This is a genomic window from Paracoccus sp. NSM, from assembly GCF_052379855.1.
Lineage (GTDB): Bacteria > Pseudomonadota > Alphaproteobacteria > Rhodobacterales > Rhodobacteraceae > Paracoccus.
Genome location: NZ_JBQTCG010000004.1, coordinates 1 through 115,343, shown reverse-complemented (window position 1 = coordinate 115,343; position 115,343 = coordinate 1). Strand labels below are relative to the sequence as shown.

97 protein-coding genes and 1 pseudogene (1 of these 98 running past the window's edge) are annotated in these 115,343 nt (G+C 67.4%); 66 read left to right on the top strand and 32 right to left on the bottom strand.

What is annotated here, in order from left to right; translation table 11 throughout:
* From ACTZWU_RS08755 to ACTZWU_RS08740, 4 genes are all read left to right on the top strand, one after another.
* A protein-coding gene (locus ACTZWU_RS08755) for a tartrate dehydrogenase (RefSeq protein ID WP_444736973.1) crosses the window boundary here: on the top strand, nt 1-325 show its 3' end. 749 nt of this gene lie to the left of the window's left edge; 325 of the gene's 1,074 nt are visible here — the last part of the coding sequence; the start codon falls outside the window, past its left edge; it ends in the stop codon at nt 323-325.
* A 1-nt stretch (nt 326) separates the two neighbouring features.
* Nucleotides 327-1,583 (top strand): glycerate kinase type-2 family protein, encoded by a 1,257-nt coding sequence (locus ACTZWU_RS08750; protein ID WP_444736972.1) that lies wholly within the window; start codon nt 327-329, stop codon nt 1,581-1,583.
* 135 nt (nt 1,584-1,718) lie between these two features.
* Nucleotides 1,719-2,705 (top strand): MBL fold metallo-hydrolase, encoded by a 987-nt coding sequence (locus tag ACTZWU_RS08745; protein WP_444736971.1) that lies wholly within the window; start codon nt 1,719-1,721, stop codon nt 2,703-2,705.
* Between the two features lie 39 nt (nt 2,706-2,744).
* Nucleotides 2,745-4,652: a TonB-dependent receptor domain-containing protein gene (locus tag ACTZWU_RS08740; RefSeq protein WP_444736970.1), complete on the top strand. Its 1,908-nt coding sequence runs from the start codon at nt 2,745-2,747 to the stop codon at nt 4,650-4,652.
* Between the two features lie 221 nt (nt 4,653-4,873).
* On the opposite strand, the gene ACTZWU_RS08735 is transcribed toward ACTZWU_RS08740, so the two are convergent.
* The gene (locus tag ACTZWU_RS08735; protein ID WP_444736969.1) at nt 4,874-5,899 is read right to left on the bottom strand and encodes a carbon-nitrogen hydrolase family protein; all 1,026 of its coding nucleotides are present in this window, start codon (nt 5,897-5,899) and stop codon (nt 4,874-4,876) included.
* Nucleotides 5,900-6,044: 145 nt separating this feature from the next.
* On the opposite strand from ACTZWU_RS08735, the gene ACTZWU_RS08730 reads away from it, so the two are divergent.
* Nucleotides 6,045-6,692: a helix-turn-helix domain-containing protein gene (locus ACTZWU_RS08730; protein ID WP_444736968.1), complete on the top strand. Its 648-nt coding sequence runs from the start codon at nt 6,045-6,047 to the stop codon at nt 6,690-6,692.
* Nucleotides 6,693-7,035: 343 nt separating this feature from the next.
* Here the strand turns inward: ACTZWU_RS08730 and ACTZWU_RS08725 are convergent, their stop codons facing one another.
* Nucleotides 7,036-10,383 (bottom strand): hypothetical protein, encoded by a 3,348-nt coding sequence (locus ACTZWU_RS08725; RefSeq protein WP_444736967.1) that lies wholly within the window; start codon nt 10,381-10,383, stop codon nt 7,036-7,038.
* A gap of 1 nt (nt 10,384) precedes the next feature.
* On the bottom strand, nt 10,385-18,475 hold the full coding sequence (locus tag ACTZWU_RS08720; protein WP_444736966.1) for a hypothetical protein: 8,091 nt from the start codon (nt 18,473-18,475) through the stop codon (nt 10,385-10,387).
* 401 nt (nt 18,476-18,876) lie between these two features.
* On the opposite strand from ACTZWU_RS08720, the gene ACTZWU_RS08715 reads away from it, so the two are divergent.
* The 3 genes from ACTZWU_RS08715 (at nt 18,877) to ACTZWU_RS08705 (ending at nt 20,285) form a co-directional block, all read left to right on the top strand.
* Nucleotides 18,877-19,077, top strand: coding sequence for a hypothetical protein (locus ACTZWU_RS08715; RefSeq protein ID WP_444736965.1), 201 nt, complete (start codon nt 18,877-18,879; stop codon nt 19,075-19,077).
* Nucleotides 19,071-19,157, top strand: coding sequence for a small membrane protein YohP (locus ACTZWU_RS08710; RefSeq protein ID WP_444737164.1), 87 nt, complete (start codon nt 19,071-19,073; stop codon nt 19,155-19,157). The genes ACTZWU_RS08715 and ACTZWU_RS08710 overlap by 7 nt, the downstream gene beginning before the upstream one ends.
* 78 nt (nt 19,158-19,235) lie before the next feature.
* Nucleotides 19,236-20,285, top strand: a complete 1,050-nt coding sequence (locus ACTZWU_RS08705; protein ID WP_444736964.1) for an AI-2E family transporter — start codon at nt 19,236-19,238, stop codon at nt 20,283-20,285.
* Here ACTZWU_RS08705 and ACTZWU_RS08700 read toward each other — a convergent pair.
* Entirely contained in the window at nt 20,191-20,388 is a 198-nt protein-coding gene (locus ACTZWU_RS08700; protein ID WP_444737163.1) for a hypothetical protein, read from the bottom strand. The genes ACTZWU_RS08705 and ACTZWU_RS08700 overlap by 95 nt on opposite strands.
* Here ACTZWU_RS08700 and ACTZWU_RS08695 point away from each other — a divergent pair.
* Complete coding sequence (locus ACTZWU_RS08695) at nt 20,308-20,517, top strand: hypothetical protein (protein ID WP_444737168.1); 210 nt, start codon at nt 20,308-20,310, stop codon at nt 20,515-20,517. The two genes, ACTZWU_RS08700 and ACTZWU_RS08695, sit on opposite strands and share 81 nt — an antisense overlap.
* A 67-nt stretch (nt 20,518-20,584) precedes the next feature.
* On the opposite strand, the gene ACTZWU_RS08690 is transcribed toward ACTZWU_RS08695, so the two are convergent.
* Complete coding sequence (locus tag ACTZWU_RS08690) at nt 20,585-21,106, bottom strand: hypothetical protein (RefSeq protein ID WP_444736963.1); 522 nt, start codon at nt 21,104-21,106, stop codon at nt 20,585-20,587.
* 109 nt (nt 21,107-21,215) lie between these two features.
* A complete protein-coding gene (locus ACTZWU_RS08685) occupies nt 21,216-21,530 on the bottom strand; it encodes a DUF1272 domain-containing protein (RefSeq protein WP_444736962.1) in 315 nt (104 codons plus the stop codon).
* Between the two features lie 35 nt (nt 21,531-21,565).
* On the opposite strand from ACTZWU_RS08685, the gene ACTZWU_RS08680 reads away from it, so the two are divergent.
* A complete protein-coding gene (locus ACTZWU_RS08680) occupies nt 21,566-22,588 on the top strand; it encodes a GlxA family transcriptional regulator (RefSeq protein ID WP_444736961.1) in 1,023 nt (340 codons plus the stop codon).
* Between the two features lie 48 nt (nt 22,589-22,636).
* On the opposite strand, the gene ACTZWU_RS08675 is transcribed toward ACTZWU_RS08680, so the two are convergent.
* The 3 genes from ACTZWU_RS08675 to ACTZWU_RS08665 all read right to left on the bottom strand — a co-directional run bounded on the left by ACTZWU_RS08675 (nt 22,637) and on the right by ACTZWU_RS08665 (nt 24,951).
* Nucleotides 22,637-23,092, bottom strand: coding sequence for a MarR family winged helix-turn-helix transcriptional regulator (locus ACTZWU_RS08675; RefSeq protein WP_444736960.1), 456 nt, complete (start codon nt 23,090-23,092; stop codon nt 22,637-22,639).
* Nucleotides 23,085-24,233, bottom strand: a complete 1,149-nt coding sequence (locus tag ACTZWU_RS08670; RefSeq protein WP_444736959.1) for an Acg family FMN-binding oxidoreductase — start codon at nt 24,231-24,233, stop codon at nt 23,085-23,087. Before ACTZWU_RS08670 ends, ACTZWU_RS08675 begins: the two co-directional genes overlap by 8 nt.
* Nucleotides 24,234-24,411: 178 nt before the next feature.
* On the bottom strand, nt 24,412-24,951 hold the full coding sequence (locus ACTZWU_RS08665) for a hypothetical protein (protein ID WP_444736958.1): 540 nt from the start codon (nt 24,949-24,951) through the stop codon (nt 24,412-24,414).
* A gap of 310 nt (nt 24,952-25,261) precedes the next feature.
* Between ACTZWU_RS08665 and ACTZWU_RS08660 the strand changes: the two genes are divergently transcribed.
* From ACTZWU_RS08660 to ACTZWU_RS08645, 4 genes are all read left to right on the top strand, one after another.
* On the top strand, nt 25,262-26,839 hold the full coding sequence (locus ACTZWU_RS08660) for a S8 family peptidase (protein WP_444736957.1): 1,578 nt from the start codon (nt 25,262-25,264) through the stop codon (nt 26,837-26,839).
* A gap of 3 nt (nt 26,840-26,842) precedes the next feature.
* Entirely contained in the window at nt 26,843-28,603 is a 1,761-nt protein-coding gene (locus ACTZWU_RS08655) for a trypsin-like serine peptidase (RefSeq protein WP_444736956.1), read from the top strand.
* Nucleotides 28,600-33,651 carry a DNA/RNA non-specific endonuclease gene (locus ACTZWU_RS08650; RefSeq protein WP_444736955.1) on the top strand — a complete coding sequence of 1,684 codons (5,052 nt, stop codon included), beginning with the start codon at nt 28,600-28,602 and terminating at the stop codon, nt 33,649-33,651. Before ACTZWU_RS08655 ends, ACTZWU_RS08650 begins: the two co-directional genes overlap by 4 nt.
* A 134-nt stretch (nt 33,652-33,785) precedes the next feature.
* Nucleotides 33,786-34,949 (top strand): ATP-binding protein, encoded by a 1,164-nt coding sequence (locus tag ACTZWU_RS08645; protein ID WP_444736954.1) that lies wholly within the window; start codon nt 33,786-33,788, stop codon nt 34,947-34,949.
* A gap of 117 nt (nt 34,950-35,066) precedes the next feature.
* Here the strand turns inward: ACTZWU_RS08645 and ACTZWU_RS08640 are convergent, their stop codons facing one another.
* Complete coding sequence (locus tag ACTZWU_RS08640; protein ID WP_444736953.1) at nt 35,067-35,435, bottom strand: DUF1622 domain-containing protein; 369 nt, start codon at nt 35,433-35,435, stop codon at nt 35,067-35,069.
* Between the two features lie 263 nt (nt 35,436-35,698).
* On the opposite strand from ACTZWU_RS08640, the gene repA reads away from it, so the two are divergent.
* From repA to repC, 3 genes are all read left to right on the top strand, one after another.
* Nucleotides 35,699-36,883: a plasmid partitioning protein RepA gene (gene repA, locus ACTZWU_RS08635; protein WP_444737162.1), complete on the top strand. Its 1,185-nt coding sequence runs from the start codon at nt 35,699-35,701 to the stop codon at nt 36,881-36,883.
* The gene (gene repB / locus ACTZWU_RS08630) at nt 36,883-37,797 is read left to right on the top strand and encodes a plasmid partitioning protein RepB (protein WP_444736952.1); all 915 of its coding nucleotides are present in this window, start codon (nt 36,883-36,885) and stop codon (nt 37,795-37,797) included. The genes repA and repB overlap by 1 nt, the downstream gene beginning before the upstream one ends.
* Nucleotides 37,798-37,976: 179 nt before the next feature.
* Nucleotides 37,977-39,116 carry a plasmid replication protein RepC gene (gene repC / locus ACTZWU_RS08625; protein ID WP_444736951.1) on the top strand — a complete coding sequence of 380 codons (1,140 nt, stop codon included), beginning with the start codon at nt 37,977-37,979 and terminating at the stop codon, nt 39,114-39,116.
* 72 nt (nt 39,117-39,188) lie between these two features.
* On the opposite strand, the gene ACTZWU_RS08620 is transcribed toward repC, so the two are convergent.
* A complete protein-coding gene (locus tag ACTZWU_RS08620) occupies nt 39,189-40,100 on the bottom strand; it encodes a recombinase family protein (protein WP_444736950.1) in 912 nt (303 codons plus the stop codon).
* Nucleotides 40,094-40,453, bottom strand: a complete 360-nt coding sequence (locus tag ACTZWU_RS08615; RefSeq protein WP_444736949.1) for a type II toxin-antitoxin system VapC family toxin — start codon at nt 40,451-40,453, stop codon at nt 40,094-40,096. The genes ACTZWU_RS08620 and ACTZWU_RS08615 overlap by 7 nt, the downstream gene beginning before the upstream one ends.
* 541 nt (nt 40,454-40,994) lie before the next feature.
* On the opposite strand from ACTZWU_RS08615, the gene ACTZWU_RS08610 reads away from it, so the two are divergent.
* A complete protein-coding gene (locus ACTZWU_RS08610; protein WP_444736948.1) occupies nt 40,995-42,686 on the top strand; it encodes a mechanosensitive ion channel family protein in 1,692 nt (563 codons plus the stop codon).
* A gap of 99 nt (nt 42,687-42,785) precedes the next feature.
* Here the strand turns inward: ACTZWU_RS08610 and rhaI are convergent, their stop codons facing one another.
* The gene (gene rhaI, locus ACTZWU_RS08605) at nt 42,786-44,060 is read right to left on the bottom strand and encodes an L-rhamnose catabolism isomerase (RefSeq protein ID WP_444736947.1); all 1,275 of its coding nucleotides are present in this window, start codon (nt 44,058-44,060) and stop codon (nt 42,786-42,788) included.
* Nucleotides 44,061-44,063: 3 nt separating this feature from the next.
* Nucleotides 44,064-46,166: a bifunctional rhamnulose-1-phosphate aldolase/short-chain dehydrogenase gene (locus tag ACTZWU_RS08600; protein ID WP_444736946.1), complete on the bottom strand. Its 2,103-nt coding sequence runs from the start codon at nt 46,164-46,166 to the stop codon at nt 44,064-44,066.
* A 184-nt stretch (nt 46,167-46,350) separates the two neighbouring features.
* Here ACTZWU_RS08600 and ACTZWU_RS08595 point away from each other — a divergent pair, with 184 nt between their 5' ends.
* From ACTZWU_RS08595 to ACTZWU_RS08565, 7 genes are read left to right on the top strand one after another with little or no spacing between them, the layout of a single operon-like run.
* Nucleotides 46,351-47,157, top strand: a complete 807-nt coding sequence (locus ACTZWU_RS08595; protein WP_444736945.1) for a DeoR/GlpR family DNA-binding transcription regulator — start codon at nt 46,351-46,353, stop codon at nt 47,155-47,157.
* A 25-nt stretch (nt 47,158-47,182) separates the two neighbouring features.
* Nucleotides 47,183-48,175 (top strand): rhamnose ABC transporter substrate-binding protein, encoded by a 993-nt coding sequence (gene rhaS, locus ACTZWU_RS08590; protein WP_444736944.1) that lies wholly within the window; start codon nt 47,183-47,185, stop codon nt 48,173-48,175.
* 54 nt (nt 48,176-48,229) lie between these two features.
* A complete protein-coding gene (locus ACTZWU_RS08585; protein ID WP_444736943.1) occupies nt 48,230-49,747 on the top strand; it encodes a sugar ABC transporter ATP-binding protein in 1,518 nt (505 codons plus the stop codon).
* Nucleotides 49,744-50,715 (top strand): ABC transporter permease, encoded by a 972-nt coding sequence (locus tag ACTZWU_RS08580; protein ID WP_444736942.1) that lies wholly within the window; start codon nt 49,744-49,746, stop codon nt 50,713-50,715. The genes ACTZWU_RS08585 and ACTZWU_RS08580 overlap by 4 nt, the downstream gene beginning before the upstream one ends.
* On the top strand, nt 50,712-51,701 hold the full coding sequence (locus ACTZWU_RS08575) for an ABC transporter permease (protein WP_444736941.1): 990 nt from the start codon (nt 50,712-50,714) through the stop codon (nt 51,699-51,701). The genes ACTZWU_RS08580 and ACTZWU_RS08575 overlap by 4 nt, the downstream gene beginning before the upstream one ends.
* On the top strand, nt 51,701-52,015 hold the full coding sequence (locus tag ACTZWU_RS08570; protein ID WP_444736940.1) for an L-rhamnose mutarotase: 315 nt from the start codon (nt 51,701-51,703) through the stop codon (nt 52,013-52,015). Before ACTZWU_RS08575 ends, ACTZWU_RS08570 begins: the two co-directional genes overlap by 1 nt.
* Nucleotides 52,012-53,370 (top strand): FGGY-family carbohydrate kinase, encoded by a 1,359-nt coding sequence (locus ACTZWU_RS08565; protein WP_444736939.1) that lies wholly within the window; start codon nt 52,012-52,014, stop codon nt 53,368-53,370. The genes ACTZWU_RS08570 and ACTZWU_RS08565 overlap by 4 nt, the downstream gene beginning before the upstream one ends.
* On the opposite strand, the gene kdgR is transcribed toward ACTZWU_RS08565, so the two are convergent.
* Entirely contained in the window at nt 53,361-54,143 is a 783-nt protein-coding gene (gene kdgR, locus ACTZWU_RS08560; protein WP_444736938.1) for a DNA-binding transcriptional regulator KdgR, read from the bottom strand. The genes ACTZWU_RS08565 and kdgR overlap by 10 nt on opposite strands.
* 163 nt (nt 54,144-54,306) lie before the next feature.
* Between kdgR and bglB the strand changes: the two genes are divergently transcribed.
* From bglB to ACTZWU_RS08525, 7 genes are read left to right on the top strand one after another with little or no spacing between them, the layout of a single operon-like run.
* Nucleotides 54,307-55,425: a beta-galactosidase BglB gene (gene bglB / locus ACTZWU_RS08555; protein ID WP_444736937.1), complete on the top strand. Its 1,119-nt coding sequence runs from the start codon at nt 54,307-54,309 to the stop codon at nt 55,423-55,425.
* A gap of 28 nt (nt 55,426-55,453) precedes the next feature.
* Nucleotides 55,454-56,416, top strand: coding sequence for a TRAP transporter substrate-binding protein (locus ACTZWU_RS08550; RefSeq protein WP_444736936.1), 963 nt, complete (start codon nt 55,454-55,456; stop codon nt 56,414-56,416).
* Nucleotides 56,416-56,928: a TRAP transporter small permease gene (locus ACTZWU_RS08545; protein ID WP_444736935.1), complete on the top strand. Its 513-nt coding sequence runs from the start codon at nt 56,416-56,418 to the stop codon at nt 56,926-56,928. The genes ACTZWU_RS08550 and ACTZWU_RS08545 overlap by 1 nt, the downstream gene beginning before the upstream one ends.
* A gap of 1 nt (nt 56,929) precedes the next feature.
* Nucleotides 56,930-58,228: a TRAP transporter large permease gene (locus ACTZWU_RS08540; protein WP_444736934.1), complete on the top strand. Its 1,299-nt coding sequence runs from the start codon at nt 56,930-56,932 to the stop codon at nt 58,226-58,228.
* A gap of 33 nt (nt 58,229-58,261) precedes the next feature.
* Nucleotides 58,262-59,086 carry a 5-dehydro-4-deoxy-D-glucuronate isomerase gene (kduI, locus tag ACTZWU_RS08535; protein WP_444736933.1) on the top strand — a complete coding sequence of 275 codons (825 nt, stop codon included), beginning with the start codon at nt 58,262-58,264 and terminating at the stop codon, nt 59,084-59,086.
* Entirely contained in the window at nt 59,083-59,808 is a 726-nt protein-coding gene (kduD, locus tag ACTZWU_RS08530) for a 2-dehydro-3-deoxy-D-gluconate 5-dehydrogenase KduD (protein ID WP_444736932.1), read from the top strand. The genes kduI and kduD overlap by 4 nt, the downstream gene beginning before the upstream one ends.
* A 1-nt stretch (nt 59,809) precedes the next feature.
* Nucleotides 59,810-61,213, top strand: a complete 1,404-nt coding sequence (locus ACTZWU_RS08525; RefSeq protein WP_444737161.1) for a mannitol dehydrogenase family protein — start codon at nt 59,810-59,812, stop codon at nt 61,211-61,213.
* A 9-nt stretch (nt 61,214-61,222) separates the two neighbouring features.
* On the opposite strand, the gene ACTZWU_RS08520 is transcribed toward ACTZWU_RS08525, so the two are convergent.
* From ACTZWU_RS08520 to ACTZWU_RS08510, 3 genes are read right to left on the bottom strand one after another with little or no spacing between them, the layout of a single operon-like run.
* Nucleotides 61,223-62,143: a sugar kinase gene (locus ACTZWU_RS08520; protein WP_444736931.1), complete on the bottom strand. Its 921-nt coding sequence runs from the start codon at nt 62,141-62,143 to the stop codon at nt 61,223-61,225.
* The gene (locus ACTZWU_RS08515; protein ID WP_444736930.1) at nt 62,140-62,670 is read right to left on the bottom strand and encodes a hypothetical protein; all 531 of its coding nucleotides are present in this window, start codon (nt 62,668-62,670) and stop codon (nt 62,140-62,142) included. Before ACTZWU_RS08515 ends, ACTZWU_RS08520 begins: the two co-directional genes overlap by 4 nt.
* Before the next feature lie 9 nt (nt 62,671-62,679).
* Complete coding sequence (locus ACTZWU_RS08510) at nt 62,680-63,342, bottom strand: GntR family transcriptional regulator (protein ID WP_444736929.1); 663 nt, start codon at nt 63,340-63,342, stop codon at nt 62,680-62,682.
* A 233-nt stretch (nt 63,343-63,575) separates the two neighbouring features.
* Between ACTZWU_RS08510 and ACTZWU_RS08505 the strand changes: the two genes are divergently transcribed.
* Nucleotides 63,576-64,397, top strand: a complete 822-nt coding sequence (locus tag ACTZWU_RS08505; protein WP_444736928.1) for a polysaccharide pyruvyl transferase family protein — start codon at nt 63,576-63,578, stop codon at nt 64,395-64,397.
* Nucleotides 64,398-64,488: 91 nt separating this feature from the next.
* Nucleotides 64,489-65,688, top strand: a complete 1,200-nt coding sequence (locus ACTZWU_RS08500) for a glycosyltransferase family 61 protein (RefSeq protein ID WP_444736927.1) — start codon at nt 64,489-64,491, stop codon at nt 65,686-65,688.
* A 108-nt stretch (nt 65,689-65,796) separates the two neighbouring features.
* Here ACTZWU_RS08500 and pdxR read toward each other — a convergent pair whose 3' ends face one another.
* Nucleotides 65,797-67,284 (bottom strand): MocR-like pyridoxine biosynthesis transcription factor PdxR, encoded by a 1,488-nt coding sequence (gene pdxR / locus ACTZWU_RS08495; RefSeq protein ID WP_444736926.1) that lies wholly within the window; start codon nt 67,282-67,284, stop codon nt 65,797-65,799.
* Between the two features lie 113 nt (nt 67,285-67,397).
* Between pdxR and ACTZWU_RS08490 the strand changes: the two genes are divergently transcribed.
* From ACTZWU_RS08490 to pta, 8 genes are all read left to right on the top strand, one after another.
* Nucleotides 67,398-68,399, top strand: coding sequence for a TRAP transporter substrate-binding protein (locus ACTZWU_RS08490; RefSeq protein WP_444736925.1), 1,002 nt, complete (start codon nt 67,398-67,400; stop codon nt 68,397-68,399).
* A gap of 99 nt (nt 68,400-68,498) precedes the next feature.
* A complete protein-coding gene (locus ACTZWU_RS08485; RefSeq protein ID WP_444736924.1) occupies nt 68,499-69,050 on the top strand; it encodes a TRAP transporter small permease in 552 nt (183 codons plus the stop codon).
* A complete protein-coding gene (locus tag ACTZWU_RS08480) occupies nt 69,050-70,390 on the top strand; it encodes a TRAP transporter large permease (protein WP_444736923.1) in 1,341 nt (446 codons plus the stop codon). Before ACTZWU_RS08485 ends, ACTZWU_RS08480 begins: the two co-directional genes overlap by 1 nt.
* Nucleotides 70,391-70,405: 15 nt before the next feature.
* Nucleotides 70,406-70,807, top strand: coding sequence for a nuclear transport factor 2 family protein (locus ACTZWU_RS08475; protein ID WP_444736922.1), 402 nt, complete (start codon nt 70,406-70,408; stop codon nt 70,805-70,807).
* A gap of 8 nt (nt 70,808-70,815) precedes the next feature.
* Nucleotides 70,816-72,207, top strand: coding sequence for an NAD(P)/FAD-dependent oxidoreductase (locus ACTZWU_RS08470; protein WP_444736921.1), 1,392 nt, complete (start codon nt 70,816-70,818; stop codon nt 72,205-72,207).
* Nucleotides 72,208-72,219: 12 nt separating this feature from the next.
* Nucleotides 72,220-74,001, top strand: a complete 1,782-nt coding sequence (gene xsc / locus ACTZWU_RS08465) for a sulfoacetaldehyde acetyltransferase (RefSeq protein ID WP_444736920.1) — start codon at nt 72,220-72,222, stop codon at nt 73,999-74,001.
* Between the two features lie 57 nt (nt 74,002-74,058).
* Nucleotides 74,059-75,081 (top strand): YeiH family protein, encoded by a 1,023-nt coding sequence (locus tag ACTZWU_RS08460; protein WP_444736919.1) that lies wholly within the window; start codon nt 74,059-74,061, stop codon nt 75,079-75,081.
* Nucleotides 75,082-75,107: 26 nt separating this feature from the next.
* On the top strand, nt 75,108-76,181 hold the full coding sequence (gene pta, locus ACTZWU_RS08455) for a phosphate acetyltransferase (protein ID WP_444736918.1): 1,074 nt from the start codon (nt 75,108-75,110) through the stop codon (nt 76,179-76,181).
* Between the two features lie 172 nt (nt 76,182-76,353).
* Here pta and ACTZWU_RS08450 read toward each other — a convergent pair whose 3' ends face one another.
* Nucleotides 76,354-77,154: an ATP-binding protein gene (locus tag ACTZWU_RS08450; RefSeq protein WP_444736917.1), complete on the bottom strand. Its 801-nt coding sequence runs from the start codon at nt 77,152-77,154 to the stop codon at nt 76,354-76,356.
* On the opposite strand from ACTZWU_RS08450, the gene ACTZWU_RS08445 reads away from it, so the two are divergent.
* Together ACTZWU_RS08445 and ACTZWU_RS08440 are read left to right on the top strand one after the other, a co-directional pair.
* Nucleotides 77,047-77,703, top strand: a complete 657-nt coding sequence (locus ACTZWU_RS08445; RefSeq protein ID WP_444736916.1) for an ABC transporter permease — start codon at nt 77,047-77,049, stop codon at nt 77,701-77,703. The two genes, ACTZWU_RS08450 and ACTZWU_RS08445, sit on opposite strands and share 108 nt — an antisense overlap.
* Before the next feature lie 102 nt (nt 77,704-77,805).
* Nucleotides 77,806-78,852: an ABC transporter ATP-binding protein gene (locus ACTZWU_RS08440; RefSeq protein ID WP_444736915.1), complete on the top strand. Its 1,047-nt coding sequence runs from the start codon at nt 77,806-77,808 to the stop codon at nt 78,850-78,852.
* Between the two features lie 240 nt (nt 78,853-79,092).
* On the opposite strand, the gene ACTZWU_RS08435 is transcribed toward ACTZWU_RS08440, so the two are convergent.
* Nucleotides 79,093-79,749, bottom strand: a complete 657-nt coding sequence (locus ACTZWU_RS08435; protein ID WP_444736914.1) for a TenA family protein — start codon at nt 79,747-79,749, stop codon at nt 79,093-79,095.
* A complete protein-coding gene (locus ACTZWU_RS08430) occupies nt 79,749-80,585 on the bottom strand; it encodes a BtpA/SgcQ family protein (protein WP_444736913.1) in 837 nt (278 codons plus the stop codon). Before ACTZWU_RS08430 ends, ACTZWU_RS08435 begins: the two co-directional genes overlap by 1 nt.
* 32 nt (nt 80,586-80,617) lie before the next feature.
* Here ACTZWU_RS08430 and ACTZWU_RS08425 point away from each other — a divergent pair, with 32 nt between their 5' ends.
* Nucleotides 80,618-81,499 carry a PfkB family carbohydrate kinase gene (locus ACTZWU_RS08425; protein ID WP_444736912.1) on the top strand — a complete coding sequence of 294 codons (882 nt, stop codon included), beginning with the start codon at nt 80,618-80,620 and terminating at the stop codon, nt 81,497-81,499.
* Between the two features lie 8 nt (nt 81,500-81,507).
* Here ACTZWU_RS08425 and ACTZWU_RS08420 read toward each other — a convergent pair whose 3' ends face one another.
* The 6 genes from ACTZWU_RS08420 to ACTZWU_RS08395 are packed head-to-tail and all read right to left on the bottom strand — an operon-like array spanning nt 81,508 to nt 87,104.
* Nucleotides 81,508-82,269, bottom strand: a complete 762-nt coding sequence (locus ACTZWU_RS08420; RefSeq protein ID WP_444736911.1) for a glutamine amidotransferase — start codon at nt 82,267-82,269, stop codon at nt 81,508-81,510.
* A gap of 21 nt (nt 82,270-82,290) precedes the next feature.
* On the bottom strand, nt 82,291-83,355 hold the full coding sequence (locus ACTZWU_RS08415; RefSeq protein WP_444736910.1) for a phosphotriesterase family protein: 1,065 nt from the start codon (nt 83,353-83,355) through the stop codon (nt 82,291-82,293).
* A complete protein-coding gene (locus ACTZWU_RS08410) occupies nt 83,352-84,353 on the bottom strand; it encodes an ABC transporter permease (RefSeq protein ID WP_444736909.1) in 1,002 nt (333 codons plus the stop codon). The genes ACTZWU_RS08415 and ACTZWU_RS08410 overlap by 4 nt, the downstream gene beginning before the upstream one ends.
* Nucleotides 84,350-85,129: an ATP-binding cassette domain-containing protein gene (locus tag ACTZWU_RS08405; RefSeq protein ID WP_444736908.1), complete on the bottom strand. Its 780-nt coding sequence runs from the start codon at nt 85,127-85,129 to the stop codon at nt 84,350-84,352. The genes ACTZWU_RS08410 and ACTZWU_RS08405 overlap by 4 nt, the downstream gene beginning before the upstream one ends.
* The gene (locus ACTZWU_RS08400) at nt 85,129-86,058 is read right to left on the bottom strand and encodes a substrate-binding domain-containing protein (protein WP_444736907.1); all 930 of its coding nucleotides are present in this window, start codon (nt 86,056-86,058) and stop codon (nt 85,129-85,131) included. Before ACTZWU_RS08400 ends, ACTZWU_RS08405 begins: the two co-directional genes overlap by 1 nt.
* 2 nt (nt 86,059-86,060) lie before the next feature.
* On the bottom strand, nt 86,061-87,104 hold the full coding sequence (locus ACTZWU_RS08395; RefSeq protein ID WP_444736906.1) for a LacI family DNA-binding transcriptional regulator: 1,044 nt from the start codon (nt 87,102-87,104) through the stop codon (nt 86,061-86,063).
* 281 nt (nt 87,105-87,385) lie between these two features.
* Between ACTZWU_RS08395 and ACTZWU_RS08390 the strand changes: the two are divergent.
* From ACTZWU_RS08390 to ACTZWU_RS08365, 6 genes and pseudogenes are all read left to right on the top strand, one after another.
* Nucleotides 87,386-88,207 (top strand): annotated as a pseudogene (locus ACTZWU_RS08390) (LysR substrate-binding domain-containing protein); the annotation flags it as partial.
* 58 nt (nt 88,208-88,265) lie between these two features.
* A complete protein-coding gene (locus ACTZWU_RS08385; protein WP_444736905.1) occupies nt 88,266-88,607 on the top strand; it encodes a TRAP transporter large permease subunit in 342 nt (113 codons plus the stop codon).
* A 231-nt stretch (nt 88,608-88,838) separates the two neighbouring features.
* Complete coding sequence (locus ACTZWU_RS08380) at nt 88,839-90,563, top strand: sigma-54-dependent Fis family transcriptional regulator (RefSeq protein WP_444736904.1); 1,725 nt, start codon at nt 88,839-88,841, stop codon at nt 90,561-90,563.
* Between the two features lie 149 nt (nt 90,564-90,712).
* Nucleotides 90,713-92,512 carry an NAD(P)-binding domain-containing protein gene (locus tag ACTZWU_RS08375; protein WP_444736903.1) on the top strand — a complete coding sequence of 600 codons (1,800 nt, stop codon included), beginning with the start codon at nt 90,713-90,715 and terminating at the stop codon, nt 92,510-92,512.
* 54 nt (nt 92,513-92,566) lie between these two features.
* Complete coding sequence (locus ACTZWU_RS08370) at nt 92,567-92,737, top strand: SDR family NAD(P)-dependent oxidoreductase (protein ID WP_444736902.1); 171 nt, start codon at nt 92,567-92,569, stop codon at nt 92,735-92,737.
* Nucleotides 92,738-92,834: 97 nt separating this feature from the next.
* The gene (locus tag ACTZWU_RS08365) at nt 92,835-93,908 is read left to right on the top strand and encodes a 2,3-butanediol dehydrogenase (RefSeq protein ID WP_444736901.1); all 1,074 of its coding nucleotides are present in this window, start codon (nt 92,835-92,837) and stop codon (nt 93,906-93,908) included.
* A gap of 201 nt (nt 93,909-94,109) precedes the next feature.
* On the opposite strand, the gene oiaX is transcribed toward ACTZWU_RS08365, so the two are convergent.
* Nucleotides 94,110-95,363, bottom strand: coding sequence for a 3-oxo-isoapionate-4-phosphate decarboxylase OiaX (gene oiaX, locus ACTZWU_RS08360; protein WP_444736900.1), 1,254 nt, complete (start codon nt 95,361-95,363; stop codon nt 94,110-94,112).
* A complete protein-coding gene (locus ACTZWU_RS08355; protein ID WP_444736899.1) occupies nt 95,360-96,739 on the bottom strand; it encodes a four-carbon acid sugar kinase family protein in 1,380 nt (459 codons plus the stop codon). Before ACTZWU_RS08355 ends, oiaX begins: the two co-directional genes overlap by 4 nt.
* A gap of 81 nt (nt 96,740-96,820) precedes the next feature.
* Between ACTZWU_RS08355 and ACTZWU_RS08350 the strand changes: the two genes are divergently transcribed.
* The 8 genes from ACTZWU_RS08350 to nanR all read left to right on the top strand — a co-directional run bounded on the left by ACTZWU_RS08350 (nt 96,821) and on the right by nanR (nt 105,506).
* On the top strand, nt 96,821-97,651 hold the full coding sequence (locus ACTZWU_RS08350) for a phosphogluconate dehydrogenase C-terminal domain-containing protein (protein WP_444736898.1): 831 nt from the start codon (nt 96,821-96,823) through the stop codon (nt 97,649-97,651).
* 110 nt (nt 97,652-97,761) lie between these two features.
* Nucleotides 97,762-98,703, top strand: a complete 942-nt coding sequence (locus ACTZWU_RS08345) for a D-ribose ABC transporter substrate-binding protein (protein ID WP_444736897.1) — start codon at nt 97,762-97,764, stop codon at nt 98,701-98,703.
* Between the two features lie 51 nt (nt 98,704-98,754).
* Nucleotides 98,755-99,399, top strand: a complete 645-nt coding sequence (locus ACTZWU_RS08340; protein WP_444736896.1) for a DUF2291 family protein — start codon at nt 98,755-98,757, stop codon at nt 99,397-99,399.
* Nucleotides 99,396-100,931: a sugar ABC transporter ATP-binding protein gene (locus tag ACTZWU_RS08335; RefSeq protein WP_444736895.1), complete on the top strand. Its 1,536-nt coding sequence runs from the start codon at nt 99,396-99,398 to the stop codon at nt 100,929-100,931. Before ACTZWU_RS08340 ends, ACTZWU_RS08335 begins: the two co-directional genes overlap by 4 nt.
* Nucleotides 100,928-101,989, top strand: a complete 1,062-nt coding sequence (locus ACTZWU_RS08330; RefSeq protein ID WP_444736894.1) for an ABC transporter permease — start codon at nt 100,928-100,930, stop codon at nt 101,987-101,989. Before ACTZWU_RS08335 ends, ACTZWU_RS08330 begins: the two co-directional genes overlap by 4 nt.
* Nucleotide 101,990: 1 nt before the next feature.
* On the top strand, nt 101,991-103,004 hold the full coding sequence (locus tag ACTZWU_RS08325; protein WP_444736893.1) for a Gfo/Idh/MocA family protein: 1,014 nt from the start codon (nt 101,991-101,993) through the stop codon (nt 103,002-103,004).
* Nucleotides 103,001-104,758 carry a hypothetical protein gene (locus ACTZWU_RS08320; RefSeq protein ID WP_444736892.1) on the top strand — a complete coding sequence of 586 codons (1,758 nt, stop codon included), beginning with the start codon at nt 103,001-103,003 and terminating at the stop codon, nt 104,756-104,758. The genes ACTZWU_RS08325 and ACTZWU_RS08320 overlap by 4 nt, the downstream gene beginning before the upstream one ends.
* Before the next feature lie 25 nt (nt 104,759-104,783).
* Entirely contained in the window at nt 104,784-105,506 is a 723-nt protein-coding gene (gene nanR / locus ACTZWU_RS08315; RefSeq protein ID WP_444736891.1) for a transcriptional regulator NanR, read from the top strand.
* 99 nt (nt 105,507-105,605) lie between these two features.
* Here nanR and ACTZWU_RS08310 read toward each other — a convergent pair whose 3' ends face one another.
* Together ACTZWU_RS08310 and ACTZWU_RS08305 are read right to left on the bottom strand one after the other, a co-directional pair.
* Nucleotides 105,606-106,268, bottom strand: coding sequence for a GntR family transcriptional regulator (locus tag ACTZWU_RS08310; RefSeq protein ID WP_444736890.1), 663 nt, complete (start codon nt 106,266-106,268; stop codon nt 105,606-105,608).
* On the bottom strand, nt 106,265-106,960 hold the full coding sequence (locus ACTZWU_RS08305; RefSeq protein WP_444736889.1) for a GntR family transcriptional regulator: 696 nt from the start codon (nt 106,958-106,960) through the stop codon (nt 106,265-106,267). Before ACTZWU_RS08305 ends, ACTZWU_RS08310 begins: the two co-directional genes overlap by 4 nt.
* A gap of 141 nt (nt 106,961-107,101) precedes the next feature.
* Between ACTZWU_RS08305 and ACTZWU_RS08300 the strand changes: the two genes are divergently transcribed.
* The 7 genes from ACTZWU_RS08300 to ACTZWU_RS08270 are packed head-to-tail and all read left to right on the top strand — an operon-like array spanning nt 107,102 to nt 115,028.
* Nucleotides 107,102-108,058: a tripartite tricarboxylate transporter substrate binding protein gene (locus tag ACTZWU_RS08300; RefSeq protein WP_444736888.1), complete on the top strand. Its 957-nt coding sequence runs from the start codon at nt 107,102-107,104 to the stop codon at nt 108,056-108,058.
* A gap of 59 nt (nt 108,059-108,117) precedes the next feature.
* Nucleotides 108,118-108,579, top strand: a complete 462-nt coding sequence (locus ACTZWU_RS08295) for a tripartite tricarboxylate transporter TctB family protein (RefSeq protein ID WP_444736887.1) — start codon at nt 108,118-108,120, stop codon at nt 108,577-108,579.
* 10 nt (nt 108,580-108,589) lie between these two features.
* Complete coding sequence (locus ACTZWU_RS08290; RefSeq protein WP_444736886.1) at nt 108,590-110,122, top strand: tripartite tricarboxylate transporter permease; 1,533 nt, start codon at nt 108,590-108,592, stop codon at nt 110,120-110,122.
* 23 nt (nt 110,123-110,145) lie between these two features.
* Nucleotides 110,146-111,876: an L-arabinonate dehydratase gene (araD, locus tag ACTZWU_RS08285; protein ID WP_444736885.1), complete on the top strand. Its 1,731-nt coding sequence runs from the start codon at nt 110,146-110,148 to the stop codon at nt 111,874-111,876.
* Nucleotides 111,876-112,784, top strand: a complete 909-nt coding sequence (locus ACTZWU_RS08280) for a dihydrodipicolinate synthase family protein (RefSeq protein ID WP_444736884.1) — start codon at nt 111,876-111,878, stop codon at nt 112,782-112,784. The genes araD and ACTZWU_RS08280 overlap by 1 nt, the downstream gene beginning before the upstream one ends.
* On the top strand, nt 112,781-113,506 hold the full coding sequence (locus ACTZWU_RS08275; RefSeq protein ID WP_444736883.1) for a ribonuclease activity regulator RraA: 726 nt from the start codon (nt 112,781-112,783) through the stop codon (nt 113,504-113,506). Before ACTZWU_RS08280 ends, ACTZWU_RS08275 begins: the two co-directional genes overlap by 4 nt.
* Nucleotide 113,507: 1 nt before the next feature.
* Nucleotides 113,508-115,028: an aldehyde dehydrogenase (NADP(+)) gene (locus tag ACTZWU_RS08270; protein ID WP_444736882.1), complete on the top strand. Its 1,521-nt coding sequence runs from the start codon at nt 113,508-113,510 to the stop codon at nt 115,026-115,028.
* Nucleotides 115,029-115,343 lie beyond the last annotated feature (315 nt).

The window sequence follows — 115,343 nt, the reverse complement described above, 5'->3', positions numbered from 1 at the left end:
TCTGGCAGGTGCGCTGGCGGGCAGCCTGGGCGTGGCGCCGACCGCCAATATCGACCCCGAGCGGCGCTATCCCTCGATGTTCGAGCCGATCCACGGCTCGGCCTTCGATATCACCGGCAGGGGCATCGCCAACCCGGTAGCGACCTTCTGGACCGCAGCGCAGATGCTGGACCATCTGGGCGAACCAAGGGCTGCCGCCCGCCTGATGCGCGCGGTCGAGAAGGTCTGCGCCGACGGTGTGATGACGCCGGATGTCGGCGGCACCGCCGATACGCGGCAGGTGACCGATGCCGTCTGCGAGGCGATCCGCGCGGAGAATATCTGATATGGCACGGGCCGAGGCGCCTCTGCTGCTCAGGCGGATGCTGGACGCAGCCATCGCCGCCGCCGATCCGGACCGCGTGCTGGCGCGCCACCTGCCGCCGCCGCCGCGCGGGCGCTGCATCGTGGTGGGCGCGGGAAAATCCGCAGCTGCGATGGCGCGTGCCGTCGAACGCGCCTGGCCGCAGGTGGATCTGCGCGGCGTGGTCGTGACCCGCTATGGCCATGCCGTTCCCACGACTCGCATCCGCGTGCGCGAGGCCGCCCATCCCGTGCCCGACGCCGCCGGAGAGGCCGCTGCCCGCGAGATCATGGCCGAGGTCGCGGCTGCCGACCCCGATGATCTGGTGCTTGCGCTGATCTCGGGCGGGGGGTCGGCGCTGATGCCCTTGCCCCGTGCGCCCCTGACGCTGGCGGACAAGATCACCGTGAACCGCCTGCTGCTGCGATCGGGCCTGACGATTGAGGACATGAACCGCATCCGCCGCCGCCTGTCCGACATCAAGGGCGGCGGCCTGGCGCGGGCGGCGCATCCGGCCCGCGTCGTGACGCTGGCGATTTCGGACGTGCCGGGCGATGATCCTGCGGCCATCGCCTCGGGGCCGACGGTGCCCGACCCCTCGGCGGGCGATGATCTGTCGCCGCTGGTCGCGCGGCTTGGCTCCGATCTGCCGCAATCCGTGCGCGCGGTGCTGATGGCGCCCCCGCGCCCGGCGCCCAGGCTGGTGCCCGATTACCGCCTGATCGCCACACCGCAGATGTCGCTGGACGCCGCCGCCCGCGTGGCACGGCAGGCGGGCGTCACACCGATCCTTCTGGGCGATGCGCTAGAGGGCGAGGCCCGTGACATGGGCATGGTCATGGCCGGGATCGCGCGGGCCGCCGCAACGCATGGCACGCCCGCCGCCGCGCCGTTGGTGCTGCTGTCCGGGGGCGAGACGACCGTGACCCTGGGCGGCGTCACACCGGGCAGGGGCGGGCGCAACACCGAATTCCTGCTGTCGCTGGCCATCGCTCTGCGTGGGCATCCCCGCATCCATGCTTTGGCTGCCGACACGGACGGGATCGACGGAACCGAGGATGCGGCGGGGGCGCTGATCGGCCCTGACAGTCTGGGCCGGGCCGCCGCAGCCGGGCTTGATCCGGCAGCGCATCTGCGAGCGCATGACAGCCATTCGCTGTTCGACGCCATGGGCGACCTGATCCGCACCGGCCCGACGCTGACGAACGTGAACGATTTTCGCGCCGTCATGGTGATCTGAGCCGCTGATGCGGATTGCCGGCCCGGCGAAACAAGATCACGGGGTTTGCATCCGCAGCAGGATGAGGCTAGAGGCATCCCCAGATAAGCAAGCGCATGCCAGCCAAAACCGTCACCCCTCTACAGGTGAGCTGCCATGCGCTTCGTTCCCCGCCTTGTCCTGACGGCGTTCCTGCTGATCTTGCCCCTGCCGCTGACGGCATCCGAGGCCGAGGATCATGCCCGCGCGGGCCGCGAGGCGGCGACTGCGTTTCCGGGCTTTGCCGATCTGTGCGACCTGAACATGCGACTGCGCGACGTGAATGCACCGCGCCAGCGAAGCGGCGGCACCCGGCCCGAGCGGACCGGCGGCAGCCTTCAGACGACCCTTCCGCCGATGCAGGTCTTCGACAATCTGTGGTTTCTGGGGAATGCGTCGGTCTCGGCATGGCTCTACGGGTCCGAGGCGGGATATGTGCTGATCGACACGCTCAACACCGCCGCCGAGGCCGAACGCGACATCCTGGGCGGGATGCGCAGCCTCGGGCTGAACCCTGCGGCGATCCGGCTGATCCTTGTCACCCATGCCCATGGCGACCATTACGGCGGTGCGCGCTTCCTGACGCAGACATTGGGCGTGCCCGTCGCCATGTCCGAGGCCGATTGGCGGCTGGCCGAACGCACGCCGCCGCATCCGCGCTTCGGCCCCGCTCCGGACCGCGATCTTGTGCTGGCCGATGGGCAAGTGATCCCCACCGGCCAAGGCACGCTGGAGGTCATGCTAACGCCCGGGCACACGCCCGGCACGATCTCTCCGCTGATGCAGCTATGGGATGGCGGGACAGCGCACCGCGCTCTGCTGTGGGGCGGGGCGGGCTTCAATTTCGGTCCGAATGTCGGGCTGTTCGAGGAATATGCGGCCTCGGCTGCGATGGCGCGCGAACGCGCCCGGCGCGATGGCGTCGATGTGTTCCTGTCCAACCATGTCCGCCGCGACGGCGCCGACCGGCTGATGGAGGAACTGGCCCTCCGCGCTCCTTCGGAACCGCATCCCTTCGTGATGGGCGCTGCCGGCCTGAACCTGTTCACGGTGCTTGAGCAATGCGCGCTGGCGCAGGCCGCCCGCCTGTCCGCGCCCGAGTGATCCTTTGTCCCCTGTCCTGTATCCGGAAATCATCGACCCATGACCGTTTCTATGCCCCTGCGCGTCCTTCTGAGCCTGTCCGTTTTTGCCGTTCCCGCCGCCGCGCAAGAGACGCAGCCCTTCCTGCTTGATCCCATCGTGCTGTCCGCCAGCGGCAGCGAACAGGCTCTGGCGACGGCTCCGGCCAGCGTGACGGTGATCGACGGCGCCGACCTGCGCCGGGGTCCGACCGGCGATCTGACGCAGATGCTGCGCGATGCCGCCGGGGTCAGCACCAGCGGCACGGCCGACGGGCAGAACATCTCGATCCGCGGGCTGCCGGGTGAATACACGCTGATCCTTGTCGATGGAAAACGCCAGAATACCCGGGAATCGCGCACGAACGGTTCAGGCGGGATCGAGCAGTTCTACATTCCCCCCGCCCAGATGATCGACCGTATCGAGATCGTGCGCGGCCCGATGTCGGCGCTTTACGGTTCGGATGCAATGGGCGGTGTGGTCAACATCATCACCCGCCCCGGCGTGACCGAGGCTCAGGGCGGGGTGCGCGTCGAGGGAACCATCCCCCAGCACAGCGCGGATGCGGCGGACCGCCAGATCTCGTTCCATGCGGGCACGCCTTTACCGGGTGACTGGTCGGCGCAGCTTTGGGGCCGTCGATTCGAGCGCGACGGATCGGGGCGCGCGAACGGTCCCGGCACGCGCGACGTGAACGACCTGCGCGCGCGTCTGACATGGGCGCCCGACCCGACCGAGGGTCTGACCGCCGAGGCCGGACGCACACGCATCACGGACCCCGACACGGTGACCCGTGTGAACCGTCGCGACAGCCTGTCGCTGCGCTATCGGCGCGACATCGGGGATTGGGCGACACAAACCACTCTGACCTGGGAACAGGGGTCGCGGCAGACCGACGGATCCAGCCGCCGCCCCGAGATCGGGAACAGCACGCTGGACTTCAAGGCCGATCGCAGCTTCGTGGCGATGGGCAGCCATGACGTGACCCTGGGGGGACAATTGTCCCGCGCCCGGCTGAGCGACCAGAACCCGGGCCTTGCCACCGAAGAGCAGTTCGACTTTGCCAACCGGCAGGCGGCGCTCTTTGCCGAGGATGTATGGCAGGTCAGCCCCGATCTTTCGCTGACGGGCGCCTTGCGCTGGACCGATGACCAGCGCTTTGGGGGCAAGCTGACGCCGCGCCTCTACGCGGTCTATCAGCTGCGGCCCGACCTTTTCCTGACCGGCGGCGTGGCGACCGGCTATCGCACACCCGAACTGCGCCAAACGGCCGAGGATTACTATTTCCTGACCAACCAGCGGCGCGCCGTGATCGTCGGGACCCCCGATCTGAACCCCGAGGAGAGCACCAGTATCGAACTGGGCCTGCGCCACGATGGCCCGGCACTGCGCTTCAGCGCCACGGCCTTTTACACGGATTTCCGCAATCGAATCGACAGTCGGGACACGGGCGAGACGATCGCGCTGGACGGAACGCGGTTCCAGCGCTACGAGTATTACAACATCGGAAAGGCCCGGATCCGCGGCCTCGAACTGACCGGGCACGGCGAAGTGGGCGATGCGGTGACGCTCAGCGCCAATTATACCTTTACCGATTCCGAGCAGAAGAATGGCCAGAATGCGGGACTGCCGTTGACGCGCACTCCGCGCCACAAAGCGCTGCTGCGTGCGGATTGGCAGGCCCGCGACAACCTCGGGCTCTGGGGCAGCATCGCCTATCATGGCGAAGAGACGGTGGCGGGCCGCAGCGGAACCCAGACCTGGAAAGGCTATGTGCTGGCCGATCTGGGCGTCGAATACCGGATTGGCGACCGGGTCACGCTGGACGGCCAGATCCGGAACCTGTTCGACAAGCAGATAGACAGCGCGGATTTCAACACCGTCATCAACGGTCGGTCCCTGTTTCTGGCAATCAGTGCCAGCTTTTGACGAAAGCGGCCTGACGCGCCGGTGAACCGATCATCCCCGGCCTGGGGGTTTCCTGCCGCGGTCCTTCCTCCGGGATCGCCCCGGCCGGATGCTTCGGTCCATGATCGGCGCGTTGCACCCGCATCATGCCGGTGCAACGTAATTCCTGTGGGCCCATCTCGCTGGCATGTCCCGACCGGCGGGGCAACAGTCCCGAGTACGGCACCGCGCCCCCGCCTTCATCAGACGGTCTTCACGTCCGGCTCGTCCTCAGGCGCCTCGTCCGCGAGATTGCGCGCCGGGCTGTCGGCATGAAGAACCAGCATGGCCTCGCGCGGGGTCTTGTCCAGAACCAGTCGCGTCACATCAGAACGCGAATAATGCCCTGACGGATCTGCCGGGCCCTTCGCAAGAGAGATCATGCCAAGGTCGATATCAGCATAGACCAGCCCCTCCTCATCCGGAGCAAGCACGTTGCTGATCATCTGTCCGTCCGGTGCATAGATCTGCGCATACCCGCCCCCGACGGTCAGCAGCGCCTTCTTGGTGTCCGTATCGCACAGGATTTCTGACATCTCTGGCGACACGAGCGCGGTTGGCGCGATCACGAAGCAGCCGCCTTCCACCGCATAGGCGCGGCTTGCGCCGGTGTTGACCTCGGGTCCCAGTTGATAAGCCCCGCCCGGGAAGATCGAGAAGCTGGGCCAGGCTGCGATATGCACCTGCTCGTTCTGCGCGAACATCGCATATTTGCTCAGCGGTTGAAGATGCTCCCAGCAGCACAGGGCGCCGATCTTGCCAAGCTCGCTGTCATAGACCGACAAGTCGCGGCCGTCGCCCTCACCAAAGACCGTGCGTTCCACATGGGTGGGCTTCAGCTTGCGGCGCTTGGCGATCGTCCGGCCATCCGGCCCGATGATCCACTGCCCCATGTAAAGGCTGCCGCCGTCGCGCTCTGAATGGCTCATGGCGACCATGATCTTGCTGTCGCGTGCGGCCTTTGCCAGACGTTCGGCCTGCGGCGAGCCATATTCCAGCGCGTTCTCGAAATAGCGCTGCACGAACTGCATCTGCCAGGCCACGCTGTCCAGCCAGATATACCAGGGGTAGCCCGGAATGAAGGTTTCGGGGAACGCGACAAGGTCGGCTCCGTTGCCGGCGGCTTCCTCAATCAGGCCGATGGCCTTGTCGATCGTTGCATCCAGGTCGAGAAAAATCGGCGCGGCCTGAACGGCGGCGGCGCGGAACCTTGGTTTTTGCTTGGTCACAGGGGTCTCCATGTTGGTTTTTGGTGGCTCTTGATTTCATGGAAATACCCCCGGCCTTTGGGTCAGGCTTGTCTGGGCGGTGCGGAAAACTTGACTGGGAATTGCAGGCCCGAGGCTTTTTCTGGACGCGGTGCAAAGAGCCGGTATGTTTTTCCATGCAGCCACTCTGGACCACAGCCTCTGTTCCTCGGAACGCCAGATTGTCTTACTGGGTCGAAGCTGTGTGCCGCACCTATACCGCACTGGACTGCGAGGAACGGAACCGGCTGGCCCCATTCCATGGCCGGATCGATGCGGGAATGGTGGGCGAGATCGGCGTGACACAGGTGTGCGCCTCAGCGCAAAAGGTTCGCCGCACATGTCGCAACATCGCCCGCCACGAAGAAGACAAGCTGTTGTTCAGCATCCAGAAACGCGGCTGTTGCACCGTCGTGCAGGATGGGCGCGTGGCAGTCCTGACGCCCGGCGCGCCACGATCAAGGCCTACGCCCTGCAGCATTTGCGCGACCCCGGGCTTTGCGTCGGGATGATCGCGGCTGCGCAACGGATCGACCCCAGTACCATCCACCGCGCTTTCGACGGGGAGGACGAAACCCTGAGCCGATGGATCTGGACGCAGCGGTTGGAGAATGCCCAGCTTGACATAAGTGACCCGGCAAAGTCGCGCCTCACGTTGACGGAAATTGCATTCTCTTGGGGCTTCAACGACATGGCGCATTTCAGTCGTGCGTTCAAAGCCCGCTTTGGCCAATCGCCCCGCGCACTGCGACAGAGGGCGCGTGTTAAGCCCTAATGCCAGATCGACCAGCTCCAGCGAACCAGCCTGGATCGCAAAGAGGCGGAAAAGCCCAATGCGGTCGTCGCTCAAGGCCTCGATCGCATGGCCAAGGTCGGTCCTTGCGGAGTCTGAAACACGCCTACAACCTGAAATAAATGGGTCTGGAGCCAAACCAACGGCAGCCGTATCACCATCGAGAACTGGTGCAACACTACCCCCGCATGCCAACCCGACATCAGCGGTGTCTTGGCTCCACCTTGCCTGGCTGAGGCGGTGCTTCGAAGCGTTATTCATCGGCCGCTTCGGGCCGCGCGTTCGATCTGGTCATCGTCGGGCAGGGCGGGACGAGGCCCGCAGGTCAGCGCGCCTCGATCTCCAGCGGCGCGAGGGGGCGGCCAAGCGGATCGGTCAGGCGGACCAGAAACAGCGTTCCTGCCGCCGTCACACCACCCGCGACCGGATCGGCGATCCGCAGATCGGCCTGCCTGACCTCGCCCTGCGCGAAGGCCTGCCACTCCTCTCCGGGATCGGCGCGGAAGGCCTCGAACCGCCAGGCGCCCTGCGGCGTCGGCGCAAGCCCGAAAGGATGGGCGACGACCAGCACCAGATCGCGGAAACCGCCGGGGACGGGTTGTGCCTCGATCCGGTCGAGGCGCGCGGGGCCGGGCGCCTCGGGCGGGATCGCGGACAGGCCCGCAGGGTCTGAAGGCGCGCTCCATAGTCCGGGCAGCGACGATCCGCTTTCGGGCGCGCCCTGCACCAATGCGAACCAGCGATAGGGCGCATAGGGCGTCAGTTCCGCGTTGGGCGCGATCAGCGCGCGGCCGATATCACGGAAGGTCTGCACCTGCTGCCCCCCCGAGCCGACGGGCAGCGCCCATTCCGCGACGACCGGCGCCGACATCGGATCGGCAGGCCCGCCGCGCGTGCGGTGCAGGCGCACCCGCAAGGGGGGCGTGACGCCGGGTTCCAACGTGATCGAGACCTCGGCCACCAGCGCGGCGCCCTGATCCTGCGGCCCCGCCGCCACCATGCGGACCGAGACCGAGGGGCGCGGCGGCGGGTCGGAATTCGGCACGGCGTAGAACACCATGTCCAGCCCCGACAGGGCGGGCCGCGCGCCGCTGCCGGGGGCCTCGGTGGCGATGCGATAGGCGTTCAGAACCCGGCTGGACCCGGACACCGCGTGACGGAAACGCCGTTGGCCGGGGGCGATCTGTTCGACGGCATCGGGCAGACGCTCGAACAGGTCGTCGGGAAAATCAGACTGGATCGCCCGCAGCATCCCCGCGCGCTGCGCGCGGTCGGTCACGGCAGCGATCCGGTCGGCCTCGGCCCTGCGACCGGCGCGGCGCAGCCAGGACAGCATCCGCACCTCGTCGCTGTAATAGACCGCATGATGCGGCGGGTCGCTGACAGGCACGTTCCAGCCACGTTCGACCCAGGCAAGCCCCGTCGCATCGGGGCGGCCACTATACAGAAGCGGCTCCGCAATCGGCATCTGCTCGGGTGGGCGCGGATCGGCCATTGGCAGGCGCAGCGGCCTCGACAGGACCGAGGCGCGCGCGGCGCTGTCATGCCAGGTCGCGGTCACGATCATGCGCCGCATCTGCGCCTGCGCCAGAACGGGCGCTTGCAGGCTGGCCGGGATCACCCGGCGCGGCGGATGGGTCGGGCTGCCCTGATCGACCGCGATCGCCGCCGACACCGGAATATCCATGGACGGCAAGGGAACCGCGCCCCCGCCCTGGGCCGGTTCATGCTGGAAATGCAGCCGCAGAAAGGACAGCCGCAGCGAGCCCGGCGCAAGGGCATCATCGTCGGGCAGGGGGACATGCAGATGCACCATGCCGCCGGTCGTCGCGGCCAGCGCGGGATCGGGCGGCAGATAGCTGCCCTGAAGCACGGGTTGCGGCGGCAGGGGGCGGATGCCCGCCGGGGCCAGCACCGCGGCAGGCGCCGACCATCGACCGAACGGGTCCTGCTGGGCGACGTGATAACGGGCGGCGGCCTCGCCAGCCTCGGTGTCGCTCAGCGTGCCGTCGCGTCCGTCGGCATCGGCCAGCGGCATGTCATCCTCCAGCCCGGCCAACCCCAGGGCCATCGGCATGTGCCAGCCGCCAGCGGCTTCGGGGTTGAGGCTGACGGCAGGCGCCGATGGCCCCTGCTGGCGATGCAGCGCCAGCAAGGCGCCCGGCGCCACCCCCGCCAGCGGAAGGTCGATCCGGCGCAGCGCGGCGGGGGCCGGGGCGGGGTGCCACGGGCCTGGCTCGGGCGGCATCAGGCGTGGCGGCGCGGGCGGCAGCGGCGGCGCGCGCCGGTCCACGACCGCGATCGCATCCAGCCTGAAATGCCGGGGCGCGGTATCCAGCCGACCCGTCAGGCTGATCTGCTTCTGTCGCATCAGATCGCCCGCCAGCTTGCGGATGATGACCTCGACCGTGTCGCCGCCCAGATCGCGTTCCCGCACCAAGGGCAGCGCCAATTCGTCCAGCAGCGCCTGATCCGCGCCCAGATCCGCCGGATCGCGGAAAAAGCCGATGACCCGGTAAATGGCCAGCCCGCCAAGGCGGTCGTCGCCTGGCTCGATCGCCTTGTAACCCAGCAGCGCGGCAATTCCGGGGTCCAGCGCCGCCTGCATCACACGCGCCAGATGCCCGACCGAGACATTGCTTTCGTCAGCATTCCCGGCCAGCCGGTTGTTGTCGTCGTCGGTCAGCTCGAAGGTCTCGGCTGCCAGCAGGGGCGGTTCAGGTCCGTCGATCAGCACATCCAGATCGGCCATCAGCGGCGCGCCGATCGTGGTCACACGGTCGATTTCCTCATGGTCGGCAAAGGATGGCGCGGCGTCCGGCGCAAGGGGCGTGTCCAGTTCATGCAGGGGCCGCCGCATCGGTGCCTGCGCGGCCACGGCGTCATAGGCGCGGCCCTTGGCGCCCTTGATCGACAGATAGCGCATGCCGTGTTCGCGGGGCAGGTGCATCATCTCGATGCTGCTCCAGCGCAACTGGTCCAGATCCTGCGCCGCCATCCAGGCGATGTCGGTGATCCGCCCCGGTCCGGTGATCCGCAATTCGGCAATGCCCGGCGCGGCCAGCGTATAGGGCGCCTCGGCGCGGGCGGCCAGCAGCGCAGGATCACCGCCAAAGGCGCTGCCATAGGCGGCGACACGCGGCGAGGGCGCGCGGATCTGCGCCATGGTCGCGGACAGGACAGGCCCCGGCGCCGCAGGGATCACGCCCGCCAATGCGCCCGCCAGCCAGTCGCGGTCCAGCACGGGCGCCGCCGGGCGGGTCAGCGAGGGCATGGGCCGCGGGATCGGTCTAGGCAGGGGCCGCGGCATCGGCACGGGCATCGGGCGCGGCAGCACGGGGGGCGCGACGGGATCGGCGGCGACCATGGCGCAGACACAGCTGGCCCCCGGCCCCTGCGGGATGGTGGCGAACACGGTCTGTCCCTTGTCCAGCACCAGAGGCAGCGACAGCAACCGCCCCGCCCCGTCATGCAGAACGACATCGCGGCGCGGGGCGACGGTGTCGGGCAGCCCGTCGAACCGCGCCCGTTGCAGGATGAAGGGCGCTACCGGCAGGCCAAGCCCCGGATGATGCGTCACCCGCAGATGGTTGCCGCGCGGCAGGTGCGGCTCCTGCGCGGTGGCGGGCAGCCCGGCAAGGTTCAGCAGGTGAAGGGGTGCGATATTGGCCATGTCAGAACCCCTCGGTGTCCAGGATCAGCGGCCTTGCCTGCATGATGCGGCGCCCCGTCAGCAGGCCGCCGGGCGTGACGGTCATGCCGAAGGACAGGACCGCATCCGGCGCAGGGGCGACAGGCGTTGCAGGCACGAACAGGACCCGCGTCCAGTTGAAGCTGGCCCTGACCGGGTCGAACCGCGTCCCACCGATGGCCAGATGGTCGGGCGCGCAGCGGGTCGAGGGCACGGCCTGGCCATCGACCAGCACCGCGGCCTCGCGGCGCAGGGGCTCGGGGCTGTCGATCAGGATGCCCGCGACCTCGGGGGTGGTCCAGCCCTGCCGCCACAGCGCGATCACGCGCGCGCCGTCCTGCGGCAAGGGCAGCGTGTCGGCGCCGAAAGCGGTCAGCGCCTCCAGCAGCGACTGGTCGGACAGGATCAACCCGCCCGAGGGCAGGACGCCATTGATCAGCATGTCCTTGGGGCCGAGGGGCGCGATGCCGCCATCCGCGTCAAACCCCATCGCCGTCATCATCGCCTGCGGCGAGGCATGAGCCGAGGTGACGAAACGCGTCGCCGCGATCTCGACGGGGTCGCTGTCGTCAAGGCGCGGGGCCAGCACGCGCAGGTCATACATGGCGCGCGGTTCCAGCGCGTGGCGCGCACCAAGCGACAGGCCCCCGGTGACCGGCCCGTCGGGCAGGCAGGGCGCCTCGGCCACGGCGCGGTTGATGCGCTGTTCGGCCATGGGCAGGATCGCCTGCGGGGCTGCGGCGCGGATCATCTGGATCAGCGCGGGCCGGGTCGCGGCCAGACGCGCCGCCGCGTCAGGGCTGGGCGGAGGATCGCTGCGGCGCAAGGCGATCGTCAGCTTGCGGCCATGGCGCGCGGCAAGGTTCTCGACATGGCCGGCGGTGAAATGCGCCCAGACCGGGTCATCGGTAAAGACCGTGTCACGGCCATCGGCAGGCTCGGTCCGGGCCAGATAGCGGGCCAGGTCGCGGGCATCGAAGACATGCTCGTTCAGGCCGTCCTGCACGGCGCCCGAGGCCAGGTCGCGGTCGGCGGTGCGGAAACGGAAGCTCTGCCGCCCACCCGTCTGCCACGCCCCCAGGGGCCGGGGCGGCGGCGCGTTCGTTCCCGCCGCGTTCGAGCGCCAGGCCTGCCAGGACCAGTCAACCTCGATCCGATAGGTCTGGCCGGGGTCCAGCAGGATGGGCCGCGCGACGGCAGCGGCAGGCGGCGCCCCGGCAGCCTCGGCCACGCGGTCGCGCAAGCCGGCGCGGGCCTCGGCGTCGCGGGCGCGGGCATCGGCCGCCGCCCCGTCCGAGGCGCAAAGGCTGAGAACCGCCACCCGATGCCCGGCACCGGGGATGATCCCGAAATTGTCGATGCGCGGCAGATACGAGGGCTGTTCATAGGCCACGACGCGGCAGGGCAGGCCGTCGGGGCCGGTCATGCGGCCCAGCACGCGGCCCGGCCATTGATGCGCCCTCTGGCCCTGCTGGGTCTGCACGACGGGCAGGGCCTCGTCCGTGCCGCCCTCGTCATCCTCGATGCACAGGCGCAGCAGGCGCGCCATGCCCTCGGCCTCCAGCAGGACACGGGTCATGCCCGGCCCCTCCAGCCGCAGCCGGACCAGCGACAGGGCCTCGGCCTTGTCCTCGGCCTGCGCCAACGCCTGATCGCGGCTGTCGCGCGCCTCGGCGCGGACATGCGCGCCCGGTCCCAGCACCAGATGCAGCGTGACCGCCCGCGCCGCGCGCGGCAACGAGATCAGAACCCCGCCCTCTGGCAGGGCCAGTTCCGGGCGACCATCGGGGCGGGGCAGGATCCGCTGCGCCTCGGTCAGATCATCGGTCAGTTTCAGCTCGGCCCCGCGCAGCAAAGGCTGCAATGTCAGACCGGGGGCCAGGGTCAGCGCGGATGTCACGCCGGGCCGGTGGCCGGTGAAGTCGTGGCATCGTTCGGCGGTGGGGTCGTCGGAACAGATGCGGTAGATGACGGCCTCGTTCCGGCCGCCGCGCAGGATCAGACGGGCAATGCCTGCGGGGCTGGAAAGGTGCAGATCGACCGGGTCGCCGTAAGGCGCGAAGGCCTCGGCCACAAGGCTGCCATCGGCGGCAAGGCCCTGGACCTTGACCCCCCCGGACCCCGACCGGATACCGATGGTGACCGAGTGCCAAGGAGCCGCGGGCGTGATCTGCAACCCGGCGTCGGGGAACAGCAGCTCGGACAGGCCGTCGCTGCCTGCGCGGGGCGTCGTGCCGCGCAGATCGACCATGTCGGCCAGCCCGATCCGGCTGGCAGGGTCGATGACCGCGAATTCCATGCCCCCCAGAGCCAGCCGCCCGCCCTGCAGCGTGTCGGGCTTGACCCGCCCGAAACCCACGCAGCCGGGCCGATCCTGCGGCAGGTCGTGGCACAGGCGATACAGATGCAGCGCCTTGGCCTCGGTCTCGATCTCAAGCTGCAGGATGGGTGCCGCGGCTTCGGCGCGCAGGGTGATCGCGCCCTTGTCCAGCCCCGGATCGGTCAGGTCGTGGCGCTTGCCATCGGCGTCGATCCAGCTCAGCCGGGTGGGGCGCGCCTCGGCCCGCCAGAGATGCAGCTCGATCCCGGTGGTGGCGACCTCGGGACGGATGGTCAGGCCGGGCGCGGTGATCAGGATGTCGGGCTGCCGATCCGCGCCAAGCACCGCGCCACCCTGCCGGGCATCGACCTGGTCGGTGATCGTGAAGTGCCGCGCGCTGCCCCGCGCCCGCAGCAGGAAATCGGGCAATGGCAGGCTCTGATGGCTGGTATCCAGCGGCAGGCCCGCGAAATCGGCGCAGCGCATCGCCTTGCGCGCAGGCGGCCTCAGGCGGCCATCGCAGACCAGCACCAGCAGCGTGGCGCCCTGCACGGGCCGGTCCAGATCGCCCAGCCAGGGCAGGGCCTGCCGGGTCATGCCGCCATCGCCCGCCCTTGCGGCCTCGGGCAGGCGATAGCCCCGGCGGATCGGCCCTGCACGGCCCGGCACGGGCTGCGGCAGGTCGATGACCGCGCCGTCATGGACCAGCGCGCCCACAGCGGATGCCCGCGCTATCAGCGCGCTGTCATCCAGCCGCCGCCCCGCGACGACATGGCCTACGGCGCCGTTCAGCGCAAAGCGGCTGGGATAGGGGCCGGTGGCCGGCGTCTCGGGCAGCAGGCGGATGCGATAAGGCCCGGCGCGGCGCGCATCCGCGCCCGACAGGCAGGCGACCGGCAGCGCCGCAGGCGCGCGGCACAGATCGTCGATCCCCTGCACCGGATCACCCGGCTGGCCCGCGCCGCCATCGGCCATCGGCACGGCCCAGCCCCAGGGCTGCCAGTCCAGCAGCTTCAGACTGTGGACCTCGGCCCCCGAAGGCTGCACCGCGCCGCCGCTGCCCGGTTGACGCGCGGGTGACGTGACCCAGGCCCGTTCAGGCGCCAGCACGCCCGACACAAGCCTGCCGTCGGGGGTGCCATCCTCTTGGACAAGACGGATGCGGGTCATGCGATAGGCGTATTTCAGGCGGTTCGATCCGAACCAGACCGCGCCCGAAGGCTGGCCCGTGCTGCGGAACTGCCCGCCAGTATCGGCATCCTCGACAAAGTGCCGGAAGTTCACCACCGGGGCGGTATCGGCCCAGACCGTGTGATTGTCGCGCGGATCGGCTCCGCGATTGACCATCCGGCCATCCTGTTCGACCAGATCGAAGATCGGACGGCCCTGCGGCGTGCCTGCCGCTGTCGCCTCGCCCATGATCTGCCCGCGCCGGTCGGTCAGCACGACCGAGGCCACGGGCGGCGGCGGCGGGGCCACGGCCTCGACGGCCTCGTTGCCGATGCGGAAACGCACGCAGCCCTGCACCTTGAAGAACATCAGCCGGACCTTGCCGCAGAACTCGCCCTTCATCCAGACGCGGCCATCCTGCAAGGTCAGCAGGATCTCGCCCCGCGCACCGATGGACACGACGACCAGATCCAGCCGCCCCTGCACGAAGATGCCCGCGCGCACAAAGACCGGATCGGTGCCAAGCCCCGCCAGGATCAGCGCCGAGGCGTTCAGCTTGATCGGTCCCGCCTTCCAGTTCAGCGAGGCCCCGGCGCCGAAGCCGACCGAAAAGCCGTCAAAGCTGAAATCGGACCGCCCGCCCAGCTTGTGCAGCCGGTCCTGTTCGATCATCAGATAGGCGAAGGCCCGCAGGTCCAGCGTGCCGGGCAGCAGCGTCAGCGTCACCGGCTCGCCCGAGCGGCCCTCGTGGCCGTCGCTGCCAAGCCGGACGTAATTGCCCCGGCCGTCATAGGGGAAGCGGGCCGAGAACGGCGCCTGCACCGCAAACAGCCCCGGAATGCCGTAACGCGCCGATACGGCCAGAGACACGGCCTGATCGTCGATCACCACCAGCCCGATGATCGCCGCATCGGGGTTGCCGCCCGCCTCGCGGGCGACGCGATCGGGCACCGACAGCAGCTTGACCTCGACGCCAAAGATCACCTCGGGCGAGGGGAAGGCCACGACCAGCATCCCCTGCGCCGACAGCGCGAACGAGGCGTCGGGCAGCGTGCCGACCACCGCCCCCAGCCCAAGCGCATGCTGGCCGCGTTCGGCGCGATACTTGTCCTCGGGCGGTTTCTGCCACCAGCCGATCTCGCGCTTGACGACATCGGTGCCGGGGGCCACGTCGCGGCGGCCATTGATGACGGTCTGTCCCACAAAGCCGTGCAGCGCGGCGCCTGACGGCCCAAGCGGGATGCCTGCGGGGAACTGGACCTTGGCGAACAGGTTCACGAAGGTATAGGCGGGCGGGCCTGCGACGTTCTGCATGGCGAAGGCCGCCGAGGCCTTCAGCTTCAGCGGGATCACCTCAAGGTCGATGCCCGCCTTGATGACGCCGCCATCCTCGATCCGCAGACGGCCCTCGCCCTTGACGGTGGCGGGGATGTCCAGCTTCGCCACCAGCCCGCGCAGCGAAAAGGCGGGGATCGGGCTGGCGCCGGTGAAGGTGACGCGGATCACGGCCTCGCTGATCTCGACCACGCCGATATTCAGGGCAAAGGCAAAACGCGTCTCGATCCACAGCGATCCGACGCCCATTGCGGTTTCCACCGCCCGCAGCATGTCGCGCAAGGGGCCGTCGATCTGCCAGCGGCCCGGATCCTCGATCTCCATCGCGTCGGTCGGGTATTCCAGCCCGATCCGGTTCCAGAAATCCGAGGCGCGGCTGTCATAGCGCAGCCCGACCTTTTTGTAGCGGATCTTGACCGGGCTGGCGGGGTCGGTCCTGAGACCCATCGCACCGGTATTCACATGCAGGACGGTCGTGTAATCGACCGTCAGCGCGACCTTGTAGCCCTGCCCCGGATCGGCAAGCTGGTCGAATTCGGCCATCGCCTCGACCGATTTGATCAGCGCCCGCGAGTCATCGCCCAAGAGCGGGCCGCCCCCCAGATCGGTGCGGGCAAAGGCGGTGGCCCCGACAAGGGCGGCGACGCGGCCCGCCCCCTCGAAGGCGCCGGTCGTGGCGTCGATATCGGATAGCAGCATCGGGCCAAGCGCCATCGCCGCCACCGCGTGCGGGCTGTCGATGCGGATCAGCGCGTCGGGATCGTTGTCGGACCGGATGCCGATCTGGCTGCGGGTGAAGTCGGTCGCGTCGTCATGCGACCAGCTGCCATAGATCGTGATGACCTCGCTGCCCAGATCGACGGGCTGCCCGCCAAGGTCGGGCAGATCGCCCGAGGCCGGGGTCCAGGCGTATTCGAACTGCGCCTTGGACGGGATCAGGTCGCGCCAGCCCGCGCCCGAGGGCTTGTCCCAGGCCACGACCAGCTTCAGCCGCTTGTCCGTCGCGGGCGTCGAGACCGGCGCAGGCACGGGCGCTGCCGCCAGACCCGGCACCAGCATCCGGCGCAGCGATGGCTGGCGTTCGTCGGCCATGTCCGCGCCACGGATGGCGGCAGGCAGGGGCGTGCCGCCGATGGCATAGAGGTCCACCCGGCGATAGCTTGCGCGCAGCGTCTCGGAGGCGTGGGCGGTGTTGCGCTGGCCGGGCCAGCCGGTGCGATCCTCGCGGGTTTCGATCAGCCGGTCGGCGGCGCGTTCGTCAGCGGCCAGCGGCGGGATGTGGCCGCCGCCGCCGGGGGCCTCCTGTTCGCCCCAATGGGTGATCCGGCTGGCCTCGATCGCTGCCTGCCCGCTGCCCGCGGGCGGATTGTTCAGGATGTCCAGAACGGTTGCGACCCGCGACCGGGCGAGGGTCTTGTTCAGGTCGTCGCTGCCCAGATCGTCGCAGCGCCCGATCGCAAGGAAGGTCGCGCCCGGATAATTCGCGGCCCACGCCCTGATCTGCGTGGCCAGCGCCCCGGACGAGGCCGTGGGCTCGGCGCGCGCCGGGCGCATCTCGCCCCAGCCTGCCGGGATGCCGTTGGCGAACTGGAACAGGACCTGCACATGGCGGTCATGTTCGACCGGCAAGGGGGGCAGGGGTTCGGCCAGCGTGACCTGCGCCAGAACGCCCGCCGGGACATCGACCCCCGAGGGCCGCGCCGCATCCGCCCGCGCCAGTGCGCCCGACTGGCGCATCGCGCCCGAGGCGTGGAAATCGGTCAGGTCGAAACTGTCCTCGACCCCCTGAAGGGCCAGCGGAGCAGCCGGGGCGGCACCGTCGATGACGCCGCTTTCGGTGCCGATCAGCAGGGGCTTGCCCTGCACCCGGTCCAGCCGCAACCGCGCCTGCCGGACCCGGCCTTGCGCGTCAGTCTCACGCAGGATCACGTGGCCGGTGGGGGCGGCATCCGCGATCATCGCAGCGCTCAGCGTCAGGCTGGCGCCAGCGATGGCGGGGGCCTCATCGGACAGGTGCCACGCAAAGGCGCCCGGCTGCGGCGCGGTCGATCCCGCGCGCAGGACCAGCCCCGCAAGCGCCTGATCCGGCCCCGAAACCTGCACCACGCGGTCCACCGCCACCCCGCCCGCCGTCACCCCGATCTGCGGCGCATCCCCCTGCGAGACGAAGCGAAAGCTGATCTCGGGATGGGTCAGGCGCCGCCCCGAGGGCAGCACCTCTTGCGGGACGGCGCGCAGGATCTGGCCGTGCCGCACCTGCCCCGCGCCGTTCGCCCCCTCGCTGGTCGTGCCGTCGGGCCAGCGCCAGATCACCGACCAGCTGCCCTCGGGCGGGCTGGCCGCCTGAATGGCGACGGCCATGCCGACAGGCCGGTCCTGCCCGCCGGTCAGCGCCACCACGCGATCAGCCGTCGCGCCCGTCGGCCCCTGCCCGTCCTGCACGAAGGTAAAGGTCGAGGGCGCCAGCGGGCTGCGGCCCCATTGCACCTCAAGCTCGCCCTGAATGCCGCGCGGCGCCCCCAGCAGCAGGTTGCGCAACCCGGCCGAGAACCCGCCCTGCCCGATGGCATTTGGCGGCGCGAAGAACGTCGCCTCGGCGATGGCCAGCCCCATCCATTCAGGCCCCTGCCCCTGCGCGGTGATGAACGCAGGCGTGACATCCGGCGAGGCGTCAAAGATCAGGTCGGACACGGTCAGCGCGAATTGCGAGCCGCCCAGATAGAAATGCGGCGGTGTGCAGCGCAGGCTGACCACCGGGCCTGTTGCGGCCAGCGGATCGGACGACGAGGCGTGATCGACGAACAGGACCACCACCCCGTCCGAGGCCGAGGCGCGCGCAAGGCGCAGCACCGCCTCGCCGGTGATGACGACCTGCGTATCGGTCAGGCGCCGGACCAGACGGCGCGGCATCGTGCCCTGTTCGGGGATCAGGTCGGCGGCATGCAGATCGTCCAGCGCCAGCGACAGCCGATCCGGCAGCAGGTCCAGATGCCAGCGTCCGCGCGGGTCGTCGAACAGCGCCAGTCGAAAGCCGATCCCCGAGGTGACGCCCGGCAGATGCAGCTTGCCAAAGCCCAGAACCAGCGGGTCGGTCTGCGCGGATTTCAGCGTCCCCGCGTAAAGGACGCCGCCGTCGAACGCCGTTTCGGTGACGCCTTCGGTGGTCAATGGCCGCAGCAGAGACCGGATCAGATCAGGCGCACGCCCGCCGAGAACCTCATCAAGAGCCGTGCCGTCAGGGAAAGGCATATCCGGTCCTTCCATTGTCAAAACAATGGTTTAGCCTATAGGCTATCGGAAAAGAGGCTATACGGAAGTATTTGCCCCCACCGGCTTTTCGTCAAGCATTTTTGCCGACATACCCCCGGTGGCACGCTGTCTGACATGGAGATCGCCTGATTTTGTCCGCTGGACAGGCATTTCTCGCCCCAACCGGCGTCTTTGGTCGCGCAAGCTGCTGGAGCAGGGCGTATCATGGAGTGCTCAAGAATGCGGGGCGCAGGAAGACGGCCCTGATCGGAGTGGATCAGCACCTTCGCCTTGTTCGCGCCGCTGATCTTCCCCTGCCGGAACATTTCGGGCTGGCGGACGTTTTGGGTGCTCTCACCGCAGGAGCATTCCTGCACTAAACGGAAGAGGCCGAACCCGCGATGATCCACCGGGTTGAGGCCCTGTCAGATGGGTTTCTGGTGCCAGTATTCTTCGGGGCAATCGGATCGCAGACCGATCTGTTCCTGCGCCTTGATGCGGTGCCCCTTGCGGCCGTTGCCCTGATTGCAGCGGTTGTCGGAACGCCTGTGGTTTGCGGCAACCAGCTGACTTTCCCTAAAGAAGGACGAACACAATGTTGAAATTTCTTGGCGGCACCATCGGCGTCATCTTCATCATCGGCCTGCTGGTCGTCATCGGCATCCTGTCCCTGATCTTCTGACGCCGGCCGCGCAGTCAGGCGACAGTTCAGACCAGCCGAGATTGTCCAACGCATGGATCCGGTATCGAGGGCAGCATCATGACCACTGAACCCGTGCGCCGTCAGAGCAGGGACCTGCTGCGCCCGCGCCCGGTTTCCGTGGTGGTGTTTGCAGCGCTCGTTACCCTCATTCTGCTGATTGCGCCCGACGTCCTGCTGGTGATATTCGCCGGGCTTCTGTTCGGCGTGTTCTTCAGCGGCGGCGGCACGTGGATTGCCGACAGGCTTGGCATTGGCCGAGGCTGGGGGATCGGTCTCTTCATCCTTCTCGTCGTGCTGGCCCTGAGCGGCGTCGTGCTGGCCTTTGCGCCATTGGCGGTTGATCAGTTCGAACAGCTATCAGAGCAGGTCCCGGAAGCATTCGGTCAGATCAGGGACCGCTTGCAGGAATATTCCTGGGGTGAAAAGCTTCTTGATCGTGTCACGCCGGGCGCTCTGATGGATGGCGGCGGCGGAACGGCGGCAGGTGCCGTCTCGACGACCTTCGGCGCCCTGGGCAACTTCGTCATCATGCTGTTCATCGGCCTCTATGTTGCCTTGGCCCCGCAGACCTATTGCAAGGGGCTGCTGGCATTGCTGGCCCCGTCGCTGCGGAATGACGGCGCTGCGATCTTGCGGAAAGCGACCGATACGCTTGGCGATTGGCTGGTCGCCCAACTCATGGCGATGACCATCGTCGGCGTGCTGACCTGGCTGGGCCTGTGGTTGATCGGCGTGCCTCTGGCGCCCATCCTGGGCCTGCTCGCAGCCCTCTTGGCCTTTATCCCGAATCTCGGGCCGATCATCGCGGCCGTGCCGGCCGTGCTGCTGGGTCTGTCCGAAGGATCATCGACGGCCCTGATGGTCATCGGCGTCTACATCGCCGTCCAGACGCTTGAGAGCTATGTCATCACCCCGCTGATCCAGCAGAATCGCGTTTCGCTGCCGCCCGCACTGATCATCGGCAGCCAGCTGCTGCTGGGCATCCTGTTCGGTCTTCTGGGACTGGCACTGGCTACGCCACTGGCGGCCTTGAGCCTGACATTGGTCCGGGAAATCTATGTTGCGCGATTTCTTGAGAACGAGCCCGAGCCTTCGCACCTGCGCTGAATGGCAGAAGAACGGGCTTGCGGTGATCCGCACCGATATGCAGCGCCGCGATCCCGCCCATCAGGTTCTTGTAGAAGACATGGGCACAGCCCGCGTCATGCATCATGGATTTGAAGGTTTCCTGATCGGGGTGCTGATGAGAATGGTCATGTCACCCGCCACAGCGATATTCCGGTCTGGACATGCAAAACATCCCCAAAAGGATGTTTCGCCCAAGAACCCGCCCGGTTAACCGAGCGGCACAGCTTGGTCGTTGCGCTAGGCGGAACAACCGATGAAATGCCCGCCCGATGAAGGGGTCAGACCAGCTTTCGCAAGACGGTCAGATCGCAGGTGGTTGCATAGCCCATGGCGCGCTTGATCCCGGGCAGAAGCGCCGCGCCATTCATGGCAAAGCTCAGTTCGATCAGTCCGGCCTCGCCATAGGCCTGAACCACATGCGCGCGGGCGACCGGATCATCCGCCCGGTGCCCCGTCACCGCATCGGCAAGACAGGCTACCGCCCTCAGATCATCATTCAATGACGCATAATCCGCACGCAGAACCGCAGAGATGCAGGACGGCGAAACCCCTGTCGCCTTGGCCAGATTGATCTCGGCCGCGACGCAGGTTCCGCAATCGGCGCTGACCGCACCGCGCAGGCGCGCAACATGATAGGCGTCGGCGGGCACTTTCCGGTTGGGGTCGAGAAAACCGAAGATCTTGCCATAGCGCATCATCAACCCAGGGTCGGTCTGCGATATCTTGCGCGCATAATCAAGCTCCACGCCGATGCGCCGCTCTGCGCGGGATACGAACCAGCCCATGACCCGTTTCAGCATTCCGACTCTCCTGTGGAAGTGGATGGCCCGTCATCCATTGGCCGATCCCTTCGATTTCCAGTTCAGGTTTCGATGAGGCAACCGCTACATGACAAAGCGCGGCGGTCAATCAGCGGTCCTTCGGCGCCAGATGCTTGATGCGGTCCACATGCTGCTTGATGTCCTCTGGCGTGAAGGGCGTATGGTGCCGGGTGGCTCCGGCCGGATGGTGGGCCAGTCCCAGATGCCTGCCCTTGCGCCAGGCGGTGCGCGGACGGATCGGCCGGGGCGCAAAACCGCCTCCGCAGGTCGGGCAGACATTGTGCAGCACGGTTTCCACACAGCGGGCGCAGTAGGTGCATTCATAGGTGCAGATACGGGCATCAGCGGAGTGCGGCGGCAGATCGCAATCGCAAAGCTCGCAGTTGGGGCGCAGTTCCAGCAAGACAACCTCCCGGTCAGGTGGCGATTGACCTCTTGTTGGCACAAGTCGGGTTTGGCATGAATGGCATTATGCCCACTTTTTCTGCCAAGCCTCCTTCTCCGTTGCGCGTGGCGTTCGTGCTGTTCGCCCGGACCAAGCTTCTTGATGTCGCGGGGCCCTTGCAGGTGTTCAGTGATGCCCGGCGGGCGGATGGCACACAGGCCTATCAGGTGTCGCTCGTGTCCGTGGGCGGCGGTTTCGTCGAAACCGATACCGGTTTCGCCTTGGCGTCCGATGCCTGCGAAGCCTGTCGAACCGCGCCGCCGGACACGCTGATCGTTTCTGGCGGCGACAGCGCCCTCGAGGCTGCCCATGACACCCGTCTGTTGTCATTTCTCGAACAGATGGCGGGCAGATGCCGCCGCTTCGGCTCGGTCTGTCTTGGCGCGTTCATTCTGGCTCATGGTGGTCACCTGAACGGCCGGCGCGCAACCACGCATTGGGAAAATTGCGCGCAGCTGCGGCAGCGTTTCCCGCAGATCGATGTCCGCGACGATTCCATCTTCGAGACGGACAGCGGGGTTTGGACGTCGGCGGGCGTGACGGCTGGCATCGACATGGCGCTTGCGATGGTCGAGCAGGATCTGGGACGTGCCGAGGCCCTCAGACTTGCGCAAGCCTTCGTGCTCTATGTCAAACGTTCCGGGGGCCAGCGCCAGTTCAGCGCGGCCCTGACGCGTCAGGCGCAAAGCCGGGGTGGCGAGTTCGATGCTCTTGTCGCCAGGATATTGGCCGATCTGTCGGCTGATCTATCCGTGCCGCGCCTTGCCGAGATGGCGCACATGAGCGAGCGTAACTTCGCCCGCAGGTTCACGGCGACCATGCGGGTCAGCCCTGCGCGTTTCGTAGAGGACCTGCGGGTCGATGCTGCATGCGAAGCGCTTCAGCGCCGAGACGCGCCATTGTCCGAACTGCCGCGCCTTTTCGGCTTTGGCAACCCCGAACGGATGCGGCGGGCTTTTCAAAGATGCAAAGGCGTTGCCCCCTCGCAGTATCAGGCGCGGTTTGGTGGCGACTGACATTGTCGGGCGACCTCGGACGTCCACCGGCAAGCGCGCGGCCGAGGTCTAGGCAGGCATATCACGGTCGTGATCAAGGAACTTTCGCAACATTTCAAGTGCAGGAAGGACGCGCGTCACCTGGTCAGGAGGAAAGGCGGCAGCAACCCGCTTAAGGTCCGGCGCCAACGAGTCGATTGCTTCTTGCCGAAACCTTCGCCCCTCATCCGTGATGAAAACCAGTTTCGACCGGCCATCCTCGGGATTTTTGCGGATCTCGATCAGTCCCGCCCGTTCCAGCACCGCCAGCGAATGGGTCATCGAGGTTTTCGGCACCTGAAACGCCCGGGCGATGGCCATCGGGGTGCTGCCATCGCCGACCCGCACCAGATGGTTGAGCACCGAAAACTGCGCCAGAACAAAGCCCGGCGGCAGCCGGGCTTCGAGCATGTTACGCGACAACTGCTCGATGATCCCGATCTCGTTGAAAAGCCGGAAATAATCGACCATTGCGGTGTCAGACATTCATGATCCTGCTTTCCAGTGGCCAACGCGGACTTTTGCCAATGGCTGGTCCATAGCCGATGCGCGACAGCATTTGAACCGTGCCGCCATCTGGCGCCAGCCGATCATGCACCCGGGCGTAGGGCCCGGCCATTTCCGGGAATTCCTGCAAGGCTTGGCTGAGAGGTTGAAACCCAAGCCCCTGCGCCGTTGCCGCAAGGTTGACGCGCAGCCAATCCGCCCCGGTGGCGATCTGGGTTTCTCGGCTGTTGTCATCCGTGACCAGCCATACATGCCCCATCGCCGTATCGGTATTGGCGAAAATCGCGTCCATTCCCGATTTATAGGCAAAACTGGTGGTGTCCGAGGCCCCTTCGCGGGTGAATTGTCCGGTCAGGCGCAGGGATTCAAACAGCGGGCCGGTGAAATCGATGCCATCGGGGTTGGCGTCAACCTCGTGGCGGCCTATGCGAAACAGATCGACGCTTTCCTGATAGGTATGTGGCGTTTCCACCTCGATCCGGAGGGCTTCGCGCGTCAGCGCGCGCCACGCCGTCACCTCGGTCGCCTCCACCGTTCCACCGAACTGCGCCCCACTGCGCACCACCGCAGCCAGCTCTTCCAACAGCGCGGGCGCAACGGGGCGGGTTACGTCAAAGGGTTCCTTGTTCGATCGCCGAACCGAGACATGCGCGAACAAAGGGTCACGCGTGACCGCCGGATCAGCGGTCAAGGCAACGCGCGCAATGGGGCGCTGATCCAGGCCCGCGGCACTGCTGCCTTGCGGGAAAAGCGCGGTGTCGGTGCGATAGCCGTCCTCGGCAGCGGCCATGCGCAACAGTTCCAGAAAGCAGCCAAGACCAATGGTGATCTGCCGGCTGAACGGGTCTGTGTGGGGCAACATCCGATCCGCGTCCGCGTAGAGCGTGATGACGCCATCTTCCGACAGATCGGCCAGCCAAGGTTGCCGGTTATGCGGGTTTGGCGCAAGCAAAGCCCATGACATCGCCCGCATACGTGGATCCTCATACCCTCCCGCCCGTTCCCAGGGCAGATAGGCCGTCTGCGGGCCGCGCGTGGCCGCATAGCCAAAGCCGCCCCCCGCAGCCAGAACACCCCCACCGCCCACGAGAAAGATCATTTTGCGTCGTGTCAGGTTCATTGACCACCCCATTGGTTCGATATCGCACTATGTAGTGCGTTATCGAACCAATGGCAAGGCAAGTCTGCGCCGATCGAGCCTGGCGAACGCGACCCTCCGGGGGCTCCTAGCCGGTGTGTCGGCACCTCGGCCAAAGCAGCCTTGGGCAAACCCGCGGCGACCGGCGCAAGGCCGTTGCTCAGGGCTCGACCGTTTCGGCGGGGGACATAGGCGGGCCTGAATGCGAATTGAGGTTCTCGGCGCCCCGCAGAAGGGTGCGTTCCGACATTGCCCGGGTCGCCTCGACGGCGTCGCCGATTTCGCCGTCGGCTTCCTCGAACTGCATCTCTGCAATTCTTTCGCTGGCCTCTGACAGGCTGGCCCGAGCCAGCTCCAGAACTTGCGGATCGCCAAAGACCTCATCGGGCGCCTCGAACAGCACTTCGCACATCGCATAATCGAGGTCTGCCGCACATTCCGTCACGAGAGTGCGGATTTGCCCGCAATCTGCCGGGTTCGGCACCGCGATGCAGGCGTCTGCGATCGGGACGAAATGAACGGCGCGGCTTGCATCGGCGCCGTCCGCGACCGAACCATCGCCGATCGGGCCGTCGGGGCCAGGCAGGGCGTCATCCGAAACGCTGTCGGATGGCGCCGTGGACTGCGCAGCCGCAGCAAGCGGGGACAGCGTCAAAGCCAGACCCAACGCGGTTGTCGCACATAGTTTTCCAAGTGGCATCACAATCACCAGTCGATAGGCGCCGAAGTCGCCCCCGGCGCGGGTTGCGAACGAACATTGCGGAAGCCCGCCTTGCTCCTGTCAAAGACGAACGCCGTGATCAGCGCGCTGGTTGCCACAAGAGGTCAGTCATCGCAGGACCGGTCGCTCGCGGCGCCGCGTTTCTTCGGAATAGGTGCAATTGCAAGGTCGTGTTACGCTGAACGGGTTGAACGAGTTCGCGTCACCCTGCAGAGAATCGGTCATGATTGCTGAAGTGTTGTCCCGTTTACGTCTTTCCGGGTATCCCGTCGCCGCTGAGGATCGCGCCGTGATCGAACTGGTGTTCGACGTCGCGCAAGAGGTGGACGATATTGCCGCCCGCGCCGAAGCCTTGATGCCCGGCCTTGCAGTGACCGCGCGCACTGCGTTCGAGGGCGAGAGCGATCGCTACATGTTCCTCGACCTTGGCAACGTCTCGCCGCAGGGCAACGAACAGGCGCTTTTCGCGCTGGCCCGCGCCCTGCGCCCGGAACTGGATGCGGTCGAGGCGCACCCGGTCTTGCCCGACTCGATCATCGGTGCCGTCGCCGTGGGTGCCGCCAGCCGGGAAAGCTTTGCGGCCCTGTGCGAGACGCCGCGCCGCGATGACCTGCCCTTTGGCTGGGTGCATCCGGTCATCCGCACGACGACGGCCTGGCAGACGACGCGCGGTGCCGGCGTCACGGTGGCGGTGATCGATACCGGCCATTCGACCCATCTCGAATTGCAGGGCAGCATCCGGACCCGAGGCCAGCGGAATTTCGTCGAAGGGGGCAGCGACGCGCTGGACCGGTTCTCGGACGGTTTTCTGAAGCACCCGGGCCATGGCACGGTCGTCTGCTCGGTCGTCGGTTCGCGCGGGCGGGCAGATGATCGCGGCAACACCACCGGCCCCGGCGCGATCACCGGATCGGCGCCCGAGGCGACCATCCTGCCCATCCGGGCCATCCGCTCGGTCATCAACTTCAACCAATCGACCATCCCCGCCGCAATCGCCCATGCGGTGCGCGAGGGTGCGGATGTCATCACCTTTGCCATGGGCGGCCCGTCGCGTGTGGCCGCAACCGAGCGCGCGCTGCGTGATGCCGTGGCCGCAGGCGTCGTCGTCACCGCCGCCGCCGGCAATTGCTGGCCCTGGGTCGTCTTTCCCGCCGCTTACGCACCGGACGGTCTGTGTTGTGCCGTGGCCGCACTGACGCCGGGGCTTAGCCCTTGGGCAAAGTCCGGTCGCGGCCCGCAGGTGACGCTTTCGGCGCCCGGAGAACAGGTCTGGGCCGCCGCCAAGAACAAGACCACCGATCCGGATGCGGGCATCCGTCCTGCGCAGGGCACCACGCTTGCCACATCGCTGACGGCGGGCGTTGCTGCGCTGTGGGTTGCAAAGCATGGGGGTCGCGCGGCGCTGAAGGCGCGCGCCGATGCCGCCGGGACGACGGTTCAGGCCATGTTCAACCGCTGTGCCACGGCTGGCCTTGTGCCGCCGCCGGTCTGGAACGGCGCAAGGAACCTTGGCGCCGGGCTTCTGGATGCCGCGCACACGCTGGCCGCCGCGTTGCCCACATCACGCACCGGCACCGAGGCTGTGGCTGACGCAGAATTGCCGCCGCAGGGCGTGCAAACCACGTTGAATGTCGCAGTGACCGCGCTGGCCGCGCAGAGGCCGGATGCTGCGGCGGAACTGGACGCGAACCTTGCCGATCACGCCGCCGAAATCCTGTGGCTGGCCTATCGCAACGCCGCACGCGAACGCGCCGTCGCCACCGGCCATGCCGAGGCGCTGGCAGCCGCGCCCGACCGGCCGAGCGGCTCGCTTGCCACGCAACTGGTCACACGCCCGGCGCTGGCAAGGGCGCTTGGGCCGGTCTAGGCCATGCTCACCGCCGCGACCCTTGCCGCCGTCATCGCCGCAGACCGCGCGGTGGTGGACGAGACGATGCGCTTTCTGGGTGCGGGGGCGGCGGATTACAATCTCGATGCGATCGAGGTGCAGGCCATGCTGCGCGGGCGGGATATTGCCGACATGCTGCTGAGCGTGCTGGATCAGATGCGGCAGGCCGACGCCTTCCTTGTCATGCTGCGCGCCCGGGGGGTCGCGCTGCCGGAGAATGCCGCCCACTTCGCCCCCGAGCCTGCGTCACAGGACACGGGCATCGGCCAGGTGACCGAAGGCGGCTTCGATCTGGCCGAGCTGGGGCGCTTTGCCTACAACGCCAAGGCCTTTCGCTGCCGCATTCTGATCGACGGACAGCCAAGCGGCTCGGGGGCCTTCGTGTCGCCCCGGCTTGTGCTGACGGCGGCCCATGTCATCGAGGCGCTGGCCCCCGGACAGCGGCTTGAGGTTCTGGCCGAGGACGGCGATCGCCATGTCGCCCGGCAGGTCTGGCACCTGCCCTGCCACCCCGATGAACACCGGGGCGCGCTGCCGCCCCCCGCCACTGCGGACACTCATGCCGACGCGGCGCTGCTGAAGATCCTGCACCCGGTCGGGCGCCGCCTTGCCGCCATCGGCCTGCCCGAGACGCTGGACCCGCAATGGACGGGCCCCCGGCACCTGTTTCTGGTGCATTTCCCGCAAGGCGAGGATACCGGCGGCAGCCCCGGGCGTGTCTTGCGCAATCCGGGTGATCTGCGGCTTGTCCACGATATCGCGACCGAGCCGGGATCGTCGGGCGGGCCGGGCTTCGACCGCAGGTTGCGCTTCGTCGGGCTTCATCAGGGGCGGCTCAACGGGGGCAACACCCGCCGCCTTGTGCCGCTGGACAGGTTCGTCACCGATCCCGATTTCCGCAACCAGCTGACCGCCGACAGAAGCCCATTCGCGCTGTGGTCGCTGGACGGCTCGCCCGATGGGCATCTGGTGCTGGGGCGCAGCCTGTTCATCGACGCGGCGCGCGCGCTGGCCCTTGCAGAAGTGCCGATGCTTGCCGGGCTCTGGGTGCGCCGCGCCGATACCGGCAAGCCCACGGGCCTGTCCTTCACCCATGGCATACTGACCGCGCTGCTGCAGGGTCTGGGACTGGAAGCGGATGTCACGCTGATCCCGATAGAGCAGGCCGGCGGCGACCTGATCTCGACCATCGACAGCCTGACCGGCGCCGCGCCTTCCGTCGCCCATGCCGGAATGCGCAGCGACGAGACGACGCTGACCGCCAGCGACGCCGACCGCGCCTCGGCCCTGATGGACCGGCTGGCCGCGCTTGCCGCAGGCGGACGCCAGCAATGGCTGTTCTTCGAGAACCCGCCCGAAGGTCTGGGTCAGCGTGCGCAGTTCCAGCTTGAGCATGTCATCCGCCTTGCGCTTCGCAGCGCCGGGGTCCATGTCGTGCTGGCCGGGTTCGAGACCTATGGCCTTGTCGATACCCGGTTCGACAGCATCGCGGATGCCCTGACCTCGACCCGTCCGGGCCTTCTGGTCGAGATCCTGGGCGATACCCCGGTGGCCGACATCCGCGCGACCCTGACCGAAGCCTGCCGGGATACCGGCCTGACATGGTCGATGGATGTCATCCGCCACGAGGTCGATCAGGCCCTGGCCGGCCTGCCCCGCGCCGGCGATCAGGTCCCGACCGAGCACCTGGACATCGTCGCGGGGCGCTTGTCGGCGGCTTTGCGCCAGAGGCTTGTCGCATGACCGCGCGCGGGCCCGATCCGATGGCCGTGCGGGAACTGCACATGCGTCTGCGGAACGATGCCGCATTGCGCGACGGCTTCCGCCCGGCCGAAACGCTGGCCGATCTGCCGGGCGGGCTGCCCGAGGATGATCTGGTCATCGCCGCGGCACTCTCGGCGCTGCGAGAGGACAGCACCATCACCCGTGACGAGGCTGGCCCGGTCTGGACCCTGCGCCCGGCCGTGCGGCGCAAGGTTCTGGCATCGCTGCCTGAAACAGAGCTGACCGGACGTGACACCGCAGTCGCCCAGGCGCTGACCGGCAGGGCGGGCTATCAGCCGGACGCGATCCGCCGCCTTGTGCGCTATGCCGAAGGCCCGCGCCCCCCGCCAGTCGCCGTGCTGGCCCGGCGCCTGCACACGCTGGAACGCGCCGGACCAAAGGCCCCCGCACATGATCAGGTCGTGGCCCTGCGCAGCGCCCTCAACACCGCCGAACATCGCGCGCGCGCCTCGGAACTGCTGTCTGGCGGCGTCTTCGGGCGCGAGGCGGAACAGGCCCGCATCGCCGCATGGATCGCCAGGCCGCAGCACAGACAGCCCGTCAGCAGCCTGCATGTTTCGGGCCTGCCGGGCATCGGCAAGTCCTACCTTCTGCAGGCGGCGGTTCAGGCGGCCTCGGCTGGCGACAGGGGGGCGCTGACCGTCTGGCTGGATTTCGACCGCGCCGGGTTGGCCCTCACCGACGCGACCGCGTTCTTCGAGGAGGTGTCGCGTCAGATCGGCGATGCGTTGCCCTCGTCTGCGGCGGCGCTGCGTGACATCCGCCTGCGGGCGGCGCGGGCAAGCACCGCATTATCCGCGCGCGAGGCCGCCGAGGCCTTGCCCTGGGACTTGCTGACCGCGATGGGCCGCATCGTGGCCGACCAGCCCCGGCAGGTGCTGATCGTGCTGGATACGCTGGAAGTGCTGCGCGCCCGTGGCGAAACCGCAGTGATGCGCCTGTTCGAGAACCTTGACACGCTGCTTGAGGCGGGCGTCGCGCCGTTGGCCGTCATATCCGCCGGGCGCGGCGACGCGCTGGACCCCGTCCCCCACCGGAGGGGGGACGAGGTGAAGCTTCTGGGCCTGCCGGACGTCATCGCCGACAACTACCTTGCCGCAAACGGCGTGCCGACAGGGGACCGGCCCGCGATCCTGCATCTGGCGAAGGGCATTCCCTTGTTGCTGAAACTCGGCCTGCGTGCCCATGCCGACGGGTTGCCGCTGCCCGACCTGCCGGATGACGGGTCGCAGATTGCGGGTGCCTATCTCTATCGCGGGATCCTGGCGCGGCTGGACCCGCCGCTGAATGCGTTGGCGCAGGCCGGTCTGGTGCTGCACCGGATCCACCCCACGCATCTGGGCACGATCCTGGCGCCTGCGCTGGATCTTGCGCTGACCAAGGCGCGGGCCGACGCGTTGTTTCACGATCTGGCGACCCAGCACTGGCTGGTCGAGGCTGACAGCAGCGGGGGCTGGCTGCGTCATCGCACCGACATCCGTGCGGCCTTTCTGCCGCTGTTCTATGACGATCAGCCCGCGCTGGCCGCCCGCGTCAACGCTCTGGCCGCCGAGGTGCTGGCCGACACGGACCCCGGCGCCGCACTCTACCACCGGCTGCAACTGATCCGGACCGGCGCCCGCCTGCCTGCCATCGACCCATTGGCGGCCACCCGTCTTGCAGCGGCGATGATCGACGAATTGCCCGAGGCTGCCCGCGACGCGCTGCGCCGCGCCCGTGGCGAGCGGTCGAGGAACTTCCGCATCGCCGAGGACGGAACCGTGCCGATGGCTGAGGTCGATGCAGGCGCCATCATTTCCGCTCGGGCGGTTCCGTCGGAGGAACGCTCGGCTGCGGCCTTCGCCTATGACCACGCCACGGGACGGCTGACCCCGGGATCAGAGCGCCTGTCCCGTCGGATCGACCCGCGCCTGACCGACGATCTGCGTCTGGTGCTGACCGGCGGCGACCGGCGCGAGGCCTCTTTTCTTGTGGACAAGGCGCTTTCGGCGCCATTTCTGGCCAACGATCCCGGTGCGGTGGTGGTGCTGGCCTATCTGTGGCTTTCGGGGGCCTGGGCTTCGGCGCTGCGGCTGTGGCGCGCGATGGGCGCCCCCTTCGATGACCCCGAACCGGCCCTTGCCCGCATCCTGCGCGAGATCGACGCCGAAGCGCGGTTCTTCACGGCCCGCCATCGCCTGCCGGACCTGCCTTCGCCCCCTGCCTCGGGGCGCAGCGCGCTGCTGGGTTCCGCCTATGACGTGGCGCTGGCCACCTCGGGCGACACGGACCCTTCGCCATCCGATGGCCGGATGCGGGCCGAGGCCCTGTTGGCGGCGTGGATGCCCGGGCTGGGCGAAGGCGCCGCCGCGCGCCTGCGTGCCGATGCCGCGGTTCGGCGCGAACGCGCGGGCCTGTCCTTGTCCCCCGATCTGCCCACGGCGCTCGGACCCGGGCTGGCCCTTGCACCGATGATCCCGCATCTCGTGCCGCTGACCGCGTTGGTCAGCGACCGGACCGGCCAGCCGCGCGCGGCATGGCTGGCCCGGCTGGCACCGCGCCTGCCCGAGATCATGCGCCTTCAGGCGCCATGGATCGAACTGCCGCAGGACGGGCTGGCCCGCGCCGCCCGCACGCCCTTTGACGTGCTGGACCTGCTGGCCGCCAGCGGCCTGTTGACCGAGGCCGCAACCGCGATGGCCCTGACGCTGCACGACCCCGAGACGGCGCGTCTGGCCGCCTCGGCCGAGCGGTGGCGGCGGCTGTCGCACGGGCTGTGGGCGTTCTCAAGCCGTCCTCCGCAGGGCTGGCGCGGCCTTTCCGGGCTAGACGCCATGACGGGGCATCTGCTGGCGATGCGACCGCAGGATGCGGAACGTCTTGCACGGCTGTGGCTGGCCGAGCCCGAGGGACAGGCGCGGCTGGATGACCGCCTGCGCGGGCGGATGCAGCAGGGCAGCACGCGGGATCGCGCCATCGCCGCGCTGCGCCACGACCTTGCGCCCGGGCTTGCTGTGTCCGTGGCGTTGTCCCAACCCGGCGCCTCCGGCGTCTCTGTTCGCAGCAAGAGGTATGTTTCGATGAGTGACCAACCGATCTCCGACCGCAGCCGCGACCTGATCCGCCGTGCCGCCGAGCGCGGCAACCCTGTCCTGCGCGAACTTGGCCTTGACCCCGACGAAGTCGCCACGGCGTTCCGCGCGCCCGGATCGTCGCTGGAATCGGCGCGACCGCCGATGTTCCTCGAGGCGATCGTGCGTCTGGCGGGCCGCCCGCCCCTGATCGTGCGCAACGACCGGGTCGAGGGCAAGACCGCGCTGCTGGAGGACGCCAATGACAGCGCCTGCTTCCCCCATGACATCGCGGACCGGATCGCCCGGGTCGAGAAGTTCCTGCCATCCGTGGGGCGGGTGGAGTTCGTGAACCACGCCAGGTCCTGGGGCGGCACCGCCTGGGTGGTGCAGGATGATCCCGCCGGGCCGATGATCGTCACCAACCGCCATGTCGCGGTCGAGGTCGCACGCCGCACCCATCGCGGCGACGGGGTTTTCCTGTTCGCGCCCACCAGCGGCGCCCGCTATGGCGCGCGCTTCAACACCGCCGAGGAACCGGGAAGGCCCGCAGACCCCTCGCGCCTGCACAGGATCGAGGGCTTCACCTTCATCGCCGACGACCTTCAGGCCGATGTGGCGATTGCCCGGCTGCGCCTGCCTGAAAGTGCCGCACCGCAGGCGATCCTGCTGGCCGACAGCGATACGCAGCCCGGCGAACTGGTGGCGGTGGTGGGCTATCCCGCCGCGGATCCCTATCGCAACGACCCCACCGCGATGGAGCGGTATTTTCGCGGTCTCTACGACATCAAGCGCTTCTCGCCCGGCCGGATCACCGCTGCGGGCGCCGGAGAGGTGCTGTCGCATGACTGCACGACGCTTGGCGGCAATTCCGGCTCGCCCGTGATCAGCCTGGAACGCGGCGCCGCCGTGGGTCTGCATTTCGCGGGCGCGTTCGGGGTCGCCAACAGCGCGGTCCGCGCCAGCACCCTGCGCGCCCTGATGGCGGGCCAGCGCGGGCTCGTCCCCGGCACCGCCCTGCCCGACATGGACGAGCGGCGCGACCCGCATCGCCCGGCCGAGCAATTCGCCGGGCGTCCCGGTTATGACCCGCAGTTCCTGCGCGTGGCCGAGGTGCCGCTGCCCGCGCTGCCAGGCGGGCTGGACCTTGCCCGGCCGTCTGACGCAACCGCCGAACGCCCCTTTGAATTGCGCTATCGCCATTTTTCGGTGCTGTATTCGGCGGCGCGGAAGATGCCCGCGCTCTGTGCACTCAACATCGATGGCGGGCAGATGCGTCCGCTCAAGCGGCGCAGCCTCGCATGGGGCAAGGACATGCGTCTGCCCGAGGCGATCCAGCTTGGCGGTGACGATTACGGTTCCCCCGAGATCGACCGCGGCCATCTGGTGCGCCGCGCGGCGACGAACTGGGGACCGGACGACGACATCGCGCGGCAGTCGGATGCCGACAGCTTTCACTATACCGTCTGCGCGCCCCAGCACGCCGACCTGAACCGCAGCCACGAGATGTGGCTGGGGCTGGAGGACTACATCCTGTCCTCCACGGTCACGCACGGGTTTCGCGCCAACGTGATGGCCGGGCCGGTCTTTACCCCTGATGATCCGCCGCTTGGCGAGACCGGCACGACGATCCCTCTGGCGTTCTGGAAGGTGGTCACCATGCTGGCGCAGGACGAGGACGAGGTGCTGCGCCTGCACGTCACGGCCTATGTTCTCAGCCAGGGGCCGCTGATCCAGACCATGCTGGACCGGCAGGGGCGCAGCGAGGGGATCGAGGGCTTCACCTTCGGGGCGTTCCGCACCTTTCAGGTGCGTCTGGCGGATCTGGCCGGGACGCTCGGCTACGATTTCGGCACGCTGCCGGGCTTCGACCCGCTGGCACGCAGGGTCGAGCGGTCCGAATCCATGGCCTTGCCGGTGCGCCCTATCGACCGCCCCGGCGATATCGTTCTATAGGCGGGCCTCGCGCCGCGACAGGAAGCGCGGTCAGGGGCCTGACCGTGCAGCACGACGATCAGGACCGATGCCCCTATGGTCAACCGGTCGATTTAACCTTGCAAATCTTCCACGTCATGGAGTAATTGCAAGGTATGTATTCAAGACACTCTGCTCAGATCGTGCATTCCGCGCTGGAATCCCAGGCGGCTGTCGTCTTGCTGGGGCCCCGGCAGGTCGGCAAGACCACATTGGCGCTTGAGATCGCCGGGGAACGCCCGTCCGTTTACCTCGATCTGGAACGTGACGCGGATCGGCGGGTCCTGACCGAGCCCGATCTGTATCTGGATGAACAGGTCGGAAAACTTGTCATTCTGGATGAGGTTCAGCAGATGCCGGACCTGTTCCGGAACCTCCGCGGGCAGATCGACATGCGGCGGCGCAAGGGGGCGCGCACGGGGCAGTTCCTTCTGCTGGGATCGGCGTCGAACGTGCTGCTGCATCAATCGGCCGAATCCCTTGCCGGGCGGGTCCGCTATATCGAGATGCCGCCCCTTATGCTGGACGAGGTCGGCAAGGACAGGCTGAACGACCTGTGGCTGCGAGGCGGGTTTCCCGACAGCTTCCAGACCGACAGCGACCGGGACAGCCTGGCCTGGCGCGAGGATTTCCTGCGCACCTACCTTGAGCGCGACATCCCCGCCCTGGGGCCGCGCATCCCGGCGACCACGCTTCGCCGCTTCTGGACGATGCTGGCCCATGTGCAGGGCGGATTGCTGAACGCGGCCGCGCTGGCCGAGGGGCTGGGCGTCTCGGGCCAGACGGTCGGGCGATACCTCGATCTGCTGGTCGACCTGATGCTGGTGCGTCGCCTGCAGCCCTGGCATGAGAATGCCGGAAAGCGTCTTGTCAAATCGCCGAAGGTCTTTGTCAGGGATAGCGGCCTCGTCCATGCCCTGCTTGGACTGGGCGCGCTGGAAGGCCTGCTGGCGCATCCGGTGGTCGGCGGCAGCTGGGAAGGGTTCTGCATCGAAACCCTGATCGCGGCTGCTCCGGCGGGGACCGAGACGTTCTTCTACAGGACGGCGGCGGGGGCCGAGCTTGATCTTGTCCTCAGGCTTCCCGGGGGTGAGGTCTGGGCGATCGAGATCAAGCGCACCACCGCGCCCAAGGTCTCGCGCGGTTTCCATCTGGCGGTCGATGACATCAAGGCGGACAGGAAGATGCTGGTCTATGCCGGTGAACACGAGGTCCCGGCCGGTGACGGTCTGCGTGCGATGCCCCTGGCCGATGCGGTGGATCAGCTGCGCAATCTCTAGGCCGGTTGTCATCGCCGGGTTCTGGCGGGGCGCCAACCGGGATGCTACCGGGCCGCGTGGATTTCCACGGCGCCCGGATCGATGGATCGCCACCGCCTTTCAGACGCGGCCCCGCCCTCAATCCCGTTGCAGCGCCCTCAATTCGTATTCCATGACCACAGAGATGAGCGAACGAAGCAGAACGATCGCGCCCAGCAACAGGACGTTGCCCATGCTCAGATACAGGATCGTCCGGATCAGATCGGCCACGATCAGCACCTCCAGCCCGGCCAGGACATGCCGGCCCAGGACCAGACGCCCCGTATTCAGCTGGTGACGCCGTTCATGCGCGTCCTTTCGCATGATGTCGCCGGTCACGAAATGCGTGCCAAAGCGCAGCGCGCCCAGCAGCAACACGCCGATCGCCGCCAGTTCTAATGCGACGACGACCCAATCCAGAGCCCAAGCCACCGCCCCAAGCCGGTCCGACAGGTCAGAAAGTGTCACCTCCATCGCCGTTTCGCATCCCGCGCCCTATGTCTTGCGGTCTGCCTGTCCATGGCGTCGCTCCTGTTGTGGCGGTCCAGAGGGGCAACCGGCATCACGCGCCGAGGTTCCCTGCCCCCCTGCCCCGCCGATCACGGCGGCCAAAAAAGCGCTTGTCAGAATCGTCAGGAAACCGCATTAAATTACGGAACAAAGAGAATAAGACGGCCGAAAGCGTAACAAGATCGGTCGCGACGAGGCGATAAGGGGCAGCCGTGAGCATTCTGCGACCGAAAACGCGTATCGACAAGCTTGTCGGCGATCATGCGGCGGCCTTGTCCAGCCGTCTGCAGGCGCATCGTGAACAGCTTTTTCCGCCCAATGCCAAGCGGGTGCTGCGCAAGTTCACCTCGGGCGAGGTGGCGGACCTGCTGGGCGTCAAGGATGCCTATCTGCGCAAGCTGGATCTGGACGGTCGCGGCCCCTCGCCCGAGACGCGGGCCGGGGGGCGGCGCTATTACACGCCCTCGGACATTCAGGCGCTGCGCGAACTGCTGGAAAAGGGCGCCAAGGCGCCGGGCACCTATCTGCCCGGCCGGCGGACCGGCGACCACCTGCAGGTGATCACGGTGATCAACTTCAAGGGCGGGTCGGGCAAGACGACCACCGCCGCGCATCTGGCGCAGAAACTGGCGCTGGACGGCTACCGGGTGCTGGCGATCGACCTTGACCCGCAGGCCAGCCTGTCGGCGCTGCATGGGGTGCAGCCCGAATTCGACCTGCCCGATGGCGGCACGATCTACGACGCGATCCGCTACGATAACCCCCTGCCCCTGCGCAGCGTCATCCAGAAGACCTATTTCACCAATCTGGACCTGATCCCCGGCAATCTGGACCTGATGGAATTCGAGCATACGACGCCGACGGCGTTGCGCGAACGCTCGGGTAACCTTTTCTTCACCCGGGTTGGCGACGCTCTGGCGGATGTCGAATCGGATTATGATACGGTCGTCATCGACTGTCCGCCTCAGCTGGGCTTTCTGACGATGTCGGCGCTGTCGGCGGCGACCGCCATTCTTGTGACGGTTCATCCGCAGATGCTGGACGTGATGTCGATGTGCCAGTTCCTGCTGATGACCTCGAACCTGCTGGGCGTCGTGGCCGAGGCCGGGGGCAGCATGGATTACGACTGGATGCGCTATGTCATCACCCGCTACGAGCCGGGCGACGGGCCGCAGAACCAGATGGTCAGCTTCATGCGCTCGATGTTCGGAGAGCATGTTCTGAACCATCCCGTGCTGAAATCGACGGCGATCTCGGATGCGGGAATCACCAAGCAGACGCTCTACGAGGTTGAAAAGTCTCAGTTTACGCGCAGCACCTATGAACGCGCGCTGGAAAGCCTGAACGCCGTTCACGGCGAGATCGAGGGACTGATCCAAGCCGCCTGGGGCCGGGGGAGGGGTTGATGGCACGCAAGGACCTGCTGAAGAACCTGATGAACGCCCCTGCCCCCTCGGACGAGGCGCGGGTGGCGCATCGCAGCGATCGCGGCGCCATCGGCGCGGTGTCGAAATCCATCAACGAATTGAAAAGCCGCGCCATTATCGAGGTGCCGGCCGATCTGATCGACGATGCGGGCATTTCCGACCGGTTCGACGACGATGCCGAGGGGATCGAGGCGCTGCGCCAGTCCATCAGCGAATACGGCCAGCAGGTGCCGGTTCTGCTGCGCCATTCGCAGCGCGACGAGGGCCGCTACGAGATCGTTTTCGGCCGCCGCCGGGTCGAGGCGATGCGGGGTCTGGGCCTGCCGGTCCGGGCGATGGTGCGCCATCTGAACGACCGCGACCTGATCGTCGCGCAGGGTCAGGAAAACTCGGCCCGCAAGGATCTGAGCTTCATCGAAAAGGCGAATTTCGCCGCCCAGATGGCCCGCGCCGGGTTCGAGCGCAAGGTGATCTGCGATGCGCTGTCGATCGACAAGACGGTGATCTCGCGGATGCTGACCGTGACCGACGCGGTTCCTGAATCGGTGATCCGGGCCATCGGCGCCGCGCCCTCGGCCGGGCGGGACCGCTGGCTGGCCCTTGCGGCCAAGGTCGCCGGTCGCCCCGAGGACGAATTGATCGCCGCTGCTCAGGGGCCCGATTCCGACACCCGCTTCGCGGCCGTTCTGGCCGCCATTTCCGCGCCCCCGCGCCAACCGACCGCCCTGCCCCTTCGTGGCGACGGCGCGACGCTTGGCACGGCGCGGCGCGGCAAGACCAAGGCCATCATCGAATTGTCCGGCGATGGCCGGGCCTTTGGCGACTGGCTCATCGACAATATCCAAGAGGTTCACCGCGACTGGCTGCAACGCCAGAGCGGACAGGACGAGTGAACAAGAACAAAAGGAGGCACGAGCGGCAAAAAGAAAGCCCCCCAGGACATGACATCCCGAAGGGCCGTTCTCACGATCTAGCACCTCGTTGATAACGGACCTCGTTGACAGCTGTCAACCGCGTCTTTCCCGGCGCCCGGCTTTTCTTTGCCTTGTGAAAGCGCATGAAGCATATTTCCATGTCCATCCTCGGGCATGGCGTGGTTCCGGCTGGCCAGGTGTCTGCCGAAACGGCGCCGGATGGCCCGTCCGCGTCTGCCAGCATCGACAAATGGGACCTGTTGCGGGACGCCGTCCAGGCGCGCCGGCATCTGGGTGTCAGCGACCGCGATCTGGCGGTCCTGTCGGCGCTGCTGTCCTTTCACCCCCTGCCGGGGCTGGATCTTCGGGCGCAGCTGACGGTCTTTCCCTCGAACGCGTCGCTGTCGGCGCGGCTGCACGGTATGCCCGAAAGCACGCTGCGCCGGCATCTGGCCGCGTTGGTCAAGGCCGGGCTTCTGACGCGCCGGGACAGCCCCAACGGCAAGCGCTATGCCCGGCGCGGTCGTGACGGCCAGATAGTGCGCGCGTTTGGGTTCGACCTGATGCCTCTGGCCCGCCGCGCGGCCGAGATCACCGCCGCCGCACAGCAAAGCCGCGCCGAGGCCGAAGAGATGCGCCGCCTGCGCGAGGAGATCAGCGTCAACCTGCGCGATGCCAGCCGCGCGCTGATTGCAGCCATGTCCGAGGGCGCGGCCCCTGCCCTGTCCTCTGAGCGTCTTGCCGACCTGCACCGTCAGAGCCGCCGCAAATCCGACCTGGCAGAGCTTCACAGGCTCTGCGCTGAAAGCCGCGCGGCCCTTGATCTGGTGGCTCCGATCGCGGTCGAAACAACGATTCCGGGCGGCGATGACAACCAAAATGAGCGGCACTATCAGAGTTCAGAAACAGATAACCTTGAATCTGAATGCCATGAAGACGGGGAAACCCGCGAATGTGGCGCAAAGGGTCTGACGATCGAGACGGTGCTGCTGGCAACTCCGGATATACGGGCCTACAGCGCCAAACCGATCCGGAACTGGCGCGATTTGCTGGACGTGGGTGCCTTCGTGGCGCCGATGTTGGGGATCACTCACCCGGTCTGGGCCGCCGCCCGCAAGGCGATGGGCGACGATGTGGCGGCGACGTCCATCGCCTGTCTTTTGCAGCAGGCCTCGCGCATCCGCTCACCCGGCGCTTATCTGCGCGTGCTGACAGCCCATGCGGCGAAAGGCGCCTTTGATCCGGCGCGGATGGTGAATGCGCTGCTGTCCCTCGATGCGCGGCCTGCGGCAGGTTGACAGCTGTCAACTCTGCCAAACGTCGATCAAGAGGCTGCCCCACACGGACGGCACCGCGAACGGGCAGGGGCACTACGTCGCACCCGTCACCGGCGGTTCGGCTGGCTGAAGCAGGCCAAGCCTCTCGGCGCGTTGCAGCAGCATTCGGACCGACGAGGGCTGCCAGCGCGTCCGGCCGCGCGGGGTCCGTTCGCGCATCGCCTCCAGCCGGTCGCAGATGGCCTGAAGCGTGATGTCCGGGTCGGCGCCCTTGATCGCGGCAACGATGGTCGGCAGGCGGTCGTCGGTTGCGCGACGCGCCGCGCGGCCAAGAACGGTGACAGGCAGGAAGCCGTCGCGCACATAGGCGTTGACGGCCCGGATCAGGCGGCTTTGCGTCCAGCGGCGATCATGGGGCAGGGGGGCATTGATGATACGCAGGATATCCTCCCACGCCATGTCGGGCCGCAAACGACGCACATGGGGCACCCATTCCTGCGCGGTGTCGGCAAGGCGCTGCATGTAGCCGTCCTGCCGTGCCAGACGCACCTTGCGCAAGGCCGCCGGATCGCGCGCGCGCAGACCGGGATTGCCGCCCACCCGGCCTTTGCTGCGGGCGCTGGCGAGGCCGGCCCTGGTCCTTTCGCGGATCAAGGCCCGCTCGAGTTCGGCGGCCGCGCCGAGAACCTGCAACGTGAACTTGCCCTGAGCCGAGGCCGTGTCGATCGGGTCCATGAGCGACCGGAAAAAGGCGCCCTTGGCCTCCAGCCGCTCGATCACCTCAAGCAGATGAGACAGCGACCGCGCCAGCCGGTCGATCCGCACCACGACCAGCGTGTCACCCTTGCCGATGCGCTCCAGCGCCCGCGCAAGGACCGGGCGCGACCGGTTGCCGCCCGAGGCCTGTTCTTCGTGGATCTCGACGCAGCCTGCGGCTTTCAGGGCCTCGGACTGGGGCAGGGGGGTCTGGTCTTCGGTCGAAACGCGGGCATAACCGATCAGCATGGCGCGAACGGATCGAGGACCGGCACGCCGCTTGGTGCGACATCATCCACATGTCCCGTCACCACCGTCATTCCATGCGCCAACGCGCTGGCGGCGATGATCAGATCCGCACCGTTATGGCCGATCCGCGCGGAAAGCTGGCCCCAGATCCGGGCGGCGGGCGGATCGAAAGGCAGGATGCGGTCCGCGAACAGCAGTTCGGTCCGTTGCAGCCACTGGCGCAGGTCGCGGACAAGGGCGGGGTTGCGCGTCTCTTGCTGGGTGATGCCGCGCTCGATCTCGCCCAGTGTCACGACTGACAGAAACAGCGCTTGGGGGTCCTGGCGACGCAGCCAGCGTCCTGAAGGTTCCACATCGCGGTATCTTCCCATTGGCTGACCAGCTGGATGGTCAGATAGCAGCGAAAGGGTTCTTTTTCAACCCGAACGGCGGCATCGTGCAATTTAGCCAAGCGCATGGAAACGACCGTTTGAATACGACTGCAAGGACGTCCCGTGCCGGAATGCTTGGCAAAACCCCCATGGTTTCTTGGGGCAGAGCGCGATCATACCGTCGCCGATGCGCGCTTTGCGGAGGCGTGCGAATCCGTCCCGCAAAAGCCTTGGGTAATATGCATCGCTGTTCGATTCAGCGCATATGATCGGTAAGTAACGACAATAAAATGATGATTTACCAGGCCTATCTCGAATGCTGAAGAGGGCGAAGGCGCATCCAAGGACGAGGCTGTCGATCCGCCGCCAAGGCCACGGGCGGACCGCTGTCATCGACGACTGCCGGGGGGCCGAGGCAGGCTGCGTTCCGGTTCGTCCGCGTTTTTTCGGAACATTCGCCCGCCCGCAGGATTTCCTCTGTCTGTGGAAATGCGCGAGAGTCAAACCAAGCGAGAGGTTCAAGTTGACCCGGACGCGTGCCCTTCGGATACTGCTGCTGCTTCTTGGCCTCGCTCTTGCCAGCCTGATGGCGCTGACTGCGCGCGCGCAGGAACAGTCGGGCGACGCCGTTTTTGAAACCTCTGCCCTGAATGTCGGCCTCGGGCCCGCGCCGTCCCGGATCGATCGTGCCACGCCCCGCTCTGCCATGGCCAGCTTCCTGCGAGCGGCCTCGGACGAGGATTGGGAGGCCGCGGCCCATGTGCTTGACCTGAGCGGGCTGCCACCGGACCAGCAGCGCATCGCCGGGCCGCGATTGGCGCATGATCTGTATGACGTCATCGATCGCAAGGTCGTATTGGACTGGTCGCTGCTGCTGGATCGTCCGGACGCGCTGCAGACGGAAGGGGGCGATACCGAGGCAAAGGCAGGCGAGACGCGTCGCTCGCTCTTGCTCCGCGAGTTGGCTCTGGATCCTGTGCCGGCCGATATCCGGCTTAACCGGGTCCAGCCCGCCGGCGCCGGGCAGCCGGTCTGGGTGTTCCCGGCCGAGACGGTGCGCGACGTGCCTGCACTGCACCGCGCCTACGGCCCTTCGCGCTTCGAGACCGCCTTGCCCGAATGGTCGCGCAAAAAGATATTGGGCGGGCTGATGCGGTGGGAATGGATCGGCCTGCCCGTGCTGATCCTGTCGGCCCTGCTGCTTGGCTGGATGGTCCACCGCGCCCTGACGCTGGCCAGGCGCCGCGCGCGGCGAAAGGTGATCCGGGGTGTTCTGAACGCTTCGTCCTGGCCGCTGATCATCGCAAGCGTGACCGCACTGGTCTGGTGGGTGACCAGCAACGTTTTCGTGTTCTCGGGCAGGATCGACGTGTTCCTGGCGCCGATGATCGCCACCGGCTTCATCACCGCGCTGCTGCTGTTCATCGTCTCCGGCGTCGAGGCGCTTCTCGACGGGCTGATCGCTCCGGGCGACGATATCGACCTGACCGTGGCGGACCATGCCGAGTCGCGGGCCCTTGCCACCCGGCTCAACGCGGCGCGCCGGGTTCTGGTGGTGGTGGTTTTCCTGATCGGTGCCGGTGTGGTTCTGACCTCGGCCGACATTGCCGGCAATATCGGGCTGTCGCTTCTGACATCTGCGGGGGCGCTGACGATCATCCTGGGCTATGCGGCGCGCAACGTGCTGAGCAACATCATGGCCTCGTTGCAGATCGCGCTGAACCAGTCCGCCCGAATGGGGGATCGCGTCGTCTACAAGGGCGAGCTGTGCCATGTCGAGCGCATCAACATGACCTTCGTGCAGCTGCGCAACTGGGACAGCACCCGCCTGATCGTGCCGGTGGAGGAGTTCGCCTCGGAGACCTTCTCGAACTGGACGCTTCAGGATCCCGAGATGCTGCGCATCCTCAAGCTGAAGCTGGACCCACATGCCGACATCGACCGGCTGCGCGAGGCCTTCACCGAGGTCCTGCGCCAGGTCGCATCGCTCGATATAGGACAGAACATCAGCGATCTTGACGGCGCCAGCGTCAATGTCGCCGATCAGGACATCTTCGGGATAACGGTCTGGTTCAGCGTTCCCTGCACGGACCCCAACACCTCGTGGGAGGTGGCCTGCACCGTCCGCGAAAGACTGGTCGCGCGCCTTGCGCAGATCGAACGGCAATCAGGCGGAAAGGTCTTTGCCGCTGCGGTCGCGGCCGAGCCGGGCTAGGCCGCGTTCTGCGCGGGCAGCTTCGGTTCCCCGAAACCGCCGCCCTTGCCGGGCGCCGAATGCCAGATCCGCAAAACGCGACCTGCCCTGACCGGTGCCTCAGACGATCCCGCCGCCGCCCGCTGCCACGGCGGGCCGCGTCTCGGCCATCTTGGCGCGCCAGCCGGATGCGCGATAGGTTGCCACCGGATCGATCGCCGCCCCCGCACGCAGCCGCGCCATCTGCAGGATCGGCTCTACATCCGTGCGGAACCCGGCGCGCAGGGTCGCCGCCGCCATCAGGGCGTCGTTTTCCGCCCGGTAGCCCTCCAGCGCGGTCCGGTCCACCAGCGAGGCCTGCACGAAAGCGCGCTGGATCTCGGTGGCCGAGACGATCAGGCTCTCGATCGGGTCGGTGACGTTGTGGCTCTGGTCGATCATGTGCGACAGGTTCAGGCCGGGCGTGTCCTCAAGCTCGACCAGCTCGTTCCAGACCAGGAACAGGCGGAACGGGTCGATGGTGCCGCTGTCCAGATCGTCGTCGCCATATTTGCTGTCGTTGAAGTGGAACCCGCCCAGCTTGCCCGCGCGGATCAGGCGCGAGACGATCATCTCGATGTTCACGTTCGGCGCGTGATGGCCGAGGTCCACCAGGCATTGCGCCTTGGGCCCAAGTTCCTGCGCGATCATCAGGCTGGTGCCCCAATCCTGAACGACCGTCGAATAGAAGGCAGGCTCGTAGATCTTGTGTTCGGAAAACAGCCGCCAATCGTCCGGCAGGCCCGCATAGACCCGGCCCATCGCCTCCATGTAGCGGTCGAACTGGCGCGACAGCGAGGTCTGGCCGGGAAAGTTCGAGCCGTCGCCGATCCAGACCGTCAGCGCGGTCGATCCGATGGCCTGCCCGATCTGGATACATTCCAGATTATGCTCGACCGCCTGCGCCCGCACCGCAGGGTCGGTATGGGACAGCGAGCCGAACTTGTAGCTATGCGCCTGACCCGGCTGGTCCTGAAAGGTGTTCGAGTTCATGGCGTCAAAGCCCAGCCCGACCTCCTCGGCCTTTTCGCGCAGAAGGGCGGGGTCGGTGCGGTCCCATGGGATGTGCAGGCTGACCGTCGGCGTGGCGGCGGTCAGGGCATGGATCACGCCGCAATCGTCCAGCTTGTCCATGATGCCGCGCGGCTCGCCCGGCCCCGGAAAGCGCGCAAAGCGCGTGCCGCCGGTGCCGGTGCCCCAGCTGGGCACCGCGACGCCAAAGCCCGATGCGCGGGCGGTCAGCGCCTCGATATCGATGCCGCGACGGGCAAGGCGGGCGCCAAGCGCGTCGTAATCGGCCTCAAGGTCCGCGCGGCGCGCGGCGTTCTGCGCCTCGATCAGTGTCTTGTCGATCATGGCTTACCTCGTGAATGCCTGGACGTTGCCCGCGTCCACGTTGAGGATGTTGCCGGTCGATTTGGCCGACAGGTCCGAGGCGAAGAAATACACCCCTTCGGCGATGTCCTCGGGCAGGACCGAGCGTTTCAGCATCGAGCGGTTGCGATACATCTCTTCCAGTCCGCCCTTGTCGGTGCCGTAGGTCGCGGCGCGCTGGTCCAGCCATTCGCCCTCCCAGATGCGCGATCCGCGCAGGACGGCGTCGGGATTGACGACGTTGACGCGAATGCCGCCCTCGGCGCCCTCCAGCGCAAGGCAGCGGGCCAGGTGGATCTCGGCCGCCTTGGCGGTGCAATAGGCGCTGGCATTCGGGCTGGCGGCCAGCCCGTTCTTGGAGGCCACGAAGATCACCGAGCCGCCGATGGCCTGCGCGCGGAACGTCTTGAACGCCTCGCGGCTGACCAGGAAATAGCCGGTGGACAGGATGTCCATGTTCCTGTTCCAAAGCGCCAGCGAGGTTTCCTCGATGGGCGCCGAGGATGCGATCCCGGCGTTCGACACAAGGATGTCGATGCCGCCGAACTCGACCGCCATCTCGGCATAGGCGCGGGCGACCTGCGCCTCGTCGGTGACGTTCATCTGGACGCTGCGCACCACATCCGCGCCGAAGCTGGCGGCCAGCCCCTCATGCGCGGTTCTCAGCGCGCCCGCGTCGATATCGGCCAGCATCACGCAGGCGCCTTCGCGCAGAAAGCGTTCGGCCGTCGCAGCCCCGATGCCGCCCGCGCCGCCGGTGACCAGCGCGACGCGCCCGGCCAGCGATTTGGGCTTGGGCATCCGCTGCAGTTTCGCCTCTTCCAGCAGCCAGTATTCGATATCGAAGGCCTCCTGCTCGGGCAGGCCCTGATAGGTGCTGACCGCGCTGGCGCCGCGCATCACGTTGATCGCGTTGACGTAGAACTCGCCCGAGACGCGGGCCGTGGCCTTGTCCAGCGCGAAGGTGATCATGCCGACGCCGGGCACCAGGTAGACGACCGCGTTCGGATCGCGCAGGGCCGGGCTGTCCGGTTTCTTGCAGCGGTCGTAATAGGCGGCGTAATCGTCACGGTAATCCGCGATGGCCTGCGGCAGGCTGGCCAGCACCGCGTCCAGATCGGGATTGGCCGGGTCGAAATCGACCACCAGCGGGCGGATCTTGGTGCGCAGGAAGTGGTCGGGACAGGACGTGCCCATCGGCGCCAGCGTTTCCAGCGCGTGCGAGCCGACGAATTCCAGCACGGCGGGCTGGTCGTCGAAATGGCCGACCTTGTGGCGGTCCTTCGAGATGAGGCCGCGGATTGCGGGCATCAGCCGCGCGGCGATGTCGCGGCGCTGCGGGGCGTCCAGCGTGGGAACCCTGGCGCCGCCGAAGGCGGGCTTGCCGGCGGTGCGGTCCTCAAGCCAGGCAGCGGCCTTGTTGATGATCTCCAGCGTGGTCTGGTAGCAATCCTTGGCGTCGTCCGCCCATGTGAACAGGCCGTGGCTTTCCAGCACGGCGCCGCGCATCTGCGGGTTTTCGGTCGCCAGCTTTTCAAGCCACAGGCCCAGTTCGTAGCCCGGTTTCTTCCACGGCAGCCAGCCGATCTCGCCGCCGAAGATCTCGGCCGTCAGTTCGCGCGAATTGACCGAGGCCGCGATGGCGATGATCGCGTCCGAATGGACGTGATCGACATGGCGACGCGGCACATAGGCGTGCAGCGGCGTGTCGATGCTGGCCGCGCGCGGGTTCAGCGCAAAGGTGCAATGGGGCAGGTAGCCGACCATCTCATCCTCATGCGCCGGGCCGCGATACTTGCCTTTCAGCGCGCGCAGCCTGTCCATGTAGAGCGTCGAGAAGCCGTCCATCTTCATGGACCCGATATCGCCGCCCGAGCCCTTGACCCACAGCACCTCGACCGTCTCGCCGGTCAGCGGGTCCGCCTGCATCACCTTGGCCGAGGTGTTGCCGCCGCCGTAATTCGTGACGCGCTTGTCCGACCCCAGCAGGTTCGAGCGGTAGAGCAGCTTTTCCGGCTCGGTCATGGACGCGGTCGTGGCGTCGTCCCAAAGGTTCTCAAGCCGCTGGCGGGCGAGGGTCTCGGTCATGGAATCCTCCCGATTCGGGCGGCACATGCCGCCTCTGTCGCTTTTCGGTTAGCGGCCTGACCCGAGCCAAGTCAATCACTTTCGATCATCTTCAATCATTATGCAGCCGCAGAAACACTTTCTGCGAGCGAAAATGATTGACAATGCGCGGTCCTGATGGAAACTGCACCGAAAGGGGGGCACCATGCTGGAAACCGAACGTCATCGCATCATCCTGTCGGCGGTTCAGGAACGGCCGGTCGTCAGCGTGGCCGATCTGTGCGCCCTGACCGGCGCGTCCGAGGCGACGGTGCGCCGCGACATCGCACAATTGCATCTGGCCAAGAAGCTGCGCCGGGTGCGCGGCGGGGCCGAGGCGGTCCACCCGCCGCAATTCGTGGGCATCAACGCCCGGCCCTTCGCGGTGAACCAGGTGATCAACATCGCGCAGAAGCGCGCCATCGCGCAGGCGGCGGTCGATCTGTGCGAGGATGGCGACGCGATCATCATCAACGGCGGCACGACGACCTTTCAGATGGTCCACCCGCTGACCACCAAGCGGTTGCAGGTCTTTACCAACAGCTTCCCCATCGCGGAACATCTGCTGAAGCAGTCGAAGAACACCGTCCTGCTGCCCGCCGGTGCGATCTACCGCGAGCAGAACATCATCCTGTCGCCCTTCGACGCCGACGGCAGCAGCCATTTTTACGCCAAGCGCATGTTCATGGGCTGCCGCGGCCTTGGCCCTCTGGGCCTGATGGAGGGCGACCCCCTGCTGGTGCAGGCCGAGCAGAAGCTGATGGGCCAGGCGGATGAGCTGGTGGTGCTGGCCGACAGCTCGAAATTCGCGCAGCGGTCCAGCCTGCTTCTGTGCCCGCTGTCGCGCATCCACACCGTCATCACCGATGACGGCATCGACGACCGTGCCGCCGCCATGCTTGAGGCGGCCGAGATAAGGCTGATCGTGGCCTCTGCCATGACGGCCGGAAAGTCCCGCGCTCAGGAGGAGTGACGCGCGGATCGCTCAGGGGAGGATAATGAGCATGCTGAAGAAGATACTGACGACGGCGGCAATGGCCTCGGTTCTTGCCGCAGGCGCCGCGCAGGCAGAGCCGGTGCGGATCGCGCTGGTCGCCAAGGCGCTTGGCATCGGCTTCTTCGAGGCCGCCAACAAGGGCGCCGAGGAAGCCGCGGCCGAGCTGGGCGATGTCGAGATCATCTATACCGGCCCGACCGACACCACCGCCGAGGGCCAGATCGAGGTGCTGAACAGTCTGATCGCGCAGCGCGTCGATGCCATCGCGGTCAGCGCCAACGACACCGACGCGCTGGTGCCCACGCTGAAGCGCGCGATGGATCGCGGCATCACCGTGATCAGCTGGGACAGCGGCGTGGCCCCCGAGGGGCGCGAGATGCACCTGAACCCGTCCTCGGCCCCGCTGATCGGCAACACGATCATCAAGCTGGCCGCCGATCACCTGCCCGATGGCGGACAGGTGGCGGTGCTGTCGGCGACCTCGACCTCGACCAACCAGAACATCTGGATCGCCGAGATGCAGAAGGTCATGGGCGATTACCCCGGCATCGAGGTGGTGGCGACGGTCTATGGCGACGACCTGGCCGACAAATCCTATCGCGAGGCGCAGGGCCTGATGCAGAGCTACCCCGACCTGGACGCGATCATCGCGCCGACCAGCGTCGGCATCGTGGCGGCCGCGCAGGCGGTGACCGATGCGGGCAAGGTGGGGCAGGTCAACGTGACCGGCCTCGGCTTGCCGTCCGAGATGGCGGGACATGTGAAATCGGGCGCCTCGCAGAGCTTTGCGATCTGGAACCCGATCGATCTGGGCTATTCCGCGACGATGATCGCCCATGCGCTGGCGACCGACGCGGCCACGGCAGAGCCCGGCGCGACCATCCCCATCGGCCGCATGGGCGAGGTGACGCTGGACGAGAACGGCGAGGCCGCGATGGCCGACCCCTTCACCTATGACGCCAGCAATATCGACGAGTTCAGCTCGATCTTCTGAACGCTGCTCCCGGCGCGTCCTCTCGCGCCGGGACCTTTCCGCAGGACATATCCCATGCAGGCTGAACCCACGACGCCCGTGCTGTCCTTGCGCGGCATCGTCAAGACATTTCCGGGCGTCAAGGCGCTGGACGGCGTCCGGCTGGACCTGTTCCCCGGCCAGGTCACCGCGCTGATCGGCGAGAACGGCGCCGGCAAGTCCACCATCGTCAAGGTCCTGACCGGCATCTACCAGCCGGACGAGGGGCAGATCATGCTGGACGGACGCCCCGTCAGCTTTCCGGGCGCGCAGTCGGCGCAGAAGGCCGGCGTCACCGCGATCCATCAGGAAACGGTGCTTTTCGACGAGCTGACCGTGGCCGAGAACATTTTCATCGGCCACGCGCCCCGCACCCGTTGGGGCCTGATCGACCGCCGCGCGATGCGCGCCCGCGCCGCCGAGATCCTGCGCGGCATCGGCGCCTCGATCTCGCCCGCCGCGCGCCTGCGGGATCTGGGGATCGCCAGCCGCCACCTTGTCGCCATCGCCCGCGCGCTGTCGGTCGATGCCCGCGTCGTCATCATGGACGAGCCGACCGCCGCCCTGTCGCACAAGGAAATCGCCGAGCTTTACGAACTGGTCGAGACGCTGAAGGCCCGCGGCAAGGCGATCCTGTTCATCAGCCACAAGTTCGACGAGATCTTCCGCATCGCCGACCGCTGGACGGTGTTCCGCGACGGCGCCTTCGTGGGCGAGGGCGAGATGGCCGGCACCTGCGAGGCCGATCTGGTCCGGCTGATGGTCGGCCGCAGCGTCGATCAGATCTACCCCAAGCGCCCCGCCGCAATCGGCGCGCCGGTCCTGACGGTCGCCGGCTACAGCCACCCGACCGAGTTCGAGGACATCACCTTCACCCTCCACGCGGGCGAGATCCTGGGCTTCTACGGTCTGGTCGGCGCGGGCCGGTCCGAGGTGATGCAGTCGCTGTTCGGGATCACCCGCCCCTCCAAGGGCGCCTGCCGGATCGAGGGCCAGGTCCGCGTCTTGCGCACCACCGCCGAGGCCGTGGATGCGGGCATCGTCTATGTCCCCGAGGATCGCGGCGCGCAGGGTGCCGTCAAGGGCCTGCCGATTTTCCAGAACGTGACGCTGCCTTCGCTGGCCCGCATCAGCCGCGCGGGGTTCCTGCGGCTGGCCCGGGAATTCAAGCTGGCGCGCGACTATACGCAGCGGCTGGACCTGCGCGCGGCAAGCCTCGATCAGGACATCGCGCTTCTGTCGGGGGGCAACCAGCAGAAGGTCGTCATCGCCAAGTGGCTGGCCACCCAGCCCCGCGTCATCATCCTGGACGAGCCGACCAAGGGGATCGACATCGGTTCCAAGGCCGCCGTTCATGACTTCATGTCCGAGCTGGCCGGGCAGGGGCTGGCCGTCATTATGGTCAGCAGCGAAATCCCCGAGGTTCTGGGCATGTCCGACCGCGTCATCGTCATGCGCGAGGGGCGCCTTGCGGGCGAGTTCAGCGGCGCCGCCATGACGCCCGAGAACCTCGTCCGCGCCGCCGTCGGCATTAGCCAGCAGGAGGCCGCATGACCATCCTCAAATCCCGCGAGGCGATCCTCGCGCTGGCCATTCTGGCCCTGCTGGCCGTGATCGCCAGCCGCTTCCCCGCCTTCGTGGCGCCCGCGAACCTTGCGCGCGTGCTGACCGACACCTCGCCCCTGATCCTGCTGGCGCTTGGGCAGATGGCGGTGATCCTGACCAAGTGCATCGACCTGTCGGTGGCCGCGAACCTTGCGCTTTGCGGCATGGTCGCGGCGCTGATGGACGGGATGGGCGTGCCGCTGGCGGTGATCCTGCCCGCGGTGATCGCCCTGGGCGCGGTGCTCGGGGCGGTGAACGGGCTTCTGGTCTGGAAGCTGGGCATCCCGTCGATCGTGGTGACGCTTGGCACGATGACCATCTATCGCGGCACGATCTTCCTGCTGACGGACGGCGCCTGGATCAACGCCCATCAGCTGAGCGATCCGTTCAAGGCGCTGCCGCGCATGGTCGTGCTGGGCCTGCCCGTGATGGCCTGGATCGCGGTTGCGGCGGTGTCGCTGGTCGGGCTGGCCGTCGCGCGGCTGCCGCTTGGCCGGGCGCTTTATGCGGTGGGGGGCAATCCTCACGCGGCGGGCTATGCCGGCATCTCGGTCGGGCGCACGCAGTTCGCGGCCTTCGTGCTGGCCGGCGCCTTGGCCGGGCTGACCGGCTATCTGTGGATCGCGCGCTATGCCGTCGCCTATGTGGACATCGCCCGCGGGTTCGAGCTGGACGTGGTCGCCGCCTGCGTGATCGGCGGCATCGCCATCGCAGGCGGCGCGGGCACGGTCGCAGGCGCGGTGATGGGGGCGCTGTTTCTGGGGATCATCAAGAACGCGCTGCCGGTCGTCGGCATATCGCCCTTCTGGCAGATGGCGATATCGGGCAGCGCGATCCTGATCGCCATTGCCGTCAACACGCTCGGCCGGCGCGATCCGGGCCGCATCATCCTCAAGCAAGCCGAGGCGCGGACATGACCACGACCACCGCCCCCCGCCAGATCCCCGACCGCCTGACCAGCCCCGCCGCCCGTGCCCTGAAAAGCTGGGAGAGCCTGCTGCTGGTCGTCGCGGTTGCGATCTTCCTGCTGAACGCGATGGCCTCGCCCTATTTCCTCGACCCGTGGAACCTCAGCGACGCGACCTTCAACTTCACCGAAAAGGCGATGATCGCCTTTGCCATGGCGATGCTGATCGTGGCGGGCGACATCGACCTGTCCGTCGGCGCGATCATCGCGCTGGCCTCGACCGCGATGGGCATCGCCATGAGCCTTGGCGCGGGCACGCCGCTGATCGTGCTGACCGGCCTTGGCACGGGGCTTCTTTGCGGCGCGTTCAACGGCGCGCTGGTGGCGGGGCTGGGCCTGCCCTCGATCGTCGTGACCATCGGCACGATGAGCCTCTTTCGCGGGATCAGCTACATCGTGCTGGGCGACACGGCCTTTACCGGCTATCCGGCCAGCTTTGCCTGGTTCGGGCAGGGCTATGTCTTCTGGGTCATCACGGTCGAGCTGGTGATCTTCGCGCTGGCCGCGCTGGTCTTTGGCACGCTGCTGCACCGCACCAGCTTTGGCCGGACGGTCTATGCCATCGGCAACAACGCGACCGCCGCCCGCTTTTCCGGCATCCGCGTGGATCGCGTCCGCTTCATCCTGTTCCTGCTGACCGGCCTGATGAGCGGCGTTGCGGCGGTCTGCCTGACCTCGCGGCTCGGCTCGACCCGGCCCTCGATCGCGTCGGGGTTCGAGCTGGAGGTGGTGACCATCGTCGTTCTGGGCGGGGTCAGCATCCTTGGCGGTTCGGGCACCATCCCGGGCGTCGTGCTGGCGGCCATCGTGATGGGGCTGGTGACCTTCGGCCTTGGCCTGCTGAACGTGCCGGGGATCGTGATGTCCATCGTCGTGGGCGCGCTGCTGATCGGCGTGATCGCCGTGCCGCGCCTGATTGCCAAGCTGAGGTCCTGATGCCCCGATACGCCTTCCGCATGATGCTGAACCCCGGCGCCGCCGAGGAATACCGCCGCCGCCACGACGAGATCTGGCCCGAGCTGGTGGACCTGCTGCGCGGGGCAGGGGTCAGCGACTACTCGATCCACCTCGACCCCGAGACCGGCGCCCTTTTCGGGATGCTGACCCGCCCCGAGGATCACGGCATGGACGATCTGCCCGCGCATCCGGTGATGCAGCGCTGGTGGGCGCATATGGCCGACCTGATGCAGACGCAGGGGGACAATCAGCCGGTCGCCCTGCCGCTGGTCCCGATGTTTCACCTGCCATGAGGCGGATCGCCGTTCTGGATGTCGGCAAGACCAACGCGAAACTCGCGCTGGTCGATGGCGACACGCTGGCCGAGATTGCCGTCCTGACCCGCCCGAACCGCGTCCTGCCGGGGCCGCCCTGGCCGCATATGGACCTGGACGGGCACTGGGCCTTTTTTCTGGACGGCCTGCGCCAGATGCAGGCGGCGCAGGGGATCGACGCGATCTCGGTCACGACGCATGGCGCGGCGGCGGTGCTGCTGGACGGGCAGGGCGGGCTGGCCGCGCCGATGCTGGATTATGAACATGCGATCCCCGCCGATCCGACCTATGACGCGATGCGGCCCGACTTCATGCAGACCGGATCGCCGCGTTTGCCGGCCGGGCTGAACCTTGGCGCGCAGCTGCATTGGCTGATGGCCCAGACCGGTCTGCGCGACCGCGTCGCGCATGTCGTGACCTATCCGCAATATTGGGGCTATCGCCTGACCGGCGTGCTGGCCAGCGACGTGACCTCGCTTGGCTGCCATACCGACCTGTGGGAGCCGTGGGGGGCGCGGTTCTCGTCCCTTGTCCACGCGCTTGGGCTAAAGGGCCGGATCGCCGCGCCTCGCCGCGCGTCCGAGGTCTTGGGCGGGTTGTCGGCCCGGATCGCCGCGGCGACCGGTATTCCGGCGGGCACCCCCGTCGCGGTCGGCATCCATGACAGCAACGCCTCGCTTTATCCGCATCTGCTGGGCCGCAAGGGGCCGTTCGCGGTGGTCTCGACCGGGACATGGGTCGTCTGCATGGTGGTGGGCGGCGCGGCAGCCGCGCTGGATCCTGCGCGCGACGTGCTGGTGAACGTGAACGCGCTTGGCCAGCCGGTGCCATCGGCGCGCTTCATGGGAGGCCGGGAATACCAGATCATCCGCGCCGGCAGCGACGCGGCGCCCGACGCAGCCGACCGCGCGGCGGTGCTGGATCAGGGCGTGATGCTGCTGCCCTCGGTCCAGTCGGGATGCGGGCCATTCCCGGACCGCCGCGGCGGCTGGACAATTGCGCCCGCGTCCGAAGGCCAGCGCATGGCCGGGCTGGCATGGTATCTGGCGCTGATGACGCGGACCTGCCTGGATCTGGCCGGAGCCGAGGGAGAGGTCATCGTCGAGGGGCCTTTCGCGGCCAATCCCGATTACCTCGACATGCTGGCGGCGCTGACGCCCGGCGGCGTGTCGGTCGCGGCCTCGGCGACCGGCACCAGCGTGGGCGCGGCGATGCTGTGCCTGCCGGATGCACGCCCGCCGCAGACGCGGCTCTGGGCGCCACGGGGTTCAGGTTCGGATCGCGCCGCGCTGGCCGATTACGCCGAACGCTGGCGGGTGGCGTGTCAGGTATAGCCAAGCGCGGCCGAGGCCGCGCGCCCGGCCTCGGTCAGCAGGCGCACATATTCGGCCTTGCGCGATTCGTCGAAGCGCACCAGCGGAAAGGCGATGCTGATCGCCGCGACCGACTTGCCCGCGTGGTCCATCACCGGCGCGGCCATGCAGCGTACACCGGCCTCGGATTCCTCGATCTCTTCGGCATAGCCGCGGGCGCGGGTGGCGGCCAGTTCGGCGCGCAGCGTCTCGGGGTCGGTGATGGTGCGGGGGGCCAGTTTCTTCAGCTCCATCGCGGCGATCCGCTCGGCGATCTCGTCATCGTCGCGGAAGGCCAGCAGCGCCTTGCCAAGCGAGGTCGAATGCAGCGGGTTCCGCTTGCCCAGGGTGGACTGCATCGACAGGGTATAGGCGCTGTCGTATTTGTGAATATAGGCGACGCGCTGGTCGAAATCGTCCATCACGCCCAGGTTGATGGATTCGCCCGTCGCACGCGACAGCTTGCCCATCTCGCGGTCGCAGACGCGCAGCAGATCCTCTTGCCCGCGCAGGATGCGCGCGCCCAGCCCGAACAGCTTCAGCGTCAGGGCGTATTTCTCGGTCTCGGGGTCCTGCTCGACATAGCCCAGATCCAGCATGGTCTGCAAAAGACGGTGCGCCGTGGTTTTCGAGGTCATCGCCCGCTGCGCGATCTCGGCCAGGCTGGCGCGGCGTTCTTCGGCCAGCGATTCGAGCACGGCAAAGACCTTCAGCACCGCGGCGGCATTCTCGGTTTTCTGGGGCTTCTCTGCCATGATCGTTCTTTTATTTTCGGAACATCGTTCTGAAAAACACCATGCGCGCCCATAAGTCCAGCAATTGTTGCGGTGAGGGCGCTTAAAAATACCGTTGATTTCCGAAACGGATCGTGCTTCCTTCATTTCCGGAACGCCGTTCCGAAAATTGGGAGGATGATTGATGCACCCGCTTCTGCGGCAGAAGGACCGCTTTGTCTCGCGCAGCGAGGTCGCCGGCCTGATCGAAAAGCTGGCCGACAATCTGGTGAACATCACCGACGAGACGGGCGAATTCCTGCTGCGGCTGGAAGATGGGCGCGTGATCGACACCAAGGGCTGGGCGGGCTGGGAATGGACCCATGGCATCGGTCTTTACGGTCTGCTGCAGTATTGGCAGCTGACCGGCAGCGACAAGGCGATGGCGATCATCCGCGACTGGTTCGACGCGCGGCTGGCCGAGGGCACGCCCACGAAGAACATCAACACCGTCGCGCCCTTCCTGACGCTGGCGCATCTCTACGAACGCGACCGCAATCCGATGTGGCTGCCCTATCTGGATGCCTGGGCGGAATGGGTCATGCACGAGATGCCGCGCACACGCGAGGGCGGCTTGCAGCACATCGTCTATAACAGCGTGAACGACCAGCAGCTGTGGGACGACACGTTGATGATGTCGGTCATGCCGCTGGCCAAGATCGGCCTGGTCCTGAACCGCCCGCATTATGTCGAGGAAGCCAAGTACCAGTTCCTGCTGCATGCGCAGTATCTGGCCGACACGTCCAGCGGGCTGTGGTTCCACGGCTGGACCTTCGACGGCGACCACAACTTTGCCCGCGCGCTCTGGGCGCGGGGGAACAGCTGGATCACCATCGTGATCCCGGAATTCATCGAGCTGCTGGACCTGCCCGAGGGCGATCCGACCCGCCGCCATCTGCTGTCGCTGTTCCGCCGTCAGGCGGCCGCGCTGCGCGACGCGCAGGACGAAAGCGGCCTGTGGCACACGCTGTTGGACGACAAGGACAGCTATCTCGAGGCGTCGGCCACGGCGGGCTTTGCCTATGGCCTGCTCAAGGGCGTGCGCCGCCGCTATCTGCCCGCCGATTACGCGCCCGTTGCCGAACGCGCCATTCGCGCCGTGATCGACAATATCAGCCCCGATGGCGAATTGCAGAACGTGTCCTTCGGCACCGCGATGGGCAGCGACCTTGACTATTACCGCCAGATCCCACGGACCTCGATGCCCTATGGGCAGGCGATGGCGATGCTGGCTTTGGCCGAATATCTGCGCGGCTACATCTGACGCGCGCATCCTTGAGGGAGGAGAGACGATGACCAAGACCCTGACCGCGCTGGCCCTGATCCTGGCCGCCAGCGCCGCACAGGCCGAGACGCTGCGTTTCGGCTATGCCCAGAACGCCACCCCCACGGTCGAGGCGATGCAGGAATTCGCGCGCCTCGTCGAGGAAAAGACCGGCGGCGACGTCACCGTGCAGTTCTTTCCCGATGGCCAGCTGGGCGGCGAACGCGAGATGGTCGAGATGCTGCAGGGCGGCGCGCTGGACATGACCAAGGTGTCGGGCGGCCTGCTGGAAAGCTTCGCGCCGGTCTACGGCGTCTTTCCGCTGCCCTTCCTCTTTGACGATCAGGACCATTTCTACCGCGTGATGGACGATGCGGCGATCATGGAGCCGATCTATCAGGCGACCGCCGATCTGGGCTTTCTGGGCCTGACCTACTACAATTCGGGGGCGCGGAACTTCTACACCGTGAACCGGCCCGTCACCTCGGTCGAGGATCTGGCGGGTCTGAAGATCCGCGTCCTGCAAAGCCCGACCGCCATCCGCATGACCGAGCTTCTGGGTGCCACCCCGGTCGCGATGGGGCAGGCCGAGGTCTATACCTCGCTTCAACAGGGCGTTCTGGACGGGGCCGAGAACAACGAATTCGCCCTGACCATCGCCCGCCATGCCGAGGTCGCCAAGCACTACACGCTGGACGGCCACACCCGCATCCCCGACATCCTGCTGATCGGCACCGCCGCGATGGACCGCCTGTCCGAGGACCATCAGACCGCCGTGCGCGAGGCTGCCGCAGAATCGACCGCCTTCCACAAATCGGTCTGGGACCAAGCCGTCGAGGCCGCCGCGACCGAGGCGCGCGACGCGTTCGGCGTGACCTTCCACGAGGTCGAAGTGGCCCCCTTCCGCGAGGCGGTCGCGCCCATCTATGACGAACTGCCCGCCGACAGCGCGGCCGTTGTCGAACAGATCCGCGCCGCCGGGGGCGTCTGATGGACAGGCCGCGGCGCATCCTTGACCTGACGGTCGGCGGGCTGTGCTGCGGCCTTCTTCTGCTGCTGGTCGCGGTGCTGGCATGGCAGGTCTTTAGCCGATACGCGCTGAACGCGCCGTCATCCGTGACCGAGGAGGTGCTGCGTTACGGCGTCATCTGGATGTCGATGCTGGGCGCCGCCTATGCGGTGGGGCAGGGCAGTCACCTGTCCATCGACATGCTGCGCGGCTGGCTGCCTGCGCGCTGGCGGCTGCGGCTGGAGGGGCTGGTCCTGCTGGCCTTCACGGTCTTTGCCGGGGTCGTGCTGATCTGGGGCGGGATGCGCGGCGTCCAGATCTCGGCCCGCCAGACCAGCGCGGTCCTGCGCATCCCGATGAGCTGGGTCTATCTGTCGCTGCCGGTCAGCGGCGGGCTGATGATCCTTTACGCCTTCCTGAACGCGCTCGATCTGCTGCGCGGGCGCAGCCACCATGTCCCTGCCGAGGACATGGCCGAATTGCCGGGGGAATGAGATGGCCGGAACCGCAAGCCTGATCCTGCTGACGGTGTTCGGGGGTCTTGCCCTGCTGGGCATCCCGCTTGCGCTGGCGATCACCGCCGCCGCCATCGCGGCCCTGCTGCTGGTCCTGCCCTTCGACATGGCGCTGTTCACCTCGGCGCAGAAGATGCTGGCCAGCCTGGACAGCTTCACCCTGCTGGCGGTGCCGTTCTTCATCCTGTCGGGCGTCATCATGAACTCGGGCGGCATCGCGGTGCGGCTGGTCGATTTCGCCAAGCTGCTGGCCGGGCGCGTGCCCGGATCGCTGGCGCAGACCAACATTGCGGGGAACATGCTCTTTGGCGCGATCTCGGGCTCGGCCATCGCGGCCTCGACCTCGATCGGGGGCGTCATGGTGCCGATGCAGAAGCGCGAGGGCTACGATCCCGGCTTCGCCGCTGCCGTCAACATCGCCAGCGCACCCACGGGGATGCTGATCCCGCCCTCGACGGCCTTCATCATCTATTCGCTGGTCGCGGGCGGGGCCTCGATCGCGGCGCTGTTTCTGGCCGGGGCGGTGGCGGGCGCCTTGTGGGGGCTGGGGCTGATGATGGTCACGGGGCTGATCGCGCGCCGCCACGGCTGGCGCGGCGATGCGCGCCCCTCGATCCGCGACGCGGTGCAGGTCACGCTGCGCGCGCTGCCCAGCCTGATGCTGATCGTGCTGATCATCGGCGGCATCATGCTGGGCGTCGTCACGGCGGTCGAGGCTTCGGGCATCGCCGTCCTTTACACGATGCTGCTGGCCTTCGTCATTCACCGCACCGTGCCGCTGAGCGCGCTGCCGGGTTTCCTGATCGAGACGGTGCAGATGACCGGAACGATCATGCTGCTGCTGGCGGCCTCGGCCGCGCTCAGCTTCGCGATGGCCTTCACCGGTATTCCCGCCGCCGTCAGTGCGCTGATCCTGGCGATCTCGGACAATCCGCTGATCGTGCTGCTGATCATCAACATCCTGTTGCTGGTGGTGGGCTGCTTCATGGATATGGGCCCGGCCATCCTGATCTTTACGCCGATCCTTCTGCCCATCGCCCAGAAGGTCGGCATGGACCCGGTGCATTTCGGCGTCGTCATGGTCTTCAACCTGGCCATCGGCACGATCACGCCTCCGGTCGGCACAGGCCTTTTCGTCGGTGCTGGCGTGGCCCGTGTGCGGGTCGAGACGGCGATCCGCGCCCTGGGGCCGTTCTACCTGCTGTTGTTCGCCGTGCTGCTGCTGGTGACCTATGTCCCCGCGGTGGTGATGTGGCTGCCGCGGCTCGCTGGCCTCTGATTTTCGACGATTTTCTCTGAAAGGACCCTATCTATGACCCATGTCGAGACGCGCCACGCGATCCACCCGGACCACGCCAGGGGCATGGACACCGCCCAGCTGCGCCGGCATTTCCTGGTCGAGGGGCTGTTCGCGCCGGGCGAGATCCGCCTGACCTACACCCATTACGACCGTTTCGTCGTGGGCGGCGCGGTGCCGGGCGGCGCCAGCCTGACCCTGAACCAGATCGCCGAGACCAGGACGCCCAGCTTCCTCGACCGGCGCGAGATGGGGATCGTCAATATCGGCGGCCCCGGCCGGATCGAGGCCGCGGGCCAGGGCTGGGACCTGGCGACGGGCGATGTGCTGTATCTCGGCATGGGCGCGGGGCCGGTGACGTTTTCGGGGCAGGGGCGGTTCTACATCACCTCGGCCCCCGCGCACCGGGCGCTGCCGCACAGGCTGGTCACGGTGGCCGAGGCCAAGCATGTCCACATGGGCGCGGTGGAAACCTCGAACAAGCGCACGATCAAGCAGTTCATCCACCCGCTTGTGATGGAAAGCTGCCAGCTGGTCCTGGGCTATACCACGCTGGAAGACGGCTCGGTCTGGAACACCATCCCCAGCCACATCCACGACCGGCGGATGGAGGCCTATCTCTATCACGGCATGGACGAGGCCTCGCGCGTGCTGCACCTGATGGGCGAGCCGACCGAGACGCGCCACCTGTTCGTGGCCAATGAACAGGCGGTCCTGTCGCCGCCCTGGTCGATCCATTCGGGCGCGGGCATCGGCGGCTACACCTTCATCTGGGCGATGGCCGGCGACAATGTGGATTATACCGACATGGACTTTATCCAGCCGGGGGACCTGCGGTGAGCGCCTTTTCCCTGACGGGCCGGACCGCGCTGGTGACGGGCGCCAATACCGGCATCGGGCAGGCCATCGCGGTGGCCCTGGCGCAGGCAGGGGCCGAGGTGATCGCATCGGGTCGGCGCGACTGCGACGAGACGCTGGCGCTGATGGGGTCCGGGCGCGCGCTGCGGCTGGATTTCGCCGACCCGATGGCCGCGCAAGAGGTCTTTGCGGCCGAGCGGATCGACATTCTGGTGAACAATGCCGGCATCATCCGGCGCGACGACGCGGTGGATTTCTCGCAGGCCGATTGGGACGCGGTGATGGATGTGAACCTCAAGGCGCTGTTCTTCACCTGCCAGGCCTTCGCCCGCGCCGCTTTGCCGCGAGGCATGGGCAAGATCGTCAACATCGCCTCGCTTCTTTCGTTTCAGGGCGGCATCCGGGTGCCGTCCTACACGGCCTCGAAACATGGCGTGGCGGGGCTGACGAAGCTGATGGCGAATGAATGGGCGGGGCGGGGGCTGAACGTCAACGCCATCGCGCCGGGCTATATCGAGACCGCCAACACCGAGGCCCTGCGCGCCGATCCCGACCGGTCGCGCGCGATCCTCGACCGCATCCCCGCCGCCCGTTGGGGCCGCCCCGAGGACATCGCCCAAAGCGCCGTCTTCCTGGCCGCGCCCGCATCCGACTACATCAACGGCGCAATCCTCAACGTCGATGGAGGCTGGCTTGCCCGGTAGACTGAACCACACCCCGTCCACCGCGCCTGCCGGCATCGTCCATCTGGGTCTGGGCGCGTTCTTTCGCGCGCATGGCGCGATCTATGTCGCGCAGGCGATGCAGGCGTCGGGCGGCGATTGGGGGATCATCGGCGTCTCGCTTCAATCGCCCGGCACGCGCGACAGGCTGGCCCCGCAGGGCTGGGCCTATACCGCGCTGGAACTGGGCCCAAAGGGCGAGACGCCGCAGGTCGTGACCATTCTGCGCGACGTCCTTGTCGCGCCCGAGAACCCGCAGGCGGTCCTGGACGCGATGGCGGCGCCATCCGTGCAGATCGTCAGCCTGACCGTGACCGAAAAGGGCTACTGCCACGAACCCTCGACGGGCAGGCTCAACGCGGACCACCCGGATATCCGCCATGACCGTGCAAGCGGGCTTCCGAAATCCGCACCGGGCTTTCTGGTCCGCGCACTTCAGGCCCGGCGCGCGGCCGGTCTGAAGCCCTTCACGGTCCTCTGCTGCGACAACCTGCCGGAAAACGGCCGCGTCGTGCGGGGCGTCGTGCTGGACCTTGCGCGCCTGATCGACCCGGCGCTGGCCGAATGGATCGCGGCCGAGGGCGCCTTTCCCTCGACCATGGTGGACCGGATCGTGCCCGCGACCACGCCCGCCGATCTGGACCGGCTGGAGGCCCTGACGGGCCTGCGCGACGAGGCGCCCGTGATGCACGAGCCCTTTCGCCAATGGGTGATCGAGGACCGCTTCTGCGCGGGCCGCCCCGATCTGGGCGCGGTCGGCGCACAGATGGTCGCCGATGTGACGCCGTTCGAACATATGAAGCTGCGGATGCTGAACGGCACGCATTCCAGCCTTGCCTATCTGGGCTATCTGGCGGGTCATGAGACCATCGCCGACACGATGGCCGACCCCGTCCTTGCCGGCTATGTGACGCGCCTTTGGCGTGACGAGATCATTCCGGCCCTGACCCCGCCCGAGGGCGTCGATCTGGCCGGTTACGCCGAGGCGCTGCGGGATCGCTATGCCAATCCCGCGATCCGTCACCGGACATGGCAGATCGCCATGGATGGCAGTCAGAAGCTGCCGCAGCGCATCCTTGGCACCATCGCCGAGGGCCGCGCGGCAGGGCGCCCGGTGGCGGGCCTGACGCTGGCCGTGGCGGCCTGGATGCGCTACGCCTCGGGCAGGGGGCTCGACGGGGCGCCCATTGATGTCCGCGACCCCTTGGCCGCGCATCTGGCCGCCGCGTGGGACGACGATCCCGGCCGCGCGGTCGCGGCCTTCCTGTCGCTGGCACAGATCTTTCCGCCGGCCTTGCGCGATGATCGGGGCTTTGCCCGGGATCTCGAGACGGCTCTGCGCGCGCTGGCGGCCCGAGGCGCGCGGGGGGCGGTCGAGGCGCTTTGAGCGCAGGCCCTATCGGGGCGCCTCCGGGTTGACAGCCTCGCGGACAAGGGCGCCGGGATGGCGGATCACGCGGCGGCTGAGGTCATGGGCCCGGCCGATCGCGTGCTCGGGGGCCGCGCCCTGCAGTCGGGCGGCGATGTAGCCTGCGTTGAAGCTGTCGCCCGCTGCCGTCGTGTCGCGGGGCGTCTCGGGTTCGAGGCCGGCCACGACGCCCGCGCCATCGGCTGCGGCAAAGGCGATGGGGCCGCCGCCATTCTTGACCACGACCTGCCCCGCACCCTGATCCAGATAGCGCGCCAGCGTGGCGTCGGGGTCGGCATCGCCGAAATGGCGCGCCTCGTCATCGAAGCTGGGCAGGACCAGATCGGCGCCCGAGGCCGCGCGGTGGACCCAGTCGCGCATCGTCGCCTCGTCCTGCCAGAGGCGCGGTCGCAGGTTGGGATCGAAAGCCACGAAACAGCCCGCATCGCGCGCGCGGGCCAGCGCCGCAAGCAGGGCGGCACGGCCCGTTTCAGCCAGGATGGCCATCGTGATGCCCGACAGATACGCAAGATCGCAACCCGAAAGCGCCGCGTCCAGCGCCGCCGGATCATCGGCCAGTCCCCGTGCGGCCGAGGTGTCGCGCCAATAGGAAAAGCTGCGCTCGCCGCCCGTCAGCGTGATCGCGTAAAGCCCGATCTCGCGCCGGGCGTCGCGGCCGACATGGGCGGTCGAGATCCCCTCGGCCGCCATGAAATCCAGCGCCTGATCGGAGAAGGGTCCGGTGCCGAGCCGTGTGAGATAGCCGACATCGATGCCCTGGGGCAGCAGCCGTCGCAGATACCAGGCGGTGTTCAGCGTGTCACCCGCGATGCCGACGCGCCACAGGTCGGGCTGACCTGCGCCCGAAAGCTCTAGCATCGCCTCTCCGATGGACAGGATGCGTGTCATGGCAAAAGCTCCTTGTTGCGGGCCACCGCGGCCTTGACCCCCCGCAATCCGGCCAGCCCCTTGAGGCGTCCGATCGCGCGACAGCCGCCGCGCCGGACATCGCGCAGATGCGTGAAATGCACGCCGCCGCCAAGTCGTCGCATCATGGCGGGCAGGACCGCATCCGCACCGGGCCGCACCCGGATAGGGGTGGCGGAGGCCGCGCGATCGAACAGCTCGAAGCGCACGCAGCGCGCGCCGTTTGGCCGCCGCCATGACAGATCCGTGCGCGTCCGGATCCGGGCGATCCAGTTCGCCGCAGGGCCGCGCCAATCGCCGGGCTGGGTCTTGACCGCCTCGCTGACGGGCAGGCTTTCGACGACTTCCAAGGCAAGCCCCGACCGCGTGCCGTCACGCATCCGGGCGATGGCCTGATGGCGGGCCCCGATCCCGGCGGGGGGGCAGACGGCGCCCTTGACCCCGGCCTGGATGATGTCGTCGATCCAAACGGTGTCGGCCGCCCCGAACCGGCGCGAGGTCTGTCGCATCCGGGCCTCTCAGGTGGTGAAATAATCGGGATGGGCGGCGGCGATCTGCGGCAGCTCTTCCAGCATCTGCCGCAGATGGGTGCGGGCCGCGGCCTCGGCTGCGTCCGCGTCGCCCGCCAGCAGTGCCGCAAGGATGGCGCGGTGCTGGGCGATGGTCTCGGCCCGGTCGAAATGGCGCATCGCCATGTGGCGCAGACGGTTCATCTGCGCCTTCAGCCGCTCCAGATCGGACCAGACGGCGGGATGGCCCGCAGCCTCGGCCATGGCGCGATGAAAGAGGTCGTCGGCCTCGATGAAGGCGGGCACGTCGCCCGCCGCATGGGCGCGGTCCTGCGCGTCAAGCTGGGCCTGCATGGCCGACAGGTCCGGGCGCGCGCGGGCGACCATCCGCGCCAGATCGGCCTCGACCGCCTCGCGGATCAGGCGCGCGGACAGGATGGCGCTGGTCGAGATCCGCCCGATATAGGTGCCACGCTGCGGCAGCACCTCGGCCAGGCCATCGGCGGCCAGCCGGATGAAGGCTTCGCGGACGGGCTGGCGCGACAGGCCGACCTGCTGGGCGATCTCGGTTTCCGAGAGGCGCGCCCCGGGCAGAAGATCGCCGCGCAGAACGCAGCCATGCAGCCATTCGTGAACCTGCTGCGCGGTCGAGATGGGACGGATCAGACGCATCTCTCCCTGATACGGCATACTTCCATACAAGTCAAGTGGCGGCGCTTTTCCGCTTGTTTGCCGAGCGTTTCCGCAGGTGCCGCAGGGTCCGCCACCTTGCGTCCCAGCCCGATGCCCGCGCGCACGTTTCTGCGGTTGACACATCGTCGCAGGAGCAAGAGAAGTCGATACATGACAGGTCGCCCCGTTGGGCGGCACCCCGGTTCACGAGTTTCAGTCCAAGGAATAGTCACTTGTCCGATGCACCCCACAACGACGCGTTCCGCCTGTTCTGGTGGGCGCCAAAGTCCAAGGGTATCAATCTCGGAGACGAGATCTCGCCACTTGTGCTGTCGCATGTCAGCGGCCGCGAGGTGGTTCGCGGATCACCGAAAGACTGCGACGGCATCGCCATCGGCAGCGTGTTCAATCCGGGCATGGCGGACCGTCGCAAACGGACCAAGCCCCTGTTCGTCTGGGGCAGCGGAACGGGCAAGCCGTCGCCCTGCTCGATGCGGCAGATGTCGGTCACGATCTCGGCGCTGCGCGGCCCGTTGACCGCTGGCGAGATCAATGGCTGCCCCGATGTCCCGTTTGGCGATCCCGGTCTTTTCGTGCGCGAGATCTGGCCCGGCCCTGCCGAAGGGACCGAGCGGACCAAGATCGGCTTGATTCCGCATCACAGTATGCTGAACCACCCGGCGCTGAAGCAGTTCACGCAGGCTTTCGGCGAGGTGGAGATCCTTGATTTCACCGATCCCGACATTGCCGGGACGCTGTCGAGGCTGGCGCATTGTTCGCGCATCGTCTCGTCCAGTCTGCATGGGCTGATCTTTGCGGATGCCTACGGCATTCCAAGCCTGTTCTGGAAGGAAAGCGAAGCGACCATTCCCTGGAAATACCGCGACTACTACGAAGGCGTCGGGCGCGAAGGGTTCTGCCACCGGACCAGCGCCGAGATCGTGGAAAGCACACTGAAAGATGGCGTTGACGCGCTGCCCTTCTCGCTTTTGCCCGAGCAACGTTGCCTTGAGGTGCTGGACGGTCTGCGCGAGGCCGTCCGGTTGATGCCCTGAGCCAAGGGCTACGCCCGCACCCGCTGTTCGGGCGTGTCCGTTCAACCCGAAAGCTGGCCCCGCTTTTGGGCCGCAACGAGAGCGCGTAAAGATGCAGAGCTTTTACATCCCCGGCGTGGACGGCCCGATGGTGCCCCATCCCGATGGGACGCTTCATGGCACGGAACTCGGGCAGGCCGCAGTCGATGTGTTCGACAGCCGAACGACCTGCCCCTGGCCCCGTATCAAGGGCCGAGACGGCATGAAATCCCTGCATGGCACACGTCGCCGCAACTGGATCGTCCGCGGCTCCGGAATCGTGCCGCTTACCGATGCAGTCTGCGACCAGGGCGGGCTTTTCACGGCGCAGGACATCCCCGTCATGGGCTTTTCAGGCGCGAGCTTCTTCAGGAAGTTCATTACCAAGGGCAAGGATTACCGAGCGGGTGCGGGCATGCCCCGCATCACCGAACGCTCGCTTGTGGTGTTCATGAGCGAGACGACCAATTACTATCACTTCATTGCGGATGTCATGCCGAATCTCGCGCGTGCCATCGGCGCTGCGTCCAGTCTGGACGTCGAACAGATGGTGATCTACGGCTCCGAGCCCGAAGGCGGGTTCCGCCGTGACTATCTTGACCTGATGCTGGCGCGTCTGACGATCCCCGTTCGTTACGAGGCTGGTCCTTTCGCGGTCGATGACGGATATTTTATTGTCCACAGCCCGCATGGTTTTGCGCGAGACCCCGACACCGGTGCGCTGCTGAAGCTGCCGCAGCCCAGCCCCTATCCTTTCGGCACGGCCGAGGGGATGTGGGATTTCTTCGACGCGTTCGACCGTGGCCACGTCGCGCTGCCAGAGGCGCCTCTCCGGGCGCCGATCCTGATCGTATCGCGCGCGCATCTCGAGAACCGCAAGATCGTGAACGAGGATGCTCTGGTCGACCGGCTCGCCCCTCTTGGCGCCGAGCGGGTGATCCTTGAGAACTACAGCCTGCCCGAACAGATCGCCATGGTTCGCGCCGCGCGGGTTCTGGTCGGCTGCCACGGAGCCGGGATGATCAATGGCGGCTTTCTGGGACAGGGCGGCCGCGTCATCGAGATCACGGCCCGCCAATACGCCGCCCGGTCGCGCGATTTCGCGCGGCTGTCGCATGTGCGCCCGATCCGCTATTCCTTCATCCTCGCGGACGAGCATGGCGACCGCTTCCAGATGACCTCGAATCTGGGGAACAACATCATCATGTCACCGCAGGCGCTGGACATGGTGCATGAATGGGCCAGCCAGACCTTGGCGGCAAAGACTGACTGAAATCCGGCGCGTCGGCGGACGGCCTTCGCATTCTGGAACGGCACGAATGGCAGTCCCGCATGCGCCGGGACGACGGCCCAAACGCGGCGCCCGGCAACGGGGGGTGTCTCAGCCCGGTCTGTGGACGCTTTCCGCCAGCACCTTGTCGATCAGCCTGATCCCGGGTGCGATATCAGCGGCCGGGATTGATCCGAAACCGATCCGAAACAGCGGGCAGGGCGAGGGTGGATATTCGAAGAACACGGCTCCGGGTTCGATCAGCACACTTTCCGCGCGCAGCCGTTCCGCCAGTTCGAGGCTGTCCACATGGTCCGGGCCGCGAAGCCACAGGCTGGCTCCACCCATCGCCGAGGCTCCCTCGGGCACGATGCGGCTGTCGGCGACGGCCTGATCCAGGACCGCGCGGCGATGACCAAGGGCGTCGCGAAGCCGCGCGAGATGGGCGTCATAATGGCCAAGCGCCAGGAAATAGGCCGTGATGCGCTGCAGGTGACCGGGCGGATGCCGCAGCAGCATGGCGCGCAGGGCACGGGCCCGCGCGATCAACGGCGCCGAAGCCACCATGTAGCCGATCCGCAGGCCGGGAAAGAGGGATTTGGAGAAGCTGCCCAGATAGATCACGCGCCCGTCGCGATCCAGCGACTTGAGTGCCGGCGCCGGGGGCGCGAGATAGGACATCTCGAAATCGTAGTCATCCTCGATGATGACGAAATCACGCGCGGATGCGAGGCGCAGCAGTTCTTGCCGCCGGGCAAGGGGCATGGTCGCATTGGTCGGGATGTGGTGGCTGGGCGTCGCGATGACGAGCCGCGTCTCGTCGGGCAGATGCTGGGGGTTCAATCCATGCTCGTCCACCGGCAGAAAGGTGGTGGGGCTTTGGGCGCGCCGCAGGGTTTCCGCGAAATCGGGATAGCCCGGCTCTTCTGCGACAGCCAGCCGGTCCGCGCGGGCCAGCAACTCGACTGCCAGGAACAGCGCGTTCTGGGCGCCGAGCGTGACCAGAACCTCGTCGGGGCTGGCATAGATGCCCCGACGCGGCAGTGTGTTCGAGCAGATGTAGTCGACCAGCAGGGGATCGTCCGTGCCGTACCGGTCGGCGGCCAGCTCGGCGAAGTCGCGTGTGCCAAGCGCGCGCCGCGCACAATCGCGCCAGGCATGGTGATCGAACAGGCTGGGGTCCGGTTGACCAAAGATGAACGGATGGCGATAGCTGCGCCAGTCGGACGGTTTGCGGATGACCCGCCGGGGCATGTCGCCCTTGGACAGCCAGCGGTTCCAGTCCAAGGGCGCGCCGGACACGTCGGGGCCTGCGCTGTGTTGCAGGCGGCGGTGCGGAACCGTCGAGGCGACCGCGATCCCCGAACGGGGGCGGGTCTCCAGATAGCCCTGGCCGACCAGCTCCTGATAGACCAGCGTGACGGTCATCCGAGAGATCGACAGACCCTCGGCCAGTTGCCTGCTGGAGGGCAGCCGCGTGCCGGGCAGTGCCCGGCTTTCAAGGATCGCGCGAACGATCGCCGCCGCAAGACGGCCTTGCAGGGTCGGTGCATCGGCGTCGCGCAGGAAGATCGCGTCGGTCGAAAGTTTCGCTGCCATCTGGACCTATAATCCCCCTGAACTGGTCATATCCTCGCCGCGCGACCTCTGCAATCTTCCCCCTTGTCAACGACCGCGAACAAGCCGCGGCGCACATCACAGGGAGACATGACATGACATTCACGAAACGCATTCTCACCGTATCCGCTTCGATCCTGGCGCTTGCCATGCCCGTCGCCGCGACCGAGTTCCGGATCGCGGTCGGAGACGGCGCCGGAGGCACGCAGGAGGCGCTCGGCAAAGCCTTCGTCTCCGCCCTCCAGGAACAATCGGGCGGCGAGATGAGCGCGCAGCTGTTCCTGAACGGCCAGCTTGGTGACGAACAGGACACCGTAAGCGCGCTTGCGACCGGCACGCTGGATTTCTCGATCCTTGCCATCAACAACCTGACGCCCTTTTCGCCCAGTGTCGGCACGCTGACGCTGCCCTATGTCATCCTCAGCCAGGATGACGCCGAGGCCATCACGCAAGGCGAAGTCGGCCAGCGCATGGTCGAGCAGACGATCGAGGATGCCGGCGTGCGCATCGTGGGCTGGGGCTATTCCGGCTTTCGCGTGCTGACCAATTCCCGCCGTCCCGTCGAGACCGTCGCGGATCTGCAAGGGCTTCAGATTCGCACGCCACGCAACGAGATCATGATCGAGACCTACAAGGCCTGGGGCATCAACCCCACCCCCATGGCCTGGAGCGAGACTTTCGCCGCGCTGCAACAGGGTGTCGTGCATGGCCAGGACAATCCCTACATGACGGTCTATGCGATGAAGTTCGACGAGGTTCAGTCCTACATCACGAACATCCGCTATGTCTTTTCGATCGAGCCGCTGATCGTCAGCGAGGCGCTGTTCGAAAGCCTCACCCCCGATCAGCAGGCCCAGATCCTGGCCGCGGGCGAGGCCGCGACCCAGGCATCGGCCGATTTCCTGCGCGCCGAGGAAGCCAAGATCCGCGACGAACTGGTCGCGCGCGGCATGAAGATCAGCGATCCGGCCGATGGCGAGGCCGAGTTCATGGCCCTGGCCACCGCGCATGTCTGGCCCAAATTCTACGACCAGATCGGCGGCAAGGACGTGCTGAACACCGTCCTGGCGTCGCTTGGACGGCCTGCGGTCGAGTGACCCGGATCCGCGCGGGGGCCGTCCCCTCCCACGCGCCCGCGCGATCCTGCGCTCGTCCCGCTTCAGCCCGTCCCGCTTTGTCCTGCCGCCGAGGCCCCCATGTCCCGTTTTCTGTCCTTTGCCGACAGGTTCGAAAGCCATGTCTGCCGCATCCTTCTGGCGTGTTTCGTGACGCTGCTTTTCGTTCAGATCCTGTCGCGTCAGCTGCTTGGCACCTCGATCACCTGGATCGAGGAGCTGTCGGTCATCCTGTTCGTCTGGTTCGCCTATTTCGGGGCGTCCTATGCCGCCCGGATCACCGCGCATAACCGCATCAGCTTTCACCTCACCCTGCTGCCCCGCCGGACCGCACGTCGGATCGAGGCCCTGGGCGACGCCTTCTGGGTCGGGTTCAACCTGGTCTTCATCTGGTATGCCATCGAATTCATCAGCCGGCTGCGGCCCTTCGTGCGCGCCCAGACCCTGGGATGGGAGATGCGCTATGTCTATCTGGCGCTGCCCGTTGCCTTTGGGCTGATGACGTTGCGCATCCTGCAGGTGAATTACCTCAAGCTGGTGCGCGGCATCGATCCGGCGGACCCCGACCGTGTCAGCATCGAAAAGGCGCAGGACCTGGCGGCGGACCCCCGGACCCCGGAACAGGTGCGCTGATGGACGGGTGGCTGATCCAGATCCTGTTCGGCAGCTTCGCCGCGCTGCTGATCCTTGGCGCGCCGATCACGGTGGCGCTTGGCGTGGCCTCGCTGGCGGCGATGCTCTACCTTGGGGACAACCCCATCAAGATGGTTCAGATGGCCTGGTCCTCGGTCGGGTCCTTTCCGCTGATGGCGCTGCCCGCCTTCATGCTGGCCGGCGCCCTGATGGAGGCCGCGGGCCTGTCCCGCCGCCTGATCAACGTGGCCGAAAGCCTTGCCGGGCCGTTCACGGGCGGATTGTCGGCGGCGACCATCATGGCCTGCCTGTTCTTCGGGGCGATTTCGGGCTCGGGACCCGCGACCACGGCGGCGGTGGGCATGCTGATGATCCCCGCGATGTCGCGTGCGGGCTATGGGCCGGGCTATGCGGCATCCGTCACGGCGGCGGCCGGAGGGCTGGGGATCATCATCCCACCCTCGATCCCGCTGGTCATCTTCGGCATCTCGGCCATGGGCATGCAGCCCCCGCCCGAGGCGATCGCGGCCCATGGCAGCTTTCAGTCCGTGTCGATCTCGAAGCTGTTCATCGCGGGGTTCCTGCCGGGCGTCGTCATGGCGGGGGGGCTGCTGACCATGAACTACATCCGCTGCCGGATGCGGGGCTTCCACGGCTCGGCCGAGACGCTGTCGCCGCGCAGGATCGCGCTGGCCTGCTATCGCGGCTTCTGGGCGCTTCTGGCCCCCGTGGTTATCCTGGGCGGCATCTATTCGGGGCTCTTCACCCCGACCGAGGCCGCGATCGTCGCCATCTTCTACACGCTGTTCGTCGGCGCCGTGATCTATCGCGAACTGAACCTGCGGGCGCTGGTCACGGCCCTGGACACGACGACATGGCTGGCCGGCCGGGTGCTGCTGGTCCTGTTCGCCGCGACCATCTTCGGCCGCATCCTGGTCGAGAACCAGATCCCTGCCGTCATCGCAGGCGGCATCCTGTCGCTGACCGACAACCTCTATCTGATCTGGGCGATGGTCATCCTGCTTCTGCTGATCGTGGGCATGTTCATGGAGACGCTGGCCGCCATCATGATCCTGGTGCCGGTGATGCTGCCGGTGGCCTACATGATGGGGATCGACCCGATCCATTTCGGCATTGTGATGATCTGCACTCTGTCGGTGGGCTTTCAGACCCCGCCCCTGGGCGAGAACCTGTTCATCGCCTCGGGCATCTCGGGGGTGTCGATCGAGCGGATCAGCCTGCGCGCCATTCCCTTCGCCCTCGCCTCGATCACCGCGATCTTCATCATCGCCATCTTCCCGGACATCGCCCTCTGGCTGCCCCGGATGATGGGCTACTGACCTCAAGGAGTCCCCATGACCCAGCCCCGAACCCTGACCGCCGCAGACCTGAAGGCCACGTTCGACGCCTTCAACCGCCATGACATCGCGGGCGTGATGACCCATTTCGCGCCGGACTGCGTGTTCTTCACCGTGGCGGGTGACCATGAATACGGTAACCGCATCGAGGGAAGCCAAGCCATCGCCCGTGCCTTCGAGGGCGTCTGGACCGCCATGCCCGACGTTGAATGGGCCGATCACAGCCATTTCCTGTCCGAGGACGGCACCCGCGGGGTCAGCCAGTGGACCTTTCGCGCGACCAATCCCGACGGCACCCGGACCGAGGTGCAGGGCGCCGACCTGTTCCGCATCAGGGACGGCCTGATCGTCGAGAAACAGGCGATCCGCAAGCAGCGCCCTGCGGTGGCAGCGAAATAGGTGACGCCATGGACGCTATGACCCCCCGGGCCGGCGCAAGGCGCTATGACCCGCTCTATGATCCGATGACCGCCCGCGCGATCGGTCCCTGCGGCGGCTATGCGCCCACGTACTGGATCGGCACCGCAGGCCCCGCGCCCGACGATGACGGACCCGTCACAACCGATATGGATGTCGATGTCGCCGTGATCGGATCGGGCTATACCGGGCTGTCCTGCGCGATCCACCTGGCCAAGATGCACGGCATCAAGGCCGTCGTGCTGGAGGCGAACGGCGTCGCGCATGGCTGCTCGACCCGCAATGGCGGACAGGCCCAGATCAGTTCCGGGCGGCTCAAGCGCAGCCAGTGGATCGAACGGTGGGGCATGGATGTGGCGCAGGCCCTGCACGCCGAGGTGGTCGAGGCGTTCGATCTGTTCCGTGGCCTGATCCGTGACCATGCCATCGACTGTCAGCCGCAGGATGGCGGCCATTACTACATCGCCCACAAGTCCCGCGCGCTGCCCGCGCTGGAGGCCGAGACGCGGCTGCTGAACGACCGCTTCGGCTACGGCGCCCGGATGCTGGACCGGACCGAACTGCACCGCGACGTCGCCCGCGACATGGAGGGGCAGGGCGCCATGTGGGAACCCGACGGCGTCGGCGTCCATGCCGCAAAGCTGGCCTTCGGCTATCTGCGCGTGGCACGCGAACTGGGCGCCCGCGTGCATCCCGACAGTCCGGTGCAGGGCTGGGTGATGAAGGACGGGCTGCACCACCTGCGCACCCCCGGCGGCACGGTCCGGGCGCGGCGCGTGGCGGTTGCGACGGCGGCCTATGCCCCGCGCGGCCTGCATCCGCGCCTTCGGGACCGGATCATGCCGATCATGTCCAACAGCATCGTCACCCGCCCGCTGACCGGGCCCGAGCTTGACGCCGTGGCGATCCGCAAGCTCTCGCCTCTGACCGACACCCGCACGCTGCGCCACTATTACAGGCTGCTGCCCGACAACCGGCTGCAGATCGGGTCGCGCGCCGCGATCACCGGCAAGGATGCCGCCAACCCCGCCCATCTGGCTGCCCTGCGCGAAGGGATGGCGCGCAAGTTCCCCGCCCTGCGCGGCATCTCGTTGGATTACAGCTGGTGGGGCTGGGTCGATGTCAGTCACGACATGATGCCCCGCATTACCGGCCTGCCCGACCTGCCGGGCGCGTTCTATGCGCTTGGCTATGGCGGCAACGGGGTCATGTATTCCGCCATGGCCGGCCGCCGCATGGCACAGCTGGTCGCCGGCGAGGCGATCCCGGACCTGCCGATCTTCAACACCGAATTGCCGCATGAGGGCTGGAAAACGCCCTTTCGCAGGCTGGGCCAACGCGGCCTCTACCGCCTCTACCACTTCCGCGACGAACGCAAATAGGAGCGAACCGCCATGAAAATGACCACCGAAGAAGCCTTCGTCAAAGTGCTTCAGATGCACGGGATCGAACATGCCTTCGGCATCATCGGCTCGGCCATGATGCCCGTTTCGGACCTGTTCCCGAAAGCCGGGATCACCTTCTGGGACTGCGCACATGAAACCAATGCCGGGTTGATGGCCGACGGCTTCACCCGCTCGACCGGCAAGATGTCGATGGCGATCGCGCAGAACGGGCCGGGTGTGACGGGCTTCGTGACGCCGATCAAGACCGCCTACTGGAACCACACGCCGCTGCTGCTGGTCACGCCGCAGGCCGCCAACCGCACCATCGGCCAGGGCGGTTTCCAGGAGATGGAGCAGATGCGCCTGTTCGCCGACAGCGTCTGCTACCAGGAAGAGGTCCGGGACGCCTCGCGCATCCCCGAAGTTCTGAACCGCGTCATCATGCAGGCCTGGCGCAACAGCGCGCCCGCGCAGATCAACATCCCGCGCGACTTCTGGACCCAGGTGATCGACGTGGAGCTGCCGCAGGTCGTGGCCTTCGAGCGTCCCGCAGGCGGCGAGACCGCCGTGGCCGAGGCCGCCCGGCTTCTGTCCGAGGCAAGGTTTCCGGTCATCCTCTCGGGCGCGGGTGTCGTGCTGTCGGGGGCGATCCCGGACCTGATCCAGCTTGCCGAACGTCTGGATGCGCCGGTCTGCTCGAACTACCAGCACAATGACAGCTTCCCCGGTTCGCACCCCCTTGCCGTCGGCCCGCTTGGCTATAACGGCAGCAAGGCCGCGATGGAGCTGATCGCCAAGGCCGATGTCGTGCTGGCGCTTGGCACGAGGCTGAACCCGTTCTCGACCCTGCCGGGCTATGGCATCGACTACTGGCCGAAAGAGGCCCGGATCATTCAGGTTGACATCAACGCCGACCGCATCGGGCTGACCAAGAAGGTCACGGTGGGCATCCAGGGCGACGCCGCCAAGGTCGCGCGGGGGATCATGGGGCACCTCTCCGCCACGGCGGGCGATGACGGGCGTCGTGAGCGCCGCGAACTGATCGCGCAGACCCGCTCTCGTTGGGCGCAGGAGCTGTCCAGCCTGGATCACGAGCAGGACGATCCCGGCACTGCCTGGAACGCCGAGGCCCGTCAGCGCGACGGCGACCTGATGTCGCCCCGCCAGGCCTGGCGCGCGATCATGCAGGCCGTGCCGAAAGAGGCCATCGTCAGCAGCGACATCGGCAACAACTGCGCCATCGGCAATGCCTATCCGACCTTCGAGGCGGGGCGGAAATATCTGGCGCCCGGCCTGTTCGGGCCTTGCGGCTACGGATTTCCGGCGATTCTCGGCGCCAAGATCGGCAATCCCGACACGCCGGTCATCGGCTTCGCGGGCGACGGTGCGTTCGGGATCTCGATGAACGAGATGACCGCCTGCGGGCGCGACGACTGGCCCGCGATCACGATGGTTATCTTCCGCAACTACCAATGGGGCGCGGAAAAGCGCAACACGACGCTGTGGTATGACAACAACTTCGTGGGGACCGAACTGGACCGCGACACCAGCTACGCGGCCATCGCCCGCGCCTGCGGCACTCATGGGGTGCAGGTCCGCAGCCAGGACGAGCTGACCGCCGCCCTGCACGAGGCGATCGAGCGTCAGATGAAGGACCGTCAGACCACCTTCATCGAGGTGCTTCTGAATCAGGAACTGGGCGAGCCCTTCCGCCGCGACGCCATGAAGAAGCCTGTCGTCGTGGCCGGCATCAGCGCCAACGACATGCGCCCGCAACAAGGCGCGGCCTGACCGACCCGCCCGGCGGCACGCGTCGCCGGGCGCCCTCTTTTTCCTGAAGGTGTCCTGATGTTCAGCATCGCTCCCCGCATGGCAGCGGTCGAAGGCCTGCGCCCGATGTTTCCCGGCCTGGCCGTGGCGACCCTGGTTGCCGTGACTGCGCAATTCCTGTCAGAACATTACGGCGCCCCGGCAATGCTGATGGCGCTGCTGCTGGGGCTGGCGCTGCACTTTCTGGCCGAACCCGGCACGCGCACGGCACCCGGCATAGACTTCACCGCCCGCAGCGTCCTGCGCCTGGGTGTGGCATTGCTGGGCGCCAGGATCAGCGTCGAGCTGCTGGCAGGGCTGGGCGGTCCGGCGATCGCATTGGTGATCGCGGGTGTCGCCGCGACGATAGGCTTTGCCTTGCTTGTGACGCGCTTCGCCGGACGGGGGTGGAGCTTTGCCTTGCTGACCGGAGGCTCGGTCGCGATCTGTGGCGCCTCTGCCGCCATGGCCATCGCGGCGGTGCTGCCCCGGCACGAGAAATCGGAACGCGATCTGGTCTTTACCGTTCTGGCCGTGACCATCCTGTCCACCGTCGCGATGGTGCTTTATCCGATGCTGGCGCAGGTCTTCGCCTTCGACGCGCGCGACTCGGGCGTCTTTATTGGCGGCACGATCCACGACGTCGCGCAGGTCGTGGGCGCGGGCTTCTCGATCAGCGACGAGGCCGGCGAGACCGCGACGTTGGTCAAGCTGATCCGGGTCTCGATGCTGGCGCCGGTGGTGCTGATCTTCTCGCTGGCCATCCGCCAGAGCGGCCTTGCCAACAGCGCAAGCGGTCGCAGGCCACCTCTGCTGCCGGGCTTCGTCCTTGGGTTTCTGCTTCTGGCCATGCTGAATTCGCTTGGTCTGATCCCCTCGGCGCTGGCCGATCTGGCCGCCGCCCTCAGCCGGTGGGCGCTGCTGATCGCCATCGCGGCGGTGGGCATCAAGACCTCGCTTGGCCGGATGGTCGAAGTGGGCGGCGCGGCCATCGCGCTTCTGATCGCCGAGACGCTGTTTCTGGGCGTCTTCATCGTCACCGGCCTGCATTTCCTTGGCTGAGCAGACACCAAACCGAGGTAGAGCATATGAAACCGCTGGACCGCCTCTTTCAGGTCGCCCGCGCCAACCGGCGCCATATCATCCTGCCCGAGGGTGCGGATCCCCGCGTCGCCGAGGCCGCGCGTCGATTGGCGGGCGAGGGGTTGGCGCAAGTGACGTTGATGAATGGCCCCGAGATTACCGGCGTCACGGCGCTCGACCCCGATCAGGCCCCTGATCTGGACATGCTGGCCGCCCATTGGCACCGGATGCGCGCCGCCAAGGGCCTGACCCGAGAACGCGCCCTGACCGAGATGCGCGATCCGATCCGCCAGGCCGCCATGAGGGTGCATCTGGGTCAGGCGGACGGCACCGTGGGCGGCGCCGTGGCCACCACGGCCGACACCGTTCGCGCCGCCTTGCAGATCATCGGCCGCGCGCCCGGCGTGCCGACCGTCTCGAGCTTTTTCCTGATGCTGTCCTGCGGCCCCGGCTCGCCCGTCAAGGGCGGCATGATCTTCGCCGATTGCGGTCTGGTTGTGGACCCCACCGCCGAGGAGCTGGCGACCATTGCCCGGTCGGCCGCGCAATCCTGCCGACAGCTGCTTGCCGAGACGCCGCGCGTGGCGTTGCTGTCCTTCTCGACCGCCGGATCGGCAAGCCACCCCAGCCTGACCAAGATCCGCGACGCGCTGTCGCTGATCCGCACCGCCGAGCCGGACCTTGAGGTCGATGGCGAACTGCAATTCGACGCTGCCCTCGACGATGGCATCCGGGCCGCCAAGGCGCCCGGCAGCCGGCTGAGCGGCAGGCCCAACGTCTTTATCTTCCCAGATCTCGCCTCGGGGAATATCGGCTACAAGATCGCGCAGCGCCTTGCCAACATCACGGCGATCGGTCCCGTCCTGCAAGGGTTGGCAAGACCGGCGAACGACCTGTCGCGGGGCTGCTCGGTCGATGATATCATCGCGGCGGCCGTGGTCACCGCGGTCATGGCCGGGCACCCTTCGTCGGATGATCTGTGGCGCGATCCGGCCATGACCGCAGCCGAGGCCGCCCGTCGTTCCGGGATGCCAGAGCAGGCGCTTGCGCGGCTGTTCGGTCAGAAGCCATCTTATTGAGCGTGGTCGCCCCGCCCGCCGCCGTGCCCTGGCGCGACGGCCGATCCCCGCTTCCGGCCGGGCGATGTCGTCGGTCGTCAGGAGCGTGCGGTCTCGATCCCCCTGCGGCCGCCAGGTCTGCGGCCATGTCGAAACTCATCACATCTGATGCGAGCCTGAAGGCAGGATGCGATCACCCTGTCCTTTCGGAGAGGAGCGCGGCAAGCGCGGCCGCAAGCGCTGTCTGGTCCAGCGGCTTGGCGACCATCTCGGTCCGGGCCGGATGATCCGCTTCCAGCGGATTGGTCGCGGGCAGGCTGCCCGACACGATCAGCGCGCGCATTGCGGGAACTGATCGCAGCGCCTCGCGGGCGATGGTCCAGCCCTCGATCCTTGTGCCCAGCATCAGGTCGGTGACGATCAGGTCCGGTACGGGGTTCCCGGCGTGAAGCCGGTGCCGCGCCTCGGCGGCGGTGGCGCAGCAGATGACCTCGGCGGCATGGGGCGCCAGCAGGTTGCGCGCGACGGTGCGATCGGACGGGTCATCCTCGACCAGCAGGACATGGCCGAGGGCGAGCAGGGGCGCAATAGCCGGGGCGGCACCTTGCAGCGGCAGCTTCAGCTTCACGACGGTGCCCGAATGCGGGGCTGAGGTCAGGGTGACATCGCCGCCGGATTGGCGGATGAAGCCATAGACCATCGCCAGTCCCAGCCCGTTTCCCGTGCCATCGGCGCGCGTGGTGAAGAAGGGCTCCATCGCATGGGCCAGTACCTCGGGCGTCATGCCGATGCCCGTATCCGAAACCGACAGAAGCGCGCGCGACCCGTCGCGTTCCACGTCGATGCTGATCGTGCCCGGCCCCTCGATCGCCTCTGGCTGGCGCAGATGCTGTCCTTCACGCCCATCGCCTTTCTGGTGCTGATCGGCGTGGTCGAGGGCGTCTCGCCCAGCATGGAGGAAGCCAGCCAGACGCTTGGCGCGGACCGCTGGCACACATTCCGCACCGTGTCGCTGCCCCTGATGCGGCCGGGGCTGGCCAATGCCTTTCTGCTGGGCTTCATCGAATCGCTGGCCGATTTCGGCAATCCGCTGGTGCTGGGCGGCAATTTCAACGTCCTCTCGACCGAGATCTATTTCGCGATCGTGGGCACCGTGGCCGATCCGGCCAAGGCCGCGATCCTGTCGCTGATCCTGCTGTCGCTGACGCTTGGCGCCTTCCTGGCACAGCGGCGCTGGCTGGGGCGCAAGAACTACGCCACCGTCACCGGCAAGGGAGATTCCGGACGCAATGCCGCGCTCAATCCCGGTCTGCGCTGGACCTGCTACCTGATCGCGCTTCCCTGGGCGGCCTTTACGCTGATCCTCTATGTGCTGATCATCTTCGGCAGCTTCGTGAAGCTGTGGGGCTATGATCACAGCTTCACGCTGGAACATTACCAGCGCGCCTTCGGGGTCGTCGTCCGCAACGGGCCACCAGCTTCATCGTGGGCCGGGTCGAGAACGGCGAATACGGCATCGCCATCGCCTATTCCGCCGCGCTGAACGTCACCATGCTCATCGCCGTCCTTCTGCTGCAACTCGTCATCGGACGCCGCCGCCTGCGCCGCGCCGACCGTGTTGAAGCCATCTGACCGGGAGAGACCCATGCAAGGCTCTGTTCGCTTGGAGAATGTCACCAAGAAGTTCGGCGAGGTCGTCGCGCTGAAGCCCCTGTCGCTGGACATCGCGCCGGGCACGCTGGTCACGCTGCTGGGGCCGTCGGGCTGCGGCAAGACCACCACGCTGCGCCTGATCGCGGGGCTGGAATCGGCCAGCAGCGGGCGCATCCTGATCGGCGGCGAGGACGTGACTCACCTTTCGACGACCTATCGCAAGGTCTCGATGGTGTTTCAGTCCTATGCGCTGTTTCCGCATATGACGGTGCTTGAGAACGTGGCCTATGGCCTGACCGTCCAGCGCATTCCCCACCCCGAACGGCAGGCCCGCGCCGAGGCCGCGCTGGAAACGGTCGGGCTTAAGGGCTTCGGGGGGCGCCTGCCCTCGGAATTGTCGGGCGGCCAGCAGCAGCGCGTCGCGGTGGCGCGCGCCATCGTGCTGGAACCCGAGGTGCTGCTGCTGGACGAGCCTCTGTCCAACCTCGACGCCAAGCTGCGCTGCCATGTCCGCGAAGAGATCCGCCAGATCCAGCAGCGCCTTGGCATGACCGCCGTCTATGTCACCCATGATCAGGAAGAGGCGATGGCCGTCTCGGACCGGATCATCGTGATGAAGAATGCCGAGATCGCGCAAGAGGGCACGCCGCAGGACCTCTATGACCGCCCGGCCAACGCCTTCATCGCCGATTTCATCGGGGATGCGAACCTTGTCCCCATCGAGATCCTGTCAACCGAAGGCGCGACCCAGATCGCTCTGGCTGGCCGGCGCCTGTCGCTGCCTCTGAGCGGCGAGCAGAAGGGCGCCGCGCAGATGGTCCTGCGGCCTCACCAGATCCGCCTGCGTCGCGATCCCGCCCCCGCCCGGTTCGAGGCCGAGATCCTCTATGCCGCCTGGCCTGGCAACTCGATCCAGTACACGCTGGCAACGCCGCTCGGGCAGCTGTTCGCAATATGCCCGCCCGATGCCGAACCTTTCCGCACCGGCGAGAGGGCTTTTCTTGAATTCGACCCGGCGGTCGTCCGGATCGTGCCTTGATCCGCCGTCCGCCACACCCGATCGATCCCATCGGACGCGAAAGGGGCGGTGGCTCATCGCCAGCCTCTGCGCGCCTGGGCAAGCGCGCTTTCAGGCGGGATTTCAGCTTGTGGAACATGGCAGCCACCAAGGCTGCTCACGTCAAGGAACAGGGCGTCAGCGAAGGCTTCCGGCAATTGGCGTTCTTCAACAGGTCCCGTCGGCTTGGCCCGGGCAGATCGCCTGATGCGAGACGACGCGTCAGGGCGCCACTTCACCGCTCCATGCGGCGTCGTGGAACGCGATTTCCAGCCGCTGAACATGGCCGAACAACGTGACGAGATCATCCGCGGCGGCAGAATCGAGGTCTCGACCCAGTGCGTCCACACGCGCGCGCAGCCACTGCGCCTGCTGCCGGAAATTGGGCGCCGCATGCAGCGCGATCCAGTCGCGCCGCATGGGGTCGCGCAGGGGCGCGTCCCGATGAGCATCGCACCATGTCCAATACATCCACTCTGCCGCGAACATCGCGGTGATGATCTGGGCAAAGCTGCCGTCGCGGGCGATGGCCAGCATCCCTTCGCGGAAGGCCGCAACGCGCGGATCGGCCTGCAAGGCCGGGTCAGGCGTCAGCCCCCGGCGCGCCATGGCATCGGCGAAGTAATCCATCTGGCCACGTGCCAGCGCGTCCAGCGTGCCGATCAGCTTTCGCCGGTCGTCCAGATCGGTCGCCTTGGCGACCGCGTAGCCGAAGATCGCGATGGCCGTGTCCACGAAGGCGCCCTCGATCAGCAGGTAGCGGTCGAAGGCCGTGTCCGGCAGGCGGTCCGCCGCCAGATCGCGCACGAAGGGATGGGCGATCATTGCCTGAAAGGACGCGGCCTCCTCGGTCAGCATCCGCGCGCTGAGCGAGGCCATCACAGCCCCTCCTGCGCGGCCTCGACGAAATGGCGGACGCGGTCCGGGCAGACCGGGTTCCACCAGACGCCGCCCTCTTTCAGCGAGGATGCCACGATCACCCCGTTGGTGCGGCCCAGGATCGCCACGATGTTGTCCGCCGTGACGCCGGATCCGACCAGCAGCGGCAGATGGGTCGCACCGCCGATCTCGTCGATCTCGTCTAGGCTGGCGCTGTCTCCGGTGCGCTGACCGGTCGCGATGATGCAGTCGCTGTCGAAAAAGGCCAGATCGCGCGTCAGTTCGGGGATTGAGCGGTCGGCGACGATGGCATGGCTGCCGTGCTTGACATGGGCATCGGTGAAGATGCGCACATGTTCCGCGCGAAGCAGGGCGCGATAGCGCAGCGCTTCGGCGGCGCGCCCCTCCATGAAGCCTTCGTTGGCGACATAGGCATTGGCCCATTGGTTCACGCGGATGAAATCGGCGCCCCCCGCGACCGCCGTGGCCAGCGCCGGCAAAGGCGCATTGGCCAGCACGTTGATGCCGATGGGCAGGCCGAAGGCGCGCTTGATCCGGTCGGTCACGACGGACAGGAAGGCCGGCGTCTCGGGGCCGATGTCCTCGGGTTTCGAAAAGGGAATATCGCCATGGTTTTCGACGATCAGCCCATGCATTCCCCCTTGCGCCAGCCGTTCCGCATCGCGCATGCAGGTATCATAGATCGCGTCCATCGACGCGCCGCGATAGCGGGGAGCGCCCGGAAAGGCGGGGCAGTGGATCATGCCGATCAGGGCCTTGTCGCGCCCGAAGATGTCGCGGATGGCCCCTGCGGGGCGGTCGGAAATCGGGTTCATGCGGTGACCTTTCGAAGACGGAGAGAGACGGGATGAAGGCGTTCGTGATCGGCAATGCGGCCCTGGACGAGACCGTGGCGGTCGAGGATTTCCCCCGGCCCGGTGCCTCCATCTTCGGGCGCGCTCTGTCGCAGGATCTGGGCGGCAAGGGCGTGAACCAGGCGGTCGCGATGGCGCGCACGGGCCTGCCCTGCCGGCTGGTGGCCGCGGTCGGCCAGGACGCGCGAGGGCGCGAGATCGCCGCGCGGCTGGCCGCTGAACCGCTGGCGGCGCAGCTGGTTTCCCTGCCGGGGGTCGTGACCGACAATTCGATCATCGTGATGGCCGTTCATGGTGAAAACGCGGTCATCACCACCCGCGACGCGGCCAGCGCGATGACGCCGGAACAGGCCGTGGCCGCGCTGGACAGCGCCGTGGCGGGCGATCTGCTGGTGATGCAGGGAAATCTGGGCGCGGACACCACGCGGGCCGCGCTGCAGGCGGCGCGGGCGCGCGGTATGCGGACCGCGCTGAACCCGTCTCCGCTTCAGGATTATGTGCGCGTCCTGTGGCCGCTGGTCGATTGCGCCTTCGTCAACGAGGACGAGGCCGCCCTTCTGGGCGGCGCCGAGGCCCTGCGCGATCAGGGCGTGTCGCAGGTGGTCCTGACGCTCGGCGCGCGCGGCGCGGTGCTGCTGCGCGGCGGGGACCGCATCGAGGTGCCGGCCCAGCCCTGCGAGGTCGTCGATACGACCGGCGCGGGCGATTGCTTCATGGCGGTCGCGCTGGCCTCGTCCGCGCTGCGCGGGGTGGCGCTGGACGCGCGGGCGTTGCGCCACGCGGCGGCGGCCTCGGCCTGGACGGTGGGCCGGGCGGGCACCGTCAGCGCCTTTCCCGACAGCGAACGGATGCGGGCGATCCTGGCAGGAGACTAGGCCGCGTCTCACCGCGCGACCAGCCAGCCGAACAGGTTCATCCACAGGGTTCGGTATCCCGGCCAGTCGCAGAATTCGGGCGACAGCCAATGCGGCCCCACATCCGATGTCCAGGCCGCCGTGCGCCCTTGGCCGTGCCCGCCCAGCACCAGCAGCGGATGGCCGCCCTGATCGGCGGGCAGGCGCGCCACGACGGTCGCGCCGTCGCGGACCATCACCTCGTTCACGCCCAGGATCGGCGGCCAGGCGGCGGGCATCCCGGCCATGACCGGATGGTCTGGCAGCAGGATCTCGGCCTCGGCGCCTTCGGGGATCTCGACGCGGTCGTCCCAGGGGTGGCAGGCGACAGGCAGCGTGTCCTCGACCGCGGTGTTGCGCCAGCGTGCCCGCCCGTCGATGCCCTGGAACGAGAAATACCCCCCGATCATCAGCAGGTTGCCCCCCTGCGCCACCCAATCCCTGAGCAGTCGTAACCGGTTCGGCACGGTCCTGGACCGCAGCCAGACATCGGGCGGCAACAGAAAGGTGTTCGCGCCGATATCGGACAGGATCACGATGTCATAGGGTGCCAGTCCCTCCATCGTAAAGGGAAAGCCCTCCGCCGCATCATGGGCGGTCATGTAGTCGATCTGGAAATCGCTGTCCTTCATCGCCTCCAGCAGCGGCGTCGCCCCGGTATGGAACCGGACAGAGCCGAACTGGTCGAAGCCCTTGTAATGCGTTTCCGAGGTGGTCCAGCTTTCGCCCACCAGAAGCACACGGGTTGTCATGGGTCGTTCCTTTCGCGGATGTCAGAAGGTGGCGTCAAAGACACGGCGCGGGTTCGTCACCATCAGCCGGTCGCAATCGGCGGCGGACAGGCCGTGGCGCATCAGCCGGGGCAGGAAATGGCGGGTGACAAAGGCGTATCCGTTGCCGCCATAGCGGGTCAGCATCATCTTGATGAACACGTCCTGCGACAGCAGGATGCGGTCCAGAAAGCCCTGTTCCGCCAGGCCCAGGATGGCGCGGGCGACCTGATCATCCGACGGGCATTGCACCCCCTGATCGGCATAGAAGAAATCCATGCCGATCATGTCGAATTCGACGAAGGCGCCCCGCTGCGCCAGCGTCGCCTGATAGACCGGATCGTCATGCGAGGGGTTCATGTGGCACAGGACCGTGTGGCGCAGGTCGCCGCCTTCGGATTCCACCACGTCCAGCACCCGGTGCCCAAGCCGGAACCAGCCCGGCAGATGCACCATCAGCGGCAACCCGGTGCGCGCCTGCGCGCGGGCCGCGGCGCGAAGCGACTTTTCCTCCTCCGCCGTGAAGTCCGACGACACGCCGATTTCTCCGATCAGGCCGATGCGTGCGTCGGTGCCGTCGGTGCCGGTCAGCGCCTCGGTCACGATTTCGTCGGCGATCTCATCGACCGACAGGCGCGCCACCGTGTCGGGCATGGAGCTGGCCAGGTAATAGCCCGCGCCCATCACGATGTTCAGCCCTGTTTCCGCCGCGATACGGCGCAGCGTCACCGGATCGCGCCCGATGCCGCGACAGGTCGGGTCCACCACGCTGCGGCCGCCTGCGGCGGTGAAGGCGCGCAATTCGGCAATGGCCAGGTCGGGGTCGTCCAGCGCGATGTTGTGGCGGTTCACGAACGGGTCCTGCCGCAGTTCGGACAGGATCTCGATACTGACCGGACTGTCCGCCAGATACTGGCGCGCCGGGTCTGTGGGTGCGTTCCACCAGCAGCGGCAGTCGTTCTGCAGATGCTCGTGCATCAGCGTATGGCCCAGATCGGCCGAGGGGATCGGGCCGGTGACGGTCATCACCTGACCAGACCTGACGTGACAGGGGGACAGCTCGGTCATCCGCGCCCCCTGCCGAAGCGGAAGCCCCGGTCAAACAGACGCGTGTTCAGCCAGATGGCGATCAGGATGATCGCGCCGGTCACGATCTGCGTGAAGAAGGGCGAGATATGCAGCAGGATCAGCCCGTTGCCGATGACCGCGATGGTCATCGTGCCCAGAACCGTGCCCAGCATCGACGCCTTGCCGCCCATCAGCGAGGTGCCGCCCAGCACCACGGCGGCGATCACCTGCAACTCGAACCCCTGCGCGGCGTTCGACGATCCCGATCCCAGCCGCGCCGCGATCAGCATTCCCGCGATGGCCGAAGCGACGCCCGCCACCACGTAGACCGAGGCGAGGACGCGCTTGGCGGGCATGCCGACGCGGCGCGCGGCCTCCATGTTCGAGCCGACGGCGACGACCTGCCGCCCGTATTGCGTCCGCAGCATGACCACGAAGCCAAGCGCCGCGATCAGCAGCGCAAGGATCGCCGGAACCGGCACCGATCCGATCGTGCCGCGCCCCAGCCACAGGAAGCCCGGAACGCCGGAGATGGGGATCGAATAGCCCTCGGTCAGGTAGAGCGCGATGCCGCGCAGGATCGACAGCCCCGCCAGTGTCACGATGAAGGCGGGGATGCCCTGATAGGCGATGAACCAGCCCTGCACCGCGCCCACGACGACGCCCAGAAGCAGCATCAGCACCACGACCAGCGGCCAGGGCAGGCCGGCCGCGATGGCGATGGCGCAGACGGCGTTGACCAGCGCCACCTGCGATCCGACCGACAGATCGATCCCGGCGGTCGTGATCACCAGCGTCATGGCGACGGCCACGATCAGGATCGGTGCGGCCTGCCGCAGGATGTTCAGCAGGTTCCCGGTGGTCAGGAAGGTCTGGCTGCTGGCGCCGAAGATCGCCATGCAGAGCAGGAAGAACAGCGCGATCGACAGGACCTGCGCATGCTCTGCCACGAAATCCGCAAGGGCCGAGCCCTGCTTGCGTTCGGTATAGACATTCACGGATGGCCTGCCTTTCCGACGATCAGATCGACCAGTTCCTGAAGATTGGTGTCGGCGGTCTGCCGTTCGGCGACCTTGGTGCCCTCGTACATGACCGCGATGCGGTCGCAGACGCGGAACAGGTCCTGCATCCGATGCGTCACCAGCACGACCGCGACACCGCGCGCCTTGACCCGGTTGATCAGGGCCAGCACGGCCTCGACCTCGGCCACGGCAAGGGCCGAGGTCGGCTCGTCCATGATCAGCACCTTGGGCTCGAAGCTGGCGGCGCGGGCGATGGCGATGGCCTGACGCTGGCCGCCTGACAGTTTCTCGACCTTGGCGGTCAGGCGGGGGATGCGGATTTCCAGAGCGGCCAGCATCCTCTGCGCCTCGGCCAGCATCCGGCGCTGATCGAGGAACGGCCCGCGCCTGAGTTCGCGCCCCAGAAACAGGTTGCCCACGACATCGACGTGATCACAGAGCGCGAGGTCCTGATAGACCATCTCGATCTTGCGGGCCCGAGCGTCCGAGGGGTTGGCGAAACGCACCGGCTGCCCCTCGATCAGGATCTCGCCCGCATCGGGGATGTAGGTGCCGGACATCACCTTGGACAGCGTGGACTTGCCCGCCGCATTGTCCCCGATCAGGCCCAGGCATTCGCCCGCCCGCAGGTCCAGATCGACCCCACGCAGCGCCTGATGCGACCCGAAGGTCTTGGCGATCCCGCGCAGCGACAGGGCGGGCGGTTCGGCGGGGGAAATCCCCCCCCGCCGGTCGGTTGCATGCGCCTGCATCACTGGAAGGCCGCGCGGAAGGGCTCGACATTCTCGCTGGTGACGATGGTGACGGGGACCGAGATCTCGGCCTCGACCGTGCCGCCATCGGCCAGCGTGCCAAGCGCATCGATCGCGGCCGCGCCCATGCCCGCGGGGTCCTGCTGGATCACCGCCCTGACATAGCCCGCGTCGATCCCGGCAATGGCCTGCGCGGTCAGGTCCCACCCATAGACGGCCACATCGGACTGACGGCCCTGGCTTTCGACGGCGGCGATGGCGCCCAGAAGCGCAGGCTCGCCCGTCGCGTAGATCGCGTTCATGTCGGGATTGGCGGTCATCAGGTTCTCGGCCGCGCCAAGCGCGGTGTCCTGCACGTTCTGGCCGTCCACGGTGCCCAGCACCGTCACCGCGCCGCTGTCCAGCGCGCCCTCGAAGCCGTCCTTGCGGACGTTCTGGATGAACGAGTTCAGCGCCCCCACGATGCCCAGCCGGATATCGCCCCCGGCCTCGTTCACGACGGCGGCAAGGTCGGCGCCGGCCTGCGCGTTGTCCACGCCGATCTGCGCGCTGTGCGGGCCTTCGGGCAGGATCGCATCGATGGCGACGACGGGGATGCCGGCCTCGACCGCCTGTTCGACGGCGGGCATGATGCCGTTGACGTCGATGGCGACCACCGCGATGCCATCGACACCCTCCTGGATGTAGGTCTCGATGGCGCTGTTCTGCGCGGCGGGGTCATTGTTGGCGTTGAAGATCAGCAGCGTCGCGCCGGCGGCATCGGCTGCCTCTTGCGCGCCGCGGTTCATGTCGTTGAAGAACAGCGCCTGCTGGTTGATCTGGACAAGGGCAAAGGTCTTGCCGTCCTGCGCCAGGGCGGGCCATGCGGCGGCGACAAGGCCGCTGGTCAGGATCAGCCCGAGGGCGCGGCGGGTCGGGGTCATCGTCATCTTCATTCCTCGCTGTTGGTGTTGCGGTCGAAGGCGCGGACCGGCGGCGCAACAGAATTCCGCGCGATCAGCGTGACGGGCAGCAGCTCTTCTGTCGGAGCGGTGTCTGCCGAAGGTTCGTCCGCGCGCATCAGCACTTGCAGCGCGCGCTGCCCAAGCGCGCGGACGGGTTGACGCACCGCCGTGACGGGCGGGGCGAAAAGGTGCAGCGGCCCGACATCGTCGAAGCCGATGACCGAGACCTCGTGCGGGATCGCCAGACCGGCCCCGGTCAGCACTTCGTAGAGGCCGATCAGCAATTCGTCCGAGGTTGCGAAGATCGCCGTCGGCCGCTCCGGCGCGGCAAGGTCCAGAAAGCGGCGGCCGGACTCGCGCCCCGCCTCGACCGTGTACTGGCCGTAATGCCGGGTGATGCGGGCGGGCGGCAGGCCCGGCAGGTCCATCCCCTCGACGAAGCCCTGCCAGCGGTGGGCGCCGCTGATCATCTGATCGACGCCACCGATGAACAGGGCATGGCGATGCCCGGCCTCGGCCAGATGCCGCCCGGCCAGATAGCCGCCCTGCCGGTTGTCGCAGAACAGCTTGGGCGCGACGGCGTCCGGCACGTCCTCGTCCACCACGACGCATCGGCGCAGGGTGTTCAGCTTGGCCGCCATCTGTTCGGTGGCGGGGTGGTTGGTGACAAAGATCAGCCCGTCGGCATGGCCCCTCCGCACCAGATCCAGATAGGACAATTCCCGTTCCGGGCTGTTCAGCGTGGCATAGAGCGCGACCGCGAGGCCCATCACGCTGGCCTCGGCCTCGACCGCGCCCACAAGCGTTGCGAAAAAGGGCGACGCGATGTCCGGCACGATCAGCGCGACCGTGTCCGACCGCCCGAGGCTCAGTCGCCGGGCATGGGGGTTCGGGGTATAATCCAGCGCCTTGATCGCCGCATCGATGGCCGAGGCCGTGCGTTCTGGCAGTTCCAGCGATCCGTTCAGATAGCGCGACACCGTGGCCTTCGAGACCCCGGCGGCTGTGGCGACATCCTGCAGATTGGCCATGCGATCCCGTTCCGGCAAAGTCGATAAATCGGTTTAGTAAACCAGTTTATCAGCCGAAGGTGTCGCGATTCGGCCGGTCTGTAAAGTGCCATCAACGCCGATCGGCCCCTCTGCCCGGCAAACGTGCAGCGCGGCACGGTCGGACGCCGGGGCCGCGTGATCGAGGTCCCGGGCGCGGCACCTGCCACGCGCTTGCAGGCACGGGCCGGGGAAGATCGGCTTTGGACACCGGCGCGGAAGCCCACAATCGTCCGCCTGTCCGGTTCAGCACAGGCCCCAGCATGCAGCCCTTTCGCGCCATTGCCGTTTTTTATCGCGTCGCGCGGCTGAACTCGATCGCGGGGGCCGCGGCCACGCTGAACGTGACGCCTTCGGCCGTCAGCCAGCAGCTCAAGACGCTGGAGGAACAGATCGGCACGGCGCTGATCACGCGGCGCGGACGCAATGTCGGGCTGACCGAGGCGGGCGAGCGTTATTTCGAGATGATCTCGGACAAGATCGAGGGGATCATGCGCGCGACCGACGCGATGCGCGGGCGCCCTCAGCAGGCCACGCTGGTGATCCGGGCTACGCCCACGATCTCGTCCAAGTGGCTGCTGCCGCGCCTCATGCGTTTCATCGAGCGGATGCCGGACACGAACCTTCGCATCGACGGCAGCAACGAGCCCGTGGATTTCACCCGCGACAACGTGGATCTGGAGATTCGGCACGGGCTGGGCGGCTGGCCGGGTCTTTATACCGAGCCCCTGACCGAGGAACGCTTTGTGCCTGTCTGCGCGCCGGGGCTGTCGTCCGCGGCCTCGCTGGCGCCGGCCGAGTTGCTGGCCCTGCCGCGCATCCGATCTGCCAAGGCGCAGGTGCAGTGGTCCGCCTGGGCCGAGGCGCAGGGCCTTGGCCCCGTGCCCGAGGCGCGGTTGTCCTTTGACCGCTCGCACATGGCCATCGACGCGGCTTGTCTCGGCTATGGGGTCGCGCTGGAAAGCGAACTGATGATCGAGGCCGAACTGCGTTCGGGGCGGCTGGTCGTGCCGGTGGCACGGACGCCGTTGTTGCAGGTGGCGACGCAATGGCTGGTCTGCCCGCGCTCGAACCTCAGGCGCAACCGGGCGCGGCGCTCGACAGCGTGCGCCCCTTCCCCCCGGCCCCCATGGAGACCGCGCCATGGGCCTGAAGCTGCTTGCCGTCTTCTTCGTCCTCGCAATCCTCGGGGTGCCCCTGTCGGTGGCGCTTGGCCTCGGGACCCTCTCGGTCCTGTGGTGGTTCGACCTGCCGATCAGCATGATCACGCAGCGCATGGCGACCTCGATCAACTCGTTCCTGCTGATCGCCGTGCCGCTCTTCATCATGGCGGGCCTGATCATGGAGCGCGGCGGGCTGTCCGAGTGGATCTTTGACGCCGCGCAATCCCTGATCGGTCGGTTCCGCGGCGGGTTGGGGCAGGTCAACATCGCCTCGTCTTTCGTCTTCGGCGGCATCTCGGGTTCTTCCCGGCATCGCTTCTGAATAGCCAGCTCGCTCTGCTGGAGCCGCCGGGACATGACGAACCCCATGTCCGGGCGTCGGCGGGGCAGCCGATCCCGCATCTGGTCGCTTCGATCATCGTCGCCAGCACCGGCGCCGCCCCGGCTGACCGGCGATAGCCGCGTCGCCTCGGTCTAACCTCGACCAAGGCAGGACTGGACATGACGGCGCTTTGTCCCTCTGATGGTCCCGAGTGTCGCAGGGAGGGGGGCCATGCGGGACGTCGAGCATGTCCGCGAGATCGAGCGCGTCCTGCAGGGCCGCCCGACCGGGCGCGACAGCGTGGTGCTTGCCAGCTGGCGGCGCTGCGTGGAACGCCACGGGCTGGACCCCGCGCGATCAAACCCCGCGCATATCGTGTCCGAGGCGCAATTGCGGGCCCATCGCGAACAGGCCGAACGGCTGATCGCCATCGCGCGGTCGGGGCTGGAAAGCCTGTTCCGGCAGGTGGCCGGGCAGAATTACGTGCTGCTTCTGGCCGATGCCAAGGGCGTCACGGTCGATTTCTTCGGCGATCCGCGCTTTCAGGCAGAGCTTCAGGCGGCGGGCCTCTATCTGGGCTCGGACTGGTCCGAGCATCTGGCGGGCACCTGCGGTGTCGGTGCCTGCATCGCCACGGGCGAGGCGGTGACGATCCATCAAAGCGACCATTTCGACCTGTACCACACGCCGCTTTCCTGCACGGCGGCGCCGATCTTCGACACGTCCGGTCAGCTGGCGGCGGTGCTGGACCTGTCCCTTCTGCGCTCTCCGCAGCCCAAGGCAAGCCAGAACCTTGCCATGACCCTTGTGCGCACCGCCGCGCGGCGGGTCGAGATGGCGAACCTGATGGCGATGGCGCGACGGGAATGGGTGCTGCGCCTCTCGTCAAGCCCGGAGTTTCTTGAGGTGGACCCCGAGGCCGCCGTGGCCCTGGACGGTTCGGGCGCGATCATCGGCATGACCCATGCCGCGCAGCAGGTGCTGGGGCCGGACCTGCTGGGTCGGCGGCTGGACGAGGTCACGCGCGCCAATGTGGACGACCTGCCGGACCTGATGCGCGGCCGACCGGTCGAGGATCGCGTTGTCCGCCTGCCGGATGGCCGCGCTCTTTTCGGCCATGCGATCGCGCCGCAATCGGTGCGCCTGCCGCGTGCGCAGGGCCAGTTGCCCGGCGGGCTGTCCAGTCTGGCCGGTCCCGATCCGCACATGCAGGCGGTTCTTGACCGCGCCGCGCGGCTGGCGGGCAGCAAGGTCGCGCTTCTGATCCGGGGCGAGACCGGCACCGGCAAGCTGCGGCTTGCCCGCGCCATCCACATGTGCCGACGCGACGCCGGGGCGTTCCGCCTGCTGGACTGTGCCGCGCCCGAGGCCTGGCCTGCCGACTGGCGGGACGAGGCCGGGACTTTGGTGCTGAAGGGGGTCGAGGATCTGGACCCGCCCGCGCAGGCGTTGCTGCTGCACCATTTGTCCGGGTGCCGGCTGCGCATCCTTGCCACGACGCGACGGGATCTGTCGGCGATGGTGCGCGAAGGCGATTTCCGGCCGGACCTGTTCTTCCGCATTGCCGGGGCGGCGCTGGACCTGCCGCCGCTGCGGCTGCGCCACGATCTGGATTGGCTGATCGACCGCCTGCTGCGCGCGATCAGCCCCGACGAAAGGCGGCTGTCGGCCGCCGCGCGCGCCGAATTGCGGGCGCGGCTCTGGCCCGGCAACCTGCATGAACTGGCCTCGGTGCTGGAGGCCGCTTCGCTCATCTCGACCGGGGCGGTGATCGACATCGTGGATCTGCCCGCACCGATCCTGGGGACGGAACAGGCCGGGCCTGACGGGCAGGACCTTGGCGACGTGCTGGAGGCCTGTGGCTGGAACATGGCACTGGCCGCGCGCAGGCTGGGCGTCAACCGCTCGACCGTGCTGCGCCGTGTCCGCGCGGCAGGGCTGACCCCGCCCGCCTGAGTTGCACCGCCGTTGCGCGCTGTTGCGCCTGCAACCCCGTTGCGCCGCAGCATGCGTTTTCCGCGGTGCAGCTACGTCTTTTCGCTGTGCCGCGTCCGCCCCTCTGCGCCAGCCTGTCCCCGAGGAGACCAGCCACAAGGGAGGACATCATGCTGGACACAAATGTCGCCAGCCGCGCGCAGGCGGTTCTGGACGAATGGGGCGCCGCGCTGGAGGCAGGGGATATCGACCGGGCCACGGCCTTGTTCGTCACGGATTGCTACTGGCGCGATCTTGTCAGCTTCACCTGGAACCTGAAGACGCTGGAAGGGCATGACGCCGTGGCCGAGATGCTGCGCGCCCAGCTGGGCCATGTGCGCCCGACCGGCTGGCAGCTTGACCAAAGCGAAGCCGCGACCGAGGAGGACGGGATCATCACGGCATGGTTCCGCTTCGAAACGCAGATCGGTCGGGGCTACGGTCTGGTGCGGCTGCGCGACGGCCGGATCTGGACCCTGCTGACCGCCCTGCAAGAGCTGAAGGGCCACGAGGAGGCCAAGGGCTTCTCGCGCCCGCTTGGCGCAAAGCACGGCGCGGGCAAGAACCGGCCGACTTGGCGCGAGGAACGCGAGGCCGAGGCGCGCGAACTGGGCTATACCCGCCAGCCCCACACCCTGATCATCGGGGGCGGGCAGGGCGGCATCGCCCTTGGCGCGCGGCTGCGCCATTTGGGCGTGCCGACGATCATCGTCGAGCGGAACGACAACCCCGGCGACAGCTGGCGCAAGCGCTACAAGTCGCTCTGCCTGCATGACCCGGTCTGGTACGATCACCTGCCCTATCTGAAGTTCCCGGACACCTGGCCCGTCTTTGCCCCCAAGGACAAGATCGGCGACTGGCTGGAAATGTACACCAAGGTCATGGAACTGAACTACTGGACGCGCAGCACCTGCAAATCCGCCCGCTATGACGAGGCCAAGGGCGAATGGACGGTCGTCATCGACCGTGACGGCGAAGAGGTGACGCTGCACCCCAAGGAACTGGTTCTGGCGACCGGTATGTCGGGAAAGCCGAACATCCCCCGCTTTCCGGGCATGGACCGCTTCAAGGGCGAGCAGCAGCACTCTTCCCAGCATCCCGGCCCGGACGCCTATGCGGGCAAGAAAGTGGTGATCGTCGGCTCGAACAACTCGGCCCATGACATCGCGGCGGCGCTCTGGGAACACGACGCCGATGTGACGATGGTGCAGCGTTCTTCGACCCATATTGTCAAGTCGGACAGCCTGATGGAGATCGGGTTGGGCGCGCTTTATTCCGAACAGGCGGTCGCGGCCGGGGTGACGACCGAAAAGGCCGACCTGATCTTTGCCTCGCTGCCCTATGCGATCATGCATCAATGGCAGGTGCCGCTTTACGACCAGATCCGTGAACGCGACGCCGATTTCTATGCCGGGCTGGAAAAGGCGGGCTTCAAGCTGGATTTCGGCGACGATGACAGCGGGTTGTTCATGAAATACCTGCGCCGGGGGTCGGGCTATTACATCGACGTGGGCGCCAGCCAGCTGATCATCGACGGCAAGATCAAGCTGGCCCATGGCCAGGTCCAGCAGATCACCGAGACGGGCGTGCTGCTGGAGGACGGCACCGAGCTGCCCGCCGACCTGATCGTCTATGCGACCGGCTACGGGTCGATGAACGGATGGGCGGCGGACCTGATCGGGCAGGACGTGGCCGACCGGGTGGGCAAATGCTGGGGCCTCGGCTCGGGGACCACGAAGGACCCCGGCCCGTGGGAGGGCGAGCAGCGCAACATGTGGAAGCCCACGCAGCAGCCGGGCCTGTGGTTCCACGGCGGCAACCTGCACCAGTCGCGGCATTACTCGCTGTATCTGGCCTTGCAGCTCAAGGCGCGGTTCGAGGGGATCGAGACCCCTGTCCACGGCTTGCAGCCGGTCCATCACCTGCGCTGAGCCGCCACCGGCCCGGCGCTGCGCCGGGCCGGCCCCTCGATCAAGGAGCAGAACATGAACACGCAACACAGGGTCGCGCTGGTCATCGGCGCAGCCACGGGTATTGGTCTGGCCCTCGCCCGCCGCCTGTCCCGCGACGGCATGGCCGCGGCGCTGGCCGATCTGGACCCCGAGGCCCCGGAGCGCGCGGCGGCGGGCCTTGGCGTCCCACGGCGACCATCGTGATGGATGTCACCGACCGCGCCGCATCCTTCGCGGGCGTCGAGCGTCATCATGGATGGCGCCCTCGTCTACCGCTGACCCCTTTGACAGGAGTAACATCATGAAAGCCCTGCGCTTCCACGCAGCCAAGGACCTTCGTATCGAGGACGTCGATGCGCCCCCCGCGCCCGCCGAGGGTCAGGTGCTGATCCGAAACACCTTTTGCGGCATCTGCGGCACTGACCTGCACGAATATGCCTATGGCCCGATCTTCGTGCCGAAAGAGCCGCATCCCTTCACCGGCGCGCATGGGCCTCAGATCCTGGGGCATGAATTTGGCGGCATCGTCGAGGCCGTCGGCCCGGGCATCACCCATGTCGCCCCCGGCGACCGTGTCTCGGTGCAGCCGCTGATCATGCCGCGGGCCGGCGATTACTATGCGGATCGGGGCCTGTTCCATCTGTCGGACCGGTTGGCGCTGGCGGGTCTGTCGTGGCATTCGGGCGGCATGGCCGAGATGTCGCTGCTGAACGGCTACAACGTCGTGCCCATCCCCGATGACCTTCCGGACGAGGCCGTGGCCCTGATCGAACCCGCCGCCGTCGCCGTCTATGCCTGTGACCGGGGCGGGGTCTTTGCCGGGTCTTCGGTCCTTGTCACCGGGGCGGGTCCGATCGGGGTTCTGACGCTGATGGCCGCGCAGGCTGCGGGCGCAGTCCGTCTGTTCGTCTCGGACCCGAACGAGACGCGACTGGCGCTTGTGCGTGAACTCATGCCCGGGGTGACCACCCTGAACCCGCAGAAGGACGACATCGGCGCCACCATCCGCCGCGCGACCGAGGGCGAGGTGGGATGCGATATCGCGATCGAATGCGTCGGCAACGAACACGCGCTGAAGGCCTGCCTTGATGCGGTGCGCAAGCAGGGGGTCGTCGTGCAGACCGGGCTTCACCCCCATGACAACCCGCTGGACTGGTTCGCGGTGACGTTCAAGGATGTCGATATCCGGGGCAGCTGGGCCTATCCGACCCATTACTGGCCCCGGGTCGCGGCGATGATCGCGTCGGGAAGCCTGCCCGCCGCCAAGGTCATCACCCGGCGCATCGGACTGGATCAGGCGATCCGCGACGGTTTCGACAGCCTGCTCGATCCCTCAGGAACGCAGCTCAAGATCCTGATTGACCTGTCGCGCTGAGCATGGGTTCAGCACCTCGGCGTTTGACGGTCGCCATGAACGCGGCCGGGCATTCGCCGAGGTGCTGAACCGCCAGCCAACGATCTTGCCCATAGGCATCGGTTGAGGGGGTCGGCAGACAATCGGGTGAGCCTCTGAAGAGCCATTCGATGCTGGATGAAGTCCACGCCCCGAACGATACCAGGGAAAGAGCGCTCGTTCTCAGCGATCAGACGCCCGGCCCCACTTGCGAAACGCGGCGGCCAGGTCGGGCGAGGCGGCGCAGGCTTCGGCGGTGCCCAGCCCTTGCCCCGCAGCTTGCCAGGCGTCGCGGATCGCGCGGACCCCCGCCTTGGGGCCGCCGGGATGGCCGTGGATGCCGCCGCCGCCCAGATACATCAGATCGACCGAGCGGGTGCGGCGAAAGGTCTCGAAGGCCTGGCCGCCCCATTGACCGGAACAGACGACTGGCAAGGCGCGGTCGGCGTCGGAAAAGATCGGCCGGGTCACGTCCTCGAACGAGCGGACGAAGCTGTCGTCGCTTTCCCAGTACTTTGCGGCGATGCCGTTGATCTGGAACTGGTCCACACCCAGCAGGCGCCAGATCTTCTGATAGGGGCGGAAATCGTAGCCAAGCGACGGGTGCCGCGTCAGCAGGTCCCAGCCATTGCGATGCGCGTGCAGACAGAGCGCCGAGCGCTTTCGCAGGAACGCCATCCCGCCCGGCCCGATCGAATTGATGTTGACGACCGCCGCATTCCCGCCTTCGGCAACGACGTGGTCGTGCCGCCGCAGCATCAGGTCCGGATCGGCAGCCGAGATGCCGAAGGCATACATCACGCGCTTGCCCGTGCGTTCGGCGTGATCGCGGATCACGCGCATGATTGCGCTGGTCCGCGGCTCGAAGGGTGCATAGCCGGGCGACATCATCTTTTCGTCGTCCTTGATGAAATCGACACCGGCCTCGCAGAGGCTGCGGACGACCGCCGCCGTCTCGTCCGGCGTCAGCCCGAGCGATGGCTTGATGATCGAGGCGATGATCGGCCCCTCGGTGACGCCGGTCAGGCGGCGCGAGCCGTCGATGCCGAATTGAGGGCCGGGGTGGCAGGCGAAGGCCGGGGGAAGCCCGAAATCCAGCACCCGGACGCCGGTCAGGCCGCGGGCCGCGAAAACGCCGCCAAGCGTCACGGTCAGCAGGGCGGCGATGTCGGTGCCGATGCTGTCCAGCGGAAAGGCGATGACGGCGCGGGCACGGTTAACGGGACCCTCGGCCTCGGGCCAGGACGGCTGGTCCTGCGGCGCCAGCGGCTCGACGGTTTCGACACGGGCGGCGTGGCGCGCGCGCAGGGCCTCGGTCTCGCCCGGCAGTTCGGTGAAGGTGCCGGTGGACTGGTCGGCCGCGATCTTCTCGGCCGCGGCGCGCGGATCGCCCGGCGTTTCCAGTAGATAGGTCACGCGGATCATGTCGTCGCTCATCGGGCGGTCCTTTCATCTCTGGGGCCGCCGCCTGCGCGGATCCAGCCGAAGTAATCTTCCGAGCCCATCTGTCCGCCTTTCAGCGCGATCTCCAGCCCGTCATGCGGGCCGTCCCCGTAGGCGCGGCAGAGGGCGGCACCGGGAATGGTCGGTGCCACGGCCACCAGCGCCGTCAGGCCAAGCTGGCGCATGGCATGGCCCGAACTGTCACCGCCGGAAATGACCGCCCGGCGAATGCCGCTGTGCCGCAGAACCCGGTCAAGGACCCGGCCCAGCCCCTGGCCGATGCGGCGGTTCGCGACCTCGGGTTCCATGCCGCTGGCCGCCAGGGCCGCGCGGAACTGCGCGACCTCGATCCCGTCATGCCCGGCGGCGGAATGAACCAGCGGGCTGGCCCCGACGCGGGCGGCATCCAGTGCCGCTGCCGAGGCGCGGGCCACCTCGGCCTCAAGATCGGCGTCGCTGCCGCAGGCGGCGCGGGCGTCGAAGCCGATCAGCGCAAACCCGTTCCTGCCCGCCCATTGCAGCTGTGCGGCCGTCACCGGGGACACCGAACCCGACACGGCCGCGACCTGCGCCACGGCCCCGGCAGAAGAAGGGGCGGGGGGCTGCGCGATGACGCCGCTTTCCCGCCAATGGCGGACCAGCGCGTATTCGATCCCCTGACTGCCCGCGACCAGCCCCAGACGGTTGCGGTTCTGCCAGATCAGCCGGCCCGCCGCGGCCTCGCTGGCTGCGTCCATGCAATCCAGCGACAGGATCCGCGCACCCTGCGCCAGCGCCGCCTCCATCGCGGCTTGCGGGCGCGCTTCCATGGCCTCGAGGTCGATCAGCGCCGAGGGAAGGTCGGTCTGCCCCGCCAGATGGATCAGCAGATCGGATTCCGCCATCGGCGTGACCGGGTGATGTGCCATGACCGGGTGCCGGTCCAGCCGCGCCACGCCATGCGGGCCAGCCGCGAAGAGATGCCCAAAGGCCTGATAACGCCGCATCGCCGGGGCGGCCGTCAGCAGCGGCACGGCATCCGCCGGACGCACGGTCAGCGCCGCCTCGATCGCGGCACCGATGGACCCGGCATGAGGCGCGGAATCGAAGGTCGAGCAGATCTTGTAGTGCAGGATCTGCGGCCCAAGCGCCTGAAGCCTGCCCAGCAGCGGCGGCAGGTGCTGGCGCATCCAGTCGGGCCCGTGCGCGCGCGCCGTTGTCGCCAGGCCCACCGCCTCGACGCCAGAGAAACGCTCTGGCAGCGGCGCCGCAGGGGGTTCCAGGAACAGGACCGACGGAATGCCGGCGAATTGCAGCACTTCCATCACGGCGGCCGAGCCGGTGAAATCGTCCCCCAGCCACGCGAGGCGCAGCAGATTTGTCTGGCTCATGGTGTCCCTGCTTGACAGTCCTGCTTAATAATCATCTCATCATACCAGTTTGACAAGACGATTCCGGACAGGGGAAGCAGGATGACGAAAGTGGCGCTGCTGGGTGCAGGCGGTAAGATGGGGGTGCGGCTGGCCACCAACCTTGCGCGGACCGACTTTGATGTGGCGCATGTCGAGGTCAGCGAGGCCGGGCAGGCGCGCCTGAAGGCCCAGACCGGCCTTGACTGCGTTCCGCAGGAACAGGCGTTGCAAGGCGCCGAGGTGGTCATCCTGGCGGTGCCGGACACGGTGATCGGCAAGGTGGCCGGTGCCATCGTCCCGACGCTTGCCCCCGGAACGATGGTGGTGATCCTGGACGCTGCGGCGCCCTTCGCGGGGCACCTGCCCGAGCGCGAGGACATCACCTATTTCGTGACCCATCCCTGCCACCCGCCGATCTGGAACGACGAGACCACGCCCGAGGGCCGGGCCGACCATTTCGGCGGCGTTGCCGCCCGGCAAGGGGTCGTCAACGCCCTCATGCAGGGCCCGCGCGAGCATTACGAACTGGGCGAGCGTATCGCCCGCGCGATCTATGCGCCTGTCGCCCGCAGCTACGAGGTGACGGTCAGGCAGATGGCGATGCTTGAGCCGGGGCTGTCCGAGACCGTCTGCGCCAGCCTGATGGCGGTCATGCGCGAGGCGCTGGACGAAACGGTTGCCCGCAGCGGCGTCAGCCATGAATGCGCCCGCGACTTCCTGCTGGGCCACATGAACATCCTGGGCGCCGTGCTGTTCAATGAACGCGAGGGCGCGTTTTCGGACGCCTGCAACAAGGCCATCGAGTTCGGCAAGCCGATGCTGATGCGCGACGACTGGAAGCGCGTTTTCGAATGGGACGAGATCGCCGAAAGCATCCGGCGCATTACCTAAGGCGTCTAATCATCTCATCATACCTGTTGACGACATGACGATTCGGTGCCAGCGTTGAGGGCGTCAGAGAGGAACGGGCAGCCAGCCCGGCTGACCATAGGGAGGACACCATGAAACCGAACCGCAGGCTGACCATCTCGGCCCTTGGCCTTTCGCTGGCCATCGCCATGCCGGGGCTTGCCGCCGCCGAAGGGCTGATCGCGATCATCACCCCCAGCCACGACAACCCGTTCTTCAAGGCCGAGGCCGTGGGCGCCGAAGCGCGCGCGCAGGAACTGGGCTACGAAACGGTCGTGATGGTCCATGACGACGATCCCAACAAGCAGTCCGAATTGTTCAACACCGCCATCGCGCGCGGTGCCAAGGCGATCATCCTGGACAACGCGGGCGCCGACGCGACCGTCGCGGCCGTCCAGCGCGCCAAGGACGCGGGCATCCCGTCCTTCCTGATCGACCGCGAGATCAAGGAAAGCGGCATCGCCGTCAGCCAGATCGTGTCGAACAACTACCAGGGCGCGCAGCTGGGCGCCGGGGAATTCGTCCGCCTGATGGGCGAAGAGGGCCAGTATGCCGAATTGCTGGGCCGCGAGGCGGACACCAATGCCGGGATCCGCTCGTCGGGATACCACGACATCATCGACCAGTATCCCGACATGGTGATGGTCGCCCAGCAGACCGCCAACTGGTCGCAGACCGAAGCCTACACGGTGATGGAGACGATCCTTCAGGCCCAGCCCGACATCAAGGGCGTCATCTCGGGCAATGACACGATGGCGATGGGGGCCTGGGCCGCGCTGGAAGCGGCGGGGCGGACGGACGTGATCGTGGTGGGCTTCGACGGCTCGAACGACGTGCGCGATTCCATCCTTGCGGGCGGGATCAAGGCGACCGTGCTGCAACCGGCCTATCGGCAGGCGCAGCTGGCGGTCGAGCAGGCCGACCAGTATCTGAGGACCGGCTCGACCGGGCTGGACGAGAAGCAGCTGATGGATTGCATCCTCATCAACGAGGAAAACGCCGCCCAGCTGGAAACCTTCGCGCTGGCGCAATGATCCGGCGGGCCCGGCGGCTGCGCCGGGCCTCTTCATCCGGGGGATAGACGGATGCCTTTTGCAAAGACCGCCCTTCTGGCGGGGATGTTGGCTGCGGCCGTGCTGCCTGCCTGCAAGATCGTGCCGAACCCAAGTCCCGAGGATCAGGCCGCCGCCGCGCCGCTGGACGATGATCAGCGCATGGCGCTGCGGGCGGCCGAGATCTTCGATGACCGGCTGCCGGGCTACCTGAACGACCGCGCCGTCACCGCGCCTGCGCTGCGGGATGCGCTTGCCGGGGGACTTGACGGGGCAGGGACGGCGCATGGCATCCGGTCCGCGGCCGAGGGCAGCCCGTGGAATTTCATCGTGACCGCCGAGGGCGTGGTGGTGGCCGCGGATCGCGCCTCGCGCGCCGCAAGCGTGACGCTGGACACGACCGGCGACGGTGCCGGCGATGTGACCGTGCAACTGGGTCCAGTGATCCGCGGCACCGCGCTGCGCGACGCGCTGGACTTCCTGACCTTCACCGATTTCCGCGACCAGATCGAATTCGCCAAGCTGGCCCGCGCGCTGAATGATCAGGCCCATCAGCGGCTGGCGCTGCCCGAGGGCGATCTGACCGGCCAGCACATGACTGTCACCGGCGCGATGACCCTGACGGCGGCGGGTGCCGACTGGGTCATGGTGCCCCTTGCCTTGCAGGCCCGGCCATGACCATCGGCCTGTCCATCCGCGGAGGCACCAAGGTCTATCCCGGCACCCTCGCGCTGAAATCGGTCGATTTCGACCTGCACATGGGCGCCGTCAACGTGCTGGTGGGCGAGAACGGCGCCGGAAAGTCCACGATGATGAAGGTCATCGCGGGCGTCGAGCAACTGACCGACGGCCGTATCCTGATCGACGGGAAAGAGGTTCGCCTGAACGGCACCGACGACGCCCGCCGCCACGGCATCGGCATCGTGTTCCAGGAGCTGAACCTCTTCCCGAACATGACCGTGGCCGAGAACATCTTCATCGGCCGCGAGCGCACCCGCGCCGGCATCGACATCGACATGGCCGCGCAGCGGGCCGAGACGCGGGCGCTGATGGCGCGGCTGGAACACGACATCGACCCCGACGCGCTGGTCGGCGATCTGCGCGTGGGCCAGCAGCAGATCGTCGAGATCGCCAAGTCCCTGGCGCAGGACGCCCGCATCCTGATCCTGGACGAACCGACCAGCGCCCTCTCGGCCACCGAGGTCGGGATCCTGTTCCGCGTCATAGGTGACCTGCGCCGGCAGGGCGTCGGCATCGTCTACATCTCGCACCGGCTGGAAGAGCTGCTGCGGATCGGCGACTACATCACTGTCCTGCGCGACGGCACCATCACCGGCGCCCGCCCGATGGAGGGCGTCGATCTTGCCTGGATCGTCCGCAGCATGATCGGCGAGGCCAGCAAGGATTACGCGAAAGCCCAAACCCACGACTTCGGCCCCGAGGTCTTCCGGGCCGAGGACGTCTGCCTGCCCCGCGCGGGCGGGGGCCTTGCGGTCGATCACGTCAGTCTGGACCTGCGGGCGGGCGAGATCCTCGGCGTTTACGGCCTTATGGGCGCGGGCCGCAGCGAGTTTCTGGAATGCGTCATTGGCCGGCATCCGCATGCCACGGGCCGGATGTTCGTGGACGGCAAGCCCCTGACCTCGCGCGGCGGCGTCGCGGGCCGGATCAGGCGCGGCATCGCCCTGATCCCCGAGGACCGCAAAAATGACGGCCTTGTCCAGATCATGCCCATCCGCGAGAACATGACCCTGTCCAGCCTTGGTGCGATCACCAGGGGCTTTCACATGGACCTCGGGGCCGAGCGGCGGACGGTGCGCGATTTCGTGAAGCGGCTGACGGTCAAGATCGCGTCGATGGAAAACCCCGTCTCAAGCCTTTCGGGCGGGAACCAGCAGAAGGTCGTCATCGGCAAGGCGCTGATAACGCGGCCAAAGGTCCTGCTGATGGACGAGCCGTCGCGCGGCATCGACATTGGCGCCAAGGCCGAGGTCTTCCGCGTCATGCGCGAACTGGCGGCCGAGGGGCTGGGCATCGTCTTCGTCACCTCGGACCTCGAAGAGCTGATGGCCCTGTCCGATCGCATCGTCGTCATGTCGAACGGCCGCGTCACCGGCCGCTTCGAGCGCGCCGCGGCCTCAGAGACCGCAATCGTCGCCGCATCCGCCAAGGGCCACGCGCCCACGACCAAGCAGGAGATCCCCGCATGAGCGACATCGCCGCCCCCACCGGCGCGACGCGCCACCAGTCGACGCAAGCCCTGCTGGTGCTGCTGAAGGCGCGGACCTTCATCGCGCTGATCGTCGTCTTCGCCTTTTTCGCCTTTGCCGCGCCGAACTTTCTGTCGACTGCGAACATGGTCATCATGTCAAAGCACGTCGCGCTGAACGCCTTTCTCGCCATCGGCATGACCTTCGTGATCATCTCGGGCGGGATCGACCTGTCCGTGGGCTCGATCGTGGGCCTATGCGGCATGGTGGCGGGGTATCTGATCCTGAACGGGATCGACATCGGCCTTGGCTGGACGATGCATTTCAACACGGTCGAGATCTGCCTGATCGTCGCCGCCGTCGGCATCGCCATCGGCGCGATCAACGGGTTTCTGATCACGAAACTCAACGTCGCGCCGTTCATCGCGACGCTTGGCACGCTTTATGTCTGCCGGGGGGCCGCGATGCTGTTCTCGGACGGGCGGACATTCCCGAACCTGAACGGCAATGCCGAATACGGCTCGGACACGTTTCGGCTGATCGGGGCGGGGAACTTTCTGGGCCTGCCCATCTCGATCTGGATGCTGATCGCCGTGGCGCTCACGGCCGCCTATATCTCGCGCCGCACGCCCCTTGGCCGCTATATTTACGCCGTCGGTGGGAACGAACGCGGCGCGGCGCTGTCGGGCGTCAAGGTCGGGCGGATCAAGCTGTTCGTCTACATGTTCAGCGGCTTCTGTGCGGCGCTGGTGGGCCTCATCATCAGCTCGCAGCTGGTCGCCGCCCACCCCGCCACCGGCCAGAGCTTCGAGCTGAACGCCATCGCGGCGGCGGTGCTTGGTGGCACCTCGATGTCGGGCGGGCGCGGGCGGATCGGCGGCACCATCGTCGGCGCCTTCGTGATCGGCGTTCTGTCCGACGGGCTGGTGATGATGGGCGTGTCGTCCTTCTGGCAGACGGTCATCAAGGGGCTTGTTATCATCGCCGCCGTCGTGGTCGACCAGGCCCAGCAGAAACTGCAGGCGCGCGTGGTCCTGCAATCCGAGGCGAGGGCCTGACATGCTGAACGGCGCACTGATCGGCTGCGGCTTCTTCGCGCAGAACCAGCTTCACGGATGGGCCGGTTGCGACGGCGCCCGCATCACCGCGATCTGCGACCGTGACCCGCAGCGGCTGGCCGCGACGGGCGAGCGTTTCGGCATTGCCCGCCGCTACTCTGACGCGGCCGAGATGCTGGCGGCCGAGGATCTGGACTTTGTGGACATCGCGACCACCGTCCCCTCGCACCGCCCGCTGGTCGAGATGGCGGCCCGCGCGGGCCTGCACGTCATCTGTCAGAAGCCCTTTGCCGACACGCTGGAGGATGCCCGCGCCATGGTCCACGCGGTCGAGGCCGCCGGCCGCAGGCTGATGGTGCACGAGAACTTCCGCTGGCAGTCGCCTATTCGCGCCGCCATCGAGGCCGTGCGCGGCGGCGCCATCGGCACGCCCTTCTTCGGCCGCATCAGCTTTCGCTCGGGCTATGACGTGTTCTCGGGCCAGCCTTATCTGGCCACGGACCCGCGATTCATCATCCAGGATCTTGGCATTCACATCCTGGATATCGCCCGGGCGCTGCTGGGCGACGTGACGCATCTGGCCGCCAGCACCACGCGCATCAACCCCGACATCAAGGGCGAGGATGTGGCGACGATGCTGCTGGACCACAAAGGGGCGACGTCGGTCGTGGATTGCTCATACGCGACCCGCCGCACACCCGAGACATTCCCCGAGACGCTGATCGAGATCGACGGCGATACGGGCACGCTGCGGCTGGAGGCGGGCTATCGCCTGACCATCCAGTCGGCGGGGGCCGAGGATGTGCGCGACCTGTCGCCCCCGCTGCTGCCATGGGCCGAGCGGCCATGGCACAACATTCAGGAAAGCGTGCAGATCATCCAGCAGCACTTTGTCGATTGCATCGGGCAGGGACGAGAGCCCGAGACCTCGGGCCGCGACAACCTGAAGACGCTGGCGCTGGTCGAGGCCGCCTATGCCTCGGCCGCAGCCCGCAGCCGGGTCGCGCTGGCATGAGCCGGGCGCTTTATGGCACCGACGAGCCCCTGCCCGCGCGGCGTGAGCTTCGCGCGGGTCCGGCAGAGGTCACGCTGGAGGATGGTCAACTGCGCCACCTCAGTATCGGCGGGGTCGAGGCGATCCGGGGCGTCATGTTCCTTGTCCGCGACCGGGATTGGGGCACGGTTCCGGCGGTCCTGTCGGACCTGACGGTCGAGGAAACGCCGGATGCCGTCACCATCGGCTACGATGCCGACTACGAGATGGGGACAGGTCGCCTGCACGCGCGGATCACGCTGCGGCTGGACGCCATGGGGCTGGATTGCCACGCCACCGCCCGGGCGCATGGCGAGGTCTGGACGAACCGCACCGGCTTTACCGTGCTGCACCCGATCGAGGGCGTCGCGGGCGCAGCGGTCACGGTGACGCATCCGGACGGCTCGGAGACCCATGCCCACATGCCCGATCTGATCGCGCCGTGGCAACCCTTTCAGCAGATCGCGGCCTTGACCCACCACGCAGCCGGGTGGCGTGTCGCGTGCAAGCTGGAAGGCGACGTCTTCGAGATGGAGGACCAGCGCCAATGGGGCGACGCGTCCTTCAAGACCTATAATCGCCCGCTGGCGCTGCCCTGGCCCTATTCCCTGCCCGAGGGTCCCGCGCTGGATCAGCGCGTCCGCATCCGCTGGCACCCGGCCCCCGCCGTCGCCTGCGTTCCATCCCCGCGCCTGATTGTGCCACAGCCGCGCTTTCCCGAAACGGCGCTGGCCTTGACGGCGGCAGAGGCGCGTCGTGCCCTCGATCATCCGCAGGATCTGTCGGGCATCCGGCCTCAGCGCTTGCTTTGTCACCTTGACGCGACGCAGGGTCCGCTGGACGCAGACCTCGCGGCCTTTGTCGCGCTGCAGGCGCCCTTTCCGGACATGGAATTCGATCTTGAACTGATCGCCGCCTGCCCCGGAACCGCCGACCCCGCCCCGGAGCTGGCGGCGCATGGACGCGCGCTTGCGGCGTCGGGCATGCGCGCGGCGTCGGTCATGGTCACGCCCGCCGTGGACCGGCAATCGGTGCCGCCCGGTTCGGACTGGCCGCCATGCCCGCCCGCAGATCGGATCGCCAGCGCCGCGCGCGCGGCCTTTCCGGGTCTTGCCCTCGGCGGTGGCGTGGCCAGCTTCTTTCCCGAACTCAACCGAAAGCGCCCGCCAGAGGGTCTGGACTTTGTCACCCATGGGCTCTGCCCCATCGTTCACGCCGCCGACGACCTGTCCGTGATCGAGACCCTTCAGGCGGTGCCGCATATTCTGGCCTCGGCCCGCGCCATCATCGGCGGGGCAGGGTATCGGCTTGGCCCCTCGACGATCGCGATGCGCCAGAACCCTTATGGCAGCCGCACCATCGGCAACCCGGACCGACGGCGGATCTGCATGGCGGACGACGATCCCCGGCAGGACGGCGCCTTTGCCGCCGCCTATGCGATCGGCCTGGCGGCTGCCATCGCGCCGTCCGGCGTCACGGTCTGGACACCGGCATCGCTTTACGGTCCGCGTGGCCTCTGGCGCGATGACGGCACGGCGCGGCCCGTCGCAAAGGCGGTCGCGGCGCTGGCACGGCTTGCGGGAAGGCCGGTCGGGCGGGCCGAAGCGGGGCCCGAGGCGGTGCTTGAGGCAGGCGACACCCGCATCACGGCAAACCTGACCCCCCGGCCCGGCCGCATTCCGCCCTTTGGCTGGACCATCAAGGATTTGCGCGCCGCTGCATCTGCGCCTAGATGAAGGGCAACGGATGCACGGAGCGCGGATGAGCAAGGACCACTCTGACGACAGGATCGTAAGGCGCAAGCTGTCCGACCAGGTGCTTGAGCGCCTGCAGGACCTCATGGCCAGGGGCGAACTGCCCCCCGGTGCGCCCATGCCCTCCGAGCGGGACCTGATGGAACGGTTCGGCGTCGGCAGGCCCGCCGTCCGCGAAGCATTGCAGCATCTTCACACGATGGGCCTCATCACCATCAGCCATGGCGAGCGCAGCAGGGTCAACGAACTGAGCGCAGGCAGCGTCCTCAGCCGCGTGGACGATGTGGCGCGGATGCTTCTTTCTTCGGAACCGAGCCACCTCGAGCATCTGAAGGAAGCGCGGCGGATGTTCGAATGCGGCATGATCCGCACGGCCGTGCCGCTGGCGACACCAGCCGATCTGGACGATCTGCGCCAGCTGGTCGATCGGCAGCGGGATGCGATCGGCACCGCCGATGCCTTCGTGTCTCTTGATATGGATTTCCACAACCGGATCGCGCAGATCACCGGAAACCCGATCCTGATCGCCACAAGCCAGTCGATGCTGCGCTGGCTGTTCCAGTATCACGGCGTGCTGCTGCACTGGTCGGGGAACGAGGACGTGACCATCCGCGAACATGAACGGCTGGTCGCGCTGATGCAGGACCGGGACGCCGATGCCGCCGTCGAGGCCATGCGCGCGCATCTGGACCGGTCAGAGGGGCTTTACACCCTGCCGGTGCAGGAATGAGGGGCGGACTTGCCGCCGGCGGCGCCATCGGCATCGCCGCACAAGAGTTCACGGGCGGCCCTGTGTCATCTTTGGCGGCCCGTTGACCCGCCTGACGGGTCAGTGCCGCTCTGTCTCGAAGAATTCGGGTCGCTCGCGCGTCAATTGCTCGCCAAGCAGGATGGACTGGGACAGGTGATGGCGCATGGCTTCGCGGGCCGCAGCCGGGTCAGCGGCGGTGATTCCGTCCAGAATGGACCTGTGGTCGGTCAGGATCTGCTGCGCCTTTTCGGGCTGCATCAGATGCAGGGCGCGCAGGCGGTCGATATGGACGCTTTCGCGTCGGATCACGCGATGCACGGCGTCCAGCCTGGCCGCATGCAACAGGGCCTCGTGGAAGGCCAGGTCCAGGCGCGCAAAGGCATCCATGTCGCCGCGCCGGGCCTCGTCCTCCTGCATCCGGATCAGCGTCGCAAGCTGATCCGAAAGCCCGTCAGGCGGCTCGGCGGCGATGCGCGCGGTGGCCTCGGCCTCGACCGTGCTGCGCAGGACGTGGATCTGGCGCGCATGGTTCAGGTCGATGCGGGTGACCTGTGTGCGGGATTGCGGCATGATCGTGACCAGCCCCTCGTCGCGCAGCCGCAGCAGGGCGTCCCGCAGGGGCGTCGAGCTGGTGCCGTAGCGCGCCGTCAGGTCCGAGCGCGAGAGGATCGCGCCTGGGGGCAGGTCCAGCGACAGGATGCGGCGGCGCAGGTCCTCGACGATGCCGCTTTCGCTTGTCACGAGGCCCTCCGGGGCTGGGTTGCGTCGTCGTCGAGGAACATGTCGGGTTGCTCGCGCAGATGCCGCTCCATGAAGGTCAGCGACCCGGCGATGTGCTCGCGCAGAAGGTCGGCGGCCTGATCCGGGTCACGGGCCGACAGCGCCTGCAGGATCGCCTCGTGCTGGGCCAGCGGCACTTCGACGCTGCCGCGGGCATTGCCCTGAATGAAGCGCACGCGGTCCAGGTGGCCCTTGCGCGCATGGATGACGGCCCAGACCTCCTGAAGATCGGCGGCCTCGAACAGCGCCTCGTGGAACCGGTCGTCAAGCAGGATGAACTCGGCTTGGTCGTTGCGGGCGGCCGCGATCTTCTGCGCAAGCAGGATCTGGCGCGCGGGCTTCAGATCCGGCTCGGGTTGCAGGGCCAGTCGCCGGAAGGCCGGAATCTCGAGATTCTCGCGCATGAAATGGGCAAGCCGGACGGCACGGGGCGAGATCCCGGCGACGAATGTGCCGTGCTGGGGCGCGATGGTGACAAGCCCATGCTCGGCCAGTCGCAGGATCGCCTCGCGCAGCGGCGTGCGGCTGACGCCGAAGCGTTCGCACAGGTCCTTTTCAGGCAATGGCTGGCCGGGTTGCAGCCTCAGCGTCACAATGAGGTGCCGCAGTTCGTCATGAACGATGTCGGCTCGTGATCGTCTGCGCCTCAGCATGCCTTTATCCTCTGCTCCCTGCTTCCGCACTGCCAGCAGATGCCTTGACTCGCAAGCAAGATCGGGGTTGCCGCGGCTTTACAAATATATTAGTGCGTCAGATGGGCAAAGGGCAATCTGCCCGTTGGGAGGAGAACCGACATGAACCTAAAGGCTTTGATCGCGCTGACCGGTATCGCCGGCAGCCTCTATGGCACCGCCGCCCTGGCGCAGACCGACTGGCCGCAGCGCACGGTCAACGTCATCATCGGGGCCAGCCCCGGCGGCGACACCGACTTCAACGCCCGCACGATGGCGCGTTACTTCGAGCAGATCACCGGCACCAGCATGGTCATCACCAACATGCCTGGCGGCGGCGCGACCATCGCCACCTCGGCCGTGCGCGACGCGGACCCCGATGGCTACACGATGCTGTTCGGTCATACCGGCCACCTGATCGTGACCGAGGTTTCGGGCCTGGCCGATTACGGCATCGACGATTTCGAGATCTGCTGCATCCCCGCCATCGATCAGGGCGCGGTCTTCGTGGCCAGCGCCAGCTCGGGCCTGACCTCGGTCGAGGACGTGCAGGCGGCCGAGGCGGGCAGCGTCACCTTCGGCACCGAGTTCGGCGGCTATTCCCACTTGCAGGGCCTGATCTTCCAGCAGGAGACCGGCGCCGAGATGATGGTCGTGGATACCGGCTCGGCTTCGGAAAAGATCGCGAACCTTCTGGGCGGGCGGATCGACGTGGCGGGCATCGCCTATGGTGCGGTGCAGGACTATGTCACCTCGGGCCAGATGGTCGTGCTGGGCCAGCCCAACGACGAGCGTAACGCCCTGCTGGGCGACGTGCCGACCTTTGCCGAGCAGGGCGTCGATTTCGTGATGAACAACCCCTATATCATCGCCTTCCCGAAGGGGACCGACCCCGAGATCGTCGCCAAGATGGGCGAGGTGATGGAGCAGATCACCCAGATCCCCGAATATGCCACCGATCTGGAGCAGGGCTTCCGCCAGCCGGTCAGCTTCCTGCCCCAGGCCGAGGCGATGGAGCGTCTGAACGCGATCCGCGACGCCTACATGCCTTACCGCGAGGCGCTGCAGGCCGCGCGCTGATCCCTTGCGGGCGCGCGCGTCGCGCCCGCCTTTCAACCTGACATGGCAAGGGGGCTGCAATGCGGCTCAAGGATACGGCAATCGCCCTGGTGATGACCGGGGCAGGCCTCGGCTATCTGGGCATGATCGCGGGCCTTCCCGAACGCGAGGGCGTCGACGCGACGACCGTGCCCACGATCCTGGCCTGGATGATGATCGGGCTGGGCCTGACCGAGCTGGTGGGCGCGCTGCGCAAGCCCGCAGCGCCGGTCGCAACGGGTGCGGGCAACATGGCCACCGTCGCGGTGACGCTGGTGCTGATCGCGGGCTATATCGCGGCGCTACGGCCCTTGGGCTTTCCCATCGCCACGGCGATCTATCTGTTCCTGCAATTCATGGTCCTGACCCCGCAGGGCACCGGGCGACGGCTGCCGCTTTATGCCGGTCTGGCCGTCCTGGCCTCGGGGCTGATCTTCGCGACATTCCGCTATGGCTTCGACCTGCTGCTGCCCGCCGGGCCGCTGACAGCCATGCTGAACTGAGAGGCTGTCGATGTTCGATCTTCTTCTGCAAGGCTTCGGCAACGTCTTTTCGATGCAGATCTTCCTGCTGATCACGGCGGGCGTCGCCGTGGGCATCGTTTTCGGCGCCGTCCCCGGCCTGACGGCGGTCATGGCCATCGCGCTGTGCCTGCCGATGACCTACGGCCTTGGGCCCGCGGCGGGGATCAGCCTGCTGATCGCGCTGTTCGTGGGTGCGACCTCGGGGGGCCTGATCTCGGCCATCCTGCTCAAGATCCCCGGAACGCCATCCTCCATCGCCACGACCTTCGACGGCGGCCCGATGATGGAAAAGGGCGAGGGCGCCAAGGCGCTTGGCGTCGGCATCGTCTTTTCCTTCATCGGCACGATCATTTCCATCGGCGCGCTGATGTTCATCGCGCCGACGCTGGCGCGGGTGGCGCTGTCCTTTGGACCGCATGAATATTTCGCCATCGCGGTCTTTTCGCTGACGCTGATCGCGACGCTGTCCTCGGGGTCCATGGCCAAGGGTATCTTTGCGGGCGTGCTGGGCTTTGCCGTCTCGACCGTGGGCATCGCGCCGGTGGACGCGACCGCGCGCTTCACCTTTGGCCAGGTCGAACTGAACGCCGGGTTCAACATCCTGACCGTGCTGGTCGGCATGTTCGCCGTGGCCGAGATCATCAAGGTCGCCGAGACCTCGCGCAACCCCATCGGCGACAGCGCCAAGGCCGCGATGGTCCGTATCAAGGGCTTCGGTTTCTCGATGGCCGAGTTCCTGGGCCAGATCCCCAACGCCCTGCGCAGCGCGGCTCTGGGTGTCAGCATCGGCATCCTGCCGGGGATCGGCGCGGGCACCTCGAACATCATCAGCTATATCGTCGCCAAGAAACGCTCGAAAACGCCAGAACAGTTCGGCAAGGGCACGATCGAGGGCGTGGTCGCCTCCGAGACCGCGAACAACGCGGGCATCGGCGGCGCGATGATCCCGCTGCTGACGCTTGGCATTCCGGGCGATGCAGTCACCGCGATCCTGCTGGGCGGGCTGATGATCCACGGTATCCAGCCCGGCCCGATGCTGTTCCTGACGCAGGGCCCGCTGGTCTACACGATCTTTGCGGCACTGATCGTGTCCGCCGTCATGATGTTGATCCTGGAATTCTGGGGCCTTCGCATCTTCATCCGCCTGCTGGCGATCCCCAAGCACATCCTGCTGCCGGTGATCCTGGTCCTTTGTGCGGTGGGGGCCTTCGGCCTTGGCAGCCGGGTCTTCGACATCTGGACGATCCTGGGCTTCGGCGTCCTTGGCTATGCCTTCGTTAAGGCGGGGATGCCGACCGCCCCCTTCATCATCGGCTTCATCCTCGGCCCGATGGCCGAGACCAGCTTCCGCCGTGGCCTGCAATTGTCGCGCGGCGATTACATGGGTTTCGTCACGAACCCGATCGCGGGGACGTTCCTCGCGCTGGCCGTCATCTCGATTGCCTGGCAGCTCTGGGGCGAATGGCGCAACGCGCGTCGTCCCGCAGCGGCGAACCCCCTCAAGCTCGGCGGCGAAGAATGACCGCCCCTGCGCAAGGACAGACCATGACCAAGACCCCCGACCAACTTCGTTCCGCCCGCTGGTTCGCACCCGACGATCTGCGCAGCTTCGGCCACCGCTCGCGGATGATGCAGCTGGGCTATTCCGAGGCCGACTTCATGGGCCGACCCATCATCGGCATCCTGAACACCTGGTCCGAGCTGAACAGCTGCCATTCGCATTTCCGCGAACGCGCCGCCGACGTGAAGCGCGGGGTCCTTCAGGCGGGCGGCCTGCCGGTGGAACTGCCCTCGCTGTCGGTCGATGAAAGCTTCACCAAGCCGACCTCGATGCTTTATCGCAATCTTCTGGCCATCGAGACCGAGGAACAGATCCGCGCCCACCCGCTGGACGGGGTCGTTCTGATGGGCGGTTGCGACAAGACCACGCCGGGGCTGGTGATGGGCGCGCTGACGGCGGGTGTGCCGATGATCTACCTGCCCGCCGGGCCGATGCTGGCGGGGAATTATGCGGGCACGCGGCTCGGGTCCGGCTCGGATGCGTGGAAATACTGGGACGAACGCCGCGCCGGCAACATCACCGACCAGCAATGGCAGGGCTTGCAGGGCGGCATCGCGCGGTCCGCAGGCGTCTGTATGACCATGGGCACGGCCAGCACCATGACCGCGATCACCGACGCGATGGGCCTGACGCTGCCCGGCGCCTCGTCGGTGCCGGCGGTGGACAGCGGGCACCAGCGCATGGCCGCGGATTGCGGCCGCCGCATCGTCGAAATGGTGTGGGAGGACCTGACCCCCGACCGCATCGTGACCGAGGCCGCCGTCCGCAATGCCGCCATCGTCGCCATGGCGACGGGCTGTTCCACCAACGCCGTCGTCCACCTGATCGCCATGGCGCGCCGTGCAGGCGTCCCGCTGACGCTGGACGATCTGGACGCGCTTGGCCGCACCACACCGCTGATCGCCAATGTCCGGCCCTCGGGCAAGGACTACCTGATGGAGGATTTCTTCTACGCGGGCGGCCTTCGCGCGCTGATGAAGCAGATCGAGGACCGGCTGGACCTGACCGCCCTGACCGTCACCGGCAAGACCATGGGCGAGAACCTGGAAGGCGCGGTCGTCCACAACGACGACGTGATCCGCCCCCTGTCGAACCCGGTCTACCACGAGGGTTCGCTGGCGGTGCTGCGCGGGAACCTCTGCCCCGACGGCGCGGTCATCAAGCCCGCCGCCTGCGATCCGAAATACCACGTCCACGAAGGCCCGGCGCTGGTCTTCGACAGCTACCCCGAGATGAAGGCGGCGGTGGATGATGAGAACCTCGACGTCACGCCCGACACGGTGATGGTCTTGCGCAACGCCGGTCCCCTCGGCGGCCCGGGCTTTCCGGAATGGGGAATGCTGCCGATCCCCAAGGCGCTGATCAAGCAGGGCCACCGGGACATGTTGCGGATCTCCGACGCGCGGATGTCGGGCACCTCCTACGGGGCCTGCATCCTGCACGCCGCGCCCGAGGCGTTCATCGGCGGGCCTCTGGCGCTGCTCAAGACCGGCGACATCGTGCGGCTGGACCTGCCGAACCGGCGTCTGGACATGTTGGTGGACGAGGCCGAGATCGAGGCCCGCCGCGCCGCATGGAAAGCGCCCGAGCCGCGCTATCAGCGGGGTTGGGGCTGGATGTTCTCGCAGAATGTGACGCAGGCGGACAAGGGCTGCGACTTCACCTTTCTCGAGCGCGGCTTCGGCCCTGCCGCGGGCGAGCCGGAGATCTTCTGATGATGACGCTGGATCAGGCCCTGACGGGCATCTCGGGTATCCTCGTGACGCCCTATGAGGGGGAAAACGTGGCCCCGGCGCGGCTGGCACCGATCATCGACCGGGCGCTTGGGGCGGGGATGCACATGCCGGTCGTCAACGGCAATACGGGTGAGTTCTACGCCCTGACCACCGATGAGGCCTGCACGATGGTGCGCGAGGTCGCGGGCCTCATCGCCGGGCGCGCGCCGCTGCTGGCGGGCGTCGGGCGCGCGCTGCCCGATGCGCTGCGGCTGGCGCGTGCCTCGGCAGATGCGGGGGCGGCGGCGCTGATGGTGCATCAGCCGCCCGATCCCTTCGTCGCGCCGCGCGGTGTAGTGGATTACCTGAAGGCCGTCGCGGACGCCTCGGGCGGGCTGCCGATGATGATCTACCTGCGCAACGACGCCATCGGCACGGGGGCCATCGCCGATCTCTGCGCCGTGCCCGGCGTGCGGGGCGTCAAATGGGCCACGCCCAATCCCCAGAAACTGGCCGAGGCCAAGGCCGCCTGCGACCCCTCGATCGTGTGGGTCGGCGGGCTGGCCGAGGTCTGGGCACCGACCTTCTACGCGGTGGGCGCGCGGGGCTTCACCTCGGGCCTGATCAACATCTGGCCCGAGCATTCTGTCGCCATCCATGCCGCGCTGGAAGCGGGCGACTACGCCAAGGCCAACGCCCTCATCGACCGGATGCGCGTCTTCGAGGACATCCGCGCGCAGGAGATGAACGGCACCAATGTCACCGGCGTGAAGGCCGCGCTGATCGCGCAGGGCCTGGATTGCGGGCCGACGCGCCCGCCCTCGGCCTGGCCGCTGACCCGCGCGCAGCAGGCGCTCTTGGACCGCTTTATTGCCGACAACAACCTTGCCCAGAAGGAAACCGCATGACCGATTACGTCCTGTCCGACGCCACGCGCGAGAAGCTGAAGAAGGTCTCGACTGCGTCCGTGGCGACCGCCCTCTACAAGCGCGGGCTGCGCAACCAGTTCGTCCAGGGCGTCACCCCGGTCGAGCGCAAGAAGGTCACGATGGTCGGCCAGGCCTTCACCCTGCGCTACATTCCCGCGCGCGAGGACCGCAACCCGCTGACCGTCTTCCGCAACCGCGACCACAAGCAGCGCGTCGCCGTCGAGACCTGCCCCGAGGGTCACGTGCTGGTCATGGACGCCCGCAAGGATGCCCGCGCGGCGACCGCCGGATCCATCCTGATCACGCGGCTGGCGATGCGCGGCGCGGCGGGGGTTGTGTCTGATGGCGGCGTGCGCGATGCTGCGGGCATCGGCGCGCTGGACATGCCGGCCTATTTCGCGCGACCTTCGGCGCCGACGAACCTGACCCTGCACGAGGCCATCGAGATCAACGTGCCGATCAGCTGCGGCGATGCGCCGGTCTTTCCGGGCGACGTGATGCTTGGCGACGGCGACGGCGTGATGGTCATCCCGGCCCATCTGGCCGACGAGATCGCCGAGGAATGCACGGGCATGGAATCCTACGAGGATTTCGTGCTGGAACAGGTGCAGGCGGGCGCTGGCATCATCGGCCTCTATCCGGCGACGGACGAGGAAAACCTGACGAAATACGCCGCATGGCGTGAAAGGACGGGACGCTGACATGACCCATATCCCCCACGGAGACCACTGGATCGCAGGCCGCAAGACGCGCAGCGAGGGGCGGTTCTCGTCCGCGCCCGCCACGGGCACGTCGCACGAATTCTCGGCCGGGACGCCGGCGCTGGTGGCCGAAGCATGCGCCGCCGCCCATGACGCCTTTCCCGGCTTTGCCGCGACCACCCGCGAGGAACGCGCGAGGCTGCTGGACGCCATCGCCGACGAGATCGAGGCCCGCGGCGAGGCGATCACCGCCATCGGCAGCGCCGAGACCGGCCTGCCGCAGGCGCGCCTCGAGGGCGAACGCGGCCGCACCACCGGCCAGCTGCGCCTCTTCGCGGACCATATCCGCAAGGGCGACTATCTCGACCGCCGCCATGACGCCGCGCTGCCCGACCGCCAGCCGTTGCCGCGCCCGGACCTGCGGATGATCCAGCGTCCCATCGGGCCGGTTGCGGTCTTTGGCGCGTCGAACTTTCCGCTGGCCTTCTCTGTGGCGGGGGGCGACACGGCGGCCGCGCTGGCCGCAGGCTGTCCGGTGGTGGTCAAGGGCCACTCCGCCCATCCCGGCACTGGTGAAATCGTCGCGGACGCCATCGCCGCGGCGATCGAGAAACTGGGCATGGACCCGCGTATCTTCTCGCTCGTGCAGGGCGGCAAGCGTGACGTGGGCGAGGCGCTGGTCCAGGACCCGCGCATCAAGGCCGTGGGCTTCACCGGCAGCCTCGGCGGGGGCCGCGCGCTCTACAACCTTTGCGCCAGCCGCCCCGAGCCGATCCCGTTCTTCGGCGAATTGGGCAGCGTCAACCCGATGTTCGTTCTGCCCGAGGCCGCGCGCGCGCGGGGCGAGGCGATCGGCAAGGGCTGGGCTGCGAGCCTGTTGATGGGCGCGGGGCAGTTCTGCACCAATCCCGGCATCGCCGTGATCGTGGACGGTCCCGAGGCCGATGCCTTTGCGCAAGCCGCCCGCGCGGCGCTGGCCGACGCGCAGCCGCAGGTGATGCTGACCGACGGCATGGCCGAGGCCTACCGCGAGGGCGCCGCGCGCATCGCGGCGGGGCAGGGCGTGCGCGCGCTTCTGGAACAGGACTGCTCGGGCCGGACTTCGCTGCCCTATCTCTTCGAGGTTTCCGCCGCCGATTTCCTTGGCAACCACGATCTGGCCGAAGAGGTCTTCGGCCCCCTCGGCGTGATCGTGCGTGTGCCGGATGCGTTGCAGATCGAGGCGGTGGCATCCGGTTTCGGCGGCCAGCTGACCGCGACGCTTCAGCTTGACGATGGCGATGCCGACCTTGGCCGACGATTGCTGCCGGTGATGGAACGGATGGCGGGCCGCGTGCTTTGCAACGGCTTCCCGACGGGCGTCGAGGTGGCCGATTCGATGGTCCATGGCGGCCCCTATCCTGCCTCGACCAATTTCGGCGCGACCTCGGTCGGCACGCTCTCGATCCGCCGCTTTCTGCGTCCGGTCTGCTATCAGAACCTGCCCGAAGCCCTGATCCTCGAGGATCTGCGCGCGGTCTGAGGGTTCGGGGCCCCTTTCATTCGCCCACCGCCATCTGCTGGCGGTGGGCGGGTGGCCGGAACGACAAAAGCCCGGTTCCGGCCACCCGCCACCACGTCCAACGACCTCAAACCACTGCGGATCATGCCGACCCGCATCGGCAAGAAGATCGGTGGGACGTGACGCGACGCTCGCCTCAAACAAACATATGACGGTTGGCGCTGATGTATTCCGGCAGAGTGATCGGATGGCGGCCCATCAGGCTGTGGAAGTCGGTAAGCGCGACGCCGATCCCCTTCTGCCGCTTTTGATCTGAACGGGTCATTCTCCATGCGG

Bases quoted from the DNA above. Each gene is read 5' to 3' on its own strand.
- ACTZWU_RS08750 (WP_444736972.1), top strand. From the start codon at position 327: ATGGCACGGGCCGAGGCGCCTCTGCTGCTCAGGCGGATGCTGGACGCA.
- ACTZWU_RS08745 (WP_444736971.1), top strand. From the start codon at position 1,719: ATGCGCTTCGTTCCCCGCCTTGTCCTGACGGCGTTCCTGCTGATCTTG.
- ACTZWU_RS08740 (WP_444736970.1), top strand. From the start codon at position 2,745: ATGACCGTTTCTATGCCCCTGCGCGTCCTTCTGAGCCTGTCCGTTTTT.
- ACTZWU_RS08730 (WP_444736968.1), top strand. From the start codon at position 6,045: ATGTTTTTCCATGCAGCCACTCTGGACCACAGCCTCTGTTCCTCGGAA.
- ACTZWU_RS08725 (WP_444736967.1), bottom strand. From the start codon at position 10,383: ATGGCCAATATCGCACCCCTTCACCTGCTGAACCTTGCCGGGCTGCCC.
- ACTZWU_RS08720 (WP_444736966.1), bottom strand. From the start codon at position 18,475: ATGCCTTTCCCTGACGGCACGGCTCTTGATGAGGTTCTCGGCGGGCGT.
- ACTZWU_RS08715 (WP_444736965.1), top strand. From the start codon at position 18,877: ATGATCCACCGGGTTGAGGCCCTGTCAGATGGGTTTCTGGTGCCAGTA.
- ACTZWU_RS08710 (WP_444737164.1), top strand. From the start codon at position 19,071: ATGTTGAAATTTCTTGGCGGCACCATCGGCGTCATCTTCATCATCGGC.
- ACTZWU_RS08705 (WP_444736964.1), top strand. From the start codon at position 19,236: ATGACCACTGAACCCGTGCGCCGTCAGAGCAGGGACCTGCTGCGCCCG.
- ACTZWU_RS08700 (WP_444737163.1), bottom strand. From the start codon at position 20,388: ATGCATGACGCGGGCTGTGCCCATGTCTTCTACAAGAACCTGATGGGC.
- ACTZWU_RS08690 (WP_444736963.1), bottom strand. From the start codon at position 21,106: ATGCTGAAACGGGTCATGGGCTGGTTCGTATCCCGCGCAGAGCGGCGC.
- ACTZWU_RS08675 (WP_444736960.1), bottom strand. From the start codon at position 23,092: ATGTCTGACACCGCAATGGTCGATTATTTCCGGCTTTTCAACGAGATC.
- ACTZWU_RS08670 (WP_444736959.1), bottom strand. From the start codon at position 24,233: ATGAACCTGACACGACGCAAAATGATCTTTCTCGTGGGCGGTGGGGGT.
- ACTZWU_RS08665 (WP_444736958.1), bottom strand. From the start codon at position 24,951: ATGCCACTTGGAAAACTATGTGCGACAACCGCGTTGGGTCTGGCTTTG.
- ACTZWU_RS08655 (WP_444736956.1), top strand. From the start codon at position 26,843: ATGCTCACCGCCGCGACCCTTGCCGCCGTCATCGCCGCAGACCGCGCG.
- ACTZWU_RS08650 (WP_444736955.1), top strand. From the start codon at position 28,600: ATGACCGCGCGCGGGCCCGATCCGATGGCCGTGCGGGAACTGCACATG.
- ACTZWU_RS08645 (WP_444736954.1), top strand. From the start codon at position 33,786: ATGTATTCAAGACACTCTGCTCAGATCGTGCATTCCGCGCTGGAATCC.
- repB (WP_444736952.1), top strand. From the start codon at position 36,883: ATGGCACGCAAGGACCTGCTGAAGAACCTGATGAACGCCCCTGCCCCC.
- repC (WP_444736951.1), top strand. From the start codon at position 37,977: ATGTCCATCCTCGGGCATGGCGTGGTTCCGGCTGGCCAGGTGTCTGCC.
- ACTZWU_RS08620 (WP_444736950.1), bottom strand. From the start codon at position 40,100: ATGCTGATCGGTTATGCCCGCGTTTCGACCGAAGACCAGACCCCCCTG.
- rhaI (WP_444736947.1), bottom strand. From the start codon at position 44,060: ATGATCGACAAGACACTGATCGAGGCGCAGAACGCCGCGCGCCGCGCG.
- ACTZWU_RS08600 (WP_444736946.1), bottom strand. From the start codon at position 46,166: ATGACCGAGACCCTCGCCCGCCAGCGGCTTGAGAACCTTTGGGACGAC.
- ACTZWU_RS08595 (WP_444736945.1), top strand. From the start codon at position 46,351: ATGCTGGAAACCGAACGTCATCGCATCATCCTGTCGGCGGTTCAGGAA.
- rhaS (WP_444736944.1), top strand. From the start codon at position 47,183: ATGAGCATGCTGAAGAAGATACTGACGACGGCGGCAATGGCCTCGGTT.
- ACTZWU_RS08585 (WP_444736943.1), top strand. From the start codon at position 48,230: ATGCAGGCTGAACCCACGACGCCCGTGCTGTCCTTGCGCGGCATCGTC.
- ACTZWU_RS08580 (WP_444736942.1), top strand. From the start codon at position 49,744: ATGACCATCCTCAAATCCCGCGAGGCGATCCTCGCGCTGGCCATTCTG.
- ACTZWU_RS08575 (WP_444736941.1), top strand. From the start codon at position 50,712: ATGACCACGACCACCGCCCCCCGCCAGATCCCCGACCGCCTGACCAGC.
- ACTZWU_RS08570 (WP_444736940.1), top strand. From the start codon at position 51,701: ATGCCCCGATACGCCTTCCGCATGATGCTGAACCCCGGCGCCGCCGAG.
- ACTZWU_RS08565 (WP_444736939.1), top strand. From the start codon at position 52,012: ATGAGGCGGATCGCCGTTCTGGATGTCGGCAAGACCAACGCGAAACTC.
- kdgR (WP_444736938.1), bottom strand. From the start codon at position 54,143: ATGGCAGAGAAGCCCCAGAAAACCGAGAATGCCGCCGCGGTGCTGAAG.
- bglB (WP_444736937.1), top strand. From the start codon at position 54,307: ATGCACCCGCTTCTGCGGCAGAAGGACCGCTTTGTCTCGCGCAGCGAG.
- ACTZWU_RS08550 (WP_444736936.1), top strand. From the start codon at position 55,454: ATGACCAAGACCCTGACCGCGCTGGCCCTGATCCTGGCCGCCAGCGCC.
- ACTZWU_RS08545 (WP_444736935.1), top strand. From the start codon at position 56,416: ATGGACAGGCCGCGGCGCATCCTTGACCTGACGGTCGGCGGGCTGTGC.
- ACTZWU_RS08540 (WP_444736934.1), top strand. From the start codon at position 56,930: ATGGCCGGAACCGCAAGCCTGATCCTGCTGACGGTGTTCGGGGGTCTT.
- kduI (WP_444736933.1), top strand. From the start codon at position 58,262: ATGACCCATGTCGAGACGCGCCACGCGATCCACCCGGACCACGCCAGG.
- ACTZWU_RS08520 (WP_444736931.1), bottom strand. From the start codon at position 62,143: ATGACACGCATCCTGTCCATCGGAGAGGCGATGCTAGAGCTTTCGGGC.
- ACTZWU_RS08515 (WP_444736930.1), bottom strand. From the start codon at position 62,670: ATGCGACAGACCTCGCGCCGGTTCGGGGCGGCCGACACCGTTTGGATC.
- ACTZWU_RS08510 (WP_444736929.1), bottom strand. From the start codon at position 63,342: ATGCGTCTGATCCGTCCCATCTCGACCGCGCAGCAGGTTCACGAATGG.
- ACTZWU_RS08500 (WP_444736927.1), top strand. From the start codon at position 64,489: ATGCAGAGCTTTTACATCCCCGGCGTGGACGGCCCGATGGTGCCCCAT.
- pdxR (WP_444736926.1), bottom strand. From the start codon at position 67,284: ATGGCAGCGAAACTTTCGACCGACGCGATCTTCCTGCGCGACGCCGAT.
- ACTZWU_RS08490 (WP_444736925.1), top strand. From the start codon at position 67,398: ATGACATTCACGAAACGCATTCTCACCGTATCCGCTTCGATCCTGGCG.
- ACTZWU_RS08485 (WP_444736924.1), top strand. From the start codon at position 68,499: ATGTCCCGTTTTCTGTCCTTTGCCGACAGGTTCGAAAGCCATGTCTGC.
- ACTZWU_RS08480 (WP_444736923.1), top strand. From the start codon at position 69,050: ATGGACGGGTGGCTGATCCAGATCCTGTTCGGCAGCTTCGCCGCGCTG.
- ACTZWU_RS08475 (WP_444736922.1), top strand. From the start codon at position 70,406: ATGACCCAGCCCCGAACCCTGACCGCCGCAGACCTGAAGGCCACGTTC.
- ACTZWU_RS08470 (WP_444736921.1), top strand. From the start codon at position 70,816: ATGGACGCTATGACCCCCCGGGCCGGCGCAAGGCGCTATGACCCGCTC.
- xsc (WP_444736920.1), top strand. From the start codon at position 72,220: ATGAAAATGACCACCGAAGAAGCCTTCGTCAAAGTGCTTCAGATGCAC.
- ACTZWU_RS08460 (WP_444736919.1), top strand. From the start codon at position 74,059: ATGTTCAGCATCGCTCCCCGCATGGCAGCGGTCGAAGGCCTGCGCCCG.
- pta (WP_444736918.1), top strand. From the start codon at position 75,108: ATGAAACCGCTGGACCGCCTCTTTCAGGTCGCCCGCGCCAACCGGCGC.
- ACTZWU_RS08445 (WP_444736916.1), top strand. From the start codon at position 77,047: ATGCTGTCCTTCACGCCCATCGCCTTTCTGGTGCTGATCGGCGTGGTC.
- ACTZWU_RS08440 (WP_444736915.1), top strand. From the start codon at position 77,806: ATGCAAGGCTCTGTTCGCTTGGAGAATGTCACCAAGAAGTTCGGCGAG.
- ACTZWU_RS08435 (WP_444736914.1), bottom strand. From the start codon at position 79,749: ATGGCCTCGCTCAGCGCGCGGATGCTGACCGAGGAGGCCGCGTCCTTT.
- ACTZWU_RS08430 (WP_444736913.1), bottom strand. From the start codon at position 80,585: ATGAACCCGATTTCCGACCGCCCCGCAGGGGCCATCCGCGACATCTTC.
- ACTZWU_RS08425 (WP_444736912.1), top strand. From the start codon at position 80,618: ATGAAGGCGTTCGTGATCGGCAATGCGGCCCTGGACGAGACCGTGGCG.
- ACTZWU_RS08420 (WP_444736911.1), bottom strand. From the start codon at position 82,269: ATGACAACCCGTGTGCTTCTGGTGGGCGAAAGCTGGACCACCTCGGAA.
- ACTZWU_RS08415 (WP_444736910.1), bottom strand. From the start codon at position 83,355: ATGACCGAGCTGTCCCCCTGTCACGTCAGGTCTGGTCAGGTGATGACC.
- ACTZWU_RS08405 (WP_444736908.1), bottom strand. From the start codon at position 85,129: ATGCAGGCGCATGCAACCGACCGGCGGGGGGGGATTTCCCCCGCCGAA.
- ACTZWU_RS08400 (WP_444736907.1), bottom strand. From the start codon at position 86,058: ATGACGATGACCCCGACCCGCCGCGCCCTCGGGCTGATCCTGACCAGC.
- ACTZWU_RS08395 (WP_444736906.1), bottom strand. From the start codon at position 87,104: ATGGCCAATCTGCAGGATGTCGCCACAGCCGCCGGGGTCTCGAAGGCC.
- ACTZWU_RS08385 (WP_444736905.1), top strand. From the start codon at position 88,266: ATGGGCCTGAAGCTGCTTGCCGTCTTCTTCGTCCTCGCAATCCTCGGG.
- ACTZWU_RS08380 (WP_444736904.1), top strand. From the start codon at position 88,839: ATGCGGGACGTCGAGCATGTCCGCGAGATCGAGCGCGTCCTGCAGGGC.
- ACTZWU_RS08375 (WP_444736903.1), top strand. From the start codon at position 90,713: ATGCTGGACACAAATGTCGCCAGCCGCGCGCAGGCGGTTCTGGACGAA.
- ACTZWU_RS08370 (WP_444736902.1), top strand. From the start codon at position 92,567: ATGAACACGCAACACAGGGTCGCGCTGGTCATCGGCGCAGCCACGGGT.
- ACTZWU_RS08365 (WP_444736901.1), top strand. From the start codon at position 92,835: ATGAAAGCCCTGCGCTTCCACGCAGCCAAGGACCTTCGTATCGAGGAC.
- oiaX (WP_444736900.1), bottom strand. From the start codon at position 95,363: ATGAGCGACGACATGATCCGCGTGACCTATCTACTGGAAACGCCGGGC.
- ACTZWU_RS08355 (WP_444736899.1), bottom strand. From the start codon at position 96,739: ATGAGCCAGACAAATCTGCTGCGCCTCGCGTGGCTGGGGGACGATTTC.
- ACTZWU_RS08350 (WP_444736898.1), top strand. From the start codon at position 96,821: ATGACGAAAGTGGCGCTGCTGGGTGCAGGCGGTAAGATGGGGGTGCGG.
- ACTZWU_RS08345 (WP_444736897.1), top strand. From the start codon at position 97,762: ATGAAACCGAACCGCAGGCTGACCATCTCGGCCCTTGGCCTTTCGCTG.
- ACTZWU_RS08340 (WP_444736896.1), top strand. From the start codon at position 98,755: ATGCCTTTTGCAAAGACCGCCCTTCTGGCGGGGATGTTGGCTGCGGCC.
- ACTZWU_RS08335 (WP_444736895.1), top strand. From the start codon at position 99,396: ATGACCATCGGCCTGTCCATCCGCGGAGGCACCAAGGTCTATCCCGGC.
- ACTZWU_RS08330 (WP_444736894.1), top strand. From the start codon at position 100,928: ATGAGCGACATCGCCGCCCCCACCGGCGCGACGCGCCACCAGTCGACG.
- ACTZWU_RS08325 (WP_444736893.1), top strand. From the start codon at position 101,991: ATGCTGAACGGCGCACTGATCGGCTGCGGCTTCTTCGCGCAGAACCAG.
- ACTZWU_RS08320 (WP_444736892.1), top strand. From the start codon at position 103,001: ATGAGCCGGGCGCTTTATGGCACCGACGAGCCCCTGCCCGCGCGGCGT.
- nanR (WP_444736891.1), top strand. From the start codon at position 104,784: ATGAGCAAGGACCACTCTGACGACAGGATCGTAAGGCGCAAGCTGTCC.
- ACTZWU_RS08305 (WP_444736889.1), bottom strand. From the start codon at position 106,960: ATGCTGAGGCGCAGACGATCACGAGCCGACATCGTTCATGACGAACTG.
- ACTZWU_RS08300 (WP_444736888.1), top strand. From the start codon at position 107,102: ATGAACCTAAAGGCTTTGATCGCGCTGACCGGTATCGCCGGCAGCCTC.
- ACTZWU_RS08295 (WP_444736887.1), top strand. From the start codon at position 108,118: ATGCGGCTCAAGGATACGGCAATCGCCCTGGTGATGACCGGGGCAGGC.
- ACTZWU_RS08290 (WP_444736886.1), top strand. From the start codon at position 108,590: ATGTTCGATCTTCTTCTGCAAGGCTTCGGCAACGTCTTTTCGATGCAG.
- araD (WP_444736885.1), top strand. From the start codon at position 110,146: ATGACCAAGACCCCCGACCAACTTCGTTCCGCCCGCTGGTTCGCACCC.
- ACTZWU_RS08280 (WP_444736884.1), top strand. From the start codon at position 111,876: ATGATGACGCTGGATCAGGCCCTGACGGGCATCTCGGGTATCCTCGTG.
- ACTZWU_RS08275 (WP_444736883.1), top strand. From the start codon at position 112,781: ATGACCGATTACGTCCTGTCCGACGCCACGCGCGAGAAGCTGAAGAAG.
- ACTZWU_RS08270 (WP_444736882.1), top strand. From the start codon at position 113,508: ATGACCCATATCCCCCACGGAGACCACTGGATCGCAGGCCGCAAGACG.